This window comes from Providencia sp. NPDC089933 (assembly GCF_049545585.1).
Taxonomy (GTDB): Bacteria; Pseudomonadota; Gammaproteobacteria; order Enterobacterales; family Enterobacteriaceae; genus Providencia; species Providencia huashanensis.
In genome coordinates this window covers 288,357-403,570 of the sequence record NZ_JBMWDT010000002.1, presented here as the reverse complement: position 1 = coordinate 403,570, position 115,214 = coordinate 288,357, and the positions used below count along the sequence as shown (strand labels likewise).

The window sequence follows — 115,214 nt, the reverse complement described above, 5'->3', positions numbered from 1 at the left end:
GGTACATCTACCCAACCAGGCGCATTTACCGAAAGCATCGTGCGTAACATGGCAAGTAATGTTGAACATCCAATTATTTTCCCTTTATCGAATCCAACATTATTACACGAAGCAACACCACAACATTTAATCGAATGGACTGATGGTCGCGTATTTGTTGCAACAGGCGCCCCCTTTGATGATGTCATTTATAAAGATGTTTGCTACAAGATTGGTCAAGCAAACAACGCAGCATTATATCCAGGGCTAGGCTTTGGAGCCATTGTATCGCAAGCTGAAAAAATTACTGACGAAATGATTTTCTCTGCAGTACAAGCGGTCGCAAGTCAAGCAACTCTAGGAGCGCAAGGCGCATCATTATTGCCATCTAACGAAGATTTGCGTATTACATCCAGTATCGTGGCATTAGAAGTGATGAGAATGGCAAAATCGCAAGGCGTGGCAAAAGTGGACCCAACACTTTCAGAAGTGGAAGTTGTTAGAACTGCTGCATGGTGGCCAGTATACTTACCGGTAGAAGCTATTTAATTATTTAAATAATCATATTGATACCCTAAATAATTTAATATGTTATTAGTTTCCTCATTGTCACTTAAAGAACATTGAGTACTGTTTATAAATAAAACCTGACATCTTTAATCAGATGTCGGGTTTCTTTCATTTTACTAAGGTTATTGATAATGAAGTTATTTTCACACCTTGAACCACACACTCATCCACTTTTCTTTCTGTTGCTAACGTTTATTGGTGGTTTTGTAGACTCAAGCTCATTTGTTATTTTTGGTGTATTTACCGGACATCTCACGGGAAACAGCGTACTGAGCATGATTTACATCTCTCAAATGAATTGGAATATGCTCTTCATCTCAATTGTTTCTATATGTGGTGTTTTCTTAGGTACATTATCAGGTAGCTATATTCGAACAAAAACTGCTTCACTTTTAGCCTATTCATTAATTATTAGCTTTGAATTTATCTTATTTGCAATCGTTTTTTCACTCTACTTTTTTCTACCTGCTTTCTATTCCATGAATATCGCCGTCTTTTTGATCAGCCTATCAATGGGGTTACAAAATGGTTTCTTCAATAAAGTTGGTAGTGTCAGCATTCATTCTACCTATATCACAGGTATGACAACCTCTTGGATTGGAACGATAATAAAAAGAAATGAAAATGGGGATATCCAAAGAATAACCCTATTTCTCTTTATTATCTCATTCATTATCGGTGCACTAGCGGGAGGCTTTTTGTCAGTAAATTACCATTTTTTAGGCTTTTCAAGCGTCATAGCGCTATTATTAATCGCTCTAATTTATAGTTTACTAATAAATAAAAAACGCAGCTTGTAAAATCCCTCCCCTTCTAAAGGCATCTTTAAATCAGAACCTTTATGTAGGGGCTATGTTTTTATGCACAAGATTATTTTTTAATATATATCAATTGATTAAGCCATAAAATAAATAATACTAATCCGAAGTTGGGGGGACAGTCTTTGACAAAAAATAAAGTAAAGTGGATTTAGCTGAGTCTATTATTCTGAAAAATTGCTCAGAAAATTTCCGATTTTACGCATACATAGCCACTATTAATGTGCTAAAAGGAATGAATAAAAATAATTCAACGTTGATAGATAAATAGTGCCCACTCTCAATTCATTGGATCACATCAACAGCGCGGCGCAGATGCAGCGCTACCCCACGAAATAAAAAAGTATTCATATTCTTTGTCGCCATTGGCTTTTAGATACAAAAAAGCCACTTCGTTAAAAGTGGCTTAATGCGCTGATTTAACAGCTAAAATTTGGTGGCCCCTACTGGACTTGAACCAGTGACCAATCGATTATGAGTCATGCATAATACTTGTTCTCACATTTCTTAAATTGTTCTCAATCTGTTTTTTTATTATTAAAATTCATACTGTTAAAATAAAAAGCCGTTCTCATTCGTTTATTTTAATACCTAATTGTTCAAACGCTACCTGACCCATTACCTGACCTGATATAATAATCAGGTCTCTTACTTTGTTGGTGATAATCAAATGAATTTAACCGAAACAGCCATTCGTGCTTTAAAGCCTAAAACCTCAGCCTACTATTCTTGGCACCAAAGTTCACAGAGAGGTACTGGGCGCATTGGTATCAAAGTACAACCCTCTGGGAAAAAAGTATTCTACTTTCGCTATTATGTAAACAAAGGCAAAAAAGAAAAGTTTATCCAAATTGGCCTATGGCCTGAAATGAAGCTAGCGACTGCAAATGAAATTGCTAAAACATATAGTTTATGGCTCAGCGAGGGTAAAGATCCAACCAATGAATTAGATATCCTTAAAAAGGAAGAACAGCAATTAGCCCAATTTAATAATAGCCAAGGTTCTTTTGAGCAATTGATACATGGCTATGTTAATAAAATGAAACAAGATAATAAACGTACATGGCAAGATGTCTTAAAAAGGCTGGAAAAAGAATGCTATGAGCAGATCCCTAGAGGCACAAAGGCAAAGGATGTAACACCAATCCAAATTAAAAACCTGTTAAGTACTATTATCCAACGTGGGGCGGTTGTACATTCAAATCGGATACGTTCATATTTAATGGCTGCTTTTAACTTTGGGATTAAGGCTGATAACGACCCTATGAATGCAAATAATGGTATCACATTTGGATTAGAGTCAAATCCTGTTTCAATGATACCTAAACAATCAGCTGCCGAAAAAGTCGGTAATACATGGTTAAACTGGGAAGAACTATCATTTATCATGAATTCAATAGCTGAAACCTCTGGTGTTGGTATCCTCATGCAACACTTAATTAGGCTATGTATATTTACAGGCGGACAGCGACCTTATGAACTCATTGCAAGTCAGTGGGGTAATATTGACTGGAAAACTAAAACACTACTTATTACATCTGATATTTCCAAAAATAAGCGCGAGCACCTTATTCCTCTCACAGATTCCGCACTATCAGAGCTTGAAGCTATCCAAAAACTCACCTCTCACCTCAATAGTAACTATATTTTTCCGTTATCTAAAGATGGAAAAAGACCAACAAGAACAGATAGCCTAGCACAAGCAATTGGCTACTTTAGGAAATACCATCCAGATTTTAAACACTTCACAGCAAGAGACCTTCGCAGAACCTGTAAGACCTTAATGGGAGAGATTGGTATAAGCAAAGAAATCCGTGATAGAATTCAAAATCATGCTTTAAATGACGTCAGTTCTAAGCATTATGATAGATATGATTATCTAAACGAAAAACGCGTAGCCTTGACTAAATGGGAAGAAAAACTAAATCTTTTTGGTAATATAAGTGAGTAGCCATGAATAATCTTAATAAATTTAAATGTTTAAAAGATATAGAGCTAGAAACGGGTATTTCAGCTGATGAAGTATTAGCGAACTGGCGAAAGTATAATATTAATTTATATGTTAACTTTGATAATGAAGTAGGTTATTTAAAATGTCGTTCACCTTTAGAACCTGAAATTGATGGAAAATATTGCTCTCCAAGTTTTCCACCTGAAGTTAGTGGTATTGAAGATATTAGAAAGTTTAAATATGATAATACAACGATTGAAGATGTTCCAAACAGCAACATCATAAAAGGTCAGGCATCTGGATTCTGGGTTATTTTGCCTCCTATAAATAATGATTGCCCCACATTTCTTTTAAATCGCTACATGGGATTGGGTCACCACTGTACAGAGTATCATCAAGTTTGCCAAGTTTTTGCTATAAAAGATGAGCAGGATTTATCTGAACAAACAGATTTAATGAATATAAAAAATAGAATAGATAGAAGAAACTTTGATTTTGAACTAGAAAATAGATTGAAGGTAAATAAATATAATTTGTTTGTAAACTTATGTGCAGTTGAATTATTATATGGAATAAATCCTACTGTAAAAAAAGTGGGAGTGTCAAATCCCCCTAGTAGCCCTAAAGAAACAGAAAAAACAGAAAAAACAGAAAAAACAGAAAAAACAGAAAAAACAGAAAAAATAAAATTGGAAAGTAAAAGCCTTGACAAGAACGAAATCACAATGAAGTTCATTGGTTATTTACTAAAGAAACATTATTTAAATCAAGAGAATGCTGATTATGAATCAATAGCCACAACATTATCAAACGAATACTACGAATTAAAAAATAAAGAATATCATATACAACAAGAATCTATTAAGCGTTGGTTTGATAATCAAATGTTTAAACGAAGATCACAACTAGCATATATAGTTTTATATACTATAATTTGTAAGCATTATACCGATGATATATGTCAAAAAAAAATAATTGAAAATATCCCCCAAGAGCTAAGATCAAAACTAAAAATCAATGAAGTCATTATCATGTATTGGATGAAAAATTTAAAACGCTACAAATTAATTTAATTAACAGTTCCCAGTTTCTTCACGACTGGGAGCTGTATAAATCAATTTACAGAGGATTAAATTAAAGGGGCTGTCCTAGATAAGGTTTAAATTTTACCTTTAACTATCTATTTTAGCATAGTTAATTGTTGTTTTGCACTAGGTGTGTTAAATCGCCATTCACACTCTTTTAAATACAGCTCAAAATGAGCCTTCGGAATACCGTTAAATTTACGCATGTGACGCTTCGCTTGGTTCCAAAAATTCTCTATGCCATTGATGTGATTTTGCCGGTCTTTTTTGTCGACAAACTGGGTGCTGTGATTGATCCTGTAATGCTTAAAATCGCTCACATCCAGTACGTCATAACTGGCAAAATTATCTGTGTAGACGATGCTGTCAGGGTAAATTTTTGACTCAATTATTGGCAGTAATGTCCTCAATTTAGCATCGGGTATGACCGTGGTATAAACCTTGCCACCACGCTTGAGAAGCCCGAAAACAGGCACTTTCCCAGCTGCCCCTCTACCGCGCTGACCTTTACGACGCCCCCAAAATAACTTTCGTCCAATTCAATCTCGCCATCAAACCAAGTGTGCTTATCAACGTGCTCAGCTATCAGCACTCTGAGGCGATGGAAATAGTAAGCGGCTGTGTTTCTGTGGACACCAACTAACTCTGCGGCAATTCGTACCGAAGTACCTTCAATAAATAGCTTAAATAGCAGTTTCTGTTTGCACAGACTAGCCTACTTTTTCTTATAGAACGGTCCTTATAACCTTAGCTATTTAGCACAGCCCCAATCATAAAATATTTATTCATAAACGATGCCCTAACGAGATAGTTTCATAGTATCCAAAGTTTTATTTTACTTCAGCCTATACTCAAACAAAAATCCACACTTTAAATGAGTGATATTATCAAGATAAAAACTAACTCTGTGAGACTAGGATTATCTTATTTTTTAACATAACCAATAATAACTCCTTTTAAATCAATGAGTTTAAATACTTTATTAATAATTCTATATTATCTTGCTAATAAAAGCTTAGTACCATTTCCTTAGGTATTTCTATCTGTAATGATTAATCCACTTTTAGCAAATACTAAGGAATCACTATGAATACAAATACCCCAAACTCAACGTTACGTATGGAGCTTCTTAAACGTTATGGAGAACCTCGTGATCGCCTAGTTCGTGAAAAAGAGCGAAAAATAATCACATCGATATCCCGCACAACCACATGGAAACTGGAACGGGAAGGTAAATTCCCTAAACGTAAGCAGCTTGGCCCTAAATCCTGTGCCTGGTTGTTAAGTGATTTACTGATATGGATTAATGAAAAGTAAGGCTCCTATTAGTCATAGCTGTATTAATTAAATAAAGACTAAATTGAATAAATAAATTTATCAAGTATTTTTTGATTAATTATTTATCAGGGTAACTTTATCTTTTTTTTACCATTCTGATTATTGCTATTTCTGCTATTAATAGCAGGAGTAGCAGTTAACTTAATTAGTTTTAAATAGAGAAATTTAAATATGAATAAAAATACATTCCCCATTGATGCTCTACCGAACATTATCAAAGATGCCATTAATGAAGTTCACAAAAATACCCAAGCGCCCATTCCTTTAATTGCTGTATCTGCTTTAGGAGTTATGTCTTTAGCTTGTCAGAACCAAATCAACGTTTTGAGATATAATAATGATAGTATGCCTGTCTCTCTTTTTTTTCTAACTTTAGCTGAATCAGGGGAAAGGAAAAGTACCGTCGATAAACTATTCATGAAACCCATTTATCAAATGGAGGCTGAACTTAATCAAAAATATCAAACTGAAATGAGTGCTTATCGCCATGATAAAAAGTTATTTGACCTCAAGAAAAAGTCATTATCTAAACTCATTACTACCGCATACCAAAAAGGTAATGACCTATCTGATTTTGAGGCACAATTTAAAGTTTTGTCTAATTCTGAGCCCAAAGAGCCCATTCTATATAAATTTTGTTTTAATGATGCGACACCACAAGCAATTAAAGATCACCTCAGCAAAGGCTCTAATTCCATAGGCTTGATGTCAGATGAAGCAGGAGTTGTTTTCGAGGGGAGAGCTCTGAATGAGCTCGGCTTCATTAATAAGATGTGGGATGGGAGCCCATTTTCTGTCTCTCGTAAGAGTGAAGAAGATCAATATATTAAAGATGCAAGAATGACATTATCCTTAATGGTTCAACCTACTATATTCAAAGAATTTATACAAAAAAAGGGAGATAAAGCTAAAGATATTGGCTTTTTTGCCCGATGTTTGATTAGCCAACCAGCATCAACCCAAGGTTATAGAATAATTACAGATACAACATCATACTCTGAATATTTAACTAAATTTCATCATCGCTTAACAGAAATATTATCATTAACAACAATACAAAATCGCAATAGAATTAATATAAGATATAACCTATCCCTTTCTGACGAAGCAAAAGCTCACTGGATTGATACTTATAATGATATAGAGAAAAATTTGATGGAATCAGGCACACTTTATCACCATAAGGAGTTTGGCTCTAAAATGGCTGAGCATTGGCTCCGCTTAGCAGCGATAATACATTATTTTTCATATGATAAAAAATTAATCTCATTAGATAGCTTACAATCTGCGGGAAAACTAGTTCACTGGTTTTATCTTGAACAACTAAAGTTATTTCCAGCTAATGATGAAATCTCCGTAGCTAATCGAGATGCCGATACTCTATCTGTATGGCTAAATAATTTTTTTGATAAAAATAATATAAAAGAAATTAATAAGAACTACATTCGACAATATGGCCCTAACAGTTTAAGGGACTCAAAAAGATTGGATAAATCACTTTTTATATTAGCATCTAGACTTGAATTCTTTTCAAAGAAAAAAAATAAAACAACGTATATTTACCGATTTGATTTAAATGATTTATTACAGGTTAAAGATGGACCTTCTGAGTACATTCCCATGATGGAGGCAATAGGCAGTCAAAATTATTTAAACCAAGATTTTACAGTGAAACGTTAGGTATCATTGCATAGAATTACATTTAAATCCTTATTTTTTCTAGTTATACGCATTAACTCCAGAGTGGTTATTTGTTAATCAACTCTGATATAAAGGGGGCTGAGTGATATTATTGATGTTGGATAGGTAATATACTTCTAATCTATTACTGATCTATTTAATCTAATATCCCATATATAGATCTATTAATTAACTGGTATATATCTACTAGCCATATAATCCTATTAGTGAATATCACTATAAATACATATTCATCATTAGGTCTGTAATCGAATTAACCATTAACGCAAACTGGGTATAGGTAACCCTCATTACCTATACCCTACCCTTTAAATTAATCACTGAGCCATTATCCATGGCTCTAAGGTAAACTTATGTCTAATGATAACGATTCCATTTATAACCCTGATTATATAAGAATCATAGAAAAGACCTTAACCCGTTCCTTAACTGACTATACACGTATTATGGCATTACGTGTAGACTTACGGTTTCCTGTCATAGATAACCACGGGGATATGCCAACCTGCTTTATTAACCTAGATAAAGTGATGTCTCGTTTCATTGATTCATTAAACGCTAAGCTTAAACATTATCAATACAGTAAAAGGCGAAAAGGTCAACGTACTTACCTTAACCGATTGCGTTACGTATGGGTAAAAGAACAATCCAGTTCTGAGCTCCCTCACTACCACTGTGTATTAATCTTCAATAAAGACGCCTACTATCACCTAGGAGACTATAACTTAGATGAACCTAGTTTACGGACGATGATTACTACAGCGTGGTACAGTGCGTTACAGCTCCAATTAGACCCTATCTCAGACCCGACTGGCGCATTAGTACACTATCCTAATAACGGTAAGTATTGCTTAAATCAGAATTCCTTAACGTTTGAAGCGGATCGAGCGATGTTGATGAATAGGCTAAGCTACTTAGCGAAAGAGCACTCGAAACATTATAATGCGAATTCACGTAGCATAGGTTATAGCCTTTCATAATTGTAATAAGGATGATGTCAGTACGATAGTTCACTACCCTGAGAACTGTCGGTACTGTTTAAATCGAGAAGCCTTATCCTTTAGCGATGACTATAATACCGTAATAGAACGATTAAATTACCTAGCTAAAGAATATTCTAAACACTACAGTTCGAATTACCGTACGATAGGCTATAGTCAGTACTAGAAGCGACTTAGGCAGGTAGCGCCCGCTACCTGTCTTTTAAAAGGGTTCCACTAATAGCCGCAATCCTCGTCTGTTAGGGAATATTCTGATACGAGCTTACCAATATCATGGAACAAAACGCCGAAGGCCACTGCAACACGCCACCTTGGTTCAAGCTCTTTTTTCTCAACAGGTCTGCCACTGGTGTCAATGATCTTCAAAAAATCCACCACAATGATCAATGCAAGGCTGAATGAGCCTTTGGAAATCAAGCAGATTAAAACCAAGTATCTGGGAGCAGTTTGGCAATTTGCTCGTCTTGTGTGGACTGCAAATCCTCGGGTGACGCAGCTGGCACCCCCTTCAGGAATGGCGAGTAGCGTGGAATTTCTGTATCTAGTTGAGATGACAGCTCTGGTAATGCTTTGGCTTGAAAAAATAGGTTTTTGAACATAGTGAACCTCCGACACGATAGTGTGAAGGTTCACTAACAATTAGGTTGTTAGATAGTCGCAAGAAACTTGCACTTATCTGTAGCGATGATAGAGCTAAAGACTTAAAAACCAGTCTGGTTCAACTGTTACTTTTTCAACCAACTCTGTTTTAACACCTAAACTAAGTTCTTTGAGCTTATCGGCTAACTGATCACCATCAACCAAGTCAATCGGAGCAACACCATCACGGTTGGCTTCTTCAATGGCTGCTTTTGTAAAGCTGCCAGTTGTTATAAACATCCCACGATCTGAACGTCCTACTGTTGCCCCTCTGAAATCTCGGATTTCTGGTGCCCCAACTGAGCCTTTGTATTTTTTACACTGAAAGGCAATATGAAAACTCATCAAACCATTGATTCGGGCAATTCCTTTGCCATCGATACCACCATCCCCCGTGCGACCAGTCACTTCAACATGAATGAAGCCTGATTCTCTCAATAACCTCTGTGTTAACCGCTCAAAAGCATCAGGGCTCATTTCTTCAATGAGTACATGGTGTAACTTTTCACGCCAAGCCATAGCTTCTTCTGGTGAATCATTAGACGAAAGCTCTGGCTCTGAAGAAGAACTTTTTGACCCCCCAGGCTTTCGGTCAAGCTCTCTGACAAAGTTCACAATCTCTCGACTATCCAGCTTAGCATTTTGCTTGGCTTTATCAGTCAAAGCCCAAACGCCTCTTGATGAATTCTCAAGATATCCTGCTTTTTTGAGGTAGGTTCTCGCCCAAGCCAATCGATAACCAACCTCTGTTTGGCTGCTCTTTTCGGGGTTATGCAACACGGCTAAAGTCTGCTCATCAAACTTTTCTAGCTCCACGACCTCCTCGTATATTTCATCAATACTGCCTGAGCCGCCAAGATTGTTCAGGGCGATGATGAGTGGCTGCATCAGCTGGTCAAAAGTAACCATAAAAGATCCCATCCAAAATCAAAAATGGGCTTCCCATCCTAGAAAGAGCAGCCCATATTGGTGACATTAATATCTAACCGTTTACGACTTCCATCAATTTCGAGTAACTCGTTACAACATCATATTTGACGTTTTCACTCGTGATCTCTGCATTAATTTTTTCAAAGAATTTCCGAGCACATTCAATCTTGCGATCTTCTATGCCACGCAATTCAAGCGAAGACATCGTTCCTTTAGTCTCAGCAATAAAGTAAATGTGTTTAACACTTCCTTCTTTGAAAGAAATCGCCCAATCAGGGTTGTAGTCGCCAACAGGCGTCGGTATCAGAAAACCACGAGGCAGTTTTGCATAAACCACGACTTCTTTGCTTGTATCGAGCTCAGTAACAAAGTCCCGCTCAATACCTTGTGAATCAACGACTACATAATCATAAATATGCTTATTAACGCCACTAACGGCTTTTGTCATATCAGTGATTTTTTGCTCTGCCGTGAATATATCAACATCATAAGATTCGTTCGTTGGATCATATGATAGCTTCTCGATGATCACAGATGCCTTTTGCTCTTTCACAAGGCGTGAAGCCTCAGCGAGAAAATGCTCAGGGTTCTGCTTAAATTGTGCAAATACTACAGGTTCTATACCCATCAGTATTTCGGCGACTGTTTTGCGAGTCAGCACACAATTTTCAGCCAACTTACCAACCAAGTCATAACGAACAGCAGAATGAATGCTCGATTGATGAGTTTCAGTCTCAGTGTTTTTCACCTTGAAACTTTGTCCAGCTTTGAGTTGTTCGTCGGTAATGCCATCCAATTGAACACCATCTTGAATGGTGTATTGAAGAGGCGTTACCTTAAGTTCTTTATTGAGCACTCGAATACAATTTTTAATCAACTCAGACGAATCAAAATCAACCTTATAAACCGCTTTGCGATTGATTTTGTGCCAAAGCTCCTGAAACTCTTTCTTATCAAAATTAGCATTCAAAGGATTGTTTTTAGGTTTACGATCATCACCAACACCTGGCAATTGCGCTTCACTATAAACACCGTCAATCAGGGTCAATATTTGCTCTCGGTAAGGCTCTAACTCAGCAGGCATTGGCGCTAACTGCCCACTAGCCTTAGCCTGGTGGAATGATGGCGCGATTGAATCGTCAGCGTCATTGGTATAATCATTTTTAAGCAAATACTTATAAATTTGCTTAGCCATGACAGGTGTTACTTCTACCGGGCCATCAGCCGTTGTAATTATCTTACCCGTAAAATAAGCTTCATCTGCTTTTCTAGGTCTCGCAGAGAGAGACTCGCTGATCTCTTTTTGCAGATTCGTGACAAAGTCTTTATAGCTTTCACTTGCAATCACCGACAAAACATTAATTTCATGCACAGTTGCCGGATGGTCCTGTCTGTCACCATGTTTATTGACGGCCAGACGTAAACCACGTCCAACTTCTTGACGACGAGAGATAGTATTGTCGCTGTGTTTCAACATACACATGACAAATACGTTTGGATTATCCCAACCCTCGCGTAAGGCCGAGTGTGAAAAGATAAATCGAGTAGGCTCTTCAAACGACAGTAACTTTTCCTTATCTTTTAGAATCAAGTCATAGGCATCTACATCGTCTGATAGCCCGGCATCTTCACCACGAACTTTAAAGCCAGGGTTCTGAAGACGATTTGATTTCTTATCAATTGAGAAGTAGCCATTATGCGTTCTAGAGCCTTCAATGGCCGATAGATAGGCTTTATAGGCATCATTCTGCTCACTCGGTAAAAGGGTCAACTCATCAAGATACTCCTGTACAAGCAAGGAGTACTCTTCCTCAAAGACGCGAGCATAATCACCTTTCTCATCCGCTTGAGAGTAATCCCTATACTTTGCGACTTCGTCAATAAAGAATAGAGAGAGAACCTTTATACCCTGGCTAAAAAGTGTTTTTTCTTTTTCAAGGTGCGCTTTAATTGTCTCGCGGATCTGTATGCGGCGAATTGTCTCTTCGGTCACGTCTCCCGTGGCATCGCCCGCGGTTAAAACATGGCCATTTTTGAATTCAACCGTGTCGTTAATCGCGTTGACATCAGTAACCACAAAGTCACGGTACTGGTCCAGACCATTGCTAAGATCAAAAAGATTATCGCCCTTAGTAACCTTCTTGGGTATGCGTTTGATGCCATTTTGTTGTTTAACCTCGATCTCTATACGAGCCACTGGCATTTTTTTCGAGATCTCGATGGATTCCAAATATAGATAGGCTGTCGTTCCCGCCAAGCCTTTTACTGAAATACCACGAACGGCAATTTTCTTAACCAGCTTATTGTTATAAGCGTCAAGCGCATCCAGGCGATGCACTTTATTATGTGTTGTCTTATGCGTGGCCGAATATCGAAGTACCATCAGTGGTTTGAATTTGGCTAAGGCATCTAATGTCTTCTTGCCTTCCATCTTCTGCGGCTCATCCAAAATCAGGATTGGGCGGTTTGCACTAATAACGTCAATAGGACGCCTAGACTGGAAGTCATCCAACTCTTCATAAATTCGTCGATTGTCTTTTCCTGACGCATTAAAGGCTTGAATATTGATGACCATCACATTGATGCCACTGTCAGAAGAAAAACTCTCTAACTGGTGCAATTGTTTTGAGTTATAGATAAAAAACCGTGCCTTTTTACCGTCGTAATTCTGAGCAAAATGCTCACCTGTGATTTGCAGCGACTTGTAAACACCTTCACGAATGGCGATGCTAGGCACAACGATAATAAATTTGCTCCAGCCATAGCGCTTATTCATCTCAAAGATGGTTTTGATGTAGCAATATGTCTTACCAGTACCGGTTTCCATTTCAACATCGAGATTAATCTTAGAGCTGGAATTGCTTATTAACGCTTCTGAAACAGGGAGGTTCTGTCTACTTTGAACACCATGGATATTCTGCAATAGCTGCGATTCAGTGAGCGCGAGTTCAGCATTTTTAAAACCATCCTGGTCGCTCATATCCCAGCCAGCGTTGCCAAATTTATCTTTGGCAACGCCAGGATCGATTCGGTAGGTTACGCCGGAGGTATTAGGTTGTCCCGCAAAGCAGTCAACAACCGACTCTACGGCAACAGTTTGATAAGGTTGGACTTTGAACTTTAACTTCATACTCCCTCCTTATATCGCTTTAACTTCAGTATGTGGGGACACTTGCTTGAAAATCTGCTCGGCATTAATTTTTACTGCATCAGACTCAAAGCCGTCATCACGGAATACTACGCGAAGTGGTTCTTTTATGGCTAACTCTTTAATCAATACTTCATTTATACGCAGATCAAAACAGGCCACTAATGCATCATCATCAACAAAGAAAACTGTTTTGCCTTGAATCGTTTCTTTTCTGATTGGTAAGGTTAAATCGACGCCCCAATCCAGCAGTACTTGAAAGAGTAAATCTTCATCAGTGCGGTCTGATTTAATATTATCTACCAATAAGTCTAGCGAACCCTGAGTAACTTGATCTGGAGAGTAGTAAACATCCGCCATATTCGAGGTATCCACTTTAAGTACTCGGAATCCAACGTCTTTATTCCAGTCTTTGTGGCACTCGCCTGCTAATATTTTTGCACCAGCTCGGCGGATGCGTTCTTTAGAAATCTCAGCAATAGTTTTGTAGCCAGCTTTGAACGCTGCTGACTTTGTATCACACTCTTCCGGCAACTGAACCATAATAAATTTTCGGTTTCCGCCGTCTTCAGCATTAATCGCCATTACTGAGTGGGCAGTGCTACCACTTCCAGCGAAGAAATCTAATACAATACTACTTTTATCAGTCGATAAAGAAATTAACCTTTGGAGTAGTTTTACTGGTTTTTTACCATTAGAAAATTCAGTGTCTCCCTCCTTTGTGAGGTTGTTGTACTCAATGTCATCCCAAAGAGTAGTAATACGATCCATGTAGTAATAGGTATTATCAACTTTTTCTACTACGTCAGCTAAAAACATAACCATGTTACGTTGTTCTGATGTTGACCCTGCTTTATAAAAAACTTCAATCTCTGTTCCTTCATTACGTCCTTTTATTGGTGTATAGACACAACTATACATTGGAAAGTCATGTCCGGACGTTTCTCTGATTACAGTTTGCCTTACACTGCTCTGGGCATTTGTAGTGCGAAATATCCTATCTGCGAACTGATTGTAAACTTCATCTATCGTGATCCCTTTCGATCTGGCAAATGCTGATAGAGACATTGTTTGCAAATTCTCATATCCATAGAATTTGATTTTTTTAGTTTTATCTTCCTTGATAAGAACTTTGTTTTCCAAGTTGGTGATTATTGATGTGTACTTCCAACTTTTGCCTTCTTCTTCGTAACTCTTGATACGGTCTGAAAGTTTTGTTTTTATATAAACTGGGTTAAGGAACGTTGACTCTTTATTTTTTGAATACACCCAAATAAATTCAGTAGCATCTTTCAGGCTCTTTCCTTCAGAGCTTCCAGATACTCCACCTATTTTAGTTTTAACGGTAATAATATTTATAAAATTCTGCTCACCGAATATCTCGCTACAGATTTTCCCTAGAGAATCTACCTCATTGTCATCTATATGGATGAATATAACGCCGTCATCAGATAACAAATTTCTGGCTAACTTTAATCTTGAATACATCATAGTTAACCAATCAGAGTGGAACCTACCATTTGTATCCCTGTTTGCGACTAAGCGATTACCATCTGAATCTACTTGGTTTGATCGCTTTAAAAAAAGATCATTTCTCTCAGAGAAATCGTCGTTGTAAATAAAATCGTTTCCAGTGTTGTAAGGAGGGTCGATATAGATCATCTTAACCTTGCCTAAATAAGTTTCTTGCAACATCTTTAGCGCATCGAGGTTATCGCCTTCAATAAAGAGGTTTTCAGTGGTGTCAAAATTGACACTTTCTTCTCGACTAGGTCTTAATGTTTTTGCGATAGGTGCATTCGCTGTTAGTAGTGCCTCTCGTTTACCAGGCCAGTTCAGCTGATAGCGCTCTTGCGGGCCTTCAACGATTGAATTTGATAGCTCTTGTTTAAGTTGGTCAAAATCAATGGCCAGCTTTAGCTCTCCGTTAGCACCATTTGATTCCGTCACGCAGTTCGGAAACAACGCCTGAATTTTCTCTATGTTTTGCTGCGTCATGTCGGGGCTGTGCATCTTTAATTTATCCATGTGTTTTACCTTTTGCGTGATGCCTTACATTTATCGCCGTCATATTTGTCGCGGTAGCGTTGTTAACTGCGTTCATTCACCCCAATCACATAGAAAAACTATGCTCAGGGGTTCACTCACTTGTCGCCTAGCTACCACACCAACTATTTAGGCCATAATGAAAGCGGGCACTATTTAACTGATTAACATTGTTTATCTGTATATTCTTTATGCGAGTAACTCTTCAAGCTCGCACCTTAAATTCTTTAACTGCTTATTGAGCTCAACCTTGCGGTTAAACTGTTTCTCAGCATGAACCTTCTTCTTATATTGCGAGATTTGCTTTTCCAATGCCTGAATTGCCATCAAGCGTTCAATGACCTCTTCAATACTCTCGGCGGTTCGTTTGGGTATGGGTAATAAGCGCGTAAGAAGCTTTTGATACAGCTGCGCCATATCGATTGCAGTTGGCAAAACCAAAACTTCAGAAGTTACTGTTGATGCATTAACTAAATAGAACGTTTCTGAGAACAAATAACGGCTACAAACCCATTTGGCCTGATCGTTCTCTGCCTTACGCTTATAGCAAGCGGCGTAATGGCCTTGCTCACCACTAGCACCCCATACCTCAAATAGAATGGGAAAAGGTATGGCCAAATCAATCGCTTTAAGTACGCTGTCGTCTATCGAGTCACCTTTAAGCTTCACACTGAAAACCTGTATTTCACTGACCTCACTGGTTTGGGGAATATTCAGCGTGCTAGGCGATAGCTTGTAAGCCCAAAGAATTTGATCTACTTGCTCTACAAAAAGTGACTTCAACCCAGTGGTTGCCGCGCTGTGCTCATATATTTTGTTCTTAGGCACGACTCGACCGAACTTTGCGTTGTCAGGAAATATCCAAGGTGAGTTCATAAACTAGCTAACCTCATCCTGAGCACTATTCTCCATCAGATGCTTTTGCTGGATCACAATAAATGCCAGCAATTCAAAGTCATCAAGCCCGGCAAATGTATTCACTAAAGCAGAGGTAGCGCCACCACTGAACAAACTATCAATATCTTTTTCTTCCTTAACTTCAACCATGCTTTTTATGGCATCGGTTAGAAGGTGAGAGTAACGCTGCATATCTCGACCGTCTTGTGTTAGGCGATTAAATAACGCACAAATATCACTGAGCGGCTCTGTTTGCCCTTTGCAGCTACTGCGGATTAAATCTAATAATCTCTTTACCTCAAAATGATTAGCGACGATGTGCCCCTCATTCGATACATAGACAAGGTAATAAGGGTGGAGCCTGTTTTGCAGATCTCTATCGATACTGTTATTGACGTTTTTCAGCGCAAACACCACGCCAGGCAATAACCCTAATTCTGGCTTAGCTTCAACCACCGCATGCATGCCGCTTGGTGCATTTCTTGGTTCGCCGTAGAGTTTCATTAGATTTAGCAGGTCCATTCGAAATTCGTTTAGACCTAGATCGGTGATAGAAACCCCCGTTTTTAAATCTTCAAGCTCGATGACTTCTTCTTGTAGTTTCTTTAACTGCTCTTTACGGTACGACACATCATTCGCTTGACTACTTAGAACGTTATCATCACCGGTCGCTGTCACGTCAACAATTGTCATTCGACTTTCAACACGTTCTTTTAAGTTGATGTACTCATCCAGCGATATATCAGGCCAGTAGTTAACTAACTGAATGCATTTATTCGGCGAGCCAATACGGTCAACTCGCCCAAAGCGCTGAATAATCCGAACTGGATTCCAATGAATATCAAAGTTAATTAAGTAATCACAGTCCTGTAAGTTCTGTCCTTCAGAGATACAGTCTGTAGCAATCAACAAATCGATTTCAGCGGGTTCGTCAGGTAATACACTTGCTTTCGATTTGGAAACTGGCGAAAACAAGGTGAGCACTTCTTGTGTGTCGTAACCTTTTCGTCCGGTTTTTAAGGTGGTCTTAGGTAAACTGGCACCACCAGTGATCATCGCAGTATGGATTCTATGCTCGCTTAACATCACAGGTGACAACTGCTCGTACAGATATTGAGCGGTGTCAGCAAACGCCGTGAACACGATGATTTTCCTGTTTCCAGGATTTATCGGATTATTTATTTTTGCAGCAATATGTGATTTCAGATGCTGCAACTTAGCATCCTCTTCTGGCTTAATTTTGCTAACAGAATCTAGTAACCCTTTGATCAGCTCCAAATCACCATCTAAATCCTGCTGCCAGGATGGAAGATCCATATCCATCAGCTTGATTTTGATCTTGTTGCCGATTTCCATATCGTGATAAGAAGGCATATCGTCTTCATCTGCTTCAATAGACTCAAGCGCTTCAACGAGACTGCTAACTTCGGTTTGCCCGTCTCGCTTATAGAATTCGTCGATAATACCTAGAACACGAACATGGTTATCATGGAGAGATTGCAAGGTGCTTCTGAACGAGTATACGGAGCTCTCAAGACGCTTTAGAAGGTTCGTTGTCATCAATGCAACCAAGCTTTTTTCACGGTCGCTTTGCTTTAACTTACCTTTTCCGCCTTCAACTTGCGTGTCATACATCTCCTCGTATTTCTTCAATCTACTCGGGAGGATATAACTCACTGGCGCATAAACAGATAGTTTGAGTAGCTTAAGCTGTTCAAAGATCTCATTCAGGCTTACTACATCCGAACGAGTAGTAAGCGGACAATGAAACGATATTGGCTTGTTACGTTCAGGGAAATGGCCAATATCTGTTGTGTCGTAGAAAGTTGTGATGTGCTTTCGTGAGCGAGCGATAGTGACGCTATCAAGCAGTTCAAAAAAGTCAAAATCTAAGGCATCGAGAATGGCTTTAGCTGTTCGCGTCTCTGGGTCTAGTTTGGACCAAGCGTTAAATGCAGCTTGTGCTTGGTTGAATATCTGTTCCACGCTTTTTGTGGTTTTAAGATGCTTTGTGAGATTGCTCGACTCACCTTCATAAGCCAGTGCAAGTTGATTCCTTAGGTCAGTAAATCTGTTATTCACTGGTGTCGCTGATAGCATCAGCACCTTGGTTTTTACGCCAGCGCGAATCACTTTATTCATCAGTTTCTGATATCGAGTTTCTCGATCTTTCACTGCATCGTTATTTCTAAAGTTATGCGACTCATCAATGACGACCAGATCATAGTTACCCCAGTTGATTCTATTCAACGGAGTACCGAAGGATTCGCCAGAGGTTCGGCTCAAATCTGTGTGACACAAAACATCGTAACTAAAACGGTCTTTAGCAAAGATATTTGTTTTTAGGTTTCGATTAAAGTTGAGCCAATTATCCGCCAATTTTTTCGGACATAGTAGAAGTACGGACTTGTTCCTGAGCTCGTAATACTTGATGACAGCTAACGCTGTAAAAGTTTTACCAAGACCAACACTATCAGCCAGAATGCAGCCATTATAGGTCTCTAACTTATTGATAATCCCCGTCGCGGCATCTTTTTGGTAGTTAAATAGCTTGTTCCAAATCAAGGTGTCCTGATAGCCGGTTCGATCATTTGGTAATACATCCTCTGTAATATCATCAAGGAATTCATTAAAAATGTTATACAAAATAATGAAATAGACTTTTTCAGGCGAGTTTTCCTGGTAGACAGACTCTATATGCTCGCAAATGGTTTTAGTAACATCTTGGAGCTTCGCAGGGTCTTTCCAAATTTGGTCGAATAACTGTAAGTACTGGGCTGTGAAATTTGGCTCATCGATTTTTTGCACAAAATTCGAAATAGCATTTCCTCGCTGATACCCTAGATCAACCGCCGTAAACCCGCTAACCGGAGCAAAAACTGCACTCTTTGTCTCTGTTTGCTGTCTAGGTGCTTCCGTCACAACAAACGACTGCATTGGAGAATCAGTTTTGTTTGATTTGAATGTCGCTTTCTTTCTGATCCAATTTGCACACTCTTTAGCGATCGCTTTTTGAGTGAGCTTGTTCTTTAACTGTATTTCAAAGTCAGTTCCGTAAAGGCTGCGTTCACGCTCAGCTTTGGGGATAAAGAACTCTCGTTTTTCTTTTTTGAATTTATCGGTAACTTCATCCGCGACAAAAGTAGGTGATGTGAAGATGAACTCAAGTGAGTCTATCTTCGCTAACTCCTTTTTGAGAGCCTCATACGCATAAATAGAAAAGCAAGACGCAGCAATCTTTAACTTTGTGTTCGGTGCCAGCGTCTGTTGAAGCTCGTCACCTAATAGGTTGTTAAGGTTATCGATTATTTTCATCAAAATTTATACCCTGCGCCAAGTTCGTTTTTGTGCATTAGTTACCAAGTTCTTTTTCAATCCCTGGAGCTAGCATGATGTTTTTAACTCCATAAAGTGTTGCTCTGTTCTTTAAATACAATTGAGCTCCACCATCTTTTAGTGTGGCGTTGGAAGAACAATCCACATTCCATTGTCTGAGTAAATAGCCTGCCGTTGCCGCTCTAATCTCAACTTTCATCACGCCCCCCGTCATGCCATAGTCTAGCTCAATCGCTTCACTGTGCTCAATACGAGGATGCGGCACTAACTCTAGCTCTACAAAGCGATTCCATTGCCGGTCTTGGGGTTCGAGCTCCATTTCAGACAAAGTGGAGTCTTCAAGCACAACCGCAGCTTTAATTCGAGTCAGTACAAAGTCACGAAATTCACCATGCTCGCGGTCAAAACCACGAACATGCCAACGCAGGCCATTGTCCACCAGCGTATGCGGCACAATTTCACGTATTGTTTCACCTCTCGATAACGACACATAGGTGATACGCAAGGCTTTACCTTTGTGGATAGCCTCGGTTACTTTCGCCACTATCGATAAACTCGGTTTGTTAAGGTGATAAGGCGCTTCACACGCAAAAGGCGGTTTTACCTTGCCAGTAAAGCCATCTCCGAACCCTTGGCTAATCGTCGCCAATGTTCGAACGACGTCGTAGTCGAACAAGGGTTCAAATGCTTCACCTCGCTTATGCAGCTTGAGCTTTTGGTCATACTCAATGTTACCTGGTGCAAGCACTCTGTATAGCGCGAAGTCTTTCGTTGCTTGTGTAGCCGCTATGCTGAAGCGATTGACTAAATCTGCCCGTACCGCTTCACCCTTAAACAATAAGGTGAAATCGATGTGAGCAATGCGATCCCGGATTGCTTGTGGCAACTGCGCTATCTCCGAAAGCCTATATGACTTCGCCCCTACCGTTTGTTTCAGACCATCATTTATCATGCGTCTTGTTTATCCCATTCAAGCAATGTCTTAATACTCTGTTTATCAAGTCATGACTAGCATCGCATCATCACATTAAACTGATCCGCTCAACGCAGTTATTCATCCACACTGACTCAATCATCTCTACGGGTTGAAGCTGGACTGATGGATATAAAGTACGGAATAAGCTCCAACCTAATTAATTTTATTAGACCTTATCCTATCATAAATTATTTTATAAGGAAGACTAAAAACCTACCCCAGAAGGGATTGTCAGAATGTCGTAACGGGCAATTTCTGAAGGTGAAAATATGACAGGTAGCAGATTACGGATCAGCGATGAACTCTGAAAAAAATAGCACTGCTTATTACTGAGTACAAAACTAATCATCCGCGCGGCACTCACCGTAAACGTGTTTAAACCGTGCTGCCATGAATGCCATATTCTTTCTGCTCAGGACTGGCGGTTAGTGGAACGCCCTGAATGCCACGGGATATGTTCTTCGAGTTCTACACATCGACGCTTCCTTGAATGGCGTGATACCGGTGTCTTTGAGCGCTTTTGGCAGAACGGTTTGCTTGCATGTAAACAGCTGGACGGTAGGCTCTAAGTATATGCTACACCTGCTACATGTAGCAGGTGTAGCAGGTTACCAATTTTTATTTCACAAGCATCAATGAAAAAATTTATTCATCATCAATCTTATTTACTATATTCAAATCCCCCACAATTTGGTGATATATTCAATCTGTTGAGTAACCTTAGTTAAGCGTATCCCCCCATCGCTGACTATCTTCATTGAGCAAGCAGGAGTATTGATTATTCCATTTGATAAAGAATTAGGTAGCTAAAGAGATCCCTGATAGAAAGAACATGTAGATAATCTAGTGTAAGCGACTCATGATATATTTAATAAGGGCAACTCAGTATTACAAAAAATCTCAGATATATATTATCTCCTTGAATAGCTATCATTTTCTTTTATTTCAAGGAGTAATATGCATCAGAACGCTCACTTTAAAACCCTCCTATCGACTCTACCGACTTCATTCCAAACCTCTTTTTTCAACCAACTCAGTCAGCTCATCAACTACTCTCCCATCATCGGTTTGATGGGTAAAACGGGAGCGGGAAAATCCAGTCTGATCAATGCACTGTTTCAATCGTCATTATCACCTGTGAGTGATGTTTCAGGCTGCACACGCCAAGCCCAACGCTTCAGCATGACGATGAACAACCATACTCTCACTTTTGTAGATTTACCCGGCGTGGGGGAAAGCCTTGAGCGGGATAAAGAGTACCACCAGCTCTATCGCAACTTATTACCAGAATTCGATTTAATCATTTGGGTACTCAAGGCCGATGACCGAGCATGGTCTTCTGATGAACAGTGCTATCGCTTTCTCACGAAGAAATGTGGTTACCAACCTAGTCAATTTCTATTTGTCTTGAACCAAGCCGATAAAATAGAGCCTTGTCGCCAGTGGGATGAATACAAGCATCAGCCATCCTCAGAGCAGGCCTATAACTTAAAATTAAAGCAACAAGCCGTCATAACCGCCTTTAAGCCGCATCATCCTGTGATAACAGTTTCTGCGGTCGAAAACTACCAACTCACTGAATTAGCAGAGCAACTCATACAGGCGTTACCGGCGCAAGCCAGTAGCGGAGTAGCTAGGCAACTGAACACCTCTTACCGGACGCAATCGGTGGAGAACACCGCACGTAACGATTTTGGTCAATGTGTCAGTGATATTGTGGATACCTTAATCAATATCATTCCCTTGCCGCCATTGATAAGAAGTACGGTTAGCACCGTTAAAAACAGTATCGTCTCCGTCGCTAAATCCCTGTGGAGAATGTTCTTTTAACCTCTTACATTAAACCATTAATTATCACTCTCAGCGCCAGTCCCGTTAAGGACTGGCGCTTTTTTATTTCTTTTTCTTGGAGTATCAACTGATGAATAATTCAACTGAATGTGCAATTACAATGACACTCGTTCCCGATGAGCAACGCCTGGATTTTTGGATCAACCACTTCGGAAGCGTGAAAGGCTGGAGCACCTTTGAAGTGGTCATCTTTACCACTATGGGGCAGTTTTGTGAGGACTACCACGGCGGGTATTGGGAATATTGTACCTTATCCAATGGTGGCGCCTTTATTTATCCCGATTTACCTCAAGAGACACTGACGCTGTTCAACCCACATAACGGTAACGAAGCCAACGTCAGTTGCGAAGCGGCAGGCATTGCCGTGTGTTTGATGATGTACAGCTTATGGTCATTTCAAACGGAAAGTGACATCCTCGTCGATCGCTTTTATCAATTGCGTGATTATGCGGCGCAACACCCAGAACGTTCCGCCATTTTCCATCTAATCGATTAACCACGTCCTTATTTACGCCTTCGTATTATCTGATTCATTATAAAAGCATCATCAGACTAACCCATTAATTAACTTACATTTATTTTTATATCTATATTATTTTAGTGAATCAATCATCAGAATGAGTCACTAAAAATGATACTCAATATACCTATCATTTCTAGAAAGCTCTGCACCGCAAGGTGTAGGGCTTTTTTGCTTATTACTGTCTATCAATATCGACTGAATTGGAGTTCTATTATGTTTACCTTACAAGAGCAAGAATCAACTGTTATCAAAACCAATCTCGTTCACTCCAGTGGCCGTCATATCTTCTGGCGTTTCTACTTTGGGACGGTGCCCGATTGGCAACGTATCGAGGGCGATATTTTTAACATGATGGCGAAGCTCTGTCATCGCTATCAGGGCGCGTTTTGGGAGTTCACCATGTTATCGAATGGGGGGGCTTTTATCTGGCCTGAGATGATTGAAATCACCTTGCCGATGTTTAACCCTCATAATGGTAACGAGGCTGAGTTAAGCCCTGAAGCAGCCGGTATCGCAGTCTGTCTAATGGTGTATAGCATCTGGTCGTTTAAAACCGAGAGTTCTGTGCTGGTAGAGTATTTTTACCAACTTCGTGACTATGCGATGCAACATCCCGAGCAAGCACAAATCTTTCACCTAATTGACTAAGTTATTGATAACGCTTTAATACAGCGTCCACCAGCTTATCACCTCACTTATTTCCTTTATCTTATTTTAATTTATCAGTGTTATCACTGAGGAGGCCCCCTATGTCTCGTTTAGCTTCTCGCTTTGGTGCGGCGAATAGCATTCGCCGTGACCGCCCGTTAACTCTCGAAGAGTTATTTCGCACAGTACCCAGTGTGTTCTCTGAAGAAAAGCATGAATCTCGTAGCGAAAAGTATACTTATATTCCTACGATTACCTTATTGGATAGCCTGCAAAAAGAAGGTTTTTATCCGTTCTTTGCATGCCAAACTCGTGTGCGAGATGACAGCCGTCGTGATCATACTAAGCATATGTTACGGCTCCGACGTCATGACCAAATTACGGGTAGCCAAGTGCCTGAAATCATCTTACTTAATAGCCATGATGGCTCCAGTAGTTATCAAATGTTACCGGGCTTTTTTCGCTATGTTTGTCAAAATGGGCTGGTTTGTGGCGATACCTTTAGGGAGGTCAGAGTTCCCCATAAAGGTAATGTCGTCGATAAAGTGATTGAAGGGGCTTACGAAGTGTTAGATACGTTTGATGCTATCGCTGAAAAACGTGAGCAAATGCAGTCCTTACTATTACCGCCACCAGCACAACAGGCCTTGGCGCATGCGGCTTTAACCTATCGCTTTGGTGAGGAACATCAACCAATAACTGAAGCTCAAGTGTTACAACCTCGCCGCTTTGAAGATAAAAAAGACGATCTTTGGACAGTGTACCAACGTTTGCAGGAAAATTTAATCAAGGGAGGATTATCAGGCAGGAATGCCAAAGGTAAACGCGCTCGCACGCGTTCAGTGAATGGAATTGATGGGGATATTAAGCTCAATAAAGCGTTGTGGGTACTGACAGAACAAATGCATGCTCATTTTGCTGGACGCGAACAACTATAGCTACAGTAAACATTAAATAATCGAATCTTACGGTGAACGCGATGAAATTATCAGAACGGCAGCTAAAAACCTTGAGTAATGTGAAACTCAATTATGGCTCACTCTGCAACAAAAGGACACTCAACTCGCTGGAGAAAAAAGGAATGATTCAATGGAATACATCAAACCATTGGGTCTTAACGGAGTTCGGTTTTCATATCGATAACATGAGTAAACGGCGTTGCTTATAAAGCGTTAGCGCTAACATAAAGACTTATCCCGTATTTTGGTACTTGATAATATCGAGCACACTAATCTATTCAAGAAAGGAGAGCATTCTTTAAACATCATTTTATTCCCTTCTATTTTGACTCACTCTCTCATCAACTCTTTTTCTTATTTAAGCACCAAAACAACAGTTGATCGATTACGCCGATCGATAACCGTTTATTGATAGTTATGATCGATATTACCGATCGTATTTTAATTATTGATAGGTAAAACAGATCGATTAAGTTAAACTGTCTCACGCTAAATTATCTTTATGTCAGTGATATTAAGGTGATTGAGTCAAATCTTTCATGCCTTCCACTGACATAACGCGATTCAACCATACTTAATGTGATATTGATTAAAAGGAAATCAATCATGAAAAAAGCGTTTATTGTTCCCGCCCTAATGGGGTGCATTTCATTACCAGCATTCGCTAACACGGATGACAGTAAAACGGGGCTTTATGTCACGGGTAAAATGGGCGCATCCATTGTGCAAATGTCTGGCCAGCAGTTTGTCTACAGCGGCTATGCTGATGCCGGTGATAATGGTACAAAAAATGGAGATAGCCATCGGACTGGCGTATTTGGCGGTGGACTTGCGTTAGGTTATGACTTTTCCAATCAGTTTGATATCCCTGTTCGCGCTGAATTGGAGTTTATGGCGCGTGATAAAGCGAATTCAACCTACAATATCCGCGACCGTGTGCGTAATGGCGTACATCAAACTCGTGATATTAAAAACCAAATCAAACTCAATACGTTAATGGTCAATGGGTACTACGACATTAAAAATAGCTCAAATTTCACGCCGTATATCTCTGTCGGGCTAGGCTATGCGGCCGTGGATTTTAAAACCACCCGCGCTGATGCTTATACTCCAGGACTCTCTCTGCATGATACTCACACGCATACCGCCAATAACTTTGCCTGGAGTGTCGGTGCGGGGGTGAACTATGCCATCAATGACGATTGGGATATGGGTCTAAGTTATCGCTATTTAGATGCTGGAAAAGCCGACATCACGACAGCGGTAGGCGATGGGGAAAACACCTCAAAAATCAAAGTGAAGGCCAATGACATCATGCTTGGTTTAACTTACCGATTCTAATCTCTGGCATTCAGCCTTAAAGATTACCCTCAACTTACCTAGCCAACATGCCTTTTTGATGTTGGCTATTTTATTGATTAAACAAAAAAATAACCACGGTTAAATTTTAACCACAAAAAAATTGTAATAAAAAGAGGTAAAAATGAATTCAATTAATCATATTCGTTTAGGTGTTGAACGAATTTTTTTCATCATTAGCTTAGTGCTAGTATTCGGTTTTACAGTCATCATCGCCAATCACTATAAGGTCGACTTATTTATTGGTAAGCCCTTAATGTATCTACTGTATTACCTTATCGCGATGTTAGCTCCACTCTTGATTTCTCAAATATTGTTGTGGGTCATTTATGGGTTTAAGGGTATCCCATTCCGTTTAATGCTAACGCGAAAAATTTTGGCATTCGTCTTCGCTTTCATCGCCTCTTTATGTGTTATCTACCTATTGCTCATCGGGATTATTCCTTTTATGGTTTTTGACCATGCTTTAATTTTTATACTTTATGAATACTTTTTTATTTTCCTTCTTTTCGCCTGCCTTATCGGACTGAGCGCTGGCGTTATTGTCTATATCCATACCGTTAAAAATGTATCCCATCCATTTCAATACCCGCATCCTATTTTCCGTTTAATGACATTCTTAGCGCTATACCTTGTCATTATGAATGCCTTAGCGATAGGCATTGGCAACCAAATCAATCTCAATATCATGGTGATTCTAGCGGGTACTATCGCAGGTTATGTGGGGTATTGGGGGTATGGCTTCCTACAACAATACACGGCAACGCGTTCTCGAAAACTCAGGATAACCCTGTCAACAATCATTTCCCTTGTTATCTTAGCGCTACTGGCACTCCTTAACGTTCTATTGCCTAACCGATTAAATATGTTCGGATTATTCCTGCTATTTTTTATCGAACTGGCTATTGCAATCACATTAGGTCGACTCACCTATCAGAAAAACAACCATCAGAAAGACGGTTCAACAATGGGAGTAAATCATGAGTAAATACATCTTCATTTTCATGACTTTTTGTCTCAATTTTACCGCGAGCGCCTTTAACACGAATGTATTTGATACCGCCATCGATAAAAGTGGTTTTACACCAATGTGTAATAACCAAGCGATTGCCGATAAGGATTGTCGTGTTGACGATTACCTCGAGGGACGTTATGTCGTCACGAGCACAGTGAATCTGGGCGCTAAATGTGCCTTCGTAATTGCCGAAGTGATTGATAGTCAAACCAACCAACTATTTAGTACATCAACTGGCGATTGTGAAGACGGCCCTCTCGATACCTATTACCGCTTATCCCGTATTAACAAAAAAGTGTGGCTGGATGCTTACAGTCAAGGAAAACACATTGACCATGTGGAGGTTATCTTTCAATGAAAAATCGCACATTAAATAGCCTTTCTTTTGTGGGAATTATCGCAATCGTCACATTGGGGATTTATTTCGGCAAACAACCTAAGCCAACCTATCGAGATTGTGTTGAGTTCAGCTCATCTCCTGCCAATACGCTTCAGATTTATGATCAACCCGATAGAGGTTCCAAGTCTATCAACTATCAGCCCACATCAGGTAAAGAACAATTCTGGGTCGCAAAACGAACAGTTGATGAACAATGGGTACAACTCTACCATGCCATAACACTTTTTGATGATTTACCTGAATCGGCTAAACTCGGATGGGTCAGTGCCAAGAACATAAACACATTGGGGATAGTTGAGTGCATGACTAAGAATTAGAGCTCATGATAAAATAATAATCGAAGGTGGGTATTGTTACCATTACTTCACCTTTATTATTTTACTAGTCTCAATTCGAACTCGTTATATCCAAATTGAGTCCAATACTAGCCAATACAATCGGAGGGAAGCCAAAATAAAATGGCATACTGGATGGCATACTCATAAAACCTAAAAAACAAAAATGCCATGCTAATCAATAGCATGGCGTTGAATTCTGGCGGAGGAGGAGAGATTCGAACTCTCGGATGGTTGCCCATCGGCGGTTTTCAAGACCGCTGCCTTCAGCCGCTCGGCCACCCCTCCGCAATGACGAGCACTATAAACATCCTCTGATTGGATGTAAACCCCTAATTTAATCATTCGCTTTAAAAATATACGCATTTCATACCGTTGGGCGAAAATATCAACATTCTAACGACTTTACTTGGGTTATTTCTCTATTTTTGTTAAATTCATACTCTAATTTTATTTGGATTAAAAATGAGTATGTTGGTTTTTAACAATCAAGAAATTAAAACAGACCCGCAGGGCTACCTGCTTGATAGCCAACAATGGAGTGAAGACCTCATCCCTCTACTTGCGCAGCAGGAAGGCATTGAACTCACCAATGAGCATTTAGAAATTATCCGTTTTGTGAGAAATTTCTACTTGGAATTCAATACCTCACCGGCCATTCGTATGTTGGTGAAAGCGGTTTCTCAGCAATTTGGCGAAGAAAAAGGCAATAGCCGCTATTTATATCGGTTATTTCCTAAAGGGCCCGCAAAGCAAGCGACAAAACTCGCAGGCCTACCAAAGCCAGTAAAGTGCATTTAATTTCTTCCTAATAGCGGACGGAAAAGTCCGCTATTGGCTCAGTTTGCCAACTTTCAGTGAAGAAATGGTCGATATTAGCCCCCGGAGGCCCACCTGCTTTAAGCCATTCATCTACAAATTCAATATCTTGCTCTGAACCATAAATGGCCAGCCTAACACTGCCGTCATCTCGATTACACACAAAACCTTTTATGCCATTTTGGTTAGCCCAATGATAGGTTTGATAACGAAACCCAACGCCTTGAACACGCCCATAAATGTAAAAATTGCGACCTGATGCAGTCATATAAGCCTCCATTGTCAGAGCATAATATATAGATACCTTTTTTTAGCAGTTGTTTTTTATTCATTGAACAGATAATCTGCTAAATGAGGCACTGCTTTTCATAGTTGCGTATAAAGACAGTGTATTGCGTTATTGATAATTGTCCATACTTCGCTTGAAAACGCACAACACTGCCCATATATAAATTGAAGTACAAGCAAGGCTTTTAGGAGGTCGCTATGATGATCACCAGTAAATATGGAATCGGGCAACAAGTCAGGCACAAGCTTCTCGGCTACCTAGGTGTCGTTGTTGATGTAGATGCTGAATATTCGCTCGAACAACCACATGATGATGATATTGCCGCAAACAGCACACTACGCGATCTGCCTTGGTATCATGTTGTAATGGAAGATGACAACGGGGATGCTGTTCATACCTATTTGGCTGAAGCTCAAATCACTTACGAGACTGCTGATGACCACCCAGAACAACCTTCTATGGATGAACTGGCAGAATCAATAAGGTCTCAGTTATTAGCGCCACGTCTGCGTAACTAACGGCTTTATCATTCATGAACGCTCCGTAAAGCAGCTCACATGCTGCTTTACTTTTATCATCAATGAAAGGCTACTTTTCAAGCCCTAAAGCGGGTATTTCCTGTTTTGGGCATTTATCCATAACAAATTGTAACCCTGCCTGCAACGCAATACTTTTAGCTTCTTCGCTAATAACCCCTTGTTGCAACCATAATACTTTCGCTTTAACTTGCACTGCTTCTTTAGCGACACCAACAGCGGCTTCTGCATTGCGGAACACATCAACCATATCAATGGGTTGAGGTATATCACTAAGTTTTTCATACACTAACTGACCTAATAACTGTTGGCCAGCCAATTTAGGGCTAACAGGAATAACGGTATAACCTTGATGTAAGAGATATTCCATGACTTCATAACTTGGCCTATTGGCTTTATCACTAGCCCCAACTAAAGCGATGGTATTGACACTCTTTAAAATTTCAGCAATTTCTTGATCTCTCATCAAAATATCTCCTAAAATCAGTAAACTATTCATTAGCATTATGGTATATGTTGTACTTCTTTGCTCACACAGTTTTAAAGATGCCTATCTCACATCTTATTTAAGGGAACCTCATGGAATCAACAACCCGTAAAATTGCTGCATCAAAAAATATCGCCTTGGTTGCCCATGACCACTGCAAACCCTCGTTATTATCTTGGACAAAAAAGAATAATGAGCGACTTAAAGTGCATAAATTATATGCCACAGGGACTACTGGTTCATTAATTAGCCAACATACAGGGTTACCCGTCACCAGTATGATGAGTGGCCCAATGGGCGGAGACCAACAAATTGGCGCGATGATTGCGGAAAAAAAAATCGACCTATTAATTTTTTTCTGGGACCCACTTAATGCTGTACCGCATGATCCTGATGTTAAAGCATTATTACGTTTAGCTACCGTATGGAATATTCCCGTAGCCACCAACCCAGCAACCGCTGATTTTTTAATCACATCACCTTATTTTGATGACAATATAGAAATCGTGATCCCTGACTACCAAAACTACCTAACAAAACGCACTAACTAGTTTACTGGGCATGTTCGCATGCCCATCCCCCTAAGGCTTTTTCTGTTTTGGGACACCTAATTGTTTAAGTTCTTCAACAAATTCTGATGGTAATTCGGGGTTATATAATAACCAAACTTGCTGTTTAGCCCTTGTTAAGGCCACATACAGTAACCGCCTTTCTTCTGCATGCTCAAAATCTTCAGGTTGTGGCAACAGTGCTTGCTCAATAATTGACTCCCTTGCCGGCGCAGGGAAACCATCCTTACCACTGTTTAAGCCACAAATAATCACATAATCTGCTTGCTGCCCTTTTGATGCATGTACCGTCATAAATTCAATCGTCAATTTTGGCCAACGGGTATGCGCTTTATTCAAAATTTCAGGTTTTAAATAATGATAACGTGCCAGTACTAATATCCTTTCATCATCAAGTACATAGCCGCTCATTTTATCCAATAACCGTTCCAATGCTTGTTCATATAGAAGAACAACTGATTTTTTACTACCTTTAGTTAAGCTATTTAATGGCTTATGAAGCTGAATTGGATTTTGTAAAATAAACCGATTCGCAATATCGCCAATACGTTCATTGAAGCGATAGGTTGTATCCAAAGCACAAAGCTCCCCTTCCCCAAAATTATTTTCAAATGAGGTGGTCAGGTCTAATTCAGCGCCACTAAAACGGTAAATAGCTTGCCAATCATCGCCCACTGCAAACAACGTTGTTTGCTTATTTTGTTGACGTAACGCTTGAAGCAATTTGGCTCTAAGAGGTGAAATATCTTGGAATTCATCAACTAAAATATGTTTCCATGGGCTAATAAAGCGCCCTTTTTCTAAAATATTCACCGCCTGATGAATTAACCCAGAAAAATCAACCGCACCTTCCTCTTTTAGCGCACTTTTCCATGCTTTTAATAATGGTGCCATCAAACGAATGCGTTTTTGGAAAAGATCTTTAATTTCATCATTGACCTTATCTACCATATCCTTTTGGCTACCACCATGCATACGCATTAAGCTTAACCAACGTTCTAAACGCGCAGCAACTTTATGGCTTATTTTGTCATCATTCCAAAACTCACCATCGGGAATTTCCCATTGCAGCTCTTCAGTCAGCCACTCTCGCCAACCTTTCGCTTGAGCCTTTTTCGTTGAACATTGCTCTCGCCATTCTGTTAATAACAATGTTTGACGTTTTTGACTGTTGGTTTCGAGTTCACTGATAACCGGTGATTTTTTACTACCTTCCCGAATAATATGCAGAGCAAGCGCATGAAATGTTTTCGCTTCGATATCCTGCTGTAAACGTAGCTGAATGCGCTGATTCATTTCATCGGCAGCTTTGCGACCAAATGCCAGCAATAAAATTTGCTTTGGTTCTGCCAGCCCTCTTAGTATTAGCCAGCCTGCTCTGGCGACTAAAACCGACGTTTTCCCACTACCAGCACCTGCCAGCACTAACACATTATCTTCGCCGTTAATGACAGATAGTGATTGTGAGTAATTTAATGGTGAAGATTCAACTTGTTGGAAAAAATCGTGATAACGCACCAAAACAGACTCGCACCACTTTTCATTAATTTGCTTGCGACATTTTTCACTGTCATTCAACCACTTAAGGCAAAATTGATACTGAGATGCACAATTTTCAAACGATGGAATACGTACTAACGGTAAAGGAAGTGATGAAAAGTTCTGAGTAATTTTGTCTTTGATGCTGCTAACTTGACGTAAACCAAGCCAATGATCTTGTTTTATCAGTTGTTCAATGGTTTTCACCAATTCAGTCAATACTTGCGCACTGACTTGGCTCATTTCGGCACTCCATTGTTGCCATTTTTCATACAAATAATGGTAAAAACGTTGAGTTTGTTTCCACTCTGTACCGTGTAAACGCACAACTTGTTCGTTCACAATTTCAAATTCTAATTCCCCCCAAACAATGCCCCTCTTACAACGAAGGTCAATAAGTTCATTGAATGGGATAAGATATTGGTGGTTTTCACCACTGACTTCGATACCTGCGTTGAGTAAGCGAACCCGATTGTAGGGATGCTGAGCCAGACGCTGTCCAATCTGTGTTGATTTCAGTTCCATACGTCCTGCACCTGAAAAAAATCAATGACAAAATACGGTTGGCTTGATTCCAAACGGTTTTTTATTCCCTGCAAACACGCTATCCTATATAAACTAGAGCTTGTCTTACCTCTGAGGTACTTTGTGTTAACACTGCTTACCAGTTATCGCCGCGTGCTATATAACAGCCATATTTTATATTATATCCGAATCTTTATAGCCCTGACAGGCGCAACATTAGTGCCGTGGCTTTTAGGGCAAGACCCTAAAGTGACTATCCCACTGACATTAGGCGTGGTTGCCGCAGCCTTGACTGACTTAGATGATAGGCTAACTGGCAGAATAAAAAATTTAATTATTACCCTTTTTTGTTTTTTTGTTGCCTCAGTTTCAATTGAGTTACTCTTCCCATACCCACTATTTTTCTTTTTTGGCCTCGCTTTTTCGACTTGTGGGTTCATCTTACTTGGTGCTTTAGGGCAACGTTATGCCACCATTGCATTTGGCGCCTTACTGATAGCCATTTATACCATGCTAGGTGTACCCATTTTTGATACTTGGTATCAACAACCTGTGTTATTACTTACAGGGGCCATTTGGTATAATATTCTAACATTAATTGGCCATATTTTGTTTCCCGTCAGGCCATTACAAGATGCCATCACTCAATGCTACCAGCAACTTTCCGCCTACCTAGACGCAAAAGCTAACTTATTTGACCCTGATCTTGAAGATGATTATCAACAATCAGTTTATGATTTAGCTTTAGTAAACAGTAATTTAGTCAACACAATGAACCAAGCGAAAATTGCTTTATTGAGCCGACTTAAAGGTGATAGAGGCCAAAAAGGGACTCGTAATACGCTGCATTACTATTTTGTTGCACAAGATATCCATGAACGTGCTAGCTCGTCTCACATTCAGTATCAACAACTTAGTCGCACCTTACGCCATTATGATATCTTATTTCGTTTTCAACGCTTACTAACCATGCAAGCAAGAGCCTGCCAGCAAGTTGCTCAATCCGTATTGCTACGTAAACAATATCAACATAATCCACGCTTTGAACGAACTTTCAGCTACCTTGAAAACTCACTATTATTACTTAAGCAGCAATCCCCTGAATTACATGCAATAAAAGCACTGCATAATTTACTCAAAAATTTAAAGGGAATTGATGTTCAACTTAAAGGGCTAAGCCTTGAGCAAAGCTCATGGCAACAAAATAATAAACAAGTAGAACAATTGTCTGACGAATCATTATCAGGCTTTAATGATATTATTACACGGGTTAAGCATCATTTAACCCCAAAATCATCGTTGTTTCGCCATGCAGTTAGGATGTCAATACTTCTTTGTACTGGTTACGCGATTATCCAACTATTTGATATGGAAAGAGGGTATTGGATATTACTCACTAGTTTATTTGTCTGCCAACCTAACTACAGCGCCACTAAACGCCGTTTAGCACTGCGTATCATCGGGACTATCGTTGGTATCCTAATCGGGTTACCATTACTTAATTTAATCCCATCAATTGAAGGCCAGCTTACCCTTATTGTGATCTCTGGCTTACTGTTCTTTATGTTCCGTAGTAGCCAATATGCACAAGCTACCCTTTTTATCACTTTGTTAGTGCTTTTTTGCTTTAACTTATTAGGAGAAGGGTTTGATGTCGCATTACCTCGGATTATTGACACCCTTATCGGCTGTTTTATCGCACTACTTGCTGTAAGTTTTATTTGGCCTGATTGGAAATTTCGCCAACTTCCTCAGGTCATTCAAAAAACAATGGACAGTAATTGTAGGTACCTTGATGCCATTTTACTGCAGTACTACCAAGGTAAAGATAATAGCCTTGAATACCGTGTTGCACGCCGTGATGCACATAATAATGATGCAGAATTTGCTTCTATTGTCTCCAATATGGCATCAGACCCCAAATCTTACCGGATCACCCAAGAACAAGCTTTCAGACTTTTATGTTTAAACCATACACTACTTAGCTATATTTCCGCGTTAGGTGCGCACCGTGAAAAAGTCCATAATGAGGATAACTTGGCACTGTTAAATGATGCAATTTGCTATGTTGAATCTGCCTTGCAAACCAACATACTAGACTCTCAAATTATCGATGAAAAATCTGATAGGCTGCGCCAAAACTTATTACAGCGAATCGATAACATTGCAAAAAGTGACGATGAAAAAACATTACTTATTATGGAACAAACTAAGCTTTTACTTGAACTTGTACCTGAAATAAAGCAAATGATCCGAAAAATCAGTGCATAATAAACATACCGATGAGCGGGTATTAAAATATATAAATATCCTTTCTACCCGCTTATTCTTCTCATATTAGTATTGTCTGGTTTTGAGGTAGCCTGCTATAAGTTTCCTTTGATTTATATTAGGCAATTACCTCGATGCGAGTTCAAAACTGTTATACCAAGTAATCAATTCTTGCTTAGTATTCTTTGGCAATACAGCACTATGACAGCCTTCTATTGCCGCTGCTAGGCCAATTAATAATTTAATACTCGGGTCATGCCGCCCATGTTGCTTAAGTTTGATAAAACACGCTTTTGCGCCCATCGTACGTAAATCATCTACATGAGAAATTCCAATTTTCCCCAATGCCCTCTCAACTGACATATTCATATTTGGCAAATCTTTGATACGCATTGTGATGGACTGTTTTTGTTTTAATTCTTCAATTGCAGAACGATAAGCGAGTTCAATATATTGGAGACACAAGACTTCATCGCCCCAAATTTGTTCAGAAAGTTGGTAATATCGCATTTCCAAAGGTATGCCTTTCTTACTATAAACAAGCCGATTAAGCCCTGAAGCCTCAAAATGGCTTCTAGCTACTAGACACCCTCGTAAATAATATTTCCCATCCAGCACTAACCCTACAATGGCATTATCAACTAATAGGCAAAAACCGCCGAAGTGATTTTTACGCTTTAACTCTCCGAATTGACCTAACAAACGAGATAAATTAAAAAATTTTTCTTCTTCTAATAACATATACCTTAACTCCTTTTTGGGTATGTTTCATTTTTATCCTTGAGAGAATCAATTTTATAATTTCTTGCTTTACAAACAATTACACCTAGCCAATTTTGAGAGTTTCAATAAAAAATGCCAAGAAGAATGCAGCGGAAAACAACAAAGTTGCGAAGCGCTTTGAAAAAATAGGCTTGATATTGGATAAATATACAGTTACTGTATGTTCATACAGCATTGTAACGAGGTTAATAATTATGAGCATCTATTCTTGGAACAACACAACAGAACATTCTCTTAATAATTACGCACAGTCCATCCCATCCATTGAGCTTGCGAGTAACTCTACACAACAAGGTATGGTGAGCGAACTCGTTTACGATGAAAAACATCCAATCATGGACTATATTTTGCTTCCAATGCTCCGCCAGTTTGGGGCTCAATCACGTTGGTTGCTCTGGCTAAGCCCAAATAAAAAACTGAGTAAACACTGGTTAGAACAAGCAGGCATCCCTACGAATAAGGTTATGCAACTAAGTCACATGGAAACCATAACAACCATAGATGCAATGGAAAAAGCCTTAAAAAGTGGTAACTATAGTGTCGTTTTAGGCTGGTTGCCTGAACTGAACGAACAAGATTTTGTTCGTTTACAATATGCGGCTCAAGAAGGTCATTCTATTGGCTTTATTATGCGCCCACAAAAAACATATAATATGGTAAGTATGCAATCAGGACAGTCAAACCACCTAAAAATTCACTCAAATCATTATCACTAGCCAAGATTAAGAATTTTCTTACTAAATTTAACCTTTAGAAATATTTATCTCTAAAGTGAAATGAAAAGTATTGCAGATCAATTAGATAGACAAAAAACAATCATAATACAAAATATACATATCTCCCTGATTTATACACTAAAAAAATACTTTTTTTAACGTTTATTGCTCACTCTACTTGTATCTTTTTAAGTTCGTTGTAGACTTTAGCTTGTTAAGCTTATGGCATTATTTTTTACTTTTATTATTTTTTTGTAGATAATGTCAGCGAAACCTAGCAAGTAAATTGAACCAATGGCACATAATAAGGCTCAGCGAAGCCAAGCCAATATTGGATGATAACGAGGCGTAAAATGAAAAAAACAGCTATCGCAGTAGCAGTGGCAGTAGCAGCTTTTGCAACCGTTGCACAAGCAGCTCCAAAAGATAACACTTGGTATACCGGTGCTAAATTAGGTTGGTCTCACTATGAAGATACTAGCCTAAACCCAGCTAAAACTGGTACAGACTATGCAGGTTGGGGTACAGTTGGTAATTCAACTGACCGTGATACTATTGGTGCTGGTGCATATGCTGGTTACCAATACAACCAATATATGGGTTTTGAACTGGGTTATGACTGGTTCGGTAAAATGAAATACAAAGGCGCTGGTAACAGCGGTGACCTGAAATCTATGGGTGTTTCATTAACTACCAAATTAAGCTATCCAATCATGGATGACTTAGACGTTTACACTCGCTTAGGTGGTATGGTTTACCGTACTGAAGCTAAAGCTCACCAAAATGGCGAACGTTTCAAAGAAACTGATACTGGTGTTGCACCTGTATACGCATTGGGTCTTGAGTATGCAATCACTCCAGAGTGGGCAACTCGTTTAGACTACCAATGGGTTAGCAACTTAGGTGATAAAGACAATATCGGTACTCGTCCAGACAACGGCATGCTGAGCGTTGGTGTTGCATACCGCTTTGGTCAAGAAGATACTCCAGTTGTTGCTCCAGCTCCAGTTGTTGAGCCAGCTCCAGTTGTTGAAAACAAACGTTTCACACTACGTTCAGACGTTCTGTTTAACTTCAACAAAGCTAGCCTGAAACCAGAAGGTCAGCAAGCTCTGAACGAACTGTATAACGAACTGAGCAGCATCGATCCAACTCAAGGTCGCGTACTGGTAGTTGGTTTCACTGACCGTATCGGTTCACAAAACTACAACCTGCCACTGTCACAAAAACGTGCTCAGTCTGTAGTTGACTACTTAGTATCTAAAGGCGTTCCAGCAAGCGCAATCGCTGCTGAAGGTCGTGGTAAAGAAGATCCAGTAACTGGTAACAAATGTGACGCAGTTAAAGGCCGTGCAGCTCTGATCGAGTGCTTAGCGCCAGACCGTCGCGTTGAAATCGAAATTCAAGGTACAACTGAAGTTGTAACTCAACCAGGCGCTTAATTCTTAGCCCTAGTTTGAATTTTGAACTGAACAAAAAACCCCAATTATTATTGGGGTTTTTTTTATTCTTATAAAAACTAATATAACGAATATAGACCGTTTGTTATTTAGTGTTTAATCTACTTTTCGCTTCCCATTACACTTAATAGCAAGAACAACAACCATAAAGATCTTTTCAGATAGCCTAGCTGCCATCTCCTTTCGAGGCCCCTAAAATCGCTTGTAGATCCTGCTTCAATGAGCTCATTTGGCTCTCGTATTTATCTTTATGCTCAGCATCTTCGATCAACTGGATAATCGTTTCAGAAAGTGTTTTATTACGTTTTACTGCTAAATTAGACAGACGCTGCCAAACCGAAAAGGTTAGATCTATCGATTTTTTGCGAGTATGTGGGTGCTCAGCATTGAAATGACGTTTACGCCTTGCACGAATGCTTTGTTTCATTCGGTTATCAAGCTCAGGATTCATATGTAATGAAATCCACTTAAGCACATCAATCGGTCTATTTTCCATTTTTAACAGCAAATCTATCGCTTCTTTTTCTGCGCTTCGTTCTATATAGCGGGTAATCGCTTCGCCACCTCGTGCTTTATTGACGAGGTACTCCCATTTCCAGCCACATTCAAGATTTTCAAGCTGCTGATATTTCATAATTTTTCCTGAAGAAAACCGAACCTATCTTTATATTAGCAATATTATAAACAAAATGCTCAAGCAGACGTTCGATTTAGTGAAATATTCGTTTCTGCAATAAAGAAAGTAACCTGTCTTTGTAAAAATAGTGTACAATCCGCCCCCATCTGTTAACAAATTAATAAAACTGCATGTCCACTTTTGAAAATATACTCGTCATCTATGGGATTGTCGGTGTATGCGCTATGCTATTCACCCTACTCGTCACAAAAGACCCTAATTGTTTTATGCGCTTACTTAGCGCCATATTAATTGGTTTCACTTGGCCAATGACATTACCTATTGTGTTTATGTTTTCGTTATTCTAGTCAATAATTCAACAATTCTTGCTGCAAGATTGCCTATCAAAGGCTAATATAGCAGGCTTGCCCACTGGGTAATTAACAGGCCTGAAAATTGTTTATAAAACAAACGATGTTATTTGGCAAATTATTAAATAAACCAAATTCAGGCACATGCGCCCAGCTCATTGGCAGGCATTTTATTTATAACCCTATTAATAGCAGATAATTATAGTGATCAGTCAAGAACTAACATGGCAAGGCCTCATTCCTAACTTATCGTCATTCCAGACGAAATTTGTATCCTCAGAAACGTTGTCCCCAACAACACTGTCAGACATTCAGCCTAGATTGTCCGATGGAATACAACATTTTGTCGATGAATTTGCCCAAACACGCTTTATGTTTATCAAGTCTGATGAAAGTGAGGAATACCTTAGCACTTACGCTAATGCAATTGGCCCATTGCTTGTAGATATCAACACTATTGATGGCGACTACCAATTATCTGAAGATAAACATTCCTTTCAATGGAAACATGGCATTAAAAGCCGCTTTTCATCTCGCACAGCGATTGCATACCGTAATTGGATAGAACCAGAGCAACTATTTGGTCATGTAACCCCATCTTTGACCCTTGTCCCTGGCCTATTACATCAGCTTAATGGGGGCATATTAGTGATTGCAGCTAATGCACTCATTAGCCAACCTTTAATGTGGAATCGCTTAAAAGATATGGTTATTCGTCGGCAATTAGAATGGTTATCCTATTCTGATAGTCAACCTTTACCTATAGAAATCGAGCCACAACCTCTTGAACTTAAGGTTATTATTGTTGGTGATAGGCTTGCTTTAGAAGAGTTTGAATATACTTCACCAGAAATATTTGAAAGTGCAATTTATGGTGAATATGAGCCAGTCATGTTCTTTGAGGATGAACAACAATTAACATTATGGATGCGTTATATTAAATCCATCATTGATTCCAATAAATTACCAAATATCTCAGTTGATGGTTGGTTACCTTTGGTTCATCAAGCAACCCGCTATTGTGAAGATAAATTTACTCTTCCCCTTGATATTCCATGGCTTACAAGGCGCTTAATGGACGCGGTTCATTACCAAGAAAATAACTTATTAACTCAAAATTCATTTAATCAAGCGGTCGAAAACCGCCTATGGCGCCACAACTTCCTCATGGAAAGAACGCAAGATGATATTTTGCAAGAGCAAATCTTCGTTAAAACTGAAGGGGAAGTCATTGGGCAAGTGAATGGGTTATCCGTTTTACAATACCCTGGTCACCCTGAAGCGATTGGAGAACCCTCACGTATCACTTGTGTGGCTCATCTAGGTGATGGGGAATTTACCGACGTAGAACGTAAAGCTGAATTAGGTGGCAATATTCATGCAAAAGGTATGATGATTATGCAAGCCTATTTAAACTATGAGCTTAAATTAGAGCAACCACAGCCCTTCTCAGCCTCAATTGTCTTTGAGCAATCCTACGGTGAGGTTGATGGTGATAGCGCCTCACTGGCTGAGCTATGTGCGTTAATTAGTGCTTTATCATTACAACCAATTGATCAACAAATTGCTATTACAGGTGCAGTTGACCAATTTGGCTACGTCCAGCCGATTGGTGGCGTCAATGAAAAAATTGAAGGCTTCTTTGATATTTGTGCCAAACGGGGCTTAACCGGTGAGCAAGGTGTTATTATTCCAATGGCGAATATCCGTCATTTATGCACTAAAGCTGAAGTCGTTAGCGCGGTACAAGAAGGGCAATTCCACATTTGGCCTGTTGAACATGTCGCTCAAGCTATTACATTATTGACCAAGCAACCTTACTTTGAGCAGCAAGCTGAAGAAGAAAACGTACACCTGTTAGCTTTAATTCAAGAGCGTATTAACCAAGCAAATGCACCGGATAAAGCAAGGCTTCCTTGGTTCTTAAAATGGATGAGTTAAGTAAAGATTGCGTAAAAAATAGCAGATCGGAGTTGTTCAGCGTACAAGTGTAAGCTATCCTGTGCCCCTACATTTAATAAAGGCTATCTGAAGAACATGGTTGAGAAACGCGGATCCTACACAAAAGATGATTTAATTGCTTCTGGAAAAGGCGAGTTATTTGGGGAAAATGGTCCTCCACTCCCATCAGGAAACATGTTGATGATGGATCGTATCGTCAGCATGACTGAAGACGGTGGTACATATAATAAAGGCTATGTTGAAGCTGAGCTGGATATCAATCCAGACCTTTGGTTCTTTGATTGCCACTTTGTCAATGATCCTGTCATGCCAGGCTGCTTAGGGCTTGATGCAATGTGGCAATTAGTTGGTTTCTATCTGGGCTGGCTTGGCGGTGAAGGTAGAGGCCGTGCATTAGGTGTTGGCGAAGTAAAATTTACTGGCCAAGTCCTACCTACTGCAAAAAAAGTCACTTACCGTATTAGCTTTAAACGTGTAATTAACCGTAAGCTGATCATGGGGCTAGCAGATGGTGAAGTTTTAGTTGATGGTAAATCAATTTATACCGCAACGGATTTAAAAGTTGGCTTATTCAAAGATACAAGCGCATTCTAATTTTTAGAAGCCTAAGCTATGAGCTAATTCATGCAAACCTCCGCAATGGCGGAGGTTCTTAAATTGATTAGTATCTTTAAAGTTAAAAACCCTAAATATAAAAAAATGACAGGTTATTTAACCTTAAAAATGAGATAAATTCTGGATTACACAACCGCTACGGTTCGATCCTCCATCGCCTTTCGCCAACCACCTAGCCAATGCGAACGAGCATCTACTGCTTGATATGGGCAGAGCTCTTTAGAACGCCCTGCTAAACCTGCTTGATAACCTCTTGATAAAGCTCTTTCTAAACGATCTCGCTTCTGTCTTTTCATGCCTTACTTCCCTCATCATTAAAAATGGAAAAGAAAACAGCACCTACTATTTATTAATAGGTACCTTATAGAAATAACGCCCACAGATAAGAAAATCAAGTAAAGATTTTCATATATTTGTCATAAATAGCATAAATGTGACTTAGATATGGCAATTAATATAATCATTTGATTTTACTATGAAATATTTTACTTTATTTATCATGACATTAGAGCATATAAGGTGACTATTATTAACTACATATAAGTTTATTAAATATATTTACTTATTGAAGATAAAAAAAATACACCTCAGAAATTTATATTTACCATATATATCTGAGGTGTATTTAATTAGTTAACTAGGTAATAACTAATACTTTGCAATTTCTTTAGCAATATTATCAGCAACTTGTTGCCAGCCTAGTGACAATGTACGAACCAAGTCCGGATACCCATCTTGTTGTTGGTCTAACTGCACATCAAAATTACGACGAATGACTTTATCACCATGGGAAAGCGTCCAAAAACCTTGAATAAGCACTTTTCCATCGTATCGACCATTAAATGCCGTCAAAGTGATATCCAGTGTATCTGGAGAATTCTGTAATGGCTGTAAAGACACTAGCTTATCCGGTAATGCGGCGGATAATTCACTCACCATTGATTGCCCGAGCTGTTGTTCCAATGGGCTAGCCCAAAGATGTGTGCTCGCATTTGTATAACTCACATCGGTTGTTTGGTAAGTAATACCGTTGGAAGTTAATACATCAGACAACATAATACGCTGTAGCCAAACTTGGCCTTTATCCATCACTGCCGCTGATTGTTCCTGAGGAGTTTTTATTGGCAATTGATAATACTTTTTTTCTGGCGTACTACTACACGCTGCCAACAATAAAACAAATACTGATAATAAATATCGCATTATTTTTTCACTCCTTTCGGCTCTACATCCTTAGTCGGCTCCGCTTCAAACACTAATGCATTACTCTTGTTGTTTAATGTACGTAAAAGCGGCTGAACTTCTCTCAATACTTGGTCTAAACGCTGCATGTTATCCACCATTTTATTATAAGCAGGTGAACCCGGTTGGAAACCTTGCATTGCACGGTTCATTTCTTGCAGTGTTTTTTGTAAGTCATGAGGCAAGTTTTGGAACTCTTTACTTCCCATGACTTTGTTTAATTCCACCAACATGGCATTGGCTTCTTTAACCACTTTTTGCCCTTCGGCTAATGTTTGTGTCGTTTGATTAAGCATTGGCTCAATTGGCATGTTATTGATCTTATCCAACACCGCGATAACTTTTTGTTGGATTTGCGCTAAGCCACCACTGGTCGTTGGGATAATTTTATATCCAGCCACTACCGTAGGCCCTTTATAAGGCTCAGCATTAGGGTCAAAATCTAAATCAACAAACAAGGCACCTGTTAAAAAGTTACCCGATTTTAACGATGCTCTTAATCCGTCTTTCATGGCCAATTTTAATTCATTTTTTAAATTAAAATTCGCACCAACATCTTTTGAAAAACGCTCTGGCTCGATATGAATTAGAACAGGAATTCTAAAGTCATTATCCAAAGATTGGTCAAGCCCCTCGGTATAGAAAGGCACTTGTGCCACTGTGCCTAAACGAATACCACGGAATTCCACTGGTGCCCCAGGCTGTAACCCACGAATAGAATCAGAGAAGAACAAGACAAAATCTTGGTATTCTGTATACAGTGAATTTTGAATACTGTTTTGGTTATCAAAGAGTCGGAACTCTGTATTTTCCTTAACACTCGTACCTGGAACCCACCCCGTAGGCACATCAAAACTCACACCACCTGTCAGTAATGTCGCAATAGACCCCATTTCAACGTGAACACCTTGGGATGACATGTCGAATGCAATTCCACTGTCTTTCCAGAAACGCACATTGGAGCTGATCAGCTTATCATAAGGAGCATTGATAAATAATTGGTAGCGCATATCACGCTTGTCCATATCAAAATTGCTAGTTTCAACTGACCCAACACGATAACCACGGAATAATACTGGGTCACCAGGGTTTAATTGCCCTGCTTTATCGCTGACTAATGCTACTCGTATCCCTTTTGCATCCGGTGATGCAAGAGGAGGTGTGTCCAATAAAGTAAATTCAAAGTTTTCTTTGGCCTCTACCCCAGGCTGAAGTTCAATATAAGCCCCTGAAAGTAAAGTACCTAACCCTGTCACACCATCACGCCCGATTGTAGGCTTAACAATCCAGAATGATGAATCAGCACGTAGTAAATCCTTCATGTCATTATTTAAGCGCGCTTTTATTAACACCCGACTAAAATTATCATCAAGAGTGACGCTTTCAACAACGCCAATATCGACGCTACGACTTTTAATTTTCGTTTTACCTGCTTCTATTCCCTCAGCATTGTAAGTGATTAGCGTCACTTCCGGGCCTTGGTTGCTAAAATGGTAAAATAATACCCAAGCACCAATTAAGACAGTTACTATTGGGATCACCCAAACTGGTGACCAACTTTTTAACTTACTAACTTTGGCATTGGCCTGTGATGTTTCTTGTGAGGTCACCCGACGACTCCTTCTTGTTCAACAGCATTCGTGTTTACTGCGTTTTTCCTTTCACAACGATCCCAAGTTAACCTTGGGTCAAACGTCATCGCTGCAAACATTGTGAGAATAACAACAACACCAAAGAAAATAATCCCCATTGCTGGCACGATACTCATCAACTGGCCCATTTGAACCAAAGAGGCTAAAATCGTGATCACAAATACATCAATCATTGACCAACGCCCCACATATTCCACTAGCTCATAAATAAAATGCATCCGATGAGGGTCTCGATTGCCATATCCTTGTGAATCAAGGCAAAGCCATGCAATACCAATCATTTTTAACGTAGGTACCATGATACTGGCAATAAAAATGACCATAGCAACAGGATAAGAACCATCCTCCCACAATAGAATAACCCCATCAATAATGGTTGAATTTAATGCGCTGCCCAGTGTATATGTCGTCATCATGGGTAACACATTAGCGGGAATATACAGCATAATTGAAGTAACGAGCAGTGCTAATGTCCACTGCAAACTTTGGTGTTTACGTACACTTCCACGGGAAAAACACCGTGGGCACTGTGATTGTTCCGCTGGTAAAATAGCCGTGCAAACAAGGCATAAACGTACGTTTTGCTTAATACCTGTTTGACCTACTTTTAATGGTAGCTCTAGTTTTGGCGGTGCTTCAATACGGTTCCAAAGCCAATGGCGGTCTAAACATTGAAATGCCCTTACCTGCAACATGCAAAACAAACAGTAAGGTAAAAAACTTAAGCCTATTCCGATATCACCATAAGCAATCAGTTTCACAAAGCTAACTAAAACCCCAGCTAAAAATATTTCCGCCATGCACCAAGCTTTCATTTGGAATAAAATGCGAGTGCTCACGACCTTTAATCCCTTAGGAATATGAACTTGCAACCCTAAGAGAATAATTGTGATCATGCAAAATGCTGGGATAATCAAAGAAAAAAACAGAAAAAATAACGCCAACCCACTATAGCGGGTAGCCGATATAATTTCGATTATCTGAAATAACGATATTTCATTTTCAATTCCTGCCGCCCCCATTTTCACAAAAGGGAACAAGCAAGCAACAAACAGCATAATTAATGCACTAAATGCATATGCTGCTGGTTGCTTATATGGATACCGCCACTTTGAGACTAATGTAGTCTCGCAGCGCGGACATGTTGCTTTGCTCCCTTGTTCCAACTCAGGGACTGCAACCAACATGTCACACTGAGGGCAAAGAACATGTTCATGAGACTCATGGGTACACAAAGTGTATTTGCTCCTCTAATTAAAGCTAACTTAGCCGTTTTTAAGTAATTCAAGCTCTTGCCAACGGTCAAAGGCCTGTTCTAATTCAGACTCTTTAGCCGCTAAATTAGTCAACGCTTTTTCAGTGACTTCATGAGGCTGATTAAAGAAATCAGCATCACCAATCGTAGCTTGTAAAGCCTCAATTTCAGCTTCAAGTTGCTCAAGTTTCGCAGGTAACTGTTCCAGCTCACGCAATAAATTATAGCTTAATTTATTTGCACGCTTTACAGCTTCTTTTGGTTTAGCCACCTTATCTTGGGCAGCTACTTTACTCGTTTGTTCAACTTTTAAACTCACGGTTTGTGCTCTTTGTTTCTGAGCATCAAAATACCCACCCACATACCGGTTGATGACACCGTTACCTTCAAAAATCCAGCACTCAGTTACACTGTTATCAACGAACTCTCGGTCATGGCTGACGAGCAAGACTGTACCTTGATAGCCATCAACAAGTTCTTCAAGTAACTCAAGCGTTTCTACATCCAAGTCATTTGTTGGTTCATCGAGAATTAATAAATTACTTGGTTTTAAGAATAAGCGAGCTAATAACAAGCGGTTACGTTCCCCACCTGAAAGAGCTCTAACCGGTGTCATTGCACGTTTAGGAGGGAACATAAAGTCCTGTAAATACCCTAATACGTGGCGTGGCTTACCGTTAACCATCACTTCTTGCTTGCCTTCTGCCAAGTTATCCATGACCGTTTTATCAGGGTCTAATGCAGCACGGTGCTGGTCAAAATACGCCACTTCCAATTTGGTTCCACAGTGCACACGCCCACTATTTGCCTGTAAATCGCCAAGCATTAAGCGCAATAACGTGGTTTTACCACAACCATTTGGCCCTACTAATGCGATTTTATCACCACGCATAACTTGAGCAGAAAAGTCTTTGACCAGGACTTTATTGTCAACTTGATAGTTAACATTTTCCATTTCAAAAACAATTTTCCCAGAGCGAGAAGCTTCACCGACTTGCATTTTCGCCGTGCCCATAACCTCACGGCGCTGTGAGCGTTCAACACGTAACGCTTTCAAGGCACGAACCCGCCCTTCGTTACGCGTACGTCTTGCTTTGATCCCTTGACGGATCCACGTCTCTTCTTGCGCTAATTTGCGGTCAAACTCTGCATTTTGCATCTCTTCAACACGCAAAGCTTCTTCTTTACTGACCAAGTAATCATCATAATTGCCCGGCCAAGACGCTAATTGTCCACGATCTAAATCGATAATACGGGTTGCCATATTGCGGATAAAAGAACGGTCGTGCGAAATGAAAACAATACTACCTTGGAAATCCTTTAAGAAAGTTTCCAACCAGAGGATCGTTTCAATATCTAAATGGTTAGTCGGCTCATCTAAAAACAAGACCCGCGGGTTGCTCACTAAAGCACGACCTAAAGCCGCTTTACGTAGCCAACCACCCGATAATGAGGATAGTTCTGCATCCGCAGGTAAACCGAGTTTTTTCAGCACATCACTGATACGAGAGTCTAATAACCATAAATTACGGTTATCTAACACTTCTTGTAATTCAGATAATTTATTTAAATTTTTCTCACTAGGGTCATGCTCAACCAATTTAGCGACATGATGATAATCTTTCAGGTATTGAGCTTGTTCAGCAACGCCTTCAGCAACAAAATCAAAAATAGTCCCTTCGATATTACGTGGTGGGTCTTGTTGTAAACGAGCAACAATTAAGTCCTGCTCATAAATAAGTTGCCCATCATCCAGTGGCTGTTCTTTGGTTAACACTCGCATAAGTGTTGATTTACCCGCGCCATTGCGCCCAACCAGACAAACGCGTTCGTTATCTTCAATGTGAATTTCAGTATTATCAAGTAACGGAGCATCACTAAAAGCAAGGTATGCACCCGATAAATTAATTAAAGCCATTGATTCTATCCTTTACTCTGCGTGGCGAATTAACCAGCAGTTATGTATTTGACGGTTACGAGCAAAATCTTCTGAAAGTGTTTTAGCAGTAATTTCCTGCGCTTGTAACCCTAATTCTTGCATCGCTTCAATATCCATTTTGAAACCGCGTTTGTTATTAGAGAACATCACAGTTCCACCACGACGCAGTAACCGTTTTAAATGTGTAATTAATTGCACATGGTCGCGTTGTACATCAAATGTACCATCCATACGTTTTGAATTTGAAAATGTAGGGGGATCGATAAAGATCAGATCAAATTGCTCAGTACTATTGGCTAACCAACTCAAACAATCAGCTTGGATTAAGCGATGTTGGCGACCCGTTAACCCGTTTGCTTGCAGGTTTTTCTCTGCCCACTCAAGGTAAGTCCTCGACATATCAACGGAAGTCGTACTTTTTGCCCCACCTAAACCTGCGTGTACAGTTGCAGAACCGGTGTAACAGAATAAGTTTAGGAAATCCGCGTCTTTACTCATTTGCCCTAACATTTTACGGGCAATACGATGGTCAAGGAATAACCCAGTATCAAGATAATCAGTTAAGTTAACCAACAGTTTTGCGTTGTATTCTTGCACTAAAAAGAAATCATCTTTTTGGGCTAATTTTTCATATTGCTGCTTGCCTTTTTGGCGTTGACGTGTTTTCAATACTAACTGATTAGAGGTAAGCTCAAGCACATTCATTGTGGCCGTGATCACGTCAAATAACCGCTGGCGAGCCTTACGTTCATCCACGGTTTTTGGTGGTGCGTATTCTTGAATCACCACTTTGCTACCATAAATATCAACCGCCACGTTGTACTCGGGTAAATCCGCATCATAAATACGGTAACTATCAATACCTTGCTGTTTTGCCCACTTACTTAACTTTTTCAAATTTTTACGTAAGCGGTTAGCGAAATCAGGTGAAATTTCAGCCACGGTTTCTGATGGCGTAGCAGCTAATTGATAGTTCTTTTGCACACAGTCTAAAGGGCCATTTTTGGCTTTAAATTCACGTTCTGAACGCAATTGCAAGCAGCTAAGTAACTCAGGAGAAGCACTAAAAATCGATAAACGCCAACCTGGGAAACGGGCCTTCACGATACGCCCTAACTGGCTATGCAGTGCAATTAAGGCAGGCTCACTTTCTAAACGCTCACCATAAGGCGGGTTACTGATAATTGCCCCTACCGTATCAGTGTTAACTGGGCTTTCCAATGCAGCGGCATCACCTTGTTTAAAGGTGATTAAGTCTTGTAGCCCCGCACGGCGCGCGTTGGCACGCGCCATTTCTAGTACACGCTTATCGATATCAAAACCATAAAAACGTGATGTCGTTTCTTTCAAGCCTTGACGAAAACGCACTTGTGCTTCCGTCGTTAACTCGCGCCATAATTCAGCGTTAAATTTCGACCATGCATAAAAACCCCAATGGGTACGGTGTAAACCCGGGGCTTTGTCTGTTGCCATCATTGCGGCTTCAATTAACAAGGTTCCTGAACCGCACATTGGGTCAACTAATGGAGTCCCTTGCTGCCACCCTGAGCGATTAATAATAGCTGCTGCAAGGGTCTCTTTCAGCGGTGCTTGCCCAGCAAGGTCACGATAACCACGGATATGCAAAGAATCGCCGCTTAAATCAAGAGCAACACTGGCTCTTTCTTTATTCAAATAAACATTAATACGAATATCTGCTTGCTGGCGAGCAACATCCGGCCGTTGGTCTAATTTGCGCACGAAGCTATCAACAATTGCATCTTTCACCTTTAATGCACCATATTGGCTATTGCGGATCTCTTCGTTGGTGCCTGTAAAATGCACGACAAAAGTGTCATTAACTGAAAAAATCTCAGTCCAATCGATAGCTTGCACACCAAGGTATAAGTCTAAGTCACTGTAGACATCAAAATCATTCAGTGGCAATAAAATACGCGATGCCAAACGACTCCACAGCAGGCTTTGGTACATGCCTCGTTCATCGGCCTGAAAGTAGACACCCCCTTGCGCAATTTTGCACTGGCTAGCGCCAAGCGCTTCCAATTCCGTTTTCAGTAGTTCTTCTAGGCCACGAGCTGTGCTGGCAAACAGAGAATTCATAGTATTTATTACCGATTTTGATGAAAAATTGTTGCGCATTATAGCTAATCTTATGCAGTTGTCATAAAGTTGCTGCGCAACAATTATAAGGATTAAAAAATGATTACGCTTTCGCGCCTTTATACACACCCAGTTAAATCTATGCGAGGGGTACGTTTATCACATGCCTTCGCAGATACTAGCGGTTTGACTTTTGATCGTAATTTTATGGTAACCACGCTGGAAGGTAAATTTATTACGGCAAGAAAATACCCGCAAATGTTACTGTTTACACCCGTTATGCTTAACAATGGGTTACACCTACAAGCACCTAATGGCGAAAGTGCAACGGTATTGTATCAGGACTTTGATGATAAACAGAGCCCTACTGAGGTTTGGGGAAATCATTTTCATGCACTGATTGCTCCCCAGCAGGTAAATAGCTGGTTAAGTACCTTTTTTGATGAGCCAGTACAACTACGTTGGCTCAGCACTCAATTGTCTAGAAGAGTGAAAAATCATCAAGATGTTCCCGTATCTTTTGCTGATGGTTACCCTTTTCTACTCATTAATGAAGCATCCGTTCAAGAACTCCAAGGCCGTTGCCCTGCCAGTATTAAGCTAGAACAATTTCGTGGCAACCTAATTATTACTGGCGCTAAACCTTTTGAAGAAGATACTTGGAAAACCATTCAAATCGGTGATGTTATCTTTACTCTAGATAAACCATGCAGTCGTTGTATTTTAACCACTGTCAGCCCCGAGAAAGGGATAAAACACCCTAATAGTGAACCATTGGCCACGTTGCAAACCTTCCGTACTGATGAAAATGGTGACGTGGATTTTGGTCAAAATGTTATGGCTAAAAATACGGGGATTATTCGTGTTGGTGATACGCTAACAGTATTAGAAACCAAACCAGCTAAACAATATATAACGCAAAAAAGAGAAGCTGAAAGCCCAAGCCCAAGCCCAAGCCCAAGCCCAAGCTTAAATTCTACAGTCGACAATGTCAGTTTAATTTTTGAAGAAACAGAATATCAAGGTGATAACCAAAATGTGGTCCTCGAACAACTGGAATCTCACGGTTTATCCATTCCCTATTCCTGCCGAGCGGGTATTTGTGGACGCTGTAAAATTAAGCTTATTTCTGGTGAGGTCACACCGCTAAAACAAAGTGCAATTAAAGAAAACGGCTATATATTGTCCTGTAGCTGTATTCCAAAAACTTCGCTCAAATTAGCACTTAACTAAACGTTTATTATGGCTCATTAACACCATCAGCAATTTTATATTATGATGGTGTTAGAATACCTATAACTACATTAGTTATCTAAGTCGGACATTTAGTTTTTATTCATTTTCTTTTTATTTGATCACTGACGATCAACTAAATAACGTTGCCATATAACTGCCGCTTCGTCTTTGATGAATACTCAAGCATACGATCGTTCATGATCTTAATTGGATCACAAAACCTTAAAGTACGATCGGGTAATTCTAAAACTGGTTCAGCTAATAAACACAAGCTTGCTGAAGGGCCTGCTTCTGCAATAATAAATGAAAAATAACGACTGGTATTTTCTAAACACACCTGAATTATTTGCCCCTGTTTAGGCGCATTAATATAATGAAAAGAAGAAAAATACCAACTTTTCGGCATCTGTGGTTTTAGAAAACGAAAAGCAACCAAGCTATTTAAGACTAATTCCGCTCTTTCTTCTTGCGTAATATTTAGTCTCTTTGCTTGCTCATCAAATAAATAATATTCCCCTGCATCTTCAATGCTAAATGGCATTTCACTACGAGCAAATGCGGTTAACATTTTAGCGGGAAAACATGAACGAAATATCATGCCGTTGGCGAGATCTAACATCACCCTGTCATGGTCATGATCAAAATACCAACGCCAATGATCATCAGGTTTAATATTCATAAACGATCCTTCAGCGATTTATCGGTAAATATATAATAGGAACGATCATCATAATGATCTTCCCTAAATTTACTCTGCGGCAATTTTTATAGATTAAATTTTCACAAATTAAGCTTTCATAGATTAAGTCATGTCGTTTAATTGCAACTGGATATTACATTGTCTAAACAACAAATTTACTGAAAATTGATATCAATTTGATATAAAAATAGCCACTATTAGCAATATAGTTTAAAAGGGGGAATAAAGAAACCCCCTTGTTAAGTAAATTTACAATTTATTAGATATGATTGACAATATCTTTAATTAATTTTGGTCCATGGTAAATAAAACCAGAATAAATTTGAATTAATGAAGCGCCTGCTTCCATTTTTTCACGCGCCGCTGTAAGCGAATCAATTCCACCCACACCAATTATTGGTAACTTACCATTTAATTCACGTGAAATAAGTTTAATAACTTGCGTACTTTTTAATTGTACAGGCCGCCCACTCAACCCACCCGTTTCATTGCAATGGTTTAACCCCTGAACGAGGGAGCGATCTAGCGTTGTATTTGTAGCAATCACCCCATCTATATTATGCCTCACTAAGCTATCTGTAACTTGAATAATTTCTTCTTCAGATAAATCAGGCGCTACTTTCACCGCAACTGGCACATATTTTTGATGTAATGATTGCAACTCAAGTTGCTTCGCTTTTATACCACTCAATAAATCATCGAGAGCCTCACCGTATTGTAATGTACGTAAGCCCGGTGTATTTGGTGAGGAAATATTAATCGCAATATAGCCTGCATGGGCATATACCTTATCCATGCAAATTAAATAATCATCTTTACCTTGTTCTACCGGTGTATCTTTATTCTTACCAATATTGATACCAATAATTCCACCGTAATTAGCCTTTTTGACATTCTCTACGAGGTTATCAACACCTTTATTATTAAAGCCCATTCGGTTGATTAAACCCTCAGCTTCAACGAGTCGGAATAACCTTGGCTTATCATTACCAGATTGAGGACGGGGAGTCACAGTCCCTATTTCAATAAACCCAAACCCCATTGCGCCAAACGCATCGATACATTCACCATCTTTATCGAGACCAGCTGCGAGGCCAAGGGGGTTTTTAAAAGAAAGCCCCATGCATTGAACTGGTTTGGTAGCAACAGATTGACGAATAAGGCATTGAAAAGGGGAATGGTTCAAACGTTGAAGCTGGCGAAAAGTCAATTCATGTGCTTTTTCGGGGTCGAACTGGAATAGTGCCTTTCGGGCAAGATGATATAGCATATCCAATAACCTATTTTCTGCTAGTGCGTTTCAATAAAATAGACATCATACCGCGCATGCTAAAACCCCCACCAAAGGGTTCTTGTTGAGTTTTAACTGTGCGAACTATTTTTCGTCGGATAAAACGCGCAATAGACTACCCTATTTAGGGGCAACTTTACTATGAAAAGATCAATATATTCTGTTTTGTGCCTCTAATAACAACAAATAATAAAGGGCTCTTTAATTCACTCAAACTCTGGGGAAACAACCACTCCCATCAAAAATACTTGTATCGTATTGATTTATAATTAAATTATTCATCTAACTATTTGTTGGATGGAAAGCTTATAGTAACACACCAGCAGGGGGAAGAAACTATGTCATCACGACTGAAAATTATGAGTTACCACTCAACGTCTACCGAGCCCCTTATGACTAAAATAAGGGAAAACGCCCATCTAAGTTAAAAGCTTGCCGAGCTAAAAACCATATCATCGCTTAGTTTTTACAGTTCACATTATTAAACTGATAAACCATAGCAAAATCAAAAATTAAAAAGGGGAAGACGGTTAATCTTCCCCTTTAGTTCTAAACCAAAAGCCTATTTTTACTTTCTTATCGCCTCTGAGTAGCGCTCATTAGCCCATCATATAAAAATAGTGTAATGGCGTAATAATTAGCTTTCTAATGCTTTGGTGATTTTCTCAAATAAATCACCAGAAAGGTTATCTAGGGCTTTCAATTGTTCAAGCACTTTACGCATTTGAGCCTGACGCTTTTCGTCATAACGTTTTAAACGGATCAATGGTTCGATCAACCTTGATGCAACCTGCGGATTACGCGTGTTCAGATCAACCAAGATCTCATATAGGAACTGATAACCGCTGCTATCTTCCGCATGGAAATTAACTGGGTTCCCCGCGGCAAATGCCCCTACTAGCGACCTTACTCGATTTGGGTTACTCATGCTAAATGAACGGTGATTTAACAGCTCACGCACATGCGATAGCACCTCTTTCGATGGGTTTGCCCCTTGTAATGTAAACCACTTATCCATCACCAAGCCATCATGATGCCAGCGTTCATCAAAATCAGCCATTAGCTGTGCTTTACACGGTAACTGAGATTCATTCGCTGCCGTTAATGCAGCAAGAGAATCGGTCATATTATCCGCAGATTGGTATTGTTCTTGCACTAACTTATTCGCTAGTTCAATGTCATCACCCGCAGCCAAATATTGGAGGCAAATATTACGTAATGCACGTTTGGCAATGTCCTGATGATCAACGCGATAACCCGTGATATTGACCGAATGGTAAACAGCCAATAACTCATCCTGCATGTCTACCGCAAGTTTATGGTGGATAAAGTTCAGCACCTCGTGAATGGCGACAGGGTCAATAATGGCAAACAGTTCAGCAAGTTCGCTTTCTGATGGTAATGTCAAGATCAACGCTGCTAACGCAGGGTCAATTGATTCACTCAATAACACCGCTCTAAATGCATCAACGACAGATTCAGGTAAAACTAACTCTTCCCCTTTCTGATAGTTAGCGACATTAATTTTTACGTAGTTATTAATCAGTTGCTGAGCAGCATCCCAACGGGAAAACTCGTTATTGGCATATTGCATCAAGAATGCAAGTTGCTCATCGGTATAGTTATAATCCAGTTTTACTGGAGCAGAAAACTCCCGTAATAATGAAGGAACCGGACGGCTTGCCACTTCATCAAATACAAATGTTTGTGACTCTTGAGTAATATTTAAAACAGAGTTAACAGCACTACCATCACGTTTTAACGCAATCACGCTACCATCTTCAGCATATAGCTCAATATCTAAAGGGATATGTAATGGCAATTTTTCAGTTTGGTCAGCCGTTGGCGGCGTCATTTGCTTCACATGCAGGGTATACTGTTGTTTTTCTGCTGAATATTCATCTCGTACCGTAAGTATTGGTGTACCTGATTGGCTGTACCAACGGCGAAATAGTGATAAATCGACATTTGAAGCATCTTCCATTGCTTGTACAAAATCATCACAAGTTGCTGCACTACCATCATGGCGATGAATATAAAGTTGCATACCGGCTTGGAACATTTCTTCGCCCAACAGGGTATGGATCATACGGATCACTTCGGAGCCCTTTTCGTACACAGTCAACGTATAGAAATTATTCATTTCGATCACTTTGTCTGGGCGAATTGGGTGCGCCATTGGGCTTGAATCTTCAGCGAATTGGGCTGATCGCATCACTTTTACATTGTTAATGCGGTTAACAGAGCGGGAACCTAAGTCAGAACTAAATTCTTGGTCACGGAAAACCGTTAACCCTTCTTTTAAGCTTAACTGGAACCAATCACGACAAGTGATTCGGTTACCTGTCCAATTATGGAAATATTCATGCCCAATGACTGACTCGATATTGAGATAATCTTTATCTGTTGCTGTCTCGCTTTTAGCTAATACATATTTAGAATTAAAAACGTTAAGACCTTTATTTTCCATTGCACCCATATTGAAGAAATCAACAGCAACAATCATATAGATATCAAGGTCATACTCTAAGCCAAAACGCTCTTCATCCCACTTCATTGCATTTTTCAGAGACTGCATTGCCCAAGGTGCGCGGTCTAAATTGCCTTTATCAACAAACAGTTCTAACGCCACTTCGCGGCCACTGCGCGTAATAAACACATCTTTTAAAACATCAAAATCACCGGCAACGACGGCAAATAAATAACTTGGTTTTGGGAAGGGATCTTCCCATTTAACCCAATGACGCCCGCCTTCTAATTCACCTTCTGCAATACGGTTACCATTTGAAAGTAAATAAGGGTAGCGAGACTTATCCGCGGTAATTGTTGTGGTATAGCGCGCTAAAACATCTGGCCGGTCTTGGTAATACGTAATATGGCGGAAACCTTCTGCTTCGCATTGGGTACATAAAGCATCACCAGAAACATACAAACCTTCTAATGCAGTATTTTTTTCAGGGCTAATTTCATTCACAATACGCAAGGTAAAAGATTCTGGTAGTGCTTCAATCACTAACTTACCATCAACTTCGTGATAGTTTTCCCATGCTTTACCCTCTATTTCGAGACTAATTAACGATAAGTTTTCACCATTGAGCTCAAGCGTTGATGACTGCGCATTAAGGCGTTTTACCTGACTAGTTGCTGTCACAACCGTCTTTACAGGGTCAAGATTAAAATCGAGGTCAATCGCTGTAATGGTATAATCGGGGGATTGATAATCTTGACGGTATTTCGCTTGTCTTAACTGGGTCATATGTAACCTTTCTAATTTGTTATATCCGATATCGTACTGCTTCGTTACTTCATACAATACTATAAGACACAATAATGTGAATGGATTTGAGAAACATTTTCATCATAATGTGTTATCCATTTTAATATTGATGTTACCTTTCTATTTCTCACCCTAGCTAATTTTGTTACACAATCGTTTGTTTGTTGGTGCTATAGCACTATCAAATATTTTATAGCATGTTAGTATCTTTTCGTGATTAATGCTTTTGTATGTAATGACGAGATACGGTATGACTGAAATGTATTTACCTGATTTAACTACTTTACATAAAAGCGAATGCGTGAATTGAGCTTGCGAATGCTCTCTTAAAACAGACAGGTAGAATAACGCTTCTATCTTTTGGTAAAGTGGGTATACTTTTGCAACTTTAACGATTTAGCTAATTGCTACGTGCTGTTTTATTTTGTTTTTTTAATGGGGTGAATTTCAAGTTTAAACTCTGTGAGTTATCCCTATAAAAACAAACAGCCTTAGTTATAAAGATAAGCTCCGCGAGGATGTCTGCGTGCCATGAACTTAGACGCTACACCAATTATTACATCACTGCTTGATACCGACGCTTATAAGCTTCATATGCAGCAGGCCGTTTTCCACCGTTATCATCAGGTACCGGTTGTCGCTGAGTTTCGCTGCCGTAGTAGCGATATATTAGGTAGCTACGCTACTGAAATCAGGCAACAAATCCAGCAGATGGCAAAACTATCACTGACTGATGATGAATTAAATTTTCTCCGCCGCTTACCTTTTTTCCATGAAGACTATCTTACATGGCTAAAATCATTTCGTTTTAACCCACAACAAGTGGTTGTTAGTGTGACTGACGAAGGGCAACTGGCAATACGCATTAGTGGCCCTTGGCGCGAAGTGATTATGTGGGAAGTTCCTCTTCTTGCCCTAGTAAGTGAAATCGTGCAACGAGATAGGCACCCAAACATCACAACTGATGATGCGGTCCAACAACTGAAAAAACTGTTAGATGTTTTTTACCAACAAGCTGACGAGCACCAACTTGACCTATCCGGCTTTAAGCTGATGGACTTTGGGACGCGGCGCCGCTTCTCATACGGTGTCCAATCAGCCATTGTGGCTATGTTGAAACAGGAATTCCCTTACCTTGTTGGCACCAGTAATTACAAGCTCGCGCATGAGCTAGATCTTGCGCCAGTAGGAACCCAAGCCCACGAATGGTTCCAAGCGCACCAGCAAATCAGCCCTGAGTTAGCAAATAGCCAGCGTGAGGCTTTGCAAATTTGGTTAGATGAATACCCTAATCACCTCGGGGTTGCCTTAACGGACTGCATCACGATGGATGCTTTCCTACGTGATTTTGATGCTAATTTCGCCAAACGCTATCAAGGGTTACGCCATGATTCAGGGGACCCTATCGAATGGGGCGAAAAAGCAATCGCTCATTATGAGAAGTTAGGTATTGACCCAATGAGTAAAACTTTGGTGTTTTCAGACAGCCTAGATCTACAAAAAGCACTGGAGTTATACCGCTATTTCCACAAGCGGGTTAATCTTGTATTTGGTATTGGTACGCGCCTAACCTGTAATATTCCCCATGTTACGCCACTGAATATCGTGATTAAATTAGTGGAATGTAACGGTAAACCGGTTGCTAAGTTATCTGATAGCCCAGGTAAAACGATTTGCGAAGATGATGAGTTCGTTAACCAACTGAGAAAAGCGTTTGACCTTCCTAAAGCCTGCTAATCACGTAACAACCTTAAAGCTCTGAATAAGAATTGGCATTTTTCTTATCGGGGCTTTAAAACCCCTTTTTCTTTTATTCACTTACTATTACTATAGCTTTTAAGCTCGATAAATCCTCATCACTTAAACAGAAATATTTTATCGTGATTTTTTACTTGTTTCCTAATAAATGGCAAGTAACATAGAGCTTTGGCCCCTGAAATATGGGATTTCGTAAGTATACCCCTACTTTACTGTTTTATTTATCATACACTGGTTGTTTTGCGCTTTAACTAACAACACCGCAATACAATTAAAAAATGAATTTAATACAGCTTGAATGGCATCCTAAATAATTCGAGTTGTAGAAAGACGGCAAACAAATTGGGCCCTAGGAGGATACATAAGTATGTGACTAGGGTCAGTTTGTGAAGCCAACGCATCTACAGCTCGAAGTATGACGGATTGAGATAGTAAAGTAGATATTGTTAATATGAAGAGAGTGAATTATATGATAGTAGCGCCTGTAGTCGACGTACTGCAAGGCCGAGTGGCGGTAGGCACAGAAGTCACCGTTCAAGGCTGGGTACGTACAAGGAGAGATTCAAAAGCGGGTTTTTCTTTCCTCGCCGTTTATGACGGTTCTTGCTTTAATCCGTTACAGGCTATCATCAATAATAACTTACCTAATTATAATGATGAAGTCCTGCACCTAACTACGGGTTGTTCTGTTCAGGTTACGGGCGTTATAAAAGAGTCTCAAGGCCAAGGGCAGTCCTTTGAACTTGATGCAACCGCAGTCAAGGTGGTTGGTTGGGTTGAAGACCCTGAAACTTACCCTATGGCAGCGAAACGCCATAGCGTTGAATTCTTACGTGAAGCCGCACACCTACGCCCTCGAACCAATTTAATCGGTGCGGTTGCACGCGTGCGCCATACCTTAGCACAAGCGATACATCGTTTCTTTGATGAGCAAGGTTACTTCTGGGTTTCAACCCCAATCATTACTGCCTCTGATACCGAAGGCGCAGGTGAAATGTTCCGTGTCTCCACACTGGATTACAATAACTTGCCGCGTAATGACAAGGGCGAAGTCGATTTCAGTGAAGACTTCTTTGGCCGTGAAGCATTCTTAACGGTTTCAGGCCAGTTAAATGGTGAAGCCTATGCAACTGCACTGAGCAAAGTGTACACTTTTGGCCCAACCTTCCGTGCTGAAAACTCCAATACCAGCCGCCACTTAGCTGAGTTCTGGATGGTTGAACCTGAAGTTGCTTTCGCTAACTTAGATGATGTTGCAGGCCTAGCAGAAAAAATGCTGAAATTCGCCTTTAAAGCCGCGCTTGAAGAACGCCGTGACGACTTAGAGTTTTTTGCTCAACGTGTCGATAAAGACGTTATCACTCGCTTAGAAAGCTTTGTTAACTCTGATTTTGCCCAAGTTGATTACACCAACGCGATCAAAATCCTTGAAACCTGTGGTCAGAAATTCGAAAACCCAGTTTACTGGGGTGTCGATATGTCATCTGAACATGAGCGCTACTTAGCTGAACAGCACTTTAAAGCGCCTGTGGTAGTAAAAAACTATCCGAAAGACATCAAAGCTTTCTATATGCGCTTAAATGAAGACGGTAAAACTGTTGCTGCAATGGACGTTCTCGCACCGGGTATTGGTGAAATCATCGGTGGTTCACAACGTGAAGAACGCCTTGATATGCTTGATGCACGCCTTGAAGAAATGGGCATGAATAAAGAAGATTACTGGTGGTATCGTGATTTGCGCCGTTATGGCACTGTGCCTCACTCTGGTTTCGGCCTTGGCTTTGAGCGTTTAGTGGCTTATGTTACTGGTGTTGGTAACGTGCGTGAGGTGATCCCATTCCCTCGTACACCTAGAAACGCTGCATTCTAATTGCGTTTTTTGGTGCAATAATGATGTAAAAAGCGGACTAAACATATTTTGGTCCGCTTTTTTGTTCAATAATGCTTTCATTGGCTAATCATTCCGATACGTTACATTAAATTACAGTAAAATATTAAGTAGATCACAACTTTCCCCTTAATACCTTATAATTATCCGTAAAGTAACGCACTGCCTGCTACCGCTAAGAATAATCTGCTTTTTTATTATATTTTTGCTTTTTGCTAATCATAAATCTTCAACTTAACTGGCCTAAGTTGCTCAAAAAAAGCTCAAATTATCTTTTGAAAAAGTTCCCTCTTTTTTGTAATATTTTTTAAACTGGTACGATGTGTGGTTATTTTTCACTCTATTTTTTACATTTTGAAACACCTTGTTACCATTTGTTTCAGAAACTTTGATTTTGTAGCACTTTGAGGGTGGATAAATTTATTTAGCAATGGAACACTGGTCGCCGACATAGACGACACTAATCTCTCATAAATAGTTCCAATTATTTTTTGAGAATTATTTTTGGCAGTGGCAGGTGTCCGAATAACACCAATGAGGGTAATAATAATGATGAAACGCAATATTCTTGCAATGGTTATCCCAGCTCTGTTAGCTGCTGGTGCAGCAAACGCAGCTGAAGTATACAACAAAGACGGCAACAAATTAGACGTTTACGGTAAAGTTGACGTTCGTCACTACTTCGCTAAAGGCGACAGCGGCGAAGATGGTGATGATTCACGTGTTCGTTTAGGTCTGAAAGGTGATACTCAAATCACTGATCAACTAACTGGTTTTGGTCGTTTCGAGTGGGAAACAAAAACTAACAAAACTGAAAACAACAATGACAATAAAAACCGTTTAGCTTACGCTGGTTTAAAATTTGCTGATTTCGGTTCAGTTGATTATGGTCGTAACTACGGTGTTATCTATGACACGAACGCATGGACCGACGTTATGCCTTTATGGGGTGGCGACACTATGGCTCAGTCAGATACATTTATGACAAGCCGTAACCGTAACCTGTTAACTTACCGTAACAACGACATGTTCGGTTATGTTGATGGCCTGAGCTTCGCTCTGCAATATCAAGGTAAAAACGGCGACCAAAATAAATCAGGTGGTAAAAGCGCTTGGGAAAACAACGGTGACGGCTACGGTTTATCTGCAGCTTATGACTTAGGTTGGGGCGTAACACTGGGTGGTGGTTACTCTAACTCTTCACGTACACCTGCTCAACAGTCCGGTAAAATTAATGGTAGCACAACAGTTAACAGTGCAACTGGCGACCGCGCTCAAGCATGGAACGTGGGTGGTAAATTCGATGCTAACAATGTTTACTTAGCAGCGATGTACGGCCAAACACTAAACACAACTCATTTCGGTGATGAGCACACTATTGCTAACAAAACTGAAAACGTTGAGTTAGTGGCTCAGTACCTGTTCGATTTCGGTCTGAAACCATCTTTAGGTTATAACCAATCTAAAGCTAAAAACGTAAACGGTGAGAACGGTGATATTGTTAAATATATCTCTGTTGGCTCTTACTACTACTTCAACAAAAACATGTCTGCAGTTGTTGATTACAAAATCAACCTGTTAAAAGACAACGACTTCAGCAAAGAATACGGTCTGATGACAGACAACGTAGTTGGTTTAGGTCTGATCTACCAATTCTAATTATCAGTTAACTGATAAACTAGAAAACGGTAACATGTTTTTGCAAGCAGCGCTCCAGCGCTGCTTTTTTTGCCTTTAAACGCTGACTAAATTTTTATAAATCAAACCACTATATCGACAAGACAGACTGATTCACCAACTTTATAGATATTTATGGTTAGATTACATGCAATTCCTACCTAGCTCACAAGATCTCGCCAATTTATCGCAAAACGGTTGGCAAAACGCCTTTCTCACGTTACCCTGATAACTCGACTCGTTCGACTAAACCCGTTTTCAGCTATACCCTTTATTTCAAGCAGTATGGGCTTTTTACAAGCAAGGATAGCCAAAAGCATTCTCACTTAATGCCTTCATACGCTATGAACTGTATTGGGTAACCACAACAGAGCTTTGGAATCGACAACATGTTTGAAAAAATTACTTCTGCCCCCGCTGACCCAATTTTAGGTCTTGCTGATAGTTTCCGTGCTGATCCCCGTGACAATAAAATCAACTTAGGTATTGGCGTCTATAAAGACGAATCAGGGAAAACCCCTGTGCTTGATACCGTAAAAAAAGCAGAAAAATTCCTGCTAGACAACGAAAACACCAAAAACTATCTTGCGATTAGCGGAATGCCAGAATTCGGCCGTGTAACACAAGAACTGTTATTCGGTGCACAACATGAAATTGTCACCTCAAAACGTGCCCGTACTGCACAAGCCCCTGGGGGCACTGGTGCCCTGCGTATTGCAGCTGACTTTATTGCTAAACAAACCAATGCAAAACGTGTTTGGATCAGCAACCCAACATGGCCTAACCATAAAAATATTTTTGAAGCCGCTGGCTTAGAAGTATTAACTTACAACTATTATGATGCAGCAAAACATGGCATGGATTTCGACGGCATGCTAAGTAGCTTATCCACTGCGGTTGCAGGGGATGTTATTGTCCTACATGGTTGCTGCCATAACCCAACAGGGATTGACCCAACTGCTGAGCAATGGTCGAAGCTGGCTAACTTGTGTGCAGAAAAAGGCTTATTACCTGTTTTCGACTTCGCCTATCAAGGTTTTGCTAAAGGGTTAGATGAAGACGCTGAAGGCTTACGCATTTTCACCCAAAATAACCCAGAAATGATTGTCGCCAGCTCATACTCTAAAAACTTCGGTTTATATAATGAGCGTGTCGGTGCTTGCACCATTATCGCTAAAGACAGCGACAACGCAGAGCGCGCATTTAGCCAAGCAAAAGCGGTTATTCGTGCAAACTACTCTAACCCACCCGCTCACGGTGCAGCAGTGGTTACCACTATCCTTTCTGACGATACCTTAAAAGCAGAATGGGTCCAAGAACTAACAGCAATGCGTGAACGTATTAAACGTATGCGTCAGTTACTGGTTAAAACATTGGAAGAGAAAGGCGCTAAACAAGACTTTAGCTTCATTATCAACCAAAATGGTATGTTCTCCTTCAGTGGTCTCACAAAAGAGCAAGTAGAGCGTCTACGCAGTGAATTTGGCATCTACGCCGTAAGTTCTGGCCGTATTAATGTTGCAGGCTTAACACTGGAAAACATGGTTCCACTGTGTGAAGCCATCGTAAAAGTACTGTAAAACTCATAAAGTACACCCCAAGTTAGCCCCATATTTTATTGGGTTCTAATTTTGGGGTGTTTTTTTAGGAGTATGGTTCACTTTGAAGAGGAATCGATCATATTAAAGCTTATTCCTCTAATCATTTGAAAGCTAATTAGCGGTTGATACGCTCGTCCCCTCTAATAAACGGTTCATAAACGGTAGAGGGTCCCAACGGTTGCGTAGGTGGGCTGACATATTCGTTGCCTCAAAAGTACTTTCGTATTCAAAACGTGACTCAGCATAAAGCTGAATAAGCTTATCTACCGTTTTCTCAGCTTGCCCATTCCATTCGTCCCCATCACACTTACGGAACTTTATATCTGTTACATCTGTCATCGACATTAAATGGTTACTATGATAAATCTCCACTTTTCGACCAGTATATGATCCATAGACACTGAGTGTTTTTGATGAATCTATTTGCTGTACCATCACTGGGGTCACATAAAAATTAACCAAAACAACCTGATTACGACCAGCCAAATCCTCAATCTTCACTGTTGTATTGCTTTCATAACCATTAACAAGATAAGTATCATTACCTAACCCACCAGACAAGGTGTCGTTACCCGCAACGGAGATCAATAAATCTTTATCAACTCCCCCGGCGAGAATATCATTACCTTGACCACCAAAGAGGACGTTATTGCCCCCTAAAGTCACTATCCTATTATCTCCTTTACCCCCCTGAATTATCCGACCATGCCCAGTATGGTCCAAAACAACTAAGTTTCCTTCCTTAGTCTTAATTGACCAATGAGTTCGAGCATAATTTGGGTTTAAAATAGTTGGGCCATTAGTAGGTACATGTAATGACTCTAATAAAGCATCTGGCGTTCCATTTAGTAAATGAGTTAATGTATCTGCTAGTTTCCAATGACCTTTTTGCCCTGTTTTTTCAGCGATGGAATAACTATCTGCAAAGTATTTAGCTAAAGGCTCCATCCCATCTTTTGTTAATTCCTGCAACTTATGCGGCAATTTAGGGTACATGTAGACCTGACATACAGCGTCTTTATTTTCTTGTAGAGATGGCTGTTTTATTTTAATAATTTTGCCTGATTTTGATATATAAATGCGATAAAGAGCACCATTATCCACACCTTCAGTAATGTTTTCACAGTCAAAATTCAGTAAATGAATATTATTTTTCCCTTCAAGATCCTCGATATAAACAACCCCTCTATATCGACAATCAATTAAATAGTTATCATCGCCCTCCTTACCCATTAAAGTGTCGTAACCAAAATCAGAGAGTAATAAATCGTCCCCATCTCCGCCCGAGAGAAAATTCATTCCTGAACCAGCATACAGCACATTATTACCTGAAACGGCTGCTATCGTATCATCACCGTCCCCACCAATCAGCACACGACTAAACCCACTATGATCAAGAATAATATCATTTCCTGCTTGGCCGTTTATCAGTAATTTTTTACCAAGGTACCCCATTGGAATATTAATGGTATCATCGCCATCGGTGCTGTTTGCAATGGGATTTGAAGGGGCAATGACACTATTTTCACTCTTCAGGTCGATACAAAACATATTACTGTACTTATCTTGAATAAGTACCGCATTATTCATACCCCCATCGAAATTCTGAAAACGAAAGCTCAGTGTTGTCTTTTCGAACCTATCTTTGAGCAAAAGCTTTTGCCCATTCATTTGTAGTTGGTAGCCATTTACCGTAGGTAATAAAATAATAACCTTATCTTGATCTGTAAAATGGCCTTTGACATTAGCAAAATCAAATACAATATCTTCATTGTTATCGTCAAGTTTATTTATTTGATAACTATCTTGGCCCAATGTGACTTTTATATGGCTCCCCGATGCTATATGGGAGAGGATATTGTTTTTTTCACTTCCAGTATAAGTTAAATTCTTAGCTTTACCTATTGATACTAACCTTCCCCATTTAGGTGAGTGATATACTCGTGTTTTATTAACTTCAATCTCATCTTTACTTTCATCAATATAAACACTTTTTTCACCTGAATATAGCGTTTTATCATTATTTTGAACATATAACACATTGAATAGTTTTCCACGTATAGTATGTTCAGGATTATTTTCTTTTGGGAGGTCAACTAATTGACTAATTAAGGCAAAACCATCGTTAGTATTTAAGTTATAACTATGATTGCGTTTACGAACCCCATCTATATCACGATATACATTATTTAATTTTATGGTGACTTCACTCTTAACCTTATCAAATACATATTTATCTGTCTTATAATCATCAACCTGTATTTTAAGGTAAAGGTCGTTACCCTTGATATACATATCCTTAATTTCATTTAATGAGTATTCAAGATCAACCCAACTCACTGACTCGCTATTCTCTTCAATAATAACATTAGCTTGAAATCCTTTATTTCCCCCCTGATAAATAGGGTTGATATAATGTTCTTTTTCAACTCGGAATGCTTTTTTATTATATGACATTTTTGTTTTATAAAGATCATCTACATGAGAAGCCCATTCGAACCGTTTAATAAAGTAACTATCAATCCCACTGCCACCAATGGCTTTCCCTTTTGTTAGCGCTAATCGGTCATCTCCACCATATCCATATAGCGTATCTTCCCCTAACCCGCCATTGATATTATTATTTTCATCATCGCCATGGATAATATCATTAGTATTATCAATAAGAGTAATATTTTCAATATTTTTAGCATCAACAACATCAATAAATTGATGTTGATATTTAAATTTAGATTTAGACTCCTCGCTGCAGAAATACGCAACCTTATTTATCCTTAAATCGATATAAACATGATAGCCATTAGGCAAATTATCAATAAATAAAGTGTCGCTTCCTGATTGGCCATCTAGAAACTTCGTTACTTTGCCATCATTTGACTCCAATGATGTTAAACTATTATCCCTTAAGTAAAAATAATCTGACTTTGATCCTGTAGCAAAATACTTTTCACCCGATAACACCTGAAGAGCATACATTCTGTCGTCTCTTCCAATAAGATAATCAACACCATTTGCGAGATTAAAACTACTCCCCTTAGTCTCATCAATATCTATAATATTCGCAATTATACCAGGTTTATTCTCAATATATTCATTGGTGTTGTCTGCATATTTACGGATAGTGAATTTTTTTTGCGCAGCAACCTCGGTTTGTTTAGAATAAAAACTTAATTGTTCATAATCCGAAGCTGTAAGCTGCTTTTCTATACTCTGTGTTAAATTACTTTTTTGAATTCCATGTTTTTCTAAAAACTTATCAAATAATGGGTTTTTATAGTTTGTGTTAAAACAATAGCCCTCATTAGACGCTACTGTCCCAGTACGGACAACATCAGTAACCTCCTTGAGAACTTTGCTAAATACAACTCTATCTTCTTGCCCAGTAACTCTTTTCACCCTCCCATCGGCTTGCAAAGAATAATTTTTAATTAAAAAATCAGCTTCACTGAAAGTAAATGAAGGGGCTCCACGTTTGGTATAACGATAAACATAATCCGAAAAACTTAAACGTACCCCCCACCACATACCACCAAAATAATTATTATTAGTATCTACAAGATAATAACGTTCTTCTGATTTATAAGTCGGCTTTTCAATTATACTCAAGTGATGATCAAAACCTGCTGGGACAAACCTTTTTTCAAACAGGTCTATATCCATCTCTACATCTAATTTTTTAAATGCTTTTATGTAATGCACAATCGCCATTTCTTGCTGGCTACGCAGGGTAGGTTCAAAACCAAATGCACCACGAAGCCCTTCTTCCAGTTCCCTATCCCAGCTAATATCAATTACCTCTTTGATATTTTCAACTGCGCGGGCACCTTGATATACCAAACCAGAAACCAGTAAAACGCCCCCAACAACAAGGCCCACTACGGGAATAGTAGAAGAGCCAATTATGACACCAATAACGGTGATGCCATTTAACACACAACTGGCAATAGAAAAAGTCGCATTAACAATCAAATCTTGCCGCTGTTTTGGATCTGAAACACGGTCAAGTTTAGATAAACTGTCATACGCTTGGTAAGCGTCAAACCCCATTCCGACTAAATTAAATATAATCACTGTTCCCGCTGCAATTCTGCCACGGATTAACGATGTTGCCCCCCCTTTACTAGCTATATTTAATAAAATAGGTTGTACAATCATGTCTCCATAATTAGCAATTGCTGAACCACAAATAAGGTAAAATTGTTTTTCTAACTCAGCACATTCCTCATCCGTTAAATCAGGGTTATCTAATTTTTTCAAGATTAAATGTATACTAATTAATGTTTGTACTGCACCAACTCCACCCATTACTTGGCCAAACCGATTACCTATTTGTTGAAAACGCGGTAACTTAGTTCCTAACGCTCTTAAGTTCTCAATCATCTCCGGTGTCAATTTAGACACATTAGGGTCGATGTTTCTTGCAATATACTTCAACTGCTTTTTCAATACCGCGCTGTCTCGAAAACCAGCGTTATTATCTGTGATAGGAATATGATCTACATCGCCTAATTGCTGATGAAGAATCCTGAGCAAAACAAGGTCCGATTCATTTCCATCAACTAATGTTAATTCAGCCGCAAGCTTTTCGGGATGAAATCGCACTTTTTTCTGCCAACCATTTTTTTTTGTATGATCTGCAGTAATAAGTTGACCATCAATAGTCACCCCTAAGTTTTGTAACCTTGCCAAGGCAATTTTTTCACCATTAAAATTCACCCAACTGTTTTTATCAGCAATAGCGACAGAATTAATAAGTGCAGTTACGTTCTTTCTATACTGCTCATAATCATGAGGTATACGCTTGATACTGTTATCATCAAGTGCAATAAATTGCATATCTGCCGAATAAAACTTACCATTTTTATCACTTCCCTCTCCAAAGCCTGCCTGTTGGCCCCGAGTTATAGTCTCTCCATTAAGTAAACTTACATTTTCGTTAAAATAACTATTGACTTGCTTAGCAAATAATTTTGCTGCTAAAGAACGTTGTTCATTACGAATACAGAGTTGTAAACCATTAGGATCAAGTAAACGGTATTCATGAATGTTACCGCGGGTCGTATATTGAATAGTATATGTTGTGTTCTTACCTTGAAGGAATAAAAGTGAATGCCCCCGAGAATGGTAAGAATTATTATTGGCTGATAATACATATTTAATAGGCTGCCTAGCATGTTTCTCTCCCTTATTATCAAACCCATCTACAATATTATTTGAATAGCGCTTTATTTCATTAAGTAACTCGGTTTCCCCCTCGGTTAGGGCTCCATTATAACGTTTCTGTTCTAGCTTAATTTGCCACTCAATAAGATTTCTCGCCGAGTTTTCATCCCCTAACTGAGACTCAACGGTATAAATTAACCCCATCTTTCGGTCAAAACCTGCTGCATCTCCTTTACGTCTTAACCTATCATAGTTAATCATATTCACTTGGCTATCAGCAGACCACTTACGCATCTGATTACACAGTTCATTATATTGCTGTAACCGCTGATGACGCTCAACTTGATGTTTATGTAATGCCTCTGCAAATGAAGTTCCTTTTAATGGAGCGTTTTCCCCTTCAAAATTATCCTGGTTAAGCCTTAAAAATGAATTAAGGTCATCGGACATTAATGAAAATGCATTTACATCTTTAGCTAACGCAGTGACTTTGCCACGATCAAAATCATTAATGGCAGGAAATATCGCTTTCAATTGTAAACATGATTTTTCGCTTAAATGATGTAATACAGATGGGTCATCCTGTATCGCATGCAAAATAGTAAGTGTATCTTTAGCTTGCTGTTGTAAATCCGTAGACAGACGAGCCTCAAATAAATTGTCCCAGTGAGCTTTATTTTCAGTTGTATCATTGCTCAGGTAATGGTTAACTTTTGGGGCTATTAATGGATCATATAGTGCTATTTTCAGCTTATCTGCACTAAATTGGCCGTACGCATCGTCAAAGTAACTCACTAAATAAGGGTGTTCTGCCAAACGAACATGCTCCAAACTGATATCTTTTGACGCTATTTTCTCTATTAAAGATTGAACTTGTTGATGATGTTTTGTATCTAAATAGTTTTTTACCGTTGGTGTCTCTTGGTGCATTACCCCCACTAGTTGCTCGGCAGCAGTCCCCTTTCGCTGATCAAGCTCTATAAATAAGCTACTCGTAATTTTTATTTTTTGTTTATTTATAGCGTGGAGCGACATACTCTCCTCTGCTGTAAATGGATATTTTTCCTTTACCTCCGTAAGAACCGAGAACAAGCCATCGATTGGTTTATTCTTTACCCCATCATTAGCGATAATAACCCACTTTACTGCTTTACCGCTTTCTAGTAGTGAAAGAATATTATTTTCCCCGTATTCTACCGCCCAGATTTTATTATCTGTGTCCGCTTGCAAAATTAGTGTGTTTTCTGGGTTTTTACCTGCTAACCGCTCTGCTTGCACCTTTCCCTTTAGATCCTCAGTAGCGCGCACAATAATAGAAAATGTTGAGGTGTCCTTCTGCAAATGAGATTGTAAATGTGCTTGATGCGCTATACTATCTCGATTAACCGTAGGCCATATAGGTGTTGATTTAATCCCTAAGTCATTTAATTTTTTAGTGAAGTGTGAATGAAAATCGCTAGGTAACTCCTGATTATGCTGTTTTAATTCATCAACAAAAAGTTGATAAGCTTGAGGGTTATAGATTATTTTTTTTATTAGAGAAAAATCTAAATCTTTGAATGATGAAAGCCTAAATATTTTCATTGGGTCTGGTTCAACATAGTTATTTAATTGCGATAGTTTTAATTCTCCTCGACGTAGCTCATTAATAAAATATAATGTACTAGATTTTCCATTTATTTTTACTTGCCCTGTATTAAGATCATATTGATATATAAATTTATAACCCTTAGTACTATTTCTAATGGAATTACGTTCCCCCTCCACAACCATTTTATGCCCATAATTATAATTGGTTATACTTCGATTATATGCAACTATTGGCATATTCATCTTATTATTAGCAAATAGATTTGTAGCCTTTAATGCAAAGTTTTCATATATTCCTCCCCTACCTAAATTGCACCCCATTAGTACTAGTTTATCGGGGACCGTATTTTTCAATACTTTCTTTTTCAAATAGACCATCGCATCTGTATATTTCTTTGCACTCCTTTCTGCATATAAGGTAGGTTCTCCATCATCAAAATAAGAACCATGCCCAATGGTTATCCAGCGTACTTTCCCTGTAGTTATTTTTTTTAGAGAGCCATATAATACCTTATGTTTTCGACTACCTAAATCGTATTGAATCACTGTACTATTGTCGGGGTGTTTTGAGAGAGCTTTAGCTACCACATCCGCTGAAACTTTATCCCCTTGTAATTGAATAATAACGTTATGGTCATATGCTGTAGGGTTTGCCTGTTTATTATTCCTAGATTCAATGTTAATTGCCGTTAATTTATGATACACCTTAATAGGGTCACACCAGGTATTAATTGAGTGCGCCTTTGAAGCCAAGTCACCAGCTAGAGACGCATGATGGCTACCATTAAAATTATTTTCATGTATATCAGAAAAGTCATTATCTAATCCAACAACCGCTTTTCCGAATACGCCTTCCATATACCTACGCCTATTAACAATTAGCGCCTTATCTACTTTGTTATCCGTTGAGCCTTGCTCATGATTATCTGAACTCGGTATTATTTTATCTGAGATTTGTTCGTTGTTATCTGAGTTTGGTATTATTTTATCTGAGGTTTGTTCGCTGTTATCTGAGTTTGGTATTATTCTATCTGAGGTTTGTTCACTGTTATCTGAGTTTGGTATTATTCTATCTGAGGTTTGTTCACTGTTATCTGAGTTTGGTATTATTCTATCTGAAGTTTGTTCACTGTTATCTGAGTTTGGTATTATTCTATCTGAGGTTTGTTCACTGTTATCTAAATTCTGATCTATCTTATCATTAAATATTGAGATGCTTTTTTTTCTTTTAATCTCACCATGGTTTACAATATACCCTTCCGATTTTTTTCTTTTAGGTTCAAATAACCTACCGTTCTCACCTTCGCTCCATTTTCTATTTAATGGTGCTCGATAGCCTTGATTAATTAATAACTGCTGAAAATTAGACAACTGTTCGACATCATTAATAATGATGGCACCATGAGGGTTCATCTCAAAATAAGTATCAATAGGTTGAGTTGTTCCCGACAACTTATTTTTCCCTTTTAAACTCTCAGGTAAAAAGAAGGTAATAGGGAAGTTATCCTTCATCACACTCACGGGGTTTGCATCATCAGAACCATGATGAACTAATTCAAAGCCCTCAGTTCTCCCTAGCTCTCTATTAAGCTGCCTATTAACCTCTTTTATTCTATTATTGATAATGCCATTTTCTTTCCCTTCTTTCTTATTATATTCTGCCTCATTATTATACAGTCTCTTTTGAGCTGGCGTTAACTCCTCATAATTTACACTCGCTTTCCATTCTTGCCAATCAGGCATTTCCGTAACTTTAACATAATGCTCTAACTCTGAAATTGGGAAGATAATGCTAAAAATATCATAATCAGCCGTCATTGCCTTACCCGTTTTAGGATCACCTATCACAAGAAAAGGTTTAATTTCATTATTTTCTTGATAAGAAACCTGCCAAATATTACCTTTTCCTGAAGGGCTTTTTTTTAATAAAAAGGTATGTTCTTCCCCATCAATAGTTGAGCTAGTTTTCTTGTAATCCCCATCATCTGTATCAATTAGTGGCGTGATGGTTTTATAGTTAATTAATTCATTAATCCGTTCCGAACTAATTTCAAGGGGAACCGCTATTGCATGCTTTTTATCAATAGACTGTTGCACATAGTCATTATATTTGCTTTGCTCATCTCGACCCGATTTCTTAGAGAACTGCTGCAAAACTGGAATAAAACCACTGTGTGGGCCCCAGTCAGAACTTTTACCTTTAATTGTTAATCCCTTACTACTGTATATGCCTGATTCGATTAAACTAGCCGATTTATGGTCAACAGGCCGAATACCAATGGTAATATTATATTTATCCGCAACTTTATTAATCGCTTTTTGGTGGTTTTCTGGGACCCCCGTAGCTATGGTTGGTTGGTCACCCATACGTGGAATAAGGTGCAAATTGACACTTTTATAATCTCTATCACCCTCTTGTTGAGGTGGTGAAAAAGCATTTATATCAAATTGTTTACTTACTAAGTAAACTTGATAATCATCTTGGCTAATAAATTTATCACTATTAATTTTTGATAATGCATTTACATTATCCTCAATTATTTTAGTAAGCTCACCGCTATTTAAAATATCAGTATAAATGAATGATGTCTTTCCGTTCAGTGTAACCTTTAGTTTAGCTATTTGATTTTTTTGATTAAATTCCACATAGGTTAATTTACATTTTTGATCACTACTAATGTATGCCAATTTTCTTTTTACTAATAGCGTATTTTCCGTAATTAGTTTATCTCGATTATTTAATTCCTTCAGTTGAAATGGCCTTCCGATACTGTCACTAGGGTTAAATGAAAATGTTCTAATTTTATAATCATTATTCTTAACCTTACTAAACCTATATTTATCTGCATTAATTTTTACAAATGTATCGATATAAGAAATAAAACTGTCTTTTTTGTTAAATGTCATGACTCCAGTATCAGGATCAAAGAATTTATATGTCCACACCTTTGTTTTTTGATCATAAATTATGGATATCGCCATTGCATGGCTAGCTGAACAAAACTTAATTAACAGTGGTTGATTGCTTGTATTTATATGTGAGTAGATTTTTTCTTTAAAGCGACTCAATGTGGTTTCATTAGCTAAGTGTGTCGTAAAGTTCTTACTATCAACTACCTGAACACCTTTACCATTCCTATTGTCTTCTAACTCTAAATAATTATCTCTTTGAATAACCTCTGATATTGTATTAATGAATATTTTGGCATCATCAGTAGTAAAACTCGATGCTAGATTTTTCCCCCCAATGCTAAGTTTATCTTTTAGCTTTATAAAAAGCTCATCTGATGCGATATCTTTCCCTGCCTTTGTTTTGAAGAAATCACTATCAGCATCAGCCAAAAGCGCATCTGTATAAATTTTAATTTTTAATTTTTGTAACTCTGCCAAATAATTATAATAATTAGCCTCTCTACCATACATACTTTTGCTAACAGCATAATTTGTATTGACAATATCATTAATATATTTAACAAAACTACGTCTATTAATCTCTTCATATTTAAAGTTATAAATATAATTATAATGACGTACTGATTTTATATATGAAAGCTGTTTTTTAATTACATCTGATACATGCTCATTAAATAATGATTTAGCATGTAACTTCAAGGCATCATTTCTAGCTTTATCTAACGGGGGTAAATTCTCATCATTTGAATTTATAATAGAATAAAGTTCATTTAATTGCTCGATATATTTACCACCTTGATTATTCATGCTGTAAACTAAAAACTCATCCGTTAGCCCATAGCCATACCCTGAGAAACTAGAATGAGATATACCATTATTATTTATTAACTTAATAAACAAATCATGATTTTCAGTATCATTAACATAGTCATATAATACATATTGATTAAAATTCACATCTGTATTTTCTACTTTCATAATAATTCCCTTTAATTAATAATTAATGTATGTTATTGAAATTAATATTTAAATTAACAAAGTAATTTATTAATAACCATATCAATATGAAACATTCGGATAAAATGTTTCGGATAGTAAAAAATTAACATAGGGTAATTATCAATGATAATTAACTATAAAAAACATACCCAATTCTTAGGGTATGTTTTTAAATTAGGAAGGAATGACTATTTTTGTTAATTACCAAACAGGTAATTCATCTTGTAAGAAAGGGTTGGTTTTGCGTTCAAAACCTAAATTAGACATTGGCCCATGCCCCGGTATAAACTGGTAATCGTCACCTAAAGGCAGTACTTTAGTTTTAATTGATGAGATTAAATCTTGGTGATTACCACGAGGGAAATCACTGCGACCTACCCCACCCTTAAATAACACATCACCCATTGAAATTAGCTTATCATTGTGATTCACAAAAATAATATGACCGGGTGTATGCCCTGGGCAATGCAACACATCAAATGAAATGCCACCACAAGTGACTGTATCCCCTTCTTCTAGCCAATAGTCAGGCGTAAAATCAGGACATTCCCCTATATAAAACATGGCATTTTGCTCAGCAAGATTTTCAATCCAAAACGCGTCTTCTTTTTGTGGCCCATAAATAGGCACAGAGAAATGTTTGGAAAGTATCGCTGAAGCACCGATATGGTCAGAATGACCGTGGGTAAGCAGAATTTTAGTTAACTTTAGCCCTCGACTTTCAATGGCAGAAATAATTTTTTCTGCCTCACCGCCGGGGTCAACCACAACCGCTTCTAACGTATTTTCATCCCAAATAACCTGACAGTTTTGCATAAATGGTGTTACTGGGATAATAGTATATTTCATCGGGCAATTACTCCGTAATCTGTGTCACCTATGCACAGATTACCACGTTCTTGCTGGCCCTGTATCAATATGTATAAAATTGCTTCTAGGATAATAACCAACACCACCCGCTTTCATTTTCAGCGCGGCTTTACGAATGTTACTTAACTGTAAACCTTCGATATGGAAATCCATCGCTTGCCCGCGAGTATGGTAACTTTTCTTCGCGACTCCCGAACTTTTACTACGCAATTTATTATTCGTTTCTAAAGAGCGATAACCCGAAATAAGTTGAACTGGTTTGTTAGTTCCCATCATCATTTGTAATAAATAAATTTGGTCAAATAATTTAGGATCAATGGTTTTGACTTTATCGCAGCGGTAATCACGGAAAAAATGATTTAAACGTGCAAGTTCAGATTTGTTATAACGTTGACCGTCAAAAAATTCTGTTTTTAAAGACTCCCCCGTATTAATATTTTGAAAGCGTAAAATACGTGGGCGTGGGGTGGTCATTGCAGCAAAGACATGGCTTGGTAATAAACTAAGGCCGACTGTAGCAGCCCCAATTCCCAGCCATTTTCTGCGGGATTGGTCAATAATATCCATAGGTGATAGCTCAGACTCTAATAATTTCAGTAATAATCGATAAAATTTTGACAACCTATTGAGTCTAGCAAAACATTCTTAATTTTAATGTATATTTATGTAAAGATATGCATACTTTAAGGGAATTTGGTTGCTATATTCGTCAAAAATAGCGCTTTGTCACTAAATTCACATGTAATAAGCGAATTACTACGCTTACTTTGCTGCCTTGGTTGATATGAATCGCGATCAGCTCTCTATTATTTACTGCATGATAATAATTAAATGCCTAAAAGCAACGGACCTAATAAGAAATTATGGGAGTTAAACAGAAATACTCGCAAAAAAGGGGGAAATCCCCCTTTCATATTTAAGCTAACATGATGATTAATGCAAAATCTTTTTCAACATTGGCAAATAGTTATCTGCATTATTAATGCTGTTATCATATTGATATATATCCGCTCGATATTGTGGTTGCTGGTCTTTATCAACCCAAGCGGTTTGATAATAAAGAAATACTGGGATCCTATCCGGTATATTCACATAACGGGTCGAACCTTCCTTAAGTGCACCATCAATGCGCTTCCTTTCCCAGCCCGCATCACCTAATAAAATACTTGCAAGCTCACTAGCTTTATTAACTCGTACACACCCAGAACTTATTGCGCGTGCGTTGCGATTAAATAGACTATGATTCGGTGTATCATGCAAATAAATTGCATCAGAACTTGGCATGTTAAATTTATAGCGCCCTAATGAATTAGTAGGGCCAGGAGCTTGACGAATTCGATAAGGGAAATTGGCAGGCGTAATATTTTCCCAATCAATGGCATACGGGTCGATTTCATAGGAATCTGCGCCCCACCCCGAATAAACAGTATACCCTTTACGGCTAAAATAACTTGGATCTTGCTTTCCTCTCGGGGCAATATCTTTACGTGCCATGCTAGTCGGTACACTCCAAGGAGGGTTAATCACCACATTATTCAGTGCACTGCTCATGATCGGTGTTTTTCGATCAGCACGTCCAACAATCACTTTTGAGTCTAAAATAACCTCATCATTCAAATAAAAATCTAAGGAATAGCCTGGTATATTGACTAAAATCCCAGTTCCTTGACTTGCTGGAATAATACGCAACCGCTGAATATTTAATGCCATTAATCCTGCTTTTTGCTTTGGCTTCATATTCAGCCAAACACGCGTACCTTTACCGACAACACCATCCGCTTCTAAGCCATACTGTAATTGGAATTTTTTTACCGCATCAACAAGGTCTTGGCTATACACTTTTGATGCCTTACTTATTGGTGTCTCAGCTGTTTTTGCTGGTTCACTGGTTTGTTCAACCGCTTGCTCAGCAACTTGCGCCATCGTTTCAGGGGCTTCAACTTCGCTGCTCTCCATTACTGTTTCACCTTCCAGTAACCCTTCACGTTGCAGAATTTGGCGCAAAATAACCACGTCATCATTTGATTGACCTGGTTTTAATGTTTTAGTCCCCACGATTTCCAAGTCATCTTCAGGCATCGCCAATAACTTCAGCATTTCTTTGCGCATTGGCAAATACATTGGATGGTTAGGGGCTTGCGATTTCACCCAATCACTTAAGCGATTACCTGAAACTGCATCTAACCATGGTTTCATTTGTGCAGAAGTCGGGGCAATAATTTTATAGGGGCGGCTACTATATAACCAATATTGCCCACTGGCTTCAACCGAAGATAAATAGTGTAAATATCCCAACATTGCATCGGACAAAATAACGTCACGACCAAGTTCATTTAATTGGTTATTTTCCAGTATCGCGAGCCACTCGGCAAATTGAGGTTGTACCCCCGCGAGTGCTAATTCGGCCAACTGTTGTTGGAATTGACTAATTGCTGTTTCATCTTGCCACAATAGCTGCATTTGCCGCTCAGCATATAATTTAGCTAATTGTGAAGCAAAAACAGGTTTCACCCCCGAAGGAAGCGAGACTGTTATTTTAGCCAAACTTTCTGCTGGTGTAACTGCCGCGGTAGCTTGTACTTCCTCGACACTTTGCTGCATATTTTCTTCATTTGAAAACGCAGGTATGTGTAATGCCATTAACCCACATATTACTGAGACTTGCAGAGCTTTCACACTTCTCTTTGCCATACATCCACCTTAAGTTACAACATGGATAACAATAGTTTTTATTATTAACGATTTTATTATAGTAAATTCTGGATACTCAAAGTATTCACACATTATACATGGTTAACAGTGCAGCATATCAACTTAAGCATCATTAAGTCAGTATGAACAATATAGGCAGGAATGTTATAGGAAAAAACTAATTCTGTGTTTATTTCTTCTGATTATCAATAAACGTAAGGTAACGATATAAACGGCTAAAACAAATAAAAACCAAGTGTGTTACCGCTTTTTATGCCCCATATGAGTATTTATTCAATTAAAGAATAAAAGGCAAAAAAACATAACATATGCTTTTTTGCCTTAAGTTAGATTAAAAGTGTAACCATGAGGGGGTTAACTAATGATTCCTGTTACCATTCAAAGTTAACAGCGGCATTATAAGTCACGCCTTTAAAGTCATCAGTATTTGTTGCTACACCCGCTTTTACTGCCACACTTTCATCAATACGATAACCTGAACCTAGTGCAAGAGCTGTATTAGATTCATAGCCACCTAACGCCATAGATAGGTTAAAGTGCCCAACATTATAAGGTTGGAATAACCCTGATAAAGCAGCTTGCGAAGCCAACCCACGCTTTAATTCGTTATCTAATGAATCAACACGCTTATCTAACGATGTGACTCTGCTATCTAGCTGATTTAATCTATTATCAACATTTTTATTGATCTGAGATTGGCGGTTATTAACAGCTATTTGGCTATTGTTGAAAGCCATTTGGTTTTTATTAAAAACAGTTTGTTTATTATTGGTTAATTTTTGGTCACTATTAACTTTAGCTTGGTTTTGGTTAATAACATCTTGCTTATCATTAACGACTTTTTGATTTTCATTTACTAATTTTTGGTCGCTATTAACTTTAGCTTGATTTTGGTTAATAACGTCTTGTTTATCATTAAAGACTTTTTGGTTTTCATTTACTACTTTTTGTTCTTTATTAATATTAGCTTGCTCAACGTTAGTTATTGCTTGCTTAGAATTAATATCTGCTTGGATTTGATTTAAAACCCCCTGATTTTGGTTGATCAGGGTTTGGTTTTCATTAATCTCTTTCTGATGCTTATTATATCCATCTTGCTTAGCATTAAATACATCTTGCTTAGCATTATATGCATCTTGTTTAGCTTTATGATCCTGCAAATCTGCATTAACGTTATTTACATTGTTAGCAAGAATATTTTGATTTTCTGATGTTAGTGCTGTACTTGCATGTCCATTATCGCTGCCAATATTGTTATTCCAACCGGCCCAGCTAACATCCGCAACAGATACGTTACTCATCATGGTTGCAGAAACCATAACGGCTAATAAGGTTAATTTATTCATTTTTTGTATTCCAAATTTATTGATTAGTGTTAATTGGCCATCAGAATACAAGCTAACTCCATTACAGAGTATTTCATTTTACATCATTTTTTATATCTAATTAATATGCGCAATAAGGTACACCCTTAATTATCTCTTTCCCATCCAACTTTCTTTTATACAAAATTATTAATAATTAATGCGCTAAAGAATAAAAATACAATGAACTGACTAACCTTGGCACTCAGGTTACATTTTTATGTTGTTTAACATTAAGAAAAACCAAAACAAACAAATAAATCAACCAATTAAAACACCAATTTAGAGTTTTTGTGAGACTCCATCAGCATAAATAAGAAATAAACAGATAAAAAATTTCCAATCCGTTGTAAAACTGCCAAATACCCCTATATAGAAACAGTTAATTATCCTTATCCATAATTAGTTATTATATCGATATAACTATAAGTATTTTTCATGCAAAGTTTTACCTAAATTAAATTCATTACGAGAGTTAGTTATACTTCATTAATTTTTGTTACATTCTATATGCGTTAATCGTAAAAATATACTTTCCCTAAGCAGTTTCTCTCGCTATCACTATTAAGCTACCCATTAAAATACTGTGCTTTTATGTTTAAAACACAGATATCCCTTCAGTTAGAAGAAGGGATATCAAATACAAAAAAGCCGATACTTATTACTAAGTATCGGCTTTAAATGCATTTAAGTTATCTATTACTACAAGGCCGGTTCTTGAACACTAGCACTGTCTTGGCCAAAACCTTTTAAGCCAACCACATGCACATGCTCATGGTTGCCTATCACCTTACGAACTAGCTTATAAGTTGTCCCTTTCTCAGGGCTTATATTCTCTGGTGCTGCAATTATTAACTGCATTTCTAACCTATCACACAATTCGAATAGGGTTGCTATCGATTTAGCATCTAATCGAGCGGCTTCATCTAAGAATAATAGACGACAAGGAATAATATCTTTTGCACGTAAACGACGGGATTCTTCTTCCCAGCTTTGTACCACCATCACCAGAATTGACATCCCTGTACCAATAGCTTCACCCGTTGATAGCGCACCACTCTCTGCTTTCAGCCAGCCATCTGAGCCACGGTTAACCTCAACATCTAGCTCTAAATAATTACGATAATCGAGTAATTCCTCACCAATGGTTTGCGGTAAACGCTGGCCAACATCCACTTGTGGGTTAAGGCGTTGATACAGTTTTGCCATCGCTTCAGAGAATGTCAGGCGCTGGCTAGTAAATAAGTCTTGATGCATTTCACTTTCTTCAGACAGGACACTGAGTAACAGCGCATGGCTTTCACGAATATTTACATTAAGACGAACGCCTTTCACTTGGCCAAACGCAACAGCTTGTAACCCTTGGTTTAACATGCGGATACGATTTTGTTCGCGTTGGATTGTTTTGCGAATAATATTCGCCACACTTTTCGAGCTAATCGCTAATTTTTGTTCACGAGCGGTTAATTCTTCCGTTAAACGACCCAACTCAATTTCCATTTGCTCAATCGCATCAATCGGGTCATCCGTACGAATAATATCTTGGCGAATTCGTTCGCGTAAGTGTTGATACACTGCAATAAAGAACTTAATTTTGCGTTCTGGGTATTTTGGATCTTCAGATAAACGTAGCACATCACGTAAATGTTCGTTATCTGCCACCGCAAGGCGTAGCGCCCCTAATGCTTTATCCGACATAGAGCGTAAACTGTCACCATCAGTATAAGCAAGTTCACGGCGGTGCAAACGGCGCTCAACACCATTGTCTTTCACCAAACGCATTACAGCACACCAACCTGCTTTCGCAGAAACCACTTGTTCACGTAATAGATAATAATCTTTTTCTAACTTACGTAGGCGTTTTTGTAAGTTATCCATTTCAGCTTCACATAAGGTTAGCTGTTTTTCTAACTGATTAATACGGCTACGGTTCTCCATCACTCGTTGGTGTAATTCATCACGACGAATGCGTGCACGCTCTTGTGCGTCAGGGTCAGCTTTTACACCAATCTCCTGCATTTCGGCTTCTAGCTCTTTCAGCATTTCTTGCTTAGTTTCAAAAGAGCTACGTAACGAAGCCAATACTTGATGGTATTGCGCACTCTGCGATTGCTGCTGACGTAGTTGCTCACGGGCTCGAGCTCGCTCGGTTTCTGCCTGTTCCAAACGCTGACGCAATTTTTCATTCAAATCACTATTTTCACTAACCATCCCCGTAGAGTCACTGTAACTAAAGTGAGCCCGACGTTGAACCACTTCAACCAATGCAAAAGCCTGCTGTTTTGCATTCTGTTGAGTGTGCTTCGCGAGTTCGTAATCTTTGCGTAGCTGGTCATGTTGCTCAGGGTCACTGAGTAATACCGTTACAATCGGCTCTAATTTTTCTAATGTACTTCCATGTTTATTGAGGAAATGCGCCGCTTCTTCAGCTTCTGATAGTTCCTCATTGATTTCTTCAACCCTATCCACCAGCGTTTCATCAAGTAACAAGCCCATCTGCGGTAACAAACGGTTAAGTGCCGTTAAACTTTCTTTTCCTTGAGCAAATTGTTGGCGCTGTTGTTGGGTTTGTTCTTCAAATTGCGCTAAAGCTCTTTCTAGTTCTGTTCGTTTTTGATTAAGTGTACGGATTTCAGCTTCTGGGTCTGCCTCGAAAGCGACAGAAATGTGCTGACCGATAAAACGACTGAATGCTTGATGTGAACGTTGAATTTTTTGTACATCAAATGACAATGTCGCATAGCGTTCAGCGAGCTCATCACGCTCAGCTGATAATGACTCTAAATGGCTTTCACGCGCTGCTCGCCCAAATAAAGGAAGCTCAGGATAACGCGAATAACGCCACTGCCGCTCAGAAGAGCGAACTAATACGGCTTGTTCAAATTCTTGGGCATCAAAAACGCTATCATCAAAGGAAGAAGGGTCCCCTTCGATAAAATACACATCATCAGGGCAGTCTTGTAAAGTTTCTAACTGGCTACGAACAGCTGATAAATCCTGTACGACAATACCGTGACGAGCAGGACCATATAATGCTGAGAAATAAGCCGCATCTTCAATAGTAATGTCATCATAAATTTCAGACAGTAATACCCCGTTGAAACGTTCCGCCAATGCAAGCATCCGGCTATCTTCTGCACCACTTGGCTGACTTAAACGCTCTATTTGCTTCTCAAGGTCGCGCCGCTGCGCTGCAATCTCATCGCGCTCAACCGTGATTTCCCTTTCTTGTTCAAGCAACTGCTGCATAAATTCAGTTACAGCAGTACTCGATGCAAAAACTTCACCTGATTGTTCATTCAATTGAGTTAATGCTTCTTGAGCAATGATCCATGCAGGTGCTTTAGAAGATAACTGTTGGATACGCTGGCGAATTTGTTCCAATTCTTGGCGCATTTGCATGCGCCTTTCGCCACTTTCGTTTACACCAACACTTAATTCTTCTTGTTGCGCTTCTAACTCAGCCATTAACGCATCAAGTTCATCAGGCTCATAGCTTTGACCGTGGCGTTTACAAAACTCTGCCAACATACGCTCTGCATTCTGCTGGCTATTTAGGCGTTGTTGTAATTCAGAGAGTTGCATGCGTAACGGTTGTACACGTTCAGCTAAATGCTGTTGTGATGACCAATCCCGTAATAGAGCACGTGCTTGTTGGTATGCATCACTGCGACTTACCTCACCTACCATATTTTTAACTAATTGATAGGCTTGCTCAAATTGGCTATGTGCTGCATCAGCAACACTCATTTTTTGTTCAAGGGCCAATAACGACTCTGTCGCTTGCTGTTCCCGAGCCTCAAATGTATCTAACCATTCATCTGCATTATCAATTGATAATTCAGGAAGCTGACACAAATCACGAGCTCGAGTTAATGCATGTAACGCTTGTTGGTATTGGATAGCACGAGTTTGCTGTACATCTAATGCTTGTTGGTAGTCCGCTAATTGGTTTTTTAGCTCATCAACCTCTATCTCAGCGGCTTGGGCACGAGCTTCATATTCGTCTTGTGTTTCTGTTGCTTCTGCAACAACTTCGCTTTGCTCTTCAAGGCGATAAGTCAGCTCTTCAATATCAGCTTGATAACGGTCTATTTTTTCTTGCTGACGCAGCGCTGCTTGCACTAAATTCAAATGGTCATTGGCCGCTTGGTAATCAGCTTCCAATTCTGTTGAAGCGCTATTTTGCTCATTTAGTTCGCGTGCCATTTCTACACTACGAACTTGCTCTATACGCAGTTGTTTACGACTAGCGAATAACTCATTACGTGCAGCTAAAGCGGCATCTAAATGGATACGCCTTTCATTGGAATGACGCATATAATCCGCTGATACATAATCCGTTGCTTGGCTAATTAAATGTTTAAACAAGTCGCGGTCAGATTGTGTAACGCGAATGGCTTCCAACGTTAAGCGGTTTTCACGCAATGCAGCTTCCATATCTTGGAAGGCTTTACGAACGCCACCATTTTCAGGCAATAAGTAATCACGCAATGAACGCGTAATCGCGCTGGAAATCCCACCGTATAATGACGCTTCAATAAGCCGATAATATTTGCTTCGATCACTTGCTGAGCGTAAACGTTTTGGCAAGACACCTAATTCAAATAGAACCGAATGGTAATCTGTAATTGAGTTAAATTGCTTGAACAAAATCCCTTCTTGCTCTTCAAGGCGTTCTTTTAACTCATTCAGTGGGATCACTTTGGCTTGGCGACCATCAATCACTTCTGTCAATATTTCAGTCGGAACCGTTGCCAATGGAATGCCTTGCACCATGAAAGGCTTAATATCAACTTTTTTATCACGCCCAGCAACTTGCTGTAAGCGCACACCCACCATGACGCGCTGATGTTTAGAGTTTAAAACATCTAAAATGGCATAGCAGACTCCAGGACGTAATTTCCCATGTAACCCTTTGTCCCGTGACCCTGAGGTAGCACCGGCTTCAGTGGTATTACGGAAGTGGAGTAAGGTTAAATCTGGGATCATGGCAGTAATAAAAGCAGCCATCGTTGTCGATTTACCCGCACCATTACCACCAGATAAAGTGGTGACTAACTCGTCAAGGTCAAAAGTACGAGCAAAAAAACCGTTCCAATTCACCAGCGTCAGTGAGCGAAATTTTCCGCGTTCAATCATTATTCTTCATCCTCATCACTTTCTGCCGGTTCTTGACTATCTTCGACATTCTCTTCTTCACTGTCTTTTAGTGAGAGTTCACCTTCGAGAGAGATAGCTTCGCCATCACGGATCATACGTAACTGAGCGTCTTGCGGGTTATCACCACTGCGTACATCTGCACCAAAACGGAACACAGATTCACTAATAATAAATTTACTCGGGTCATTTTGCAGAAAATGCACCATCCCTAAACGACGTAGACGGTTTAATGATGTTCTTAATTTTTCCTGCAATTTTTGTTTATCAAGGTCAGAACCCGTAGAACGCTGATTAACAAATTTAAGCAGTTTATTTTCATCCGCTAAAGAGAGTAATTCTTCAAAAAGCTCTTGAGAGGTAAAGATACCTTGATTACTTAAACGCTCAGGGCTGAGGTAGAGATAACACAGAATTTTGCCAACCATCATATCCAATTCAGATAGGACTGAGCGTGGGATCAACGTGGTCGAACGCGGGCGTAAATAGAAAAACCCTTCAGGTGCACGAATTAGCTCAACATTATACCGTGAGTAAAATTGCTCCAATGCTTCCTGAAAATCCATCAAAAATGCGTGGTTATCAAGGTCATCAATACTAATATGCCGACCTGAACGCAATTGGCTGTCTAGCTCTGGGAAAATAGGGTTAGCTAATGCTTGAGCCAGTTTTACTGGCATAAATTGTTCAATATTTGTCGATGACATGTGCCTGTACCTTGGCTCCGTAATCATTAATAGCTTGCCATTCTGCCGGTAACCCCGCCAAATCAGCCTCTGCAATGCCTAGTCTTACCGCCTGATCAATAATAATTCGAGCGACATCAAAATGACGTTTTTGTGGATATTGCTGCAAGTACCCCTGTAATACACGACCAACGTCTAATGGACGCTGCTCTGTTTTATAGATGGCAAGTTCCACTTCCATTAACTCGGCTAGTTTATCATTGAGCTCACTAAACTCTTCAAATTCAAGCTCGGGAGGCAATTCACCCGTTACCTCTTCATCATGTAATGTGAGCTCTTCATCTCGCATATCGAATAACCGGTCTGCGTTGGTATAAGTAAGAGCCCAAGGGCTATCGAGATAATGTTGAACGGACTGACGTAACCGTTGTGAAAAGATCCTGTTTTTATCCATATCTATCGCTGTACGGATAAATTTATGGACGTGACGGTCATAGCCTATCCATAAATCGATAGATTGCTGCCCCCAACTGACGATACGGTCTAATTTATTTTGTAAGTCAAAAACCAGTCTATCCACCATTTCAGAAAAAGCAGGTGCATTCATATTCGCTTCTTGAATACGCAATAAATTGGCTTGTAGTTTATCCCCTGCGGCTTCTAACGTGTCTTGCAGCTCACGCAAAGTACCGGATGTTTCTGATAATAATTGCTCACAGTTTGCGATGGCCGCCTGCCAATCTTGGTTTAACAAGGCAGCAATATCTTCTTTAACGGTATTTTGCTGCTCATCCATGATACGTTGGGATAAATCGATGCTATCAAAAATTTCAGCGACTGAATATTTTAATGGAGCAAAAACATAACGATGCCAATAAAATTCATCACCGCCTTCTTCTGCTGCTTCAGCCGCTCTTTGCAGCTCACTGGCAACTATCGAAAGCTGCATGGAAAGTCTTAATGTGGAAAATTCTCGCTGGCGTATATAATAATCGCTGATGCCAATCCCCAATGGGGTCAGACGATAAATGGAATTGCCTTCAACAATATCACTGGCGAAACGGTTAAATATTTTTTGGCGCACCATATCATTGATGGCATTATTTGCCCTCACCGCCAAAGATTCCGTTGTCTGTTCAAAACCTTTGCAAACTTCACGAAAGGCGTCAACCAGTTCCCCTTCACTCATTTCGCCATTCACTCTTTCACTGTTTAATACTGCCACCGCCAGCAAAAATGCCAAACGCTCAGCAGGGAGTGAAATCGCAAAATCATTTTTTCGTGCCCAAGACACAAGTTCAGGGACGGTCTGGGAAAAATCACTCATAAATCGTCCTTTTGTATTTGTTTGCGTGCCATGACATGAATATAACGCCCCATACTAAGATAGGGTTCTTCACGACAATATTGTTGCTCTAACGCTAACAATGCAGGAAAATCTTTTTGCTGTAATTGCCTACTTTGCAGATAGTCATGGAAAACTCTGACGCCACTTTTAGCTAAGATGCCCATACCACACCCCCTTAACCACTCATCAACTTGCTGAGGAAATAAAGGTTTCTGTGGCGATAACGAGCGTTTACGACGCCGCTGAATATGCGGGGTTGCCAAATGAAAGTTCCCCAAAATCGCATTACGCATGACTAAGCCATTTGCATTATAGAACATGACAGAAAATACGCCTTCTGGTCTGATTATATCTGCCAGTTGTTCAATTGCATATTTTTGATCGCTAATCCATTCAAGAACAGCATGGAATAAAACAAGGTCAACGGGCTCATTAATATGTTGGGAAATATCTTGCACCGCACAGTGAACAAAGCGAATGTTATCGCTAATCCCTTGTTCTTTTGCAAGCTCACTGGCTCGTTCCAACATTTCTTCGGATAAATCGCAAAGTATAACTTGATGGCCCATAGCAGCAAGTTTACGTGAAAAATGCCCTTCACCTCCACCTGCATCAAGTATTTTTAAGGTTTTCCCCTTAAATTGGCTATCTAATATATGCGTTAAATCTTGCCAAACCACCGCTTCACGTATTTTTCCTTTTGTCGTGCCGTAGATATTTTTTGCAAATTTATCGACAATATCATCAAAGTTGCGGTCTGCCATGTGCTATCCGGTTGCCTATCATTGTTCATTAACTAAGTTTTATGGGCCAATTAGTCGCAAAAACCGCCAATGTAGTCTATTTTCATCTTGAACTTAATGAAATTAAGCTAAATTGAGAATACTATCACTGAGTATTGTGCTTATCACACCAGATGTGGGCGACAATTGAAACATGAATTATAACAGATAATAGCGATATTTTTGCATTGTACTTTATTTTGCTCAGTGAATTTCATTTTGACATCATTGAAGGCGATTTTCGCTATTTTTATGTTGAAAAAGTGGTTATATGACGCTTTTTCAAGGGTAGTTCCACAACCAAAATTGATTGATAACCCTTAAGAATAGGCTTAGTTATGTTATTTTTTTTAAAAAAATATATTGGTTCCCTTTTGATGCCACTGCCATTATTGCTCATCATTGGGTTTATCGGGTTAATTTTACTCTGGTTCACTCGCTGGCAACGATGCGGAAAAACATTTACTAGCCTGAGCTTAATACTCCTAGCAGTACTCGGATTACAGCCTGTTTCAGATAGCTTGCTCGCGCCTGTAGAAGGCCAATATAATAAGCGATATGAATTGATCACTGAAACACCACCGCAAAATATACAGTATATCGTGGTATTAGGAGGTGGGTTTACTTACAACCCAGATTGGAGCCCAAGCTCTAACTTATTGAATAACAGCCTACCAAGAGTAACTGAAGGCGTCCGATTATATTTAAAACACCCAGGCAGTAAGCTTATCTTTACTGGAGGGAAAGCGAGCAGCACCATAAGCAGTGCAGAAGTTGCGGCACAAGTAGCTCAGTCTTTAGGTGTACCCGCACAAGATACAATCCCTCTTACAGAGCCTAAAGATACCCAAGAAGAAGCCTTTGAGGTTGAGAAAATTATTGGGAAATCGCCTTTCTTATTAGTCACTTCAGCCAACCATTTGCCTCGGGCGATAACCATGTTTACAGACAGAGGCATGCAACCATTCCCTGCTCCCGCAAATCAACTTGTTATTACTAGCGGCATTAACCCATGGGAGAAATACATCCCTTCAGCATATTACTTCGGTCACAGTGAACGAGCGTGGTATGAATTTCTTGGGACGATTTGGTGGCACCTAAAGCCTGATAATACACAATCAATAGACTCCTCGTTGCCAACTCCAGAAGCAACCGTCGCCGAATGAAAACAAAAAGGTGTAACCTATACAGATTACACCTTTTGTTGAATACCAAGAGAACAAACAAGATGCTACCTCTTGGGCTTACTGAATAATATTTTAATTACAATAGAAATTGCTTTCTGACAGCATCAAGATCTGCTTGGGTATCAACACCCGCCCCTGGTGTTGTTTTAGCTACATCCACATGAATTTTCTCACCATACCAAAGCACCCGAAGCTGCTCAAGCATCTCGATTTTTTCTAATGGACTAGCTTCCCAACTAACATAACGGCGGATAAACCCAGCGCGATAGGCGTAAATACCAATATGACGTAAAAACGTGTCACCAATGACATCATGACTTTTAGCAAAACCGTCTCTGTCCCAAGGAATAGTTGCACGAGAAAAGTACAACGCATAGCCACCTTGATCAGTAACCACTTTCACTGCATTGGGGTTAAACGCCTCATGAGCATCACGAATAGGCACGGCCAGCGTACCCATTCCAGCTTGACTTCCCTTAAGATTATTTGCTACTTGGCTAATAATTTCAGGTGGAATTAAAGGCTCATCCCCTTGCACATTCACAATGATTTCATCATCAGAAAAGCCGTAAGTATCGATAACTTCTGCTAACCGCTCAGTGCCAGACTGGTGCTCGGGGTTGGTCATACAAGCCTCACCCCCAGCTTCAATCACGGCTTTAGCCACATCAGGATGATCTGTCGCCACAATGACTCGACTAGCCCCTGATTTAATCGCTTGTTCCATCACCCTAACGACCATTGGCTTGCCATGAATATCAGCTAAAGGTTTACCCGGCAAACGGGTCGATGCATAACGAGCAGGAATAATAACCGTAAACATGGCGATTATTTTCCTTCATCTAATGAGACTTGGCGTGCTTCATTTTCGAGTAATACAGGGATGCCATCACGAATTGGATAGGCTAAGTGATCAAACTTGCAGATAAGCTCGAGGTTTTCTTTGTTATAGCTTAATTTGCCATGACATATAGGGCAGGCAATGATTTCAAGTAAACGGTGATCCATGTTTTCTCCCGAATGGATTTTAACTCACTTGGAGTCAGGATATCACATGCAGATATCACCGTTAACTTTAATCTTTCTGAATAAGATCTCCTGCGTGAGATGAGAGGATAAAAGCAGGAGAATTTGTTCTGTTAATTGTTTAGTAATTACTTCTAGTAAGCAATAACGTCTGCTGCCGTTATGCCATCCGAATTACGAGTAACAGAGAACTCAACGTTTTGACCTTCAAATAATGATTTGATTTTTTTATTAGCGATTGATTTTGTTGTCACAAATACATCATCTCCACCATTGAATGGTGAAATAAAACCGTAACCTTCTTTTGCGTCAAACCATTTAACTCGACCCATATGTAATTGAAAATTCATATTAAAACTCCTTTTGTTCTGAGAACAATATTTTTTTTATCTTTGTATCATTACTCTTTCTTGCGTCCCATTTATAAATTGCCGATCTATTAATACATCAAAGAGTAAATACACTTTTACCAATTTATGCACATAAATAATTGTGCATTTACTATAACGCCCGTAAATATAGATTTCAGATATCACTCATCCACTGTGAAGTTAACAGCCTAATTTGACATTATGATGACAAAACTTAGAAGTAACGACCCAATAATGTAGATTGTGCGAGGATATGAAGACTAACTAAAGAACGCGGCGTGAAATTCAAGCTAGTATAAAATCCAATTATTAATGTATTGCATCTAGATACATAATAAGTAGATCTATATCACATTGGCGATATTATTATCATAGTGAAACGTTAGTGGCAAGTTTTTTTGTTATTTGTGATAAGTTTTTTTATTTCGCTTAAAATTTTATCTGCACCACGATGTTGGAGCTGAGCTTGAACAGGAAGGAACCACCAGTTAGGTTGAGCAAATTCGCGGCATTTTACTGCATCTTTCTCCGTCATTAATAAAGACTGATGGGGTTTAACTAAAGACATTAACTGTTGTTGTTCATACGATTGGTGATCGGCAAAAGCTTGGCTTCCCTCTAATACAACCCCTTTACCCTGTAAAGAATTAAAAAAACGTGTGGGGTGACCAATTCCTGCCATTGCCACTACCGACTCTAGCTCCGTAACGGGTTGTTTTTTTAAGCTCACAAGGTTAATTGCGCTATCCCCCTCTAGGGTCATTAGCACTTCATTTCCTTGGGGATTACCACCATTAACTATAGATGCATTAACAGTTTTTAAACGCCCAATTCTTTCACGCATAGGCCCAGCAGGAAGCCACCAGCCATTACCAAAACGACGTTGCCCATCAATGACGACTATCTCATAGTCACGTTGCAGTGCGTAGTGTTGTAGCCCGTCATCAGTGATGATGACATCTAATTCGTATGCCTGAAGCAGGGCTTTAACTGCATCGCTACGCTTAGGAGCTACAGCAACAGGCGCCTTTGTGCGATGAAATATCAATACAGGTTCATCCCCTGCAACTTGTGTGGTAGTCGCCTCATTAAGTACTAATGGGTAATTCTCTGACTTACCGCCATAGCCCCTAGAAACGACCCCCACCCGATAACCTGCATTAGTTAATGATTCAACTAACCAAATGACTACGGGCGTTTTACCATTTCCACCCGCAGTTAGGTTCCCAACTACGACCACCGGAACCGGTGCTTTCCATGAACGAAATAGCCCAACTTTATATGCCATATGCCGAATTACTGTTATCAGCCCATAAAGGAAAGATAACGGCAATAACAAAATATATAGCCAAGATTTGCCAGACCAAATACGCTCTATCATTGTTTAAATTGGATTCTATGTAATTGAGAATACGCGCCATCTTGCGCTAATAAAGATGCATGATTACCACGCTCAATAATCTTGCCATCTTGTACCACTAAGATTTCATCGGCGTTCTCTATCGTTGATAACCTATGAGCAATCACTAAAGATGTCCTATTCTTTTGTAGTTCATCAAGTGCAGCTTGAATTGCACGTTCAGACTCAGTATCTAAAGCAGAGGTTGCTTCATCAAGAATAAGGATTGGGGCATCACGTAACAATGCGCGAGCTATCGCTATCCGCTGGCGCTGACCACCTGAAAGCATGACCCCATTTTCACCGATAACCGTATCTAAGCCTTTATCAAGCTTGGCAATAAAGTCCATTGCGTAAGCCATCTCTGCTGCTTTTTCAATTTGCTCACGGCTGTAGTTGCCATCTGTTGCATAGGCAATATTATTGGCTATCGTATCGTTAAATAAGTAAACATGCTGTGAAACTAAAGCAACTTGGTTCCGTAACGAAGCTAAGGTGTATTCGCGAATGTCATGACCATCTATCTGGATCGTTCCTTCATCAATGTCATAAAAACGCGTAATTAAATTAGCAATAGTAGACTTACCTGAACCTGAACGCCCGACCAGAGCAACTGATTTCCCCGCAGGTAACGTAAATGAAATATCGTCTAACGCAGGATGCTCTTTGGTTTCATAGGTAAAAGTAACATGTTCAAATTTGATGTCACCTTTTACCTCTTTTAATACTTTCGTCCCATTATCTTTTTCTTGTTCAGTATCTAAGATAGCAAACAAGGTTTGGCAAGCAGCCATACCGCGCTGAAATTGAGAGTTAACATTAGTGAGGGATTTTAAAGGCCGCATTAATGCAAACATAGATGAAAATACAACGGCAATGGTACCTGATGTTAATTCATCGCGAATTTCGGGAAAGCTCGCAGCGTACAATACAAATGCCAATGCGAATGAAGCAATAAGTTGAACAATCGGGTCTGAAATTGCTGATGCGGTTACCATTTTCATATTTTGGCGACGCATGTTATTGCTTACCTTGTTAAAACGCTCAGTTTCAACTTTCTGCCCACCAAAAATTAAAACTTCTTTATGCCCTTTTAACATTTGCTCTGCGCTAGCAGTAACATGCCCCATCCCCGTTTGCATATTTTTACTGATTTTACGAAAACGTTTAGAGACAATGCGAATAGTCACAGAAACAACTGGGGCAATAACAATTAATATCAGAGATAGTTGCCAGCTGTAATAAAACATCATGGCAAACAACCCGATAATATAGGCGCTTTCACGTATAATAGTAATTAATGCACCTGAGGAAGAGGAAGCAACCTGCTCTGAGTCATAAGTAATTCTCGATAATAATGTCCCTGTTGACTGCTGGTCAAAAAAGCTAACAGGCATTCCCATCATATGACCAAACAATTTACGGCGCATATTCATAACGACTTTGCCCGCGACCCATGAAACACAATAGGTTGAAACAAAGCTAGAACTACCACGAACGACCATAAGACCTAACACCGCAAGCGGAAGCCATTTTAAAACATCGTTGTCGGCTTTATCGAAGCCTTCATCTAACAAGGGTTTTAACAAAGAAATCATAAACGCATCACCTGCGGCGTTAATGATAAGTGCTATTGCTGCTACAATTAAACCCGCTTTAAAAGGCGCAATAATTGGCCACAAGCGGCGAAAAGTTTGTTTTGTCGAAAGGTCTTTATCATTCATACTTTTAATTACCAGACTTAATGTAAGCGCACTATTCTACTCGGGAAATAGCGGCAAGCCAAACCACAGATGATACCAACGGGGTTGAATTTCATAGCGATAACGTAAAATTTTAATATTTTCTTTTTTAAACCATAAAGTTATCTGACCATTCTCTGCTGTGTTTAACCATTTAACGCCACTACTTTTATACCTAGAATAGACTTTTTGTGATGGAATTTTCCACGCACTGTACCTTGCAGAAGAAACTAATGCCAATGATGGTTTAACATTCCTTAACAATAAGGCGGTTGAGGATGTGCTACTTCCATGGTGAGGCACAAATAAAATGTTAGAATGAAGTCTTGATTTATACATTTCAACAATTGATCTTTCACCTTGTTTTTCTAAATCTCCCGTCAATAAGATTTTATGGTACCCATCAGTTAATTGAATAACACAAGAATCATTGTTATGCGATATTTTTGATGATTTTTCAGGCCACAACACTTCAAATGTTAAAATCCCCCATTGCCACTTTTGCCCTTTGAAGCAAGGAAGATGCTGAATACGCTGTCTTTTCTTTAACTTATTATATTCATTAGAGTAATTACCAAAACTACTACGTATGCTTATCCACGGGTATTGCTGACTTAAATCTTTAACGCCCCCAGTATGATCCAGATGATTATGACTGAGAATAACAGTTAACGGTGTAATATTATGATGTTTAAGAAAGGGGATAACCTGCTTTTTTGCACTGCTACTCCCTTTCCATATATTTCCTGTATCATATAAGAATGCTAGATTATTTTGTTCTATAACGACTGCTAAACCGTGGCCAATATCGAGTACAGTTAAGCTCCAATCCTTTTTTGGTGATTTACTATTCCCTCTTTCAGTTAGTATTAATATGAGGACACAGCCGCATAGCCCTAAGTAATTTTTGTACCACCGGTAAAGGATCACTAAAGCAATAAGCCAACAGCTTACCAAAGCATAATAAGGCACATGACGTAATTCAAACCAAAAGCGGCTGAAGAATGGAATTGGCTTCAACCCCCATTCAATTACCTGATCAATAGTAAGTAAAATAACATTTTGTATCTCAGGAATTGGTAGTAAAAATAAGACAAATATAGCAGGAACTACTAACCAAGAAATAATAGGAACAAACCAAAGATTTGCAAAAAAACTCATTAGATTAATACCATTAAACATTATAAGTTGCATGGGAATGAGTAGAATAAGTAAACCTATCTGTAAATGAGTTAATATAATAATTTTCCCTATTACTTTTTGTTGCGCAAGATGAGGAGATAAAGGTAAAACACTGGACCAATAGAGTATGGCTAAAACCGCAAAGCTCGATAGCCAAAAACTATCTGATAAAATTGATAACGGGTCTAATACTAAGATACCTGCAATGCTCCATAACGCCCATTGCCAAGAAAAATAATGAGATGTTTTTTTTCGAATATAAACCCATAACAATAAAGCAAAAAATGCCCGAGTTGCAGGGATTGCAAAATCAGAAACCCAAGCATAAAGAACAGCCAAACATACCCCTGACAATATTGGGATACTTTCATTTAAAAATGATATAGGTAATAAATATTGAATCCCCCTTACAATCAAATAACCAAATAAATAGGCTAAACCTATATGTAAACCAGATATCGCAATTAAATGAGTTAACCCTGTATTCTGTAATAGTAGAGAATGCTGTGGGGTCAATAGCCCCCTTTCACCAAACATAAGCGCATAAATAACACCTGCATTATTTAATGGTGATATTTGCTGTGAATAATAGTTAATAAGCTTTTGTCTAATAGAACATTGAGAGTCTAATATTTTTTGTTGCTGACTCTTCAGTAAACCAATTTGCCTTTTTGCTAATAGATAACGCTGTTGATTACCCCCCCCTTCATTTAAAGAACTATGTAAAGGCTTAAGCTTTCCTACAATTTGCCATGACTGCCCCGCGCATAATGGCGCCTTAGTCTTCCATAAAGCATATAATGGAGGAAAAATAATTTTAGAGTTTATTCTATCAATACGTACCTTATGCTTATATTCTTTTCCTGCTAACGGAATACTTATAACGGTAAGGTCAATTTTGTGGTTTTTCTCAGATAGAAAATCCATTTTGTTTTTAATATCAATACAATGCCAGTTTCCCCAAATAAACGATATGATAACCAATGAGATAAACTTCCCCACCTTATTAGTCATATAAAAGATTAAAAATAAAGTAATGATAAAAATACAAGTAATTGTAACGTTTAAACTTATAAGTTCAGGAATAAATAATAAAGGTAATACCCCAGTAATTACCGCTAATGCTGCCAATGATAATGATAGTGATTTTTTATATTTACCTAGCCAATAATGAATAGTGTGATTAATAGCCCAGTTCTTCCCCCCTCCCTGTCCTTTCATATTTGGCTCCTTTTACCCATAATCTAGAGCCCAATCTAAAACTTAACTATTTATTCAATAAGTAGTTAAGATAGGTTTTGAGTCGCGCTTCGTAATAAGTTATTCAGGAAAAATACAGTATTCATTAAAGTGGGAAGCGCCTCGCAATTTATTTCAATACTTATCAATACTTGTCGTGTTTAAGCCTACATCTACATTTATAATCCCATCTAGACCGATTGATTTCTTTTTCCATTTTTCAATGAGCGAAAGCTATGAGGTCAAGTATTTGATTCCCAGTGTTAGGTGTTGGGTGTTGGGTGTTGGGTGTTGGGTGTTGGGTGTTGGGTGTTGGGTGTTGGGTGTTGGGTGTTGGGTGTTGGGTGTTGGCCAGATTATAAAAAACAGCGCTATACAATAATATGCAAGCGCTGTTTTGATGTAATAATTAAGATTTATAGCCCTTTATTGGCCATAAATATTTACACGATCACGTAATTCTTTACCTGGTTTAAAATGAGGAACATATTTACCTTCTAGCTCCACTTTATCACCAGTTTTTGGGTTACGGCCAACGCGTGGTGCACGGTAGTGAAGAGAAAAACTGCCGAAACCACGAACCTCAATACGCTCACCACCGGCTAACGTATCAGCCATATGCTCAAGAATTTCCTTTACAGCTTCCTCAACGGTTTTTGCTGAAAGATGAGACTGCTGGCTAGCCAGTCTTTCAATTAATTCAGACTTGGTCATAGTACCTCCCTAAACTACCGTTACAAAGGGGCAATTCTATTACTGCCCCCACTTAATTATTCGCCTTTAGCTGCTTTGAAAGCTTCAGCCATTGCATTGTTGCCGAATGCAGTATCTTCTTGTTTGTTCACAGCTGCGACAGCGTCTTTCTCATCCGCTTCATCTTTAGCACGAACAGACAGGTTGATTACACGGTTTTTACGATCAACACCAGTGTATTTAGCTTCAACATCATCACCAACGTTCAGAACCAGAGTTGCATCTTCAACACGGTCACGTGAAGCTTCTGAAGCACGCAGGTAACCTTCAACGCCCAGAGTCAGCTCAACAGTTGCACCTTTAGCGTCAACTGCGATTACTTTACCAGTAACGATAGCGCCTTTCTTAGTAGCTGCTAAGTAGTTATTGAATGGATCTTCAGCTAACTGTTTAACACCTAAAGAGATACGCTCACGCTCTGCGTCAACTTGCAGAACAACAGCTGCGATTTCATCGCCTTTTTTGTATTCACGAACTGCTTCTTCGCCTGCAACGTTCCAGGAGATGTCAGATAAGTGAACCAGGCCATCGATGCCGCCGTCCAGACCGATGAAGATACCGAAGTCAGTGATAGACTTGATTTTACCTTCAACGCGGTCGCCTTTGTTGTGAGTTTCTGCAAATTGCTGCCATGGGTTAGATTTGCATTGTTTTAGGCCTAAAGAGATACGACGACGTTCTTCATCGATATCCAGAACCATAACTTCAACAACATCACCAACGTTAACAACTTTAGATGGGTGGATGTTTTTGTTAGTCCAATCCATTTCTGAAACGTGAACCAGACCTTCAACGCCTTCTTCGATTTCTACGAAGCAACCATAGTCAGTCAGGTTAGTAACGCGACCAGTCAGCTTAGTGCCTTCTGGGTAACGTTTAGCGATTGCGACCCAAGGATCTTCGCCCAGTTGTTTCAGACCCAGAGAAACACGAGTGCGCTCACGGTCGAATTTCAGAACTTTAACATTGATTTCATCACCAACGTTGACGATTTCGCTTGGGTGTTTAACACGTTTCCAAGCCATGTCAGTGATGTGCAGCAAGCCGTCAACACCGCCAAGATCAACGAATGCACCGTAGTCAGTAAGGTTCTTAACGATACCTTTAACTTCCATGCCTTCCTGCAGGTTTTCCAGCAGTTGATCGCGCTCAGCGCTGCTTTCAGATTCAATTACAGCACGACGAGAAACAACAACGTTGTTGCGTTTCTGATCCAGCTTGATTACTTTGAACTCAAGCTCTTTGCCTTCCAAGTGAGTAGTATCACGAACTGGGCGTACATCTACCAGTGAACCTGGTAAGAACGCACGGATGCCGTTAAGTTCAACAGTGAAACCGCCTTTAACTTTACCGTTGATAACACCAGTTACAGTTTCAGCTTCTTCGTAAGCTTTTTCCAGCATCAGCCATGCTTCATGACGTTTAGCTTTCTCACGAGACAGGATAGTTTCACCGAAACCATCTTCTACTGCATCCAGAGCTACATCGATTTCGTCGCCAACTTGGATTTCTAGCTCACCCTGAGCATTTTTGAACTGTTCTACTGGGATAGCAGATTCTGATTTAAGACCTGCGTCTACCAGTACTACGTCTTTATCGATGGCAACGACAGTACCACGAACGATAGAACCAGGACGAGTTTCAATATTCTGCAGGGATTCTTCAAAGAGTTGAGCAAAAGATTCAGTCATATTAATGATCTTCAAGAGTTTTTAATTAACGTCCACTTAGCTTCCCGCCAAATGGGGTTGTTTCACATACCCCACAACATTCCATGTCGCAAGGTTGATGCTATGCTAATAAAATAATCAACATAGCGGTAAGTGCGTATATTATCTAATTATAAGCTAAAATAAAGCCTATTATCACGATAATTGTAGAATTTTTTTTGCATAGGTGCGTGCTTTTTCAATAACTTCCTCAATTGACATACTTGTGGAATCCAGCACTAATGCATCTTTCGCAGCAATAAGGGGCGCAACTGAGCGATTGCGATCACGGTAATCGCGCTCTTCAATTTCGCTTAAAAGACGTTCAAAATTAACATCAAAGCCTTTCTCTTGCAACTGCTTCATGCGACGATGCGCTCTTTCTTGCGCAGAAGCATCAAGGAAAATTTTCACTGGGGCATCAGGGAATACAACAGTTCCCATATCTCGACCATCGGCAATTAACCCAGGGAATGTTCTAAATGCACGCTGGCGTCGTAATAGAGCTTCACGAACACGGGGAAAAGTTGCTGTTTGCGAAGCCGTATTTCCAACGGTTTCTGTTCTAATCTGATTTGAGACATCCTCACCTTCAAGGATCACTTTTAAGATATTCCCTTCAGGAACAAAGCGTACATCTAAATTAGCCGCTAAAGGAACTAGCCCATCCTCAGATTGAATATCAACATGATGATGTAATGCAGCTAACGCGAGTACACGATAAATTGCACCGGAGTCTAGAAGTTGCCATCCAAATTCATTTGCTAATGCTTGGCAAAGTGTACCTTTGCCTGCTCCGCTAGGTCCATCAACGGTGATTACAGGGGCTATCGCCACCATAAAAAGTCTCCTTTTCTGCACATAGCATCCGCTACCTGCAATTAAAATCAGTAGAGGTATTATACCAATTCATCAACTTTGTGAAATAAGCAGGTTCTGATGATTGTCAGAAAATAAGAGAATATTGATTAAATTAAGTTATTGTTGGGCTGGTACTGAACAAACATATCAGCCCAACAAAAGTATTAACTTAGGCGAGCAAGCTGCTCGAAGTAATCTGGAAACGTTTTGGCAGTGCAACCTGGGTCTAAAATAGTGACAGGAGTATCTGATAACGCCACTAATGAAAAACACATAGCAATACGATGGTCATTGTAAGTTTCAATTTCTGCGTGTTGTAGTTTTTTGGGTGGAACAACACGGATATAATCATGCCCCTCTTCTACTTCAGCGCCAACTTTTCGTAGCTCAGTGGCCATCGCGTATAACCTGTCAGTTTCTTTTACACGCCAGTTATAAATATTACGAATAACTGTTTCGCCTTCAGCGAATAACGCGACAGTCCCTATTGTCATTGCTGCATCAGGGATTTCATTCATATCCATGTCAATACCGCTCAAAGTACCACGTTGACACTCAACGTAGTCATCACCCCAGCGAATCGTCGCGCCCATTTTCTCCAACACGTTGGCAAACTTAGTATCACCTTGCAAACTATTACGGCCAATACCAGTGACACGTACAATACCACCTTTAATAGCAGCAGCGGCTAAAAAGTAAGAAGCCGAAGAAGCGTCACCTTCCACTAAATATTCACCAGGTGATTGATATTGTTGCTGGCCTTTAATTACAAATTGTTGATATTGATGATTTTCAACAATAACACCAAAAGTTTTCATTAATGCTAGCGTTATATCAATATAAGGTTTAGAGACTAACTCACCAATAATGGTAATAGTCGTATCTTGCTCTGCACGAGGAGCCGCCATTAATAATGCCGTTAAAAATTGGCTAGAAACCGAACCATCGACTGAAATTTTGCCACCGACAAAACCGCCTTTTAAACGAATCGGCGGATAATTTTCTTGTTCTAAATAATCAATAACTGCCCCGCCTTCCCTCAAAGCATCCACTAAGTGCCCAATGGGACGCTCTTTCATGCGGGGTTCTCCGGTCAGAATAATATTATTGTGGCTCAATGATAATGCCGCTGCCAGCGGGCGCATTGCTGTCCCTGCATTACCTAAAAATATTTCTAGTTCATCCGAATGGGATAAGTTACCGCCTAGACCTTCCACGCAACACCGTGTTTTATCATCCGATAATTGGTAACTAACCCCTAATTGGCTTAATGCATTCAGCATATGGCGAATATCATCACTGTCTAATAAATTAGTCAGTACGGTCGTCCCTTTAGCCATCGCAGCAAGTAACAGTGCACGGTTTGAGACACTTTTAGACCCTGGCAAATTAATTGTGCCATTAATTGAAGAAATTGGTTGTAATGTCAGGGATTGCATAAAAGGTGTTTTCTCCAGTGAAATTGCAAGTAAAATCAACCGAGCCCTATTTTCTTTTTAGTTAGCTACAAGAGGGCTCGATTATTAGCTGAACATCCTATCAGCCAGTTTATACTCATCATTTTTCAGGTTGCATGCGTGTTGGCCATTTTCAACGAACCGAGCTATATCGTGTACCAATGCCCCTCATCTATTTTCGTTTATTACCGACATGCAACCCAAATTATGTAGAGCTTAATAAAGAGTGTTATGCGTTATGGCGTTCAAAATCTGCCATAAAATCAACCAAAGCCTGTACACCAGCTAATGGCATAGCATTATAAATGGAGGCTCGCATTCCGCCTGCCACTTTATGACCTTTCAGTGAAAGCAGGCCTTGTTCTTTCGCTTCTTCGATAAATTTGGCATCCAATGCAGGGTTTTGCATTTGGAATGGCACATTCATCCAAGAGCGGTTTTCTACTGCCACACGGTTTATATAAAACTGGCTATCATCAATAGCATTGTAGAGTAATTGTGATTTTTCATAATTACGCTTCGCCATTTCTTGTAAGCCACCTTGTTCTTTCAACCACTTAAAGACCATACCTGATAGGTACCATGCAAATGTTGGCGGTGTGTTGAACATGGAATCATGTTTTGCTAGTAATGTATAATCAAATACTGATGGCGTCTGTGGAGAGGCTTTGCCCAGTAGGTCTTCACGAATAATGACAATTGTTAACCCAGCAGGCCCGATATTTTTTTGTGCACCCGCATAGATTATGCCAAAACGGCTGACATCAATCGGTTTTGATAAAATAGAAGATGAGTAATCAGCAACAATAATTTTGTCTTTCGGGAAATCAGGTTCTTCGTGGAGGGCTAAACCGCCAATCGTTTCATTAGGGCAATAATGGACATAAGCAGCATCGTCACTTAAAGGCCATTCACTCATTGGTTTTAGGCTCACAACGCCATCTTTTTCTTCAGCAATCTGAATGACGTTAGGTTTACAGTATTTCGCTGCTTCTTTCGCAGCAGATTCTGACCAATAACCACTGACAATGTAATCAGCCGTCGTTTTGCCACCTAATAAGTTCATCGGGATAGTAGCAAAGTGGGCACGGGCACCGCCATGACAAAATAGAATTTTATAATTACTTGGCACATTTAATAAATCACGTAAATTTTGCTCAGCTTCTTTTGCAACTTCAACAAATTCTTTTCCGCGATGACTCACTTCCATCACTGAAACACCTAGACCTTGCCAATTACAAAATTCTTGTTCAGCACGACGCATGACTTCGACAGGCAGCATCGCTGGACCTGCACTGAAATTATAAACCTGACTCATTGACCTCACCCTATCTTCAATAATTATGATTAATAAAACTCACTCAGATGCTTCAAGTTGTACCACTCCACGCCTTTAGCTGCAACGCTTATTGTGAATTGATAGTAAAAAGTAATAGGGGAATTTTGGGTAAAATAAACAAAAGAATTTTGTTAATCTCGTCACATTATCGACAACCATAATTTTATGAAGAGATTAACAATAAATAAGGAATAATATCCCGAATCATCTTGTCGATTTTGTCTTCGGGATATTTATTGAAATGAATTTTTTATTTATAAAAAGCGGAATTAACTAATTACTTTACTAACGATCTCGATAGCTTCTTTTTCAATAAGGCGTAGATGTTCTTCGCCACGGAAACTTTCACAATAAATTTTGTATGCTTCTTCTGTCCCTGATGGCCTTGCTGCAAACCAACCGTAATCGGTCATAATTTTTAAGCCACCTATCGAGGCGCCATTACCAGGTGCTGCGGTTAAGCGCTGTGTAATTTTATCACCCGCTAGCGTATCTGCGGCTACCATTTCTGGAGATAATTTACTTAACTTAGCTTTTTCTTCGTGAGTCGCTTTCGCTTGGATACGGTTGTAAATCGGTGCACCAAATTTTTTCGCGAGGTTATTATAGCGTTGCTGAGGGTTTTCACCGGTAACTGCTGTAATTTCTGCGGCTAATAAACAAAGAATGATACCATCTTTATCCGTTGACCAAGGTGTACCATCAAATTTCAGGAACGATGCCCCAGCACTTTCTTCCCCACCAAAACCGAGTTGACCACTAAATAAACCATCAACAAACCATTTAAAACCAACCGGTACTTCTACCAATTCACGACCAATATCACTGACAACTCGGTCAATCATCGCACTAGAAACCAGCGTTTTACCGACAGCAACATCTTTCCCCCACAGAGGCCGATGCTGGAATAAATAGTCAATCGCAACAGCAAGGTAGTGATTTGGGTTCATTAACCCATCAGGGGTGACAATACCATGGCGGTCGTAATCAGGATCATTTGCAAACGCCAAATCAAACCGTTTTTTCATCCCTAATAACCCTGCCATAGCCCAACTTGATGAGCAATCCATACGGATAACACCATCATGGTCAAGTGGCATAAAACGGAAAGTTTGGTCTAGTTGATCATTTACGATTTCAATATTTAATTGATAATGCTCAGCAATTTTTTTCCAATATTCGATACCTGAGCCACCTAGTGGGTCAACACCGATTTTTAGCCCTGATTTGGCGATAGCCTCCATATCAACAACTTCGCCCAGTGCTAATACGTATGGCATAATTAAATCTTGCTGAATAACATATTCACTTGCGATCGCAGCATCAAAACTTAGGCGCTTAACCCCCTCGAGGTTATTTACCAGTATTTGATTAGCATTTTTCTCAATAACCGAAGTTAAATCTGTATCCGCAGGCCCGCCATTTGCTGGATTATATTTAATACCACCATCTTCAGGTGGATTATGGGAAGGCGTGATCACAATGCCATCAGCAATATTTTGGTGTGACTGGTTGTAACTTAAGATTGCATGGGAGATGGCTGGAGTTGGTGTGAAACCATTGTTCTCCTGAACAATTACATGAACTTGATTGGCTGCTAGCACCTCAACCACAGTAATAAATGCCGCTTCAGATAAAGCATGTGTATCTTTACCCACAAAGCAAGGGCCTGTTACCCCTTGTGTTTTGCGCAAATCAGCAATAGCTTGTGCAATTGCCAATATGTGATTTTCATTAAAATTTTTACGTAATGAGCTACCACGATGCCCAGACGTACCAAATTTAACCGCCTGAGAAGCGTCCCCTGCTTGCGGCTTCTGAGTATAATATTGAGCGGTTAATTGAGCGACATTGATCAAGTCACTTTGAAACGGAAGCTGCCCTGCACGTTCATGTATTGTCACTGGTTTTCTCCCAAAGCACTGATGCTTTGCTTTTCACATCAGTGATATTTCAGTTTTAAATGGTATTACTCACTTTTTCAATCACATTCGCAGGGAACTGCATTTCCTGCATGATGGCATCAACCATACTACGTTTGCGATTAGTATTTGTGTTCGTGATCACCCAATAAGGGGTCCCCGGAATATGACGAGGCTTAGACTGTTTACCCGCAGCAAGCAACGTTTGCTCATCGCCGGCAAAATAAATACGAGTTCGACCATGCATTAATTCTGTAGCGCTCGCAAAGCGCTTAGCATCTAAACTGTATAATGTGGACAGAATTAACATAAACCGGTCAATTGCTTTGCTTTTTTCTGCATAAGCATCGGATAACAATAATTCCCTAACAACCCTAACTGGGTTTTGTGCAACAGCAGGTGTACTCATCGCCAGTTCAGTTTTAGTTACTGGTTGTGCCTGACCGACTTCTTTTACTTGTACTGGCTGCCCGGACTTGAAATTTAACATACGGCGCAAGATATCCGATGCACTTTCACCGATATGCTGTGTATGGCTCGCAATATAGCGGTAAAGCTCTTCATCAACTTCTATCGTTTTCATTTTTTCCCAGTACTTTATTTTAACTAAAATTTGCGGTGTGATTATAAGACAGATTTAAAAAAAACAAAACAATTAAAATTTCAATAACTTAAAGTAAACACACCTCTAAGTTTAAAGATAATTCAGTATGTTATCATACCATTACTTTACTCATTTCATCACAGTGACCAAGTTCAATTTTCTTAAATTCTTTGCATAAAAACATTCTATTAACCCAATTATTGAATTGTTCACCCACCGAAGAAGATTATTTGACTATTTGGATTTTATCCCTAGCCATGCCATGATAAAGCTACTTGTATCACTGATAAATTGATAAAACAAATATGACTGTGTTACTCAACCATACTATTCATAAACCTGAAAATCCAATCTCTAATAACCCTGTTGTATTAATTCATGGGCTATTCGGTGACCTGCATAACTTAGGCGTGTTAGGCCGTGATTTACAACAATATTTTGATACTATTCAAATTGATGTTCGCAATCATGGTGATTCATTTCGTGACGACCAAATGAGTTATCAACAAATGGCGCAAGATGTGATTAACCTTATAAAGTCATTAGGTTATAAAAATGCCATTTTAATTGGTCACTCCATGGGGGGGAAAATAGCAATGGCAGCAACGGCTTTAGCCCCTGATTTTATCACTCAGGTAGTTGCTATTGATATCGCCCCTGTCGCTTATCAAGTTCGCCGCCATGATAAAATCTTTGCAGCTCTGGATGCAGTTACTGCGGAGCAAGCTAAAACTCGTCAAGAAGCGACAACCATTATGCGTCACCATATCAATGAAGATGGCGTTATCCAATTTCTCCTAAAATCTTTTAAGCAAGGTGAATGGAAGTTCAATTTGCCCGCACTAAAAACGAATTATGAGAAAATTATTGGTTGGGAAACCGTCCCTGCATGGAATAAGCCTGTATTATTAATTCCTGGAGGAAATTCACCTTATGTACAAGCCGAATATTCCGATGAAATCGCTCAACAATTTCCTAAGGCCAAAGCTTGGGTTGTTGCGGATACTGGTCATTGGGTACATGCCGAAAAACCGGATCATGTGTTAAGAGCAATCCACCGTTTTTTGGCTATTCCAAAATAATAAATCATCATGAACGAGATATTGAAGATGAACTTTCATTCTCAATATCTCTAATAAGGTTTATTTTTTAATTATTTTTTTTCAAACTAAACAATAAGACTAACTTCAATACACAGATAATTGTAATCACTGTATTATCCAAATTTAAAAGCCCCTTCTTCATCGCCAATGTTAAATTGATTTTTTTCAATATGCATTTATGTTTATGCATGTAATAAAACCAAGGGAATGATTAATACAGAAAATGGAAACCGCCAAATCACAATCAACATTATATTTTATTAGTGTTATCGCCAAGTTGTCAGGGCAAATAAACCCTAAAGAACTTGAGGAAACGCTAAAGCAGTCTATTAATTATAATGAAAAACTCAAAGTCATTAAAAAAAAGTATCATATTAACTGCAAGAATAAGCATCAAAAAAATAAAGATATCGCCAAAATAGTCTGTCCGGCTATTTTATATAACACCCAGGGTGAGGCCTTCTTATTAGCTAATCGCAATCAAGAACAAGTCTTAGTACAACAAATGGGTAACCTCCCCCCTGAGATTTGGAGCATTGAAGAGCTACAACAACGATGGAATGGTGATTGGTTGCATGTAAACCTGAAGCAAGGGCAATTTGATATATCTTGGTTTCAAGCAGAGTTTATGAAATATAAATCTATTATTTTATGGGTTTTGTTTTTTTCATTTATCTTACAAATATTAGCTTTGGTTTCTCCTATTGTTATGCAAGTTATTATGGATAAAGTATTAATTCATAATAGTTTAGTGACATTAGATGTGCTAATTTTCGGTTTAATTGTTGCTGCATTTATTGAAGTTATACTAAAAGGGTTACGTGAATACGTTTATCATCATACGGTTAATCGAATAGACATGACATTGGGTTTAAAATTAGTTAATCATTTACTACGGTTACCTATTCCCTTTTTCAAAAACCGTCAAATAGGTGCAATTGTTACCCGTGTAAAAGAATTAGAAACTATTCGCGAATTTTTAACGAGTAGCTTCTTTACATTATGTGTTGATGTATTATTTTTATTTGTATTTATTTTCGTGATGAATTTAATATCAACCACTCTAACATTAATCTTTCTATGCTCTATTCCTTTTTACCTTTTATTAGCTTGGTGGTTAACACCTAAAATTGAAGCCGCCGCTCAACAGCAATTTACTAACATCGCAATTAATACCTCTTTTCTTACCGAAAGCATCAATGGTATTGAAACAGCCAAAAGCTTATCGGTAGAACCTAATTTTACTCGCCGATGGGATGGTCAAACATCCGATATGAGCCATACTAATTTTGTATCAGGGCAAATAAGCTCACGCTCTGAACACTTAGTCATGGCTATTGAAAAAATCACCAGTGCTATCGTTTTATGGGTTGGGGCATCTGAGGTATTAGCTTTACAAATGACTATTGGCCAATTTATCGCGTTTCATATGATGGTCAGTCATGCCAATCAACCTTTAGTCAAACTCGTAAAATTATGGGGGGACTATATTCGTACAGGTGTTGCTATTGAAAAGCTATCGCAAATTATTAATCTCCCCGTTGAACAATCCAGGCAAGAAAACAAGCAGTCAATTCAAGGGAATCTATTTATAAAAGATGTCTCATTCCGCTATCAACCCAATATGCCTTATATCCTTAAAAACTTTAACTTAAATATTAAAGCAGGGGAAACCATTGGCGTTGTCGGTACTTCAGGCTCAGGGAAAAGTACTCTAGCTCGGTTACTGTTACGGCTTTATACCCCTGAAAGCGGCGCCATTTATGTTGATAACATGCCTTTGTCGGCAATTAATCTACATTCACTAAGGCAACAAATAGGTATTGTATTACAAGAAAACTTTTTATTTAGCCAATCTGTTTTTCACAATATTGCCCAAACGGCCCCCAATGCTTCGATGGATGACGTCGTTCATGCAGCGAAGATGGCCGGTGCTCATGACTTTATTTTAAAATTACCTATGGGATATGACACCGTACTGGCTGAAGGGGGGACGTCTCTTTCCGGCGGTCAACGACAGCGTATTGCCATTGCACGTACCTTACTTGCTAACCCTAAAGTCATTATTTTTGATGAAGCCACCAGCGCTTTAGATGATGAATCCCAAGCTGTTATTCAAGAGAACATGCATGTTATTGCAAAAGGAAGGACAGTTATTACCATCGCCCATCGCTTATCAACCATTCGCCACCATCAGCGAATTATTGTCATGCAACGTGGAGAAATTATAGAACAAGGCAGCCACCAGCAGCTTATTGAACAAGGTAATTTCTATAAACATTTATGGACCCTGCAACAATCCTTAAAACCGGACATGGACGTAAAATGAAACATCGATTAAAACAAAACCGCTATAACAGTTTTTTGCCTTCCCATTTGGCAATTTTAAAAACCCCCCCTTCCTATTTGGCCTTGTGGGTGGCAATATCAATTAGTTTTGGTATTTTCATTGCCGTTGCTTGGTCATTTTTTGGTAAACTAGATATTCAGGCAACTACCCAAGGTAAATTGATTGTTTCTGGGCGTACACAATTAATTCAAGCGTTTGAATTAAGTCGCTTAGAACACATTCATGTTGCAGATGGGCAAACCGTCAAACAAGGTGATCCATTACTTACGGTTAATGTGCTAGGCGTCGACCAAGATATTCTTAGCTTAAATTATCAACATAATTTCCAAATTGCCGAAACTCTCATTCATCAAGCCCTGTTATTGCAACAACCGATTGATCAATTACCTCAATTTCATCAATTAACTGAAGCTGAGCAAAAAAGTGCCCTCTCTAGTTACCAAACTCAACAAATAGAGTTTGACTCTCTCATTAATGAAATTAGTAATGAAATTCAATTAAATATTGTCAATCAGCAAGCTAGGAAAAATGAGTTAAACACGATTAACGCGCTAATCAATAATATAAAGCAACGACTTGATGCTCATCATTCATTAACGCAGAAACAGTTAATCAGCCAGAAAGAATTTTTAGAACAAGAACGAGAGCTACTTATCGCTAAAAAAGAGAAAGTTACCAAGCTCTCTGAATTATCCATTCTTGTCAGTCAGCACCATGCCTTAACTGAAAAACAAAGTAGGATAAAGGCACAGAAAAACCAAGAATGGGATGAAAAATATAAGCAAGCGGCTTTTAAACAAGCCTCCTTAGAACAAGAACTATTAAAAAATCATGAAAGAAATCAATTAGAAATCATCCGAGCTCCTGTTGATGGTACTGTTCAACAATTAGCCACTCATACTTTAGGGGGAGTACTACAACCCGCTCAGCAATTAATGGTTATAGTGCCTAATAACCATGTTCAATTAGCTGAAATTAAAATTTTAAATAAAGATATTGGCTTCATTCATGAAGGTTTAAAAGCCGAAGTCAAAGTCGATGCCTTTCCTTACACCCGTTATGGCACCATTGACGGTGAGGTTCTCTCTATTTCACGGGATAGCACGCAAGATGAAAACCTTGGCTTAGTGTTCTTAGGTCAAATAGGCCTTAATAAAAAACAACTGTTAGTTGATGGTGAACAGATTGAGCTCACTCCTGGGTTATCTATCGTGGCCGAAATAAAAACCGATAAGCGCCGAATTATTGATTACCTACTTAGCCCTATCAATGAATATACCTCGAATGCAATGAGAGAAAAATAATCGATGGAACAGATAAACAACCATGGCTTGGATGCCTTAGTTTGGGTGGCTAATTATTACCAAAAGAATGTTTCGACAGACCAACTCAGGCATTCAATTGGTATGCAAACTCTTTCGCCTACAGAGTGGGAGATCAGAGAATGTGCCAATACACTAGGCTACGAAACAGAACTCATTGCTATACCATATACACAGTTAGCAACCATCCCCCTTCCCGCGTTAATCTATACGCAAGGGTCATGGCAAATCTTGCAACAAGAAAAAGACCTCGTACTCATCAACCCTGTAAACAACGAAATCAAGTTAATTCAGGCTGATGATTTTAATAATGAAGCTGAAATCGATATTTTATTGCTTAAAGAGCAACAAGAGCCAGAGCAAAAAAAAGCTTTTGGGTTTAGCTGGTTTGTTCCTTCTATTTTGCGTCAACATGTTAAATTACGAAATATCTTTATTCTATCAGCCATTATTCAGCTTTTCGCCTTAGTTAGCCCTCTACTATTTCAAAACCTTGTAGACAAAGTTTTAGTGGGGCGAAGTTTATCCAACTTACATGTTATTGCATTGGCAATCTTCGCTATTGCCGTTGCTGAGCCAATATACGGTTTTATTCGCAATAAAATTTTTAGTCATACCAGTAGCCAAATCAGCGCCGAATTATCAGGGAAAATCTATCGGCATTTAATGGCGCTCCCCTTAAATTATTTCAAATTAAGGCCAACAGGGAAAATCATCGCAAGGATACGTGAGCTAGCGCATATACGGCAATTTCTGACTGGCTCAACTTTGATGCTATTTATTGACTTCATTTTTGTGATCCTCTTTATTGCGGTTCTATTTTCCTATAGCAGCCTAATGTCATGGATTTTACTCGGTTCGATGGGGGTTTTCTTCATTTTATGGATGATACTTGGGCCAATTATTCGTCAGCAAACTGAAAAGTCTTATCAAGCAGATGAAAATGGGCTCACGTTTCTTACCGAAACCATTACAGGAATTGAAACGGTAAAAACTACAGCAACTGAAAAATATTTTAATCAACGATGGAAAAAAATATTCAGTAAACAACTAAGACAAAGCTTTAAAGTCTCAATGCGCAGTGAAGTAGCCTCTCAGTTAATGACATTAGTGAGTAAAATTACAACTGCAATTATCTTGTGGGTTGGGGTCAAAGAAGTTTTAAACGGTGGAATATCGCCTGGGGAACTCGTCGCCTTTAATATGCTAAGTGCCCATGTTACTCAGCCCGTGCTAAGGTTTGCGCAAGTTTGGCAAGATTTTCAACACACTATAATTTCACTTCGCCGTGTTGGGGATATACTCGATAAACCAGTTGAAAATGAACGTAAAGGCATTGCGAGCACTGCCAGCATTCAAGGGAAAATTGAGTTTCAAAATATTCGTTTTCGTTATCAACCTGATATGCCAGAGGTTCTCAATAACCTGTCGCTATCCGTTAAAGCAGGGGAATTTATTGGGATAACAGGCCCTTCCGGGTCAGGGAAAAGTACTCTGACAAAATTATTGCAGCGTCTTTATGTACCACAACATGGTCAAGTTATTGTCGATGGCATGGATTTAGCTGTAGCAGATACGGTTTCATTACGCCGCCGTATGAGTGTTGTTCTGCAAGAAAGTATGCTATTCGTCGGCTCTATTGCAGATAATATTCGCTTAAGTGCCCCGCAAGCTTCGGATGAAAAAGTTATTCATGCTGCAAAATTAGCAGGCGCTTATGATTTCATAATGGAGCTACCTGACACGTTTAATTCCCCCTTATCAGAAAAAGGCCTTAACATATCAGGTGGGCAACGTCAAAGAATAGCTCTGGCACGTGCTTTACTAACAGAACCAGATATTTTGATATTAGATGAAGCAACTTCGGCATTGGATTACGAGTCAGAAGCGGCAATTATGGCAAATATGCCGCTAATCACCCAAGGCAGAACCGTTATTAGTATTGCTCATCGACTTAACACTATTATGCATGCTGATAAAATTTGTGTTATTTGCCATGGGGAAGTGACAGAAATGGATACTCATGAGAATTTACTCAAATTAAAAGGCCTGTATGCCAACTTATGGCAGCAACAGACACAATGATTATGTCTAAAAAAGCACCACCCATACTGTAAGTGGTGCTTTTTTGTTAAATGTGTGTTTTTTTTAACCTATTGAATACACTAGCCTAGTATGCAGCTATAGCACTAGGGGATTAGCTAGGGTATCATTGCGCGCTGAATTACTGGCACACCCCTTTAGCAGTTATAGACATGGCAAAAGAACAAACTGATCGTACTACTCTGGATTTGTTCGCTGAGGAACGAAGGCCTGGGCGACCTAAGACAAGCCCGCTATCACGGGATGAACAATTAAGGATCAACAAACGTAACCAGCTAAAACGCGATAAAGTCAAAGGATTGCGTAGAGTTGAGTTAAAACTGAATGAAGAAGCTGTCGCTGTATTGAACCAATTAGCTGAAGATAAAAATATAAGCCGTAGTGAATTGATCGAAGAAATTTTGATGTCACAACTTGAACAGGTTAATGAAGCGATACGCAAATAGTGTCATCTTGATAAATCACACAAATTTGACAGACTTAGACGCATTTTTTCGCCAGAATAAGGCGTAATATTATATTTATTTTCGTTCTAAAAGAGCTATAGAAGATCAGCACTAACTTCTATCTCCCTTAGAAAAACAAGAGGTTAATCACTTTATGGCAGTCATAGGCATTTTCTTCGGAAGTGACACAGGTAACACAGAAAATATTGCCAAAATGATCCAAGAAAGACTAGGCAAAGATGTAGCAGAAGTTCATGATATTGCTAAATGTAGCAAAGAAGATATCGAAGCTTTTGACATTCTACTTCTGGGTATTCCTACTTGGTATTATGGTGAAGCTCAATGTGATTGGGATGATTTTTTCCCAACTCTCGAAGAAATTGATTTTGAAGGTAAACTTGTCGCCTTATTTGGTTGTGGAGACCAAGAAGACTACGCAGAATATTTCTGTGATGCGATGGGAACCATTCGCGATATCATCGAACCTCGTGGTGCTGTTATTGTGGGTCATTGGCCAACTGAAGGTTACCACTTTGAAGTATCCAAAGGTATGGCAGATGACAATCACTTTATTGGTTTAGCCATTGATGAAGATCGTCAGCCTGAACTAACTGATGAACGTGTCGATGCATGGGTAAAACAAATCTCTGAAGAAATGTCCTTAGCAGAAATTATCGGCTAAGGCATATGAAATAGAGCCTAACCCATAGATCAGCTCACTTGTCGCTCTAAACGCATCATTCAAACAAGTGATCTAGTCTAAAATAGCCGATAAAGCATCCTAATAGGATAGGCTCTCAAGAGATTATCAAAATAATGAGACAAAGCATGGTTTCTATTTTTATTTTCCATGCCTATAATTGTAAAACAGTTTAGAAGACAACTGAATTTATGTTAAAAACGTCTCATTATTGTTAAATTTATGATTTAAGATACAGGACAAACCCGCATGACAGACAACAATAAAGCATTGAAAAATGCTGGACTCAAAGTCACTCTTCCAAGACTTAAGATTTTGGAAGTACTTCAAGAGCCTGAGTGCCACCACGTCAGTGCGGAAGATCTCTATAAAAAGCTGATCGACATGGGCGAAGAGATCGGGCTAGCTACCGTATACCGTGTATTAAACCAGTTTGATGATGCAGGTATCGTAACCCGCCATAACTTTGAGGGTGGAAAATCTGTATTCGAATTAACTCAGCAGCATCACCATGACCACTTAATCTGTTTAGATTGTGGCAAAGTGATTGAGTTTACTGACGAATCTATTGAAACTCGCCAGAAAAATATCGCCGCTCGCCATGGTATTAAATTATCTAACCATAGTTTATATCTATATGGCCATTGCGCAGATGGTGATTGCCGTGAAAATGCTGACGCACACGAAGCAAAAGAGTAAAAGAATCACAAGGTATTGCTACCCTATGAATAAATCATAGTAGCGACAAACGAAAAACCCCTGATAACCATGCTATTGCTAAATGTTATCAGGGGTTTTTATTTCCATAAATTATATTGTTATTCACACTATATTGGTGATTAAGCTCACTAATCTTCTGACAACTTTCACTTAAATCGCCAAATATCAGCACAGAGCTTGCATATTTAGCGCTCGATAATAAGTTGCAATTCAACCCAAATCCTTTATATTATTTTACATATGAATTTTCTTATATTAGAAATTATGCTGCCTTTATTAGTATAGGTACATAAATATCATCATAGATGATTTCCAATATATCAATAATATAAAATTTATATGTATTTAGCTTATTAACTCATTATAATTGTATTATCTTAAATTACAGTTATTCTTTAGTCTGTAACGAAGACGTTATATTACATTTTTTTTGTGTAGTCATTTTTTTTGTGTAGTCATTTTTTTTGACTAAACTCATTTATGTAGCTTTAGTCATTTTGTAAGAGATTAACTGATGAAAAAAACCTACCTTTTTCTTAATACTAGTTTTTTCTTCTGGTTTCTTACTTTGATAGGATGGTTTTTTAGTTACTCTGCCATCACCTTATTTTCATTTGTATTATCAATTTTGTTCTTGATCTTACACTTCAATCAAAAAAAGGTAAGTAAAATGTTCACCAAAAGACAAAACAAACCAACCCCTGAAGTAACCCCAACACCAACCGCTAGCACGCCCGAAGCACCCGCTAAGCTAGAAGAACAGATTACAATAGCAACCCCGACTATAAGTGAAGAGAAATCCAATACCATCATCTCAAGGGATGTCATTTTTGAAGGTAATATTACCTCTAATGAACAAGTACATATTTATGGCAAAGTGATTGGTAACATTATAGGGAAAAATAATACAGTGAAGGTCATGTTAAATGGCCAAGTTACTGGGAACATTACCAGTAAAGAGTTGATTGTTAACGGGCGAGTTGAAGGGGAATGTTTATCTGATTCGATAAGCATCGAAAATAATGGTGAAATTCATGGAACCATTCAATATAGTAATTTATCTATTAAGAAAGGTGGTATTTTATCAGGGCAAGCAAAAGTAAAAGAGGCTACTTTACATAATGAAAAAGTAACCCAATTAAAAGATAGGGTAAAACACGACCTTCACACCCCTACCGATAACATCGATAAAGACATCGCTTCTATATAATTATTAATAAATCTAAGTATTGTTTTAACCATTCAAAAAAGGTGAAATATATTCACCTTTTTTATTCAATCACCATTCCCTTAATATACGTATAATTAACTATTTCATTACATCATTTAATATTTAGTCTGTATGTTATTCCTATTTTTAGTAGATCACTGCCAAAATAATTAATTTAAAGCAGCAATCTACTCTCAAAAAAATTGATATTAAAATACAGTAAATGGCATCATCACCATAAATTTAATATCTTTTTCATCTTGGAAGATATTGCCATAACCACCGCCATAGCTAGGAATATCTGTATGGTTATCATATTTAGTAAAGTGCAACTTAAATAGTGTGTCTTTTGCACGGCCTGATTGTACTGTATATAAAATATCAAAGTTCCAAGCGCTTTCTCTTAAACGCACATCCTGAGCGTATTGTGAATTAGTGCTCGGTTTTGCATCCCAACCATAAATATAGGATGTCCCAACTTTCCACCCTGCTAAATCCCAATTTTTTAAATCATACATTACACCTGCATACACCGCTTTTTCATTGTTCGCATTCCAATCAGAGCGGCCATCCCACCATATATCCATACTGCCGTTTGACGTCGCCCAACCCGGTGTCATACGTTGTAAAAAATAACCTTGGTTTCCTTCAGCTTTAACATATGTCCCTTCAACCTTAAAATCGAATTCGTCATAGGTATAACCTAATGTCATCGCTTGTAACCATGCTAAACCATCGTATACGTCATTAACACCACCGTCTGAAACTTTATCTTTCGAGCCATAAAATTGATAAGAAAGACGTAAATCGCGGTCAACTACAGGTACTGCATATGATACCTTCGCAAAATACTGGTCCATATAATCCTTTGCTTGACCGTATGAGCCTTCTAACACTAATGAATTTTTAAAATCATATTTAAAACCAATAGCATGTAAATAACTGATCCCTGTTTTACCATCCGCTTCTCGGAAATTGTACATATCACGATACCAAGGGGCTTTATAGCGGTCAGCCCATATGTACGACATGCTAAGTTCACCACTTTGCTCAAAATCAAATACCCCACCAACCTCTACCCCTCGGTAAGTTCCTGGCATATAGCTCCAATGAGAAGCAAGCAGTGTTTGCCCTGTTGGTTGAATATAGCCCCCTCTTCCCCAAAAAGGCCCATACTTCATTTTTGCCGCGGCTTTATAAATACTCACACCACTGCGGTCGCCTTTATATTTTTCATCCCAGCGTGTCTTTGCATCACTGAAACCAATTTCATTGGGAGCCGCAGGCCCACTATTGGATAATTCGATTGCGGTAAAACCAGCCAAATCTAAGCCAATAAAGTCCTGAAAATAACCTGAGGAAAAATCAAGGCTAGCGTTGAAAGTCGAGTGCTTAAGGTTATCTGCATATTTTTTATATTTGTCGCTATTTGGGTCTAAATCTTTACGTGAACGATCCCTTTGCCAATAGTAGAGTCCACCTTTTAGTGTCGAATCTTCCAAAAATTGCTCTGCTTGCATGATAGGATGATAACCAATTGGCAGCATAGCGATGGCTATTTTTAAGACGAGCAGTTTCCTGCCAGTATTGACATGTTTATTAACCATTCTTGTATTCCTCTAATAATTTTTAGTTTTAATTTTTCGGCCGAAATACGATTTAACTTTCCTTTTAAATCTAATAATTCACAATAACTTAAGCTATTTGTGATGTATTTAGCCTATTTTTTGCGACGCGAATTATCAACACAGATACTGGCTTTGTTGCCAAAATATGATCAGCGACACATTAATTTTTTTTAGTGATGGTTATCAATATTGATTACTCAATAAAAAATAAAATGTAACCATTTGATAAATAATTAAAATTAAACATGTACTAATAACAGCCTGGGTTAAAAAACAATTCAATAAATAGCTATCTAATGATTTATTTATCTTAATTTTATAGTAATTGCTTAAGTTATATCACCACATTGACCTAATTGAATAAAAATGTATAACTGGTATAAGCATATTTAGTTGGGTTTTCTTAATTTATTTCACATATTAGAGAAAATGGATGACTCAGAATAACGAACAAGGCTGGAGCGTACTCCTTACGGGTAAAAACCTTTGGCTAACTCTAGCGTTAGCAGGGGGCATTTGCCTACATGCGATTAATGTTTATATCACTATCACAACGCTCCCTTCTGTCGTTAGGG

The 115,214-nt window shown here is 39.1% G+C and carries 83 protein-coding genes, 2 tRNA genes and 3 pseudogenes (1 of these 88 only partly in view); 41 read left to right on the top strand and 47 right to left on the bottom strand.

Annotated features, from left to right (window positions below):
- Together ACPEH5_RS05505 and ACPEH5_RS05500 are read left to right on the top strand one after the other, a co-directional pair.
- Positions 1-528: malic enzyme-like NAD(P)-binding protein (locus tag ACPEH5_RS05505; protein ID WP_423727025.1), on the top strand; the 528-nt coding region annotated here is incomplete at its 5' end.
- Positions 529-680: 152 nt separating this feature from the next.
- On the top strand, positions 681-1,349 hold the full coding sequence (locus ACPEH5_RS05500; RefSeq protein WP_281110634.1) for a YoaK family protein: 669 nt from the start codon (positions 681-683) through the stop codon (positions 1,347-1,349).
- A 452-nt stretch (positions 1,350-1,801) separates the two neighbouring features.
- On the opposite strand, the gene ACPEH5_RS05495 is transcribed toward ACPEH5_RS05500, so the two are convergent.
- Positions 1,802-1,934, bottom strand: a tRNA-Met gene (locus ACPEH5_RS05495).
- Positions 1,935-2,037: 103 nt separating this feature from the next.
- Here ACPEH5_RS05495 and ACPEH5_RS05490 point away from each other — a divergent pair.
- Together ACPEH5_RS05490 and ACPEH5_RS05485 are read left to right on the top strand one after the other, a co-directional pair.
- Positions 2,038-3,318, top strand: a complete 1,281-nt coding sequence (locus ACPEH5_RS05490) for a tyrosine-type recombinase/integrase (protein WP_154611511.1) — start codon at positions 2,038-2,040, stop codon at positions 3,316-3,318.
- Between the two features lie 2 nt (positions 3,319-3,320).
- Positions 3,321-4,391: a hypothetical protein gene (locus ACPEH5_RS05485; protein WP_421667393.1), complete on the top strand. Its 1,071-nt coding sequence runs from the start codon at positions 3,321-3,323 to the stop codon at positions 4,389-4,391.
- 107 nt (positions 4,392-4,498) lie between these two features.
- On the opposite strand, the pseudogene ACPEH5_RS05480 reads toward ACPEH5_RS05485, so the two are convergent.
- Positions 4,499-5,132 (bottom strand): annotated as a pseudogene (locus ACPEH5_RS05480) (IS1595 family transposase).
- A gap of 357 nt (positions 5,133-5,489) precedes the next feature.
- On the opposite strand from ACPEH5_RS05480, the gene ACPEH5_RS05475 reads away from it, so the two are divergent.
- The 4 genes from ACPEH5_RS05475 (at position 5,490) to ACPEH5_RS05460 (ending at position 8,609) form a co-directional block, all read left to right on the top strand.
- On the top strand, positions 5,490-5,720 hold the full coding sequence (locus ACPEH5_RS05475; protein ID WP_166185652.1) for a helix-turn-helix transcriptional regulator: 231 nt from the start codon (positions 5,490-5,492) through the stop codon (positions 5,718-5,720).
- Positions 5,721-5,912: 192 nt separating this feature from the next.
- Positions 5,913-7,421, top strand: coding sequence for a YfjI family protein (locus ACPEH5_RS05470; protein ID WP_210853294.1), 1,509 nt, complete (start codon positions 5,913-5,915; stop codon positions 7,419-7,421).
- A 374-nt stretch (positions 7,422-7,795) separates the two neighbouring features.
- Entirely contained in the window at positions 7,796-8,422 is a 627-nt protein-coding gene (locus tag ACPEH5_RS05465) for an inovirus Gp2 family protein (protein ID WP_210853292.1), read from the top strand.
- Positions 8,409-8,609 (top strand): YagK/YfjJ domain-containing protein, encoded by a 201-nt coding sequence (locus ACPEH5_RS05460; RefSeq protein WP_226693778.1) that lies wholly within the window; start codon positions 8,409-8,411, stop codon positions 8,607-8,609. Before ACPEH5_RS05465 ends, ACPEH5_RS05460 begins: the two co-directional genes overlap by 14 nt.
- Before the next feature lie 53 nt (positions 8,610-8,662).
- Here the strand turns inward: ACPEH5_RS05460 and ACPEH5_RS05455 are convergent.
- From ACPEH5_RS05455 to ACPEH5_RS05425, 7 genes and pseudogenes are all read right to left on the bottom strand, one after another.
- Positions 8,663-9,042, bottom strand: a pseudogene (locus tag ACPEH5_RS05455) (MobH family relaxase); the annotation flags it as partial.
- 94 nt (positions 9,043-9,136) lie between these two features.
- Positions 9,137-9,991, bottom strand: coding sequence for a restriction endonuclease (locus tag ACPEH5_RS05450; protein ID WP_210853290.1), 855 nt, complete (start codon positions 9,989-9,991; stop codon positions 9,137-9,139).
- Positions 9,992-10,064: 73 nt separating this feature from the next.
- Entirely contained in the window at positions 10,065-13,142 is a 3,078-nt protein-coding gene (locus ACPEH5_RS05445; protein ID WP_210853288.1) for a type III restriction-modification system endonuclease, read from the bottom strand.
- Between the two features lie 9 nt (positions 13,143-13,151).
- A complete protein-coding gene (locus ACPEH5_RS05440; protein WP_210853286.1) occupies positions 13,152-15,188 on the bottom strand; it encodes a site-specific DNA-methyltransferase in 2,037 nt (678 codons plus the stop codon).
- 207 nt (positions 15,189-15,395) lie between these two features.
- A complete protein-coding gene (locus tag ACPEH5_RS05435; RefSeq protein WP_210853285.1) occupies positions 15,396-16,082 on the bottom strand; it encodes a DUF4391 domain-containing protein in 687 nt (228 codons plus the stop codon).
- 3 nt (positions 16,083-16,085) lie between these two features.
- Entirely contained in the window at positions 16,086-19,418 is a 3,333-nt protein-coding gene (locus ACPEH5_RS05430) for a helicase-related protein (RefSeq protein WP_210853283.1), read from the bottom strand.
- Positions 19,419-19,455: 37 nt separating this feature from the next.
- Complete coding sequence (locus tag ACPEH5_RS05425) at positions 19,456-20,391, bottom strand: WYL domain-containing protein (RefSeq protein ID WP_281110637.1); 936 nt, start codon at positions 20,389-20,391, stop codon at positions 19,456-19,458.
- Between the two features lie 293 nt (positions 20,392-20,684).
- On the opposite strand from ACPEH5_RS05425, the pseudogene ACPEH5_RS05420 reads away from it, so the two are divergent.
- The 9 genes and pseudogenes from ACPEH5_RS05420 to ACPEH5_RS05380 all read left to right on the top strand — a co-directional run.
- Positions 20,685-20,972: pseudogene (locus tag ACPEH5_RS05420) on the top strand (transposase); the annotation flags it as partial.
- Positions 20,973-21,372: 400 nt separating this feature from the next.
- Positions 21,373-22,245: a GTPase family protein gene (locus ACPEH5_RS05415; RefSeq protein ID WP_281110638.1), complete on the top strand. Its 873-nt coding sequence runs from the start codon at positions 21,373-21,375 to the stop codon at positions 22,243-22,245.
- 91 nt (positions 22,246-22,336) lie between these two features.
- Positions 22,337-22,762: an antirestriction protein gene (locus tag ACPEH5_RS05410; RefSeq protein WP_113532857.1), complete on the top strand. Its 426-nt coding sequence runs from the start codon at positions 22,337-22,339 to the stop codon at positions 22,760-22,762.
- A gap of 240 nt (positions 22,763-23,002) precedes the next feature.
- Positions 23,003-23,437 carry an antirestriction protein gene (locus tag ACPEH5_RS05405; protein ID WP_004927121.1) on the top strand — a complete coding sequence of 145 codons (435 nt, stop codon included), beginning with the start codon at positions 23,003-23,005 and terminating at the stop codon, positions 23,435-23,437.
- A 101-nt stretch (positions 23,438-23,538) separates the two neighbouring features.
- Positions 23,539-24,375, top strand: coding sequence for a DUF932 domain-containing protein (locus ACPEH5_RS05400; RefSeq protein WP_281110639.1), 837 nt, complete (start codon positions 23,539-23,541; stop codon positions 24,373-24,375).
- A gap of 627 nt (positions 24,376-25,002) precedes the next feature.
- The gene (locus tag ACPEH5_RS05395; RefSeq protein WP_144140893.1) at positions 25,003-25,737 is read left to right on the top strand and encodes an outer membrane protein; all 735 of its coding nucleotides are present in this window, start codon (positions 25,003-25,005) and stop codon (positions 25,735-25,737) included.
- Positions 25,738-25,879: 142 nt separating this feature from the next.
- Positions 25,880-26,743 carry a hypothetical protein gene (locus ACPEH5_RS05390; protein ID WP_281110640.1) on the top strand — a complete coding sequence of 288 codons (864 nt, stop codon included), beginning with the start codon at positions 25,880-25,882 and terminating at the stop codon, positions 26,741-26,743.
- Positions 26,736-27,128, top strand: a complete 393-nt coding sequence (locus ACPEH5_RS05385; RefSeq protein ID WP_036941106.1) for a hypothetical protein — start codon at positions 26,736-26,738, stop codon at positions 27,126-27,128. The genes ACPEH5_RS05390 and ACPEH5_RS05385 overlap by 8 nt, the downstream gene beginning before the upstream one ends.
- On the top strand, positions 27,125-27,487 hold the full coding sequence (locus ACPEH5_RS05380; RefSeq protein WP_281110641.1) for a hypothetical protein: 363 nt from the start codon (positions 27,125-27,127) through the stop codon (positions 27,485-27,487). The genes ACPEH5_RS05385 and ACPEH5_RS05380 overlap by 4 nt, the downstream gene beginning before the upstream one ends.
- A gap of 218 nt (positions 27,488-27,705) precedes the next feature.
- Here ACPEH5_RS05380 and ACPEH5_RS05375 read toward each other — a convergent pair.
- A tRNA-Ser gene (locus tag ACPEH5_RS05375) sits at positions 27,706-27,793 on the bottom strand.
- Between the two features lie 183 nt (positions 27,794-27,976).
- Here ACPEH5_RS05375 and tusE point away from each other — a divergent pair.
- The gene (gene tusE / locus ACPEH5_RS05370; RefSeq protein ID WP_042846636.1) at positions 27,977-28,306 is read left to right on the top strand and encodes a sulfurtransferase TusE; all 330 of its coding nucleotides are present in this window, start codon (positions 27,977-27,979) and stop codon (positions 28,304-28,306) included.
- A 7-nt stretch (positions 28,307-28,313) separates the two neighbouring features.
- Here the strand turns inward: tusE and ACPEH5_RS05365 are convergent, their stop codons facing one another.
- Entirely contained in the window at positions 28,314-28,592 is a 279-nt protein-coding gene (locus tag ACPEH5_RS05365; protein WP_173424816.1) for an acylphosphatase, read from the bottom strand.
- A gap of 218 nt (positions 28,593-28,810) precedes the next feature.
- On the opposite strand from ACPEH5_RS05365, the gene hspQ reads away from it, so the two are divergent.
- Positions 28,811-29,131 (top strand): heat shock protein HspQ, encoded by a 321-nt coding sequence (hspQ, locus tag ACPEH5_RS05360; RefSeq protein WP_173424817.1) that lies wholly within the window; start codon positions 28,811-28,813, stop codon positions 29,129-29,131.
- Between the two features lie 70 nt (positions 29,132-29,201).
- Here hspQ and ACPEH5_RS05355 read toward each other — a convergent pair whose 3' ends face one another.
- Positions 29,202-29,615, bottom strand: a complete 414-nt coding sequence (locus ACPEH5_RS05355) for a CoA-binding protein (protein WP_129466706.1) — start codon at positions 29,613-29,615, stop codon at positions 29,202-29,204.
- 113 nt (positions 29,616-29,728) lie between these two features.
- Between ACPEH5_RS05355 and ACPEH5_RS05350 the strand changes: the two genes are divergently transcribed.
- Positions 29,729-30,187, top strand: a complete 459-nt coding sequence (locus ACPEH5_RS05350; RefSeq protein WP_166686775.1) for a methylglyoxal synthase — start codon at positions 29,729-29,731, stop codon at positions 30,185-30,187.
- 30 nt (positions 30,188-30,217) lie between these two features.
- Here ACPEH5_RS05350 and helD read toward each other — a convergent pair whose 3' ends face one another.
- The gene (gene helD / locus ACPEH5_RS05345; RefSeq protein WP_129466707.1) at positions 30,218-32,269 is read right to left on the bottom strand and encodes a DNA helicase IV; all 2,052 of its coding nucleotides are present in this window, start codon (positions 32,267-32,269) and stop codon (positions 30,218-30,220) included.
- A gap of 123 nt (positions 32,270-32,392) precedes the next feature.
- Here helD and yccS point away from each other — a divergent pair, with 123 nt between their 5' ends.
- Positions 32,393-34,540, top strand: coding sequence for a YccS family putative transporter (gene yccS / locus ACPEH5_RS05340; RefSeq protein WP_281110647.1), 2,148 nt, complete (start codon positions 32,393-32,395; stop codon positions 34,538-34,540).
- A 126-nt stretch (positions 34,541-34,666) separates the two neighbouring features.
- Here the strand turns inward: yccS and ACPEH5_RS05335 are convergent, their stop codons facing one another.
- Complete coding sequence (locus ACPEH5_RS05335) at positions 34,667-35,281, bottom strand: TfoX/Sxy family DNA transformation protein (RefSeq protein WP_129466709.1); 615 nt, start codon at positions 35,279-35,281, stop codon at positions 34,667-34,669.
- A gap of 236 nt (positions 35,282-35,517) precedes the next feature.
- On the opposite strand from ACPEH5_RS05335, the gene sulA reads away from it, so the two are divergent.
- Both sulA and ompA read left to right on the top strand, forming a co-directional pair.
- Positions 35,518-36,039: an SOS-induced cell division inhibitor SulA gene (gene sulA, locus ACPEH5_RS05330; RefSeq protein WP_042846437.1), complete on the top strand. Its 522-nt coding sequence runs from the start codon at positions 35,518-35,520 to the stop codon at positions 36,037-36,039.
- Between the two features lie 353 nt (positions 36,040-36,392).
- On the top strand, positions 36,393-37,481 hold the full coding sequence (ompA, locus tag ACPEH5_RS05325) for a porin OmpA (RefSeq protein ID WP_042846438.1): 1,089 nt from the start codon (positions 36,393-36,395) through the stop codon (positions 37,479-37,481).
- 184 nt (positions 37,482-37,665) lie between these two features.
- Here the strand turns inward: ompA and matP are convergent, their stop codons facing one another.
- Complete coding sequence (matP, locus tag ACPEH5_RS05320; protein WP_042846439.1) at positions 37,666-38,133, bottom strand: macrodomain Ter protein MatP; 468 nt, start codon at positions 38,131-38,133, stop codon at positions 37,666-37,668.
- 173 nt (positions 38,134-38,306) lie between these two features.
- On the opposite strand from matP, the gene ACPEH5_RS05315 reads away from it, so the two are divergent.
- The 3 genes from ACPEH5_RS05315 (at position 38,307) to fabA (ending at position 41,042) form a co-directional block, all read left to right on the top strand.
- The gene (locus ACPEH5_RS05315; protein ID WP_071547903.1) at positions 38,307-38,483 is read left to right on the top strand and encodes a GhoT/OrtT family toxin; all 177 of its coding nucleotides are present in this window, start codon (positions 38,307-38,309) and stop codon (positions 38,481-38,483) included.
- 207 nt (positions 38,484-38,690) lie between these two features.
- Complete coding sequence (locus ACPEH5_RS05310) at positions 38,691-40,427, top strand: AAA family ATPase (protein ID WP_042846440.1); 1,737 nt, start codon at positions 38,691-38,693, stop codon at positions 40,425-40,427.
- Positions 40,428-40,523: 96 nt separating this feature from the next.
- A complete protein-coding gene (gene fabA, locus ACPEH5_RS05305; protein ID WP_042846441.1) occupies positions 40,524-41,042 on the top strand; it encodes a bifunctional 3-hydroxydecanoyl-ACP dehydratase/trans-2-decenoyl-ACP isomerase in 519 nt (172 codons plus the stop codon).
- A 146-nt stretch (positions 41,043-41,188) separates the two neighbouring features.
- Here the strand turns inward: fabA and rmf are convergent, their stop codons facing one another.
- The 6 genes from rmf to rlmKL all read right to left on the bottom strand — a co-directional run bounded on the left by rmf (position 41,189) and on the right by rlmKL (position 49,251).
- Positions 41,189-41,359: a ribosome modulation factor gene (gene rmf, locus ACPEH5_RS05300; RefSeq protein ID WP_004909639.1), complete on the bottom strand. Its 171-nt coding sequence runs from the start codon at positions 41,357-41,359 to the stop codon at positions 41,189-41,191.
- A gap of 352 nt (positions 41,360-41,711) precedes the next feature.
- The gene (gene pqiC, locus ACPEH5_RS05295) at positions 41,712-42,266 is read right to left on the bottom strand and encodes a membrane integrity-associated transporter subunit PqiC (protein WP_042846443.1); all 555 of its coding nucleotides are present in this window, start codon (positions 42,264-42,266) and stop codon (positions 41,712-41,714) included.
- Positions 42,266-43,915: an intermembrane transport protein PqiB gene (gene pqiB / locus ACPEH5_RS05290; protein WP_042846445.1), complete on the bottom strand. Its 1,650-nt coding sequence runs from the start codon at positions 43,913-43,915 to the stop codon at positions 42,266-42,268. Before pqiB ends, pqiC begins: the two co-directional genes overlap by 1 nt.
- Positions 43,912-45,192 (bottom strand): membrane integrity-associated transporter subunit PqiA, encoded by a 1,281-nt coding sequence (pqiA, locus tag ACPEH5_RS05285; protein ID WP_071547901.1) that lies wholly within the window; start codon positions 45,190-45,192, stop codon positions 43,912-43,914. Before pqiA ends, pqiB begins: the two co-directional genes overlap by 4 nt.
- A gap of 30 nt (positions 45,193-45,222) precedes the next feature.
- Positions 45,223-47,130 carry an ABC transporter ATP-binding protein gene (locus ACPEH5_RS05280; protein WP_042846447.1) on the bottom strand — a complete coding sequence of 636 codons (1,908 nt, stop codon included), beginning with the start codon at positions 47,128-47,130 and terminating at the stop codon, positions 45,223-45,225.
- 12 nt (positions 47,131-47,142) lie between these two features.
- The gene (gene rlmKL, locus ACPEH5_RS05275; protein ID WP_166686778.1) at positions 47,143-49,251 is read right to left on the bottom strand and encodes a bifunctional 23S rRNA (guanine(2069)-N(7))-methyltransferase RlmK/23S rRNA (guanine(2445)-N(2))-methyltransferase RlmL; all 2,109 of its coding nucleotides are present in this window, start codon (positions 49,249-49,251) and stop codon (positions 47,143-47,145) included.
- A gap of 99 nt (positions 49,252-49,350) precedes the next feature.
- Here rlmKL and ACPEH5_RS05270 point away from each other — a divergent pair, with 99 nt between their 5' ends.
- On the top strand, positions 49,351-50,484 hold the full coding sequence (locus ACPEH5_RS05270; RefSeq protein ID WP_281110648.1) for a YcbX family protein: 1,134 nt from the start codon (positions 49,351-49,353) through the stop codon (positions 50,482-50,484).
- Positions 50,485-50,620: 136 nt separating this feature from the next.
- Here the strand turns inward: ACPEH5_RS05270 and ACPEH5_RS05265 are convergent, their stop codons facing one another.
- From ACPEH5_RS05265 to pepN, 3 genes are all read right to left on the bottom strand, one after another.
- On the bottom strand, positions 50,621-51,166 hold the full coding sequence (locus ACPEH5_RS05265; RefSeq protein WP_042846450.1) for a cell division protein ZapC: 546 nt from the start codon (positions 51,164-51,166) through the stop codon (positions 50,621-50,623).
- A 280-nt stretch (positions 51,167-51,446) separates the two neighbouring features.
- Positions 51,447-52,457 carry a quinone-dependent dihydroorotate dehydrogenase gene (gene pyrD, locus ACPEH5_RS05260; protein ID WP_042846451.1) on the bottom strand — a complete coding sequence of 337 codons (1,011 nt, stop codon included), beginning with the start codon at positions 52,455-52,457 and terminating at the stop codon, positions 51,447-51,449.
- A 658-nt stretch (positions 52,458-53,115) separates the two neighbouring features.
- A complete protein-coding gene (gene pepN, locus ACPEH5_RS05255) occupies positions 53,116-55,734 on the bottom strand; it encodes an aminopeptidase N (RefSeq protein ID WP_131680710.1) in 2,619 nt (872 codons plus the stop codon).
- A 552-nt stretch (positions 55,735-56,286) separates the two neighbouring features.
- Between pepN and pncB the strand changes: the two genes are divergently transcribed.
- The 4 genes from pncB to ACPEH5_RS05235 all read left to right on the top strand — a co-directional run bounded on the left by pncB (position 56,287) and on the right by ACPEH5_RS05235 (position 62,658).
- Positions 56,287-57,492 carry a nicotinate phosphoribosyltransferase gene (gene pncB, locus ACPEH5_RS05250; protein WP_042846454.1) on the top strand — a complete coding sequence of 402 codons (1,206 nt, stop codon included), beginning with the start codon at positions 56,287-56,289 and terminating at the stop codon, positions 57,490-57,492.
- 490 nt (positions 57,493-57,982) lie between these two features.
- Complete coding sequence (gene asnS / locus ACPEH5_RS05245) at positions 57,983-59,383, top strand: asparagine--tRNA ligase (protein ID WP_281110649.1); 1,401 nt, start codon at positions 57,983-57,985, stop codon at positions 59,381-59,383.
- A gap of 570 nt (positions 59,384-59,953) precedes the next feature.
- Positions 59,954-61,060: a porin gene (locus ACPEH5_RS05240; RefSeq protein ID WP_166686790.1), complete on the top strand. Its 1,107-nt coding sequence runs from the start codon at positions 59,954-59,956 to the stop codon at positions 61,058-61,060.
- A 407-nt stretch (positions 61,061-61,467) separates the two neighbouring features.
- Positions 61,468-62,658, top strand: a complete 1,191-nt coding sequence (locus ACPEH5_RS05235; RefSeq protein WP_042846458.1) for an amino acid aminotransferase — start codon at positions 61,468-61,470, stop codon at positions 62,656-62,658.
- 132 nt (positions 62,659-62,790) lie between these two features.
- Here ACPEH5_RS05235 and ACPEH5_RS05230 read toward each other — a convergent pair whose 3' ends face one another.
- The 9 genes from ACPEH5_RS05230 to cmoM form a co-directional block, all read right to left on the bottom strand.
- A complete protein-coding gene (locus ACPEH5_RS05230) occupies positions 62,791-73,323 on the bottom strand; it encodes an anthrax toxin-like adenylyl cyclase domain-containing protein (RefSeq protein WP_423727024.1) in 10,533 nt (3,510 codons plus the stop codon).
- 222 nt (positions 73,324-73,545) lie between these two features.
- Complete coding sequence (locus tag ACPEH5_RS05225; RefSeq protein ID WP_071547892.1) at positions 73,546-74,193, bottom strand: MBL fold metallo-hydrolase; 648 nt, start codon at positions 74,191-74,193, stop codon at positions 73,546-73,548.
- A gap of 39 nt (positions 74,194-74,232) precedes the next feature.
- The gene (locus ACPEH5_RS05220; RefSeq protein WP_042846461.1) at positions 74,233-74,781 is read right to left on the bottom strand and encodes a YcbK family protein; all 549 of its coding nucleotides are present in this window, start codon (positions 74,779-74,781) and stop codon (positions 74,233-74,235) included.
- Between the two features lie 366 nt (positions 74,782-75,147).
- A complete protein-coding gene (gene ldtD, locus ACPEH5_RS05215) occupies positions 75,148-76,905 on the bottom strand; it encodes a L,D-transpeptidase (RefSeq protein WP_166686781.1) in 1,758 nt (585 codons plus the stop codon).
- Between the two features lie 392 nt (positions 76,906-77,297).
- Positions 77,298-78,272: a YadA C-terminal domain-containing protein gene (locus tag ACPEH5_RS05210; protein ID WP_208292479.1), complete on the bottom strand. Its 975-nt coding sequence runs from the start codon at positions 78,270-78,272 to the stop codon at positions 77,298-77,300.
- A 720-nt stretch (positions 78,273-78,992) separates the two neighbouring features.
- Positions 78,993-83,432 carry a chromosome partition protein MukB gene (mukB, locus tag ACPEH5_RS05205; RefSeq protein ID WP_166686782.1) on the bottom strand — a complete coding sequence of 1,480 codons (4,440 nt, stop codon included), beginning with the start codon at positions 83,430-83,432 and terminating at the stop codon, positions 78,993-78,995.
- A complete protein-coding gene (gene mukE, locus ACPEH5_RS05200; protein ID WP_042846466.1) occupies positions 83,432-84,157 on the bottom strand; it encodes a chromosome partition protein MukE in 726 nt (241 codons plus the stop codon). Before mukE ends, mukB begins: the two co-directional genes overlap by 1 nt.
- Positions 84,138-85,463 carry a chromosome partition protein MukF gene (mukF, locus tag ACPEH5_RS05195; protein ID WP_281110652.1) on the bottom strand — a complete coding sequence of 442 codons (1,326 nt, stop codon included), beginning with the start codon at positions 85,461-85,463 and terminating at the stop codon, positions 84,138-84,140. The genes mukE and mukF overlap by 20 nt, the downstream gene beginning before the upstream one ends.
- Positions 85,460-86,248: a tRNA uridine 5-oxyacetic acid(34) methyltransferase CmoM gene (gene cmoM / locus ACPEH5_RS05190; protein WP_048606597.1), complete on the bottom strand. Its 789-nt coding sequence runs from the start codon at positions 86,246-86,248 to the stop codon at positions 85,460-85,462. Before cmoM ends, mukF begins: the two co-directional genes overlap by 4 nt.
- A 356-nt stretch (positions 86,249-86,604) precedes the next feature.
- On the opposite strand from cmoM, the gene elyC reads away from it, so the two are divergent.
- Positions 86,605-87,432 (top strand): envelope biogenesis factor ElyC, encoded by an 828-nt coding sequence (gene elyC, locus ACPEH5_RS05185; RefSeq protein WP_042846469.1) that lies wholly within the window; start codon positions 86,605-86,607, stop codon positions 87,430-87,432.
- Positions 87,433-87,529: 97 nt separating this feature from the next.
- Here elyC and kdsB read toward each other — a convergent pair whose 3' ends face one another.
- The 13 genes from kdsB to seqA form a co-directional block, all read right to left on the bottom strand.
- A complete protein-coding gene (gene kdsB / locus ACPEH5_RS05180) occupies positions 87,530-88,276 on the bottom strand; it encodes a 3-deoxy-manno-octulosonate cytidylyltransferase (RefSeq protein ID WP_042846470.1) in 747 nt (248 codons plus the stop codon).
- A gap of 5 nt (positions 88,277-88,281) precedes the next feature.
- On the bottom strand, positions 88,282-88,461 hold the full coding sequence (locus ACPEH5_RS05175) for a Trm112 family protein (RefSeq protein ID WP_042846471.1): 180 nt from the start codon (positions 88,459-88,461) through the stop codon (positions 88,282-88,284).
- A gap of 152 nt (positions 88,462-88,613) precedes the next feature.
- Positions 88,614-88,829, bottom strand: a complete 216-nt coding sequence (locus ACPEH5_RS05170) for a cold-shock protein (protein WP_004256206.1) — start codon at positions 88,827-88,829, stop codon at positions 88,614-88,616.
- Positions 88,830-89,232: 403 nt separating this feature from the next.
- Positions 89,233-90,231, bottom strand: coding sequence for a tetraacyldisaccharide 4'-kinase (gene lpxK / locus ACPEH5_RS05165; RefSeq protein WP_042846472.1), 999 nt, complete (start codon positions 90,229-90,231; stop codon positions 89,233-89,235).
- A complete protein-coding gene (gene msbA / locus ACPEH5_RS05160; protein WP_042846473.1) occupies positions 90,228-91,973 on the bottom strand; it encodes a lipid A ABC transporter ATP-binding protein/permease MsbA in 1,746 nt (581 codons plus the stop codon). The genes lpxK and msbA overlap by 4 nt, the downstream gene beginning before the upstream one ends.
- Positions 91,974-92,009: 36 nt before the next feature.
- On the bottom strand, positions 92,010-94,394 hold the full coding sequence (locus ACPEH5_RS05155) for a DNA internalization-related competence protein ComEC/Rec2 (protein ID WP_423727023.1): 2,385 nt from the start codon (positions 94,392-94,394) through the stop codon (positions 92,010-92,012).
- A 444-nt stretch (positions 94,395-94,838) separates the two neighbouring features.
- Positions 94,839-95,126 carry an integration host factor subunit beta gene (gene ihfB, locus ACPEH5_RS05150; protein ID WP_042846474.1) on the bottom strand — a complete coding sequence of 96 codons (288 nt, stop codon included), beginning with the start codon at positions 95,124-95,126 and terminating at the stop codon, positions 94,839-94,841.
- Between the two features lie 56 nt (positions 95,127-95,182).
- Positions 95,183-96,856, bottom strand: a complete 1,674-nt coding sequence (gene rpsA, locus ACPEH5_RS05145; RefSeq protein ID WP_004909559.1) for a 30S ribosomal protein S1 — start codon at positions 96,854-96,856, stop codon at positions 95,183-95,185.
- 174 nt (positions 96,857-97,030) lie between these two features.
- Entirely contained in the window at positions 97,031-97,714 is a 684-nt protein-coding gene (gene cmk / locus ACPEH5_RS05140) for a (d)CMP kinase (protein ID WP_042846475.1), read from the bottom strand.
- A 185-nt stretch (positions 97,715-97,899) separates the two neighbouring features.
- Positions 97,900-99,174, bottom strand: coding sequence for a 3-phosphoshikimate 1-carboxyvinyltransferase (aroA, locus tag ACPEH5_RS05135; protein ID WP_042846477.1), 1,275 nt, complete (start codon positions 99,172-99,174; stop codon positions 97,900-97,902).
- A 247-nt stretch (positions 99,175-99,421) separates the two neighbouring features.
- Complete coding sequence (gene serC, locus ACPEH5_RS05130; protein WP_042846478.1) at positions 99,422-100,510, bottom strand: 3-phosphoserine/phosphohydroxythreonine transaminase; 1,089 nt, start codon at positions 100,508-100,510, stop codon at positions 99,422-99,424.
- Positions 100,511-100,800: 290 nt separating this feature from the next.
- On the bottom strand, positions 100,801-102,435 hold the full coding sequence (pgm, locus tag ACPEH5_RS05125; RefSeq protein ID WP_206226900.1) for a phosphoglucomutase (alpha-D-glucose-1,6-bisphosphate-dependent): 1,635 nt from the start codon (positions 102,433-102,435) through the stop codon (positions 100,801-100,803).
- 55 nt (positions 102,436-102,490) lie between these two features.
- Complete coding sequence (gene seqA, locus ACPEH5_RS05120) at positions 102,491-103,036, bottom strand: replication initiation negative regulator SeqA (protein ID WP_042846480.1); 546 nt, start codon at positions 103,034-103,036, stop codon at positions 102,491-102,493.
- 326 nt (positions 103,037-103,362) lie between these two features.
- On the opposite strand from seqA, the gene ybfF reads away from it, so the two are divergent.
- The 8 genes from ybfF (at position 103,363) to ACPEH5_RS05080 (ending at position 113,011) form a co-directional block, all read left to right on the top strand.
- Positions 103,363-104,139 carry an esterase gene (ybfF, locus tag ACPEH5_RS05115; protein WP_042846481.1) on the top strand — a complete coding sequence of 259 codons (777 nt, stop codon included), beginning with the start codon at positions 103,363-103,365 and terminating at the stop codon, positions 104,137-104,139.
- A gap of 244 nt (positions 104,140-104,383) precedes the next feature.
- Positions 104,384-106,489 carry a peptidase domain-containing ABC transporter gene (locus ACPEH5_RS05110; protein ID WP_129466723.1) on the top strand — a complete coding sequence of 702 codons (2,106 nt, stop codon included), beginning with the start codon at positions 104,384-104,386 and terminating at the stop codon, positions 106,487-106,489.
- Entirely contained in the window at positions 106,486-107,814 is a 1,329-nt protein-coding gene (locus ACPEH5_RS05105) for an HlyD family type I secretion periplasmic adaptor subunit (protein WP_048606591.1), read from the top strand. Before ACPEH5_RS05110 ends, ACPEH5_RS05105 begins: the two co-directional genes overlap by 4 nt.
- A gap of 3 nt (positions 107,815-107,817) precedes the next feature.
- Positions 107,818-109,917 (top strand): type I secretion system permease/ATPase, encoded by a 2,100-nt coding sequence (locus tag ACPEH5_RS05100; RefSeq protein ID WP_281110654.1) that lies wholly within the window; start codon positions 107,818-107,820, stop codon positions 109,915-109,917.
- Positions 109,918-110,087: 170 nt separating this feature from the next.
- Positions 110,088-110,381: a LexA regulated protein gene (ybfE, locus tag ACPEH5_RS05095; protein ID WP_042846485.1), complete on the top strand. Its 294-nt coding sequence runs from the start codon at positions 110,088-110,090 to the stop codon at positions 110,379-110,381.
- Between the two features lie 154 nt (positions 110,382-110,535).
- Positions 110,536-111,063 (top strand): flavodoxin FldA, encoded by a 528-nt coding sequence (fldA, locus tag ACPEH5_RS05090; RefSeq protein ID WP_042846486.1) that lies wholly within the window; start codon positions 110,536-110,538, stop codon positions 111,061-111,063.
- 267 nt (positions 111,064-111,330) lie between these two features.
- Positions 111,331-111,780, top strand: a complete 450-nt coding sequence (gene fur / locus ACPEH5_RS05085; protein WP_042846487.1) for a ferric iron uptake transcriptional regulator — start codon at positions 111,331-111,333, stop codon at positions 111,778-111,780.
- Between the two features lie 691 nt (positions 111,781-112,471).
- The gene (locus ACPEH5_RS05080; protein WP_225832874.1) at positions 112,472-113,011 is read left to right on the top strand and encodes a bactofilin family protein; all 540 of its coding nucleotides are present in this window, start codon (positions 112,472-112,474) and stop codon (positions 113,009-113,011) included.
- A gap of 209 nt (positions 113,012-113,220) precedes the next feature.
- On the opposite strand, the gene chiP is transcribed toward ACPEH5_RS05080, so the two are convergent.
- Entirely contained in the window at positions 113,221-114,618 is a 1,398-nt protein-coding gene (chiP, locus tag ACPEH5_RS05075; RefSeq protein ID WP_423727022.1) for a chitoporin ChiP, read from the bottom strand.
- Between the two features lie 454 nt (positions 114,619-115,072).
- Here chiP and ACPEH5_RS05070 point away from each other — a divergent pair, with 454 nt between their 5' ends.
- Positions 115,073-115,214: the start of an MFS transporter gene (locus tag ACPEH5_RS05070; protein ID WP_042846490.1), read on the top strand. The gene runs 1,274 nt beyond the window's last position; only the first 142 of its 1,416 coding nucleotides appear in the window; the start codon lies at positions 115,073-115,075; its stop codon lies off the right edge, out of view.

Coding starts and splice junctions, on each gene's coding strand:
- pncB (WP_042846454.1), top strand. CDS start 56,287: ATGAACTTAGACGCTACACCAATTATTACATCACTGCTTGATACCGAC.
- pepN (WP_131680710.1), bottom strand. CDS start 55,734: ATGACCCAGTTAAGACAAGCGAAATACCGTCAAGATTATCAATCCCCC.
- ACPEH5_RS05110 (WP_129466723.1), top strand. CDS start 104,384: ATGGAAACCGCCAAATCACAATCAACATTATATTTTATTAGTGTTATC.
- ACPEH5_RS05355 (WP_129466706.1), bottom strand. CDS start 29,615: ATGAGAGATCAAGAAATTGCTGAAATTTTAAAGAGTGTCAATACCATC.
- ACPEH5_RS05430 (WP_210853283.1), bottom strand. CDS start 19,418: ATGAAAATAATCGATAACCTTAACAACCTATTAGGTGACGAGCTTCAA.
- tusE (WP_042846636.1), top strand. CDS start 27,977: ATGTTGGTTTTTAACAATCAAGAAATTAAAACAGACCCGCAGGGCTAC.
- ACPEH5_RS05435 (WP_210853285.1), bottom strand. CDS start 16,082: ATGAACTCACCTTGGATATTTCCTGACAACGCAAAGTTCGGTCGAGTC.
- mukF (WP_281110652.1), bottom strand. CDS start 85,463: ATGAGTGATTTTTCCCAGACCGTCCCTGAACTTGTGTCTTGGGCACGA.
- ACPEH5_RS05235 (WP_042846458.1), top strand. CDS start 61,468: ATGTTTGAAAAAATTACTTCTGCCCCCGCTGACCCAATTTTAGGTCTT.
- ACPEH5_RS05270 (WP_281110648.1), top strand. CDS start 49,351: ATGATTACGCTTTCGCGCCTTTATACACACCCAGTTAAATCTATGCGA.
- rlmKL (WP_166686778.1), bottom strand. CDS start 49,251: ATGAATTCTCTGTTTGCCAGCACAGCTCGTGGCCTAGAAGAACTACTG.
- kdsB (WP_042846470.1), bottom strand. CDS start 88,276: ATGTTTACGGTTATTATTCCTGCTCGTTATGCATCGACCCGTTTGCCG.
- ACPEH5_RS05400 (WP_281110639.1), top strand. CDS start 23,539: ATGTCTCGTTTAGCTTCTCGCTTTGGTGCGGCGAATAGCATTCGCCGT.
- ACPEH5_RS05380 (WP_281110641.1), top strand. CDS start 27,125: ATGAAAAATCGCACATTAAATAGCCTTTCTTTTGTGGGAATTATCGCA.
- cmoM (WP_048606597.1), bottom strand. CDS start 86,248: ATGGCAGACCGCAACTTTGATGATATTGTCGATAAATTTGCAAAAAAT.
- sulA (WP_042846437.1), top strand. CDS start 35,518: ATGAGCATCTATTCTTGGAACAACACAACAGAACATTCTCTTAATAAT.
- ldtD (WP_166686781.1), bottom strand. CDS start 76,905: ATGGCAAAGAGAAGTGTGAAAGCTCTGCAAGTCTCAGTAATATGTGGG.
- mukE (WP_042846466.1), bottom strand. CDS start 84,157: ATGTCATCGACAAATATTGAACAATTTATGCCAGTAAAACTGGCTCAA.
- ACPEH5_RS05450 (WP_210853290.1), bottom strand. CDS start 9,991: ATGGTTACTTTTGACCAGCTGATGCAGCCACTCATCATCGCCCTGAAC.
- ACPEH5_RS05220 (WP_042846461.1), bottom strand. CDS start 74,781: ATGGATATTATTGACCAATCCCGCAGAAAATGGCTGGGAATTGGGGCT.
- ACPEH5_RS05445 (WP_210853288.1), bottom strand. CDS start 13,142: ATGAAGTTAAAGTTCAAAGTCCAACCTTATCAAACTGTTGCCGTAGAG.
- ACPEH5_RS05225 (WP_071547892.1), bottom strand. CDS start 74,193: ATGAAATATACTATTATCCCAGTAACACCATTTATGCAAAACTGTCAG.
- ACPEH5_RS05100 (WP_281110654.1), top strand. CDS start 107,818: ATGGAACAGATAAACAACCATGGCTTGGATGCCTTAGTTTGGGTGGCT.
- ACPEH5_RS05485 (WP_421667393.1), top strand. CDS start 3,321: ATGAATAATCTTAATAAATTTAAATGTTTAAAAGATATAGAGCTAGAA.
- aroA (WP_042846477.1), bottom strand. CDS start 99,174: ATGCAATCCCTGACATTACAACCAATTTCTTCAATTAATGGCACAATT.
- mukB (WP_166686782.1), bottom strand. CDS start 83,432: ATGATTGAACGCGGAAAATTTCGCTCACTGACGCTGGTGAATTGGAAC.
- ACPEH5_RS05415 (WP_281110638.1), top strand. CDS start 21,373: ATGCATCAGAACGCTCACTTTAAAACCCTCCTATCGACTCTACCGACT.
- ybfE (WP_042846485.1), top strand. CDS start 110,088: ATGGCAAAAGAACAAACTGATCGTACTACTCTGGATTTGTTCGCTGAG.
- ACPEH5_RS05105 (WP_048606591.1), top strand. CDS start 106,486: ATGAAACATCGATTAAAACAAAACCGCTATAACAGTTTTTTGCCTTCC.
- ACPEH5_RS05170 (WP_004256206.1), bottom strand. CDS start 88,829: ATGAATTTTCAATTACATATGGGTCGAGTTAAATGGTTTGACGCAAAA.
- hspQ (WP_173424817.1), top strand. CDS start 28,811: ATGATGATCACCAGTAAATATGGAATCGGGCAACAAGTCAGGCACAAG.
- ACPEH5_RS05410 (WP_113532857.1), top strand. CDS start 22,337: ATGAATAATTCAACTGAATGTGCAATTACAATGACACTCGTTCCCGAT.
- seqA (WP_042846480.1), bottom strand. CDS start 103,036: ATGAAAACGATAGAAGTTGATGAAGAGCTTTACCGCTATATTGCGAGC.
- ACPEH5_RS05240 (WP_166686790.1), top strand. CDS start 59,954: ATGAAACGCAATATTCTTGCAATGGTTATCCCAGCTCTGTTAGCTGCT.
- helD (WP_129466707.1), bottom strand. CDS start 32,269: ATGGAACTGAAATCAACACAGATTGGACAGCGTCTGGCTCAGCATCCC.
- ACPEH5_RS05315 (WP_071547903.1), top strand. CDS start 38,307: ATGTCCACTTTTGAAAATATACTCGTCATCTATGGGATTGTCGGTGTA.
- serC (WP_042846478.1), bottom strand. CDS start 100,510: ATGAGTCAGGTTTATAATTTCAGTGCAGGTCCAGCGATGCTGCCTGTC.
- matP (WP_042846439.1), bottom strand. CDS start 38,133: ATGAAATATCAGCAGCTTGAAAATCTTGAATGTGGCTGGAAATGGGAG.
- ACPEH5_RS05155 (WP_423727023.1), bottom strand. CDS start 94,394: ATGAAAGGACAGGGAGGGGGGAAGAACTGGGCTATTAATCACACTATT.
- ACPEH5_RS05475 (WP_166185652.1), top strand. CDS start 5,490: ATGAATACAAATACCCCAAACTCAACGTTACGTATGGAGCTTCTTAAA.
- ompA (WP_042846438.1), top strand. CDS start 36,393: ATGAAAAAAACAGCTATCGCAGTAGCAGTGGCAGTAGCAGCTTTTGCA.
- asnS (WP_281110649.1), top strand. CDS start 57,983: ATGATAGTAGCGCCTGTAGTCGACGTACTGCAAGGCCGAGTGGCGGTA.
- msbA (WP_042846473.1), bottom strand. CDS start 91,973: ATGAATGATAAAGACCTTTCGACAAAACAAACTTTTCGCCGCTTGTGG.
- ihfB (WP_042846474.1), bottom strand. CDS start 95,126: ATGACCAAGTCTGAATTAATTGAAAGACTGGCTAGCCAGCAGTCTCAT.
- ACPEH5_RS05210 (WP_208292479.1), bottom strand. CDS start 78,272: ATGAATAAATTAACCTTATTAGCCGTTATGGTTTCTGCAACCATGATG.
- pqiC (WP_042846443.1), bottom strand. CDS start 42,266: ATGCGATATTTATTATCAGTATTTGTTTTATTGTTGGCAGCGTGTAGT.
- ACPEH5_RS05335 (WP_129466709.1), bottom strand. CDS start 35,281: ATGTTATTAGAAGAAGAAAAATTTTTTAATTTATCTCGTTTGTTAGGT.
- ACPEH5_RS05280 (WP_042846447.1), bottom strand. CDS start 47,130: ATGGCTTTAATTAATTTATCGGGTGCATACCTTGCTTTTAGTGATGCT.
- cmk (WP_042846475.1), bottom strand. CDS start 97,714: ATGGTGGCGATAGCCCCTGTAATCACCGTTGATGGACCTAGCGGAGCA.
- fur (WP_042846487.1), top strand. CDS start 111,331: ATGACAGACAACAATAAAGCATTGAAAAATGCTGGACTCAAAGTCACT.
- lpxK (WP_042846472.1), bottom strand. CDS start 90,231: ATGATAGAGCGTATTTGGTCTGGCAAATCTTGGCTATATATTTTGTTA.
- ACPEH5_RS05405 (WP_004927121.1), top strand. CDS start 23,003: ATGTTTACCTTACAAGAGCAAGAATCAACTGTTATCAAAACCAATCTC.
- ACPEH5_RS05500 (WP_281110634.1), top strand. CDS start 681: ATGAAGTTATTTTCACACCTTGAACCACACACTCATCCACTTTTCTTT.
- rmf (WP_004909639.1), bottom strand. CDS start 41,359: ATGAAAAGACAGAAGCGAGATCGTTTAGAAAGAGCTTTATCAAGAGGT.
- ACPEH5_RS05490 (WP_154611511.1), top strand. CDS start 2,038: ATGAATTTAACCGAAACAGCCATTCGTGCTTTAAAGCCTAAAACCTCA.
- ACPEH5_RS05265 (WP_042846450.1), bottom strand. CDS start 51,166: ATGAATATTAAACCTGATGATCATTGGCGTTGGTATTTTGATCATGAC.
- pyrD (WP_042846451.1), bottom strand. CDS start 52,457: ATGCTATATCATCTTGCCCGAAAGGCACTATTCCAGTTCGACCCCGAA.
- ACPEH5_RS05080 (WP_225832874.1), top strand. CDS start 112,472: ATGTTCACCAAAAGACAAAACAAACCAACCCCTGAAGTAACCCCAACA.
- ACPEH5_RS05395 (WP_144140893.1), top strand. CDS start 25,003: ATGAAAAAAGCGTTTATTGTTCCCGCCCTAATGGGGTGCATTTCATTA.
- ACPEH5_RS05175 (WP_042846471.1), bottom strand. CDS start 88,461: ATGGATCACCGTTTACTTGAAATCATTGCCTGCCCTATATGTCATGGC.
- fldA (WP_042846486.1), top strand. CDS start 110,536: ATGGCAGTCATAGGCATTTTCTTCGGAAGTGACACAGGTAACACAGAA.
- ACPEH5_RS05465 (WP_210853292.1), top strand. CDS start 7,796: ATGTCTAATGATAACGATTCCATTTATAACCCTGATTATATAAGAATC.
- ACPEH5_RS05440 (WP_210853286.1), bottom strand. CDS start 15,188: ATGGATAAATTAAAGATGCACAGCCCCGACATGACGCAGCAAAACATA.
- fabA (WP_042846441.1), top strand. CDS start 40,524: ATGGTTGAGAAACGCGGATCCTACACAAAAGATGATTTAATTGCTTCT.
- ACPEH5_RS05365 (WP_173424816.1), bottom strand. CDS start 28,592: ATGACTGCATCAGGTCGCAATTTTTACATTTATGGGCGTGTTCAAGGC.
- elyC (WP_042846469.1), top strand. CDS start 86,605: ATGTTATTTTTTTTAAAAAAATATATTGGTTCCCTTTTGATGCCACTG.
- ACPEH5_RS05230 (WP_423727024.1), bottom strand. CDS start 73,323: ATGAAAGTAGAAAATACAGATGTGAATTTTAATCAATATGTATTATAT.
- rpsA (WP_004909559.1), bottom strand. CDS start 96,856: ATGACTGAATCTTTTGCTCAACTCTTTGAAGAATCCCTGCAGAATATT.
- ACPEH5_RS05350 (WP_166686775.1), top strand. CDS start 29,729: ATGGAATCAACAACCCGTAAAATTGCTGCATCAAAAAATATCGCCTTG.
- ACPEH5_RS05470 (WP_210853294.1), top strand. CDS start 5,913: ATGAATAAAAATACATTCCCCATTGATGCTCTACCGAACATTATCAAA.
- ACPEH5_RS05390 (WP_281110640.1), top strand. CDS start 25,880: ATGAATTCAATTAATCATATTCGTTTAGGTGTTGAACGAATTTTTTTC.
- chiP (WP_423727022.1), bottom strand. CDS start 114,618: ATGGTTAATAAACATGTCAATACTGGCAGGAAACTGCTCGTCTTAAAA.
- ACPEH5_RS05385 (WP_036941106.1), top strand. CDS start 26,736: ATGAGTAAATACATCTTCATTTTCATGACTTTTTGTCTCAATTTTACC.
- ybfF (WP_042846481.1), top strand. CDS start 103,363: ATGACTGTGTTACTCAACCATACTATTCATAAACCTGAAAATCCAATC.
- ACPEH5_RS05425 (WP_281110637.1), bottom strand. CDS start 20,391: ATGATAAATGATGGTCTGAAACAAACGGTAGGGGCGAAGTCATATAGG.